The organism is Moorena sp. SIO4A1, assembly GCF_010672065.1.
Taxonomy (GTDB): Bacteria; Cyanobacteriota; Cyanobacteriia; order Cyanobacteriales; family Coleofasciculaceae; genus Moorena.
Genome location: NZ_JAAHHX010000012.1, coordinates 207,572 through 322,914, shown reverse-complemented (window position 1 = coordinate 322,914; position 115,343 = coordinate 207,572). Strand labels below are relative to the sequence as shown.

The following is a 115,343-nucleotide window of genomic DNA, read 5'->3' as shown; positions in this document are numbered from 1 at the left end:
AAGTAATATTACTATTTTTATAGCACCTATATTAGCACCGATGTTGTCAATATTTACTGTTTTAATTAATCCCTACAACCCTAGAAACCTAATAGGTAATATTGTGAATTATAATATTGTGAATCCTGATATTGTGTATAGTTTTCAGAACTTACGCAGCAACTCTATTTGTAACAAATTATATGGTTTGTCGCCCAGTTTTGCCTAAGTCCTGGTTTTGTAGAAATGCACCAAACTGGTAATGTTAGCAGACAAGTCAAGCCAGGGTTGTGGAGATGCACCATTATCGAGTTTCACTAACCATAAGCAAAACTCTGTTAGCCAAACTGAAGGTAAATTAGTAGCTGACCTTGATAAATTTTAGCTTCATTAAGGTTGTTTTTTAAATAAAATTAATTAAACTTAACTTTATTTATTCTGCCTTAATCATAACTAGGATATAAGTCTTAAGATACGCTAATTGTCGTAGTATACTTTGCTAACTAGAAAATCTAGCATCTCTCAGTAACATCAGCAACAAAATCTAGCTAACTTTATTAAGTCTTTAAAAAAAGGATTATTTATTTTCAAAAGAATTAACTGCGAAATAATCGTGTGTACTGAGTTTCGTGAGCCATACTTGCCAGGGCTAATCCCCAGCCACAACTACTTAATTTTTCATCCGCCAAAGTTAAAACATCTTCGGTTGTCAGAGTAAGTCTATGGTTGAGTGCTAGCAGTAGCTGTTGACCAACGGTTTGACCAAGGGGAATCAATTTGACCCCAGCACCGATGACATTAGATGCCCAGCTATGTAAGTAACCTAAGACTGTAGCTGTAATGTCAATCTGCCAGTGAGCAGCCCCAATCCCAAACGCGATCGCATAATTACAGGGTTGACCCACAGCTGATGCTACATCGTGTAGAGAGATTAGATTTTCTTGAGAGGTTACATCGGTCGTCTGGACAATAGTTTCAGTGGATGGGTGCAAATCGAGCAGTAACCGTATCAACGAGTTACCCATCTGCCAACTTTGCGATCGCAATTCAGAAGTTTCCTTAGCAGCACTTACCCAAGCATTCCAGTAGTTCAAACCCTCTAAATCCCCTTTGCCATAACTTTCGTAAGCTCGGACTATAACATAAGCTTCTAATCGAATGGCTCCATAGCGCAGTTGATGCTCTAGCCACTGGTCCAGAGTAGCCTGGTTGTGAATCACACCAATATCAACTAATGTTTCCAAACCCTCAGAATAGCCGTAAGCACCCACTGGTAGTACGGGACTAGCCAGTTGCAAAAGATTCAACAAAGAATTAGGGACTAGGGGATCTAAATGCATTCTTGCTTGTTATTCATTGCCATAGTGCACTGTCTGTACATCATACCTAATCGGCATCCCACGCTCTTTGAGGATTGAAGAAGAGACCGAAGAGGGGGAAGGGGGACTAGGAACAACTTATTAACAAGTTTCTCCTGATCGAGATCTGCTCGATCCTGTCATCCATTACATCCGTTAAACCATCCCTTGCCCCTCTGGCAATTAGGACTTACCCCCCCTAAATATACATATAGTGTTTAGTTTTATATAAAAACACTACATATATTGTTTTCTGGGGCTATCCACATAACTCCTAAAAATTTCCAAAAAAAGTTTGCCCAAACCCTTGACACCGCTTGTAGTATTGTTGTAGCATAAAAACATAGCGCAGAGGAAAGAGTCAAAAAGCTCGAATCCAAAAGCTTACACGGAACCTTGACAACTAAATATGTAACATACCTTTTGATTCATGTTTGGATATAACTGTGTTTGCTCATCACGTGGGGATGGACCCTTGGGTTGATTCCCCACAGAGTAAACCCAGAGATTTATCTAAAGTCGAACGGATAAACTGTTCAAGTCCTGGGGCTGTAGCTCAGATGGTCAGAGCGCCTGTCTGTCGAACAGGAAGTCGCGGGTTCGATTCCCGTCAGCCTCGCTCTTTGCAGTCGCTTTTATCGGTTGCAGGTGCAAATCCTGCTCCAATCAGTGACTCCAATTAGTGACCTAGCAGCGTAGCTCAAAGGTAGAGCACCTGGCTCATAACCAGGAGAGTGCGGGTTCGAGTCCCGCCGCTGCGACCTACGGAGATGGTGTAACTGGCAACATGACGGTCTCCAAAACCGTTGATCTGAGTTCAAATCTCAGTCTCCGCGCTATTTGCCGTGCCGTAGGCAAATTTGGTTAAGCCACCTGCCTTTCAAGCAGGTGATTGCGGGTTCGATCCCCGTCGGCACGATGAATGCCCTGTAGCTCAGTTGGAAGAGCAGCGAGCTGTTAACTCGATGGTCGCGGGTTCGATCCCTGCCAGGGCAGTCAGGAGGGGTTTCATTTTTATCCTTTGTATCCCCCGGTAGCTCAGTTGGGTAGAGCGCTCGCCTGAAAAGCGAGAGGTCGTCGGTTCGATGCCGACCTTGGGGGACTGTCACTTGCTATTGCAAGTGCTAAATGCCGGATGGACGATTGGCAAGTCGCCGTGACTCTGAATCACGGAGAAGTTGGTTCGAGTCCAACTCCGGCATTCTATTGTTGAAGGTTAACCGGTTGAAGGTTAACTGGTTGAAGGTTAACCTTCAACCTTTAACCTTTAACCTTTAACCCAAATCAATTTTGATAGCAACTTGGTATCAAATATGCTCCTGTAGCCCAATTGGCAGAGGCGACCGTTTTAAAAACGGTCAGTTGTGGGTTCGACTCCCACCAGGAGTACCAACGGGGTGTAGCGCAGTTTGGTAGCGCGCTTGCTTTGGGAGCAAGATGTCGCAGGTTCAAATCCTGTCACCCCGACTTTACCCCTGTGATGCAATTGGTAGACATCACTCCCCCAGAACGAGTGTTTTGCAGGTTCAAATCCTGCCAGGGGTATACGCTCCCGTGGCGGAATTGGTAGACGCACTAGACCGAGATTCTAGTTTTTTTACAGGTTCAAATCCTGTCGGGAGTACCAATTATCCAGATGTGGCGCAGTTTGGTTTAGTCCAGTTGACCAACAGTCAATTGGTCATAAGCGCAAATTCTGCCCCTCGGATCCAAACCCCTGTAGCCCAATTGGCAGAGGCTCTAGGCTTAGAACCTAGGTGTTGCTGGTTCAAATCCAGTCAGGGGTATCGCAGGGATGGAGCAAGAGTAGGCTCGCCAGGTTCATACCCTGGAAATCAGTGAGTGCAATTCTCACCCCTGCCACCAATTTGCAGGCATGATGTCATAAGCTGTTCAGCATTTAGATTGGGATACCTAAATTGTTCAAAGGGAACTTCGGATCAGGGAATAGGGAACGGGGAATAACCAATTTAAATGCACATCAGCTTATCATCTCTGCTTGAATACTTATCATTTAAAGGAGTTCGTAAATTTAAATTTTTCAAGTAACAAACAACCAATAAAAAGTAACGATTTACCTGATTTTAATAGTTATCAATAGAACCTGAACAATCTTGCTAATTGTTCATAATTTAAAAAAAAGAGCTCTTTACTACTGTTCCCTGTTCCCTGTTCCCTGTTCCCTGTTCCCTTTTTATATAAATACTATGTTTACCTAATAAGTTAAATAACAGCAGGGTTTACAAGTGATTAGCTAGGAGATACCAATGAAGAGATAAGGAGGGTAAAATGACAACTATGACTGTCACAGATGCTCTAGCAGAGTTGACCTTGCTGGAAAAGCGCATTGACTCAGCCAGAGCAGCTTTGGACAACAACACCTTAATTTCTGTGGTTGAAGTCGGTCAAGTGCCAACAGGCTTCAAATCACGAGAAGATTATGAGATAAAAGCTAAAGCGGCTTTGCAAAAAGTGGATGCTCTGATTGCCAGACGACGGACGATCAAGAGAGTAATTGTCTTATCCAATGCTTCTACAATGGTTACGGTTGCTGACCAAGAGATGACTGTGGCAGAAGCCATTGAGATGAAGATGTTTATCAGGTATTATGAAGCAGTTATCGGTACTATGCAGTCAGCATATACTAAAACCCTGAATCACTATAAGATGGCACAAGCACGAGTCAAAGAAAGACTTGATAAACTAGCTCTGGAAGTGCTAGGACAGAATGCATCCGTTGGTTCACAGAAGTATCAATCCTTGGCAGATAGCTTTCTAGCTAGAGAAGGGGTTGAACTACTCGATCCCACTAACCTGGCTGAAGAACTTGAGAGACGACAAACCTTTATTGAACAGTTCAAGTCAACAGTTGATCGAGTACTCTCGATCAGCAATGCCAGGACAATGATCGAAATTCCCGATTAAAATGGTGAGACGTGTTGGTCACTCGAAAATCTCTAAATTTATGGTTTTTTCTTTCTAAATTTAAAGGTCAAAGGTTAACGGTTAACCCTTAAACCTCAATCATCAAACCTTAGCTGATCAACCTTCAAACCATAAAGGTCAACCATCGATAAAATCCAGGGACTATGGTTGTAGGTTCCATAAAACCTTGAGGTTTCCACCTGGCTGAGTGGTCAGCATTCTCATTATTCAGCAACGATTATGGCGTTGCTGATTATGCGTATGGTTTTGCCCCCCTAGCCCCCCAATTCTGGGGGTAACAAAACTATCAAAGTCCCCCAGAATTGGGGGATTTAGGGGGCTTTAATAAAACCAAATGATCGCGCATTCATTCCTTAATTCAGCAACGCCACGATTATGACAATCTATTTTTACGGTACTCGCCAAAAACCCTATGGTTGTTTTTCCAACTTCTCCCGACATGGCTTTGAGCTAGATAAATTGTGGTGGGTGACTAGTGAGCATTTCTTCCAAGCCCAAAAATTTGTGACCACTGATTCCTCTTGGTATGACAAAATCCGTGAGGCAAAAACACCAAAGGAAGCAGCAAAAATGGGACGCGTTCGCGTAGCGTGGCCTACGGCCAATCGCTCTCATCCTCTTCGTGATGATTGGGAAAAAGTCAAAGATGAGATTATGCAGCGAGGAGTGTTACAAAAATTTGAAACCCATGGTGATCTTCGCCAGTTACTACTTGCTACAGGTGATCAGGTAATTGTTGAGAATTCACCCATAGATTATTACTGGGGTTGTGGTGCTGATGGTAGTGGGAAAAATAAACTGGGAGAGATTTTAATGACAGTCAGAGCAATATTGCGTGACAAGCAACTTGATGCTAACGATAGCATTTTTCTTTGAGTTGTGAACAGAGGATTGATAGAAAAAGGGAGCAGGGAGCAGGGAGCAGGGAACAGGGAACAGGGAACAGGGAACAGGGAACAGGGAAAAAAACCTGTATACCTCATCATTATGAAAAACGCTGTAATTAGGACTAAATAATTAGGAATTTGTATTGTTTTAAACAACGTGGTGTCTGAAGCCAAAGTGGTCGCGGCGCTGGTTTGTGGAACCAGTCATAACGGGTTCAAGTCCCGTCAGACACCCTTAGGTGCGACCCGTGATGGCGAGCAATCCCTTGACCGTAGGTCACGCGGGGCGCGTTCGCCATCACGGAAAGCGCACCTTAAGGAAGATGCCGCCGAGTGGACGGCAATCGGTCTTGAAAACCGTGGTATGGCAGCGATGTTGTAGGGGTTCGAGTCCTCCATCTTCCTCTAACCACCAGAAGCCGAAAAGCGAGGCACTGTGCTGATAACGCAGTGGTAGGAGGGGCAGTACCTCCCTGGTGGATTTCCCTTCTACACGCGATGAAGCAAAGCTTCCGCTAAAAGCGATTGGCCTATGGCCACGCTACGCGAACGCTAACCTGATCAACCCCTGTGAAGCATTTGATCAGCTAGACGAAGGTATGTTACTCCTACTACTACCCCAAGAATTTTATCATCCATCCCTGGATAGAGACTGAGATTTACCTCTCTGGGAAGATAGAGATGGGCAGCAGAGCGCGATCGCTAAAGGAAAAAACAGTTGAAACAGATTCAAAATGTCTTAAACTGATGGCAAATGTATAGTTATAATATCAAAGGAAATTTCTATGCAGCTTGGTCCTGGTTTATTAATAACATTTTTGTACTACTTCACCTGCACAACCCTAATTACCACTGTCTTTTCATCGCAAGTTTTGAGGCTAAGTCTGGTGACAGGGATGCCCTATAGTGTCGGTGTAATTTTTGGCTTAATCGGTGGTTTATTAGGTACCTACTTCAATCGAACCGTTACAGTATCCCTAGAATTCAAGAGTAAGAAAGTTTTTAGCGCTGCTCTCCAGGATGCTCTGACCGAGATGGGGTTTGAGGAAACATCAAAGCTAGATGAGTTTGTAGTTTACCAACGCCCAGCCCTCAGTAATCTTTTCTCTGGTAAAGTATTTGTACAAATCGGTAAAGGTACAGCAACCATTGCTAGCCGTTCCAGAAATATTAAGCGAATCAGCCGTAAACTATCGAAGAATTAGACACACTATCAATAATTTTTGGCTCTTCCGTACTTGTTATGCTAAATTAACACTTTGGCAAAGGGAGCAGGGAGCAGGGAGCAGGGAGCAGTGGAAAGAGACAGTATTTAGAAAATTTTGTTAATTAAATAGCATCAAAACCTTTGTATAGTAAGCTTTATGAGTTTTTTAACTTGAAATGAGCGCATAGCAGGTACTGAAGAACCTAATTTTTAAAACCTGGCGGTGATTATAAATCACGGCAATAGTATCAGTCTATCCAACACACTATAGCTGATAAAATAGAGCCTAACCCCTTAAATTATTAAGTATTCGCAAAGCTCCAATGATAACTAACTTACCGTATAATTTAGTTCGGGATCCATAAATTTCTACGTCAATCTTGCTGCCATCTTTACACTGACCAGGAAAGGTAAAGTAGAGATTTTTACCCTGACCCTGAAGACAATGAGTTATTCGCTCATCCACAAATTTACGCTTGTCTTCTGCCACCACTTGTAGTAAAGATTGCCGAGAAATCAGTTCACCAAAGGAATAGCCAAAAATTTCTGCCATTTTGGGATTAACATAGAGAAAATTCCCTTTACTATAAATTATGTAAATTCCCAGGGAAGAAAAATTATCTGAACTATCAGTGAGCTGATTGGGTGGGGATAAAACTTGATAGTTCTGAGGAGACTGTTGTCCTAGCTGTTGTTGTTGACTGTGGAGTTGAGCATTCTCTACGATCAAAGCCATGGACTCAGCAGTCATTTCCATTAAACGGGCAGATTTAGCACCAAAGTGTCCCGGCTGGGAATGCATTAGGGTGATAATGCCTAATAACCTCTTGCCCCTGAGAATAGGTACAGCTAATACTGAGCGTACTTGATAGGGCTGATCAGGTAAGGTAAGCCAGCGCTGATCATCCATAGTGTCCGTGATCACCCCAACTTGGCGATGGCGGCTAACCCAACCAGCTAAACCTTGGTCTAGAACCTGACCAATGATCTGCTTTTTATATCGTGGGAGGGTTGCACCGCGAGCTAGAATACTCTCAGTGACCACACCATCAGTATTGAGTAAAAACAGGCTACTCTCCTCTGCCTTAGTGAGGCGACCAGCAACGTGGAGTATATCTTGTAACAAAGCTCTAAGCATCAGGGAGCCAGAGGCTGTTTGCATTATGGTGCCATAGGTTTTAAATAGCTGATGTTGAGCACTGAAGACAATTCGTGTAGCTTTAAGTTGATCCACTTGTCGGCGCAGTGCTTTCAATTCCTGAATCAGCTGTTGTTTAGATTTATTCAGATCACTCATAGTTACCTCCATCAATCAGCCTGCGCCAATCCCACATTAGTCTACAGGCTTATAGCAAGTTGCGTTTCTGACGTTTAATTTACCTATGGGATCAGGAGGACTTGGGGGAATTTTCCGCTCTTCCCAATTCCTTTTTGTTTATTCTTTGACTGCAACTTGGTATCAGGTAATTGCGATCGGATAATGGGTATTTTCTCATCAACGGTTAGGTCAAAATAGTAACTGTAACTCGTCTTTCCCTATTTAACCTTGAGTTATCCTCGCTCTTCCCAATCTAAACCAGCTGCTGGTAATCAGACATCCTATGGCACCAATAACCAGCAGAAAAATCTTTTCAACCGCACTCGTGCCAGTTTACAGCAAGCCTTGTCCTGGTACAGCAATTTTCATAGCTCCCAGGGGAATCCTGCTGATGTGGAAATGCAAGCCTTGCTGCAAACTGAATTAGAGGTTTTGCAGTCTAGCCTAGACAAACTTGACCAAGGATTGATTCGCATTGCCGCTTTTGGTTTGGTTAGTCGTGGTAAGTCAGCGGTAATTAATGCTTTGGTGGGACAAAAAATTCTTAAAACTGGTCCGATTCACGGTGTCACTCAATGGCCGAAGTCAGTACAGTGGACACCTAGGTCCGACAGTGAAGTCCTCTTGGAGTTGATTGATACGCCAGGATTGGACGAAATCCATGGGGAAGTCAAGGCGCAGATGGCGCGGGAGGTGGTATCCCAAGCCGATTTAATTTTATTTGTGGTGGCTGGTGATATCACTCGCACTGAATATCAAGCTCTTTGTGAACTGCGGCAAAGCCAAAAGCCTCTAATCTTGGTATTTAACAAAATTGACCTCTATCCAGAACAAGACCGGGAGGCAATTTATCAACAGTTGCAACAACTGGGTACCGGTAGTCCCAAGGATCGGCGTTTACAAAAGATGTTGTCAGCGGATGAGATTGTCCTAGTGGCAGCAGAACCAGCTTCTATGGAAGTACGGGTAGAGTGGCCTGATGGTAGAGTGACTTATGAATGGGAAACTCCACCTCCGAATGTGGATCAGCTTAAACAGAAAATTTTCAGTCTACTTAACCGAGAAGGGCGATCACTTTTAGCCCTCAACGCTCTATTTCAAGCCCGCAATGCTCAGAATACTATTGGCAAAAAAGCCATTGAGTTACACAAAACGGAAGCAGAAGACTTAATCTGGCAGTTTGCCAAGTACAAAGCACTAGCAGTCGCCCTCAATCCGATTGGAATTTTAGATGTTTTAGGGGGTACTGTGACTGACTTGGTGATGATTCGTTCTCTAGCGCGGCTGTATGGTCTACCCATGACTAGCTATGAAGCAGGTAAGCTATGGCAAAAGATTTTGATCAGTTCTGGAGGCTTACTGCTAGGTGAACTGGGTACCAGTGTGCTTTTTGGTGTAGGTAAGAGTGCATCAGTAGTTATCGGTCCGAGTGGCTTGGGTGCCTTTGCTGGGGCAGCAATTACCCAAGCTGGAATTGCGGGTTATGGGGCTTATGCTGTTGGTCAAGCGGCACAGGTTTATCTCGAACAAGGTTGCTCTTTCGGACCACTAGGAGCAAGTACCGTCATTAAAGAAATTCTAGACCGGGTGGAGCCAGACACTATTGTTTTTCGTCTGCGGCAAGAATTGGAAAGACAGCTAGGAGAGTGATAAAACTTAATTCCTTAACCTTTTCCCTAATTTTACCTAAATTTTACACCTGGCAAGTTTTTTACCGGAGTCGTAGATTGGGCATGTGTAGATATTCAAGAGAGAAAAATTACTGCCAGCCAATCGGGATTCAGGAGAACACTCATGTTCAAAAGACTAATTCAAGCCGCCATGCTCACTTTATTGCTTCACCTAATTGCAAACCTAACACAACCAGACAGTCAGCAGCCTGCCAATGTGGCACCTTCAGACGTGAAACTTGTCTATGTGTTGAGCTAGACCATCGGTTGGTGTTCCAAACTGATTATGGGGGTTGTGGGCTGCTTCATTATCCATGATTCATTTTCCATGGTTCATTAGTACAGTTGCCATGAACCATGAACCATTAATCTTAGAGGAGACTAAAAATGGTTAACCAAATGCATTATCCCAAACATAATCGATCAAGGTTTTAGCCTCCTGTAGAGGTAACACTTGACAACGACCTTGGTGATCATAGGTCAGCAGAGGGATTGGACATCTAGTCCCTTGTTCTAGGTTATCCTTATCAATTTTGCCCTGTATCTCTTCCAGGTTACGCAGGCAATTATTGATATCAAAGTCAATTTTGGTGTCAAATTTATCATCCATCCATGCTTCAATTTGGTCATCCAACTCTTTAGTGTTAAGCAGCTTTTGACTAGTTAATAAGTGATAATAAACTAGAATAATCTCCTTACATTCTTCCTCTTCAGCGTCATCAATCAAAGACTTAAACACACCAGCATTAATGGCTAAATTTTTGAATAAAAGGGTCTCGGTAACACTTTTTTGAAATTTAATCTGCTTATTTTGATAACTTTTGTACTGCTTAAAGGCAAATCCCCCGAAGGCGATCACCACAGATAAAGTAGTGAGCAGTACAGCCATAATATCATGGGATTTTTCCTGGTCAATTCTGAAGCTTTCCACTCCCATAGCGAACAAAATTATCCCCAAGATAAAGATAAGTTGGGGAAGAACTTTGACCAAAAGAGGAATGGCAGCTCCAATGGCAGGTAAACCAAATAATAGGCGGTCTTTCCAGGTCATTCCTATTTTAACATTTGGAAATAAGAATTCTAGATCAAATTTGGGAATATTGCCATAGAGATAAACATACATTTTACCGGGTACAAAGTTTTGAGTTTTGAGTTTTTTTGATTTTTTTGATTCAAAATAATTTTTATCTTTAAATTTAATCAATAAAACTACTCGTTCATAGATTTCAATTTTTTGTTCACTTGGCTTTAAAAGTTTTTTCAAAAAATAAATTTTAGATTTATCTCCTCTACCATAGCAAACCATGTCCTCAAAGTCATCAAAATCTATATCAGTCTTTAGTTCAATCAAGGAGTGTTCTGACACAGCCTGTTGTAGGAGATTTTTCGGTAAGGGAAAGTAATTGGCACTTTTCAGGAGAGTTGTTAATGTCGATATCAATTTAGTTTCCATCTGACTCTTCTGATTTGGAGTCAATTCCTTGATCGACTTGGTATCAGCATCAGGATTAAAAGGAGCAAAGTTATCCTTTAAATTCTCCAGGGTTTGATGGAACTGAAAATGATAATAGGCTGACAGAATTTCACAAAAATCCCGAAACTTCTGGGAGTTGGTAGGGTCAAGTTTTCCATCTTGAAGACAAAGTTCGATCAGATCGGTTCGACGGTAAGGGATAAAGGCTTCCCGGTCTTGATATATAGCCATCATTGTGCCACTAAACTGCTGTATAGTTCACATTAATAAAATTATGTTGGTTAGAGCATGAGCACCGGTTAACTAACAAATCGACTGGAGCTATAGTTATAGAGTTACCAGCCAATCCTGGAAAGGTAACAACTCGCCAGGACTAAAATTGATATTTTTTTAAATCAGTGGTCTAGGCTAGAAGCTTCCGAAAAGTTGTTCAGCCTTAGGATTGGAATTGTCTAGGATTGCTTAAGCGATGAGTAACTACTATCATCAAAATAACCCACAACCGCCAGACCAGGTTAGTCTGGGTTAGCTTATGATCTAACCAGCTGAGCTGTTTCCAGCTTTTCGATTGGGAAGTTATGTCAGAATTGATATCGGTAATTCGTTGACTTTTGTTAAGTTGATCCAACATTAATTGCTGGCTCGGTTTTTTTATTGTGATCATGTTGCTACGAACTTATCCTTTTCCCCTAAGCATGATCAGGGATGGCTACACCAGCCAAGTCGGCTTGGTGGGGATTAGGGTGAAAAGGATATCTGGATTTAAGTGATTCATTTATAGTAGAACCAAGGGTAAGCAGCTTAAACAGCAACAACAAAAATCTTAAAAAAGCTTAATACCCGGTATTGATTGACAAATGACCAAGATTCTGCATAGAGGACTTTGAAGCGATCGCAATTTCTTAGACAGTGAGCGCTCACTCCCTTATTAGTCACAATAATTGAAGCAAATTAATAATAAATAATTCGATAAGATAAAGCTTTGACAGCAATTTCTAAATCATTACTAGCGTCAGCAATGCTATCCACATATCTGGGGGACTGGAGTAGTAATCGATTTCATCCACACAATAGCGAAAATCTTTAGCTAGCTGAAGCGGCTTAAACAACCTTAAACAAACTGAAAAAAATCTTAAAACCTCTCAATAATGTGCTGATCCCGAGCCCGGTTAAGTTCTTATAATTTTTGGCTTTTCGTGACTTTAAAGTTAACAATTTTCAATTTTTAATTGTCAATTTTCAATTTTAAAGTCACAGCCATGAGCTCTACCGTATTATAAGTAATTAACCGGACTTGGGATTAGGTCTTAGAATTTGAATGTAGTTCTCAAAGCACCAATCACGACATCCTCGTTATCACTGTCTCCAAATGGAGCAGCAATCCAGATTAATCCGGGAGTAATCGAGATATTATCATTTACCTGATACTTGTAGAAGCCTTCAACATGAATGGCGGTATCATCATCACCACCAACATAAGGCTCAGAACCAGCGATTATACCAAGTAAGTTACCTTCTTTGCCAAAGTCTGGTAATGCTAGTCCTAGACCGTAGTACCAAATCTCAGCATCACCATTGCCACCAGAAGCTTGTTCAGCATCGGTGTAGCCACCATAGGCATTAATTACTAAATTGGGAGAGAATCGAAAAGAGGCTTCTACGCCGTAGGAGTTAGTGTTGGCAGTGACATCTGCTCCATCACCAAAGGGTGCCCTGGCGTTTTCAGTTCCGACACCTGTATCAAAGATAGCGTTGCCATCATCAAAGTCATTGAAGTAGGCACGAACGTAGGTGAAGGCTAACTGGAAGCTGTCGCTAGGGGAAAATGTCAGCTGACCTAAGGCAGAAAACTCACCATTGAATAAACCCTGACCTTCAGAGGGGTCAAAGGAATTGCCACCAAAGTAACCTGCACTCAATACTACCGCATCGGCGAGGCTAAAGTTGATGCCTAGTCCACCACCTGCGCCTAAACCAATTTTATAGATGGGGCTAGATTCAGCATAGCTGGAAAGAACACCACTAGCACCAGTGAAGTCATCCAGGTAGGGGCTGATGGTGGGGACGAAATCTTGCCAAAGGGGAAACGCAGCTGGCAGATAAACATCAATATTATCCCCAATCGGGAAGTAGTAGGCTAGCCAACCAATACCCAGATCGTTGCCGCTGTCAAAGCTGTAAGTAAAGGCACCTTGGTCTGTGCCATCAAAGGTAGCTGCATTACCGGCATCCAGACGGGTGTAGAGCGCATCTTTACCGGTGAAACTGGAGACAAACGCTAAACGTACCCGGTCTTGGAACACGACTTGGTTGTCACTGTCTTCACCAAAGGCGTTGGCAATAGAGAAGACCACTTCCCCTTCTAGCTTGGTGGTGGTAGAAAACTGATGGTCTTCTAAAAATGCCACCCGTCCTTCTAAGTTATCGACTCGTGCACCGAGAGTAGCCAATTCTGATTCAAACTCCTGAATCAGCCGTTGCAGGGTTTCTAAGTCTTCACGAGTGATAAAATCAGCGGTAGACGCAGCAATTAAACGCTCAATTTGGTTCAAGCAAGCATTTAAACCAGCGGCAAATTCATACCGGGTTGTTGCCCGATTCCCACGAAACGTGCGATTGGGGTATCCTGCAATACAACCGTAGCGCTCTACCAAACTGCGTAGTGCTTCATAAGCCCAGTCTCCAGGAGATACATCACGCAGTTGGGAAACACTGGTGACTTGACCCATGGAAGCTGACTCTTGTTTACTCTGTTTGATGAGTTTATCAACCGACACCTGCTTTGATTGTGCAGGCATTTGCGACCGGTTTACTGAATCAATGATTTCTGAAACCTCTTGTGCGATCGCAACCTCAGATGCTGCCCATTGGGATACCAACATCAATGGACTCATCAGTAACATCGAGCGTAATTGTTTATTCATTGTTCTCACTCACACCTGTCATCAGTCTAATGGATGAAAGTAACAAAGCTCTGACCAGGTGTTTGTAGTCTTTGATACAAAATATTACTTATATAGTTGACTCGTGACAGTACTCTGTCAGCACCTAGGCACAACTATATTGGCAAACTAATGACAAACTCGGCTCCCTGAGCTGGTTCTGAAGCCACCTCAATTTTCCCCCGATGGTGGGTAATAATTTGGTAGCTAATGGCCAGTCCCAAGCCAGTTCCCTTACCTGGGTCTTTGGTAGTGAAAAATGGGTCAAAGATCCGGTCTTTAATTGCTGCGGCAATCCCAGGGCCATTGTCAGCGATTCGGATAACTACCCAGTTTTGGTCAACTAGCTCAGTTTGAATCCGAATGGTGAAGACTGGGGATGGGCAAGATTCGACACTCTTGTGTTCTATAGCATCAAGGGCATTTTCCAAGATACTCATAAATACCTGATTCAGTTGAGCTGGGTAGCAATCCACCAAAGGTAAATCCCCATACTGCTTGATCACCTCAATCCCTGGCTTGAGACGGTTGCTGAGCAGAACGAGGGTATTGTCAATTCCTTCATGGATGTTAACCGGTTTGATCTTGGCTTCATCCAATCGGGAAAAATTCCTCATCGAAAGCACAATTTCACGAATGCGCTCAGCTCCCCCTTTCATGGAAGCGATGATTTTAGGCAAGTCTTGGGCCAAAAATTCCAGATCAATCTCTTCTAGCTGATTTTGAATCTCTGGGTCAGGGTTGGGATAATACTGCTGATAGAGTTCCACCAGAGAGAGTAAATCCTCAATATAATCACTGGCAAAGAACAGATTGCCGTAGATAAAGTTGATCGGATTGTTCATTTCATGGGCAATACCAGCCACCATAGTACCCAAACTGGACATTTTTTCGTTTTGAATCAGCTGGATTTCCGTTTGCTGGAGTTCGTGGGTGTAGTCAGCCATACCGTGAATCAGCTGATTGAGAGAAGTCGCTAAGACACCCACTTCATCTCGGGTCGTGACTGGTGCTTGCAGGGTGAAGTTAGACTCCTGTTTGACCTGTTCGGTGATCTCAGTCAGGCTTTTGAGTCGCTGTGCGATCGCATTACTGGTATGAATAGCTAATAGGATTGCGATCGCAACTGAGGCGATCATACTGCTGTAGATGATCCCAAAGCAGCACTGCTCAGCACGCTTGAGGGCACTCAAGGCTTGCGTCTGTTTGACTTGAGCTGCTCTAATCAGCTGGTCTGACTTCTCAAAAAAGCTTTCTAGGGCAGTGGTTAATTCAGGATTGTTCTGTTCCAACAGTTGCCTTTGGGCAAGTTTAAGCGCACCTAAGGGTAAGTTTCCAGACTCTATTTCCGACAACAGGGATTGAATCAGAGTCTTGTAGGCATCAATAATGATCCTGTTGGTCTTCACTAAATCCAGTAACTGATTGGTATTCGTATGAGAACAGGTATCAAACTCTGTGACAAACTCTTCCGCTTCCAACAGCAGTTGCTGAGCTTGGTCAATTTTCTCTTGAACCAGCTGTAGGTCTTCCATGGGAACAGCAACAGGAGGTGCGACCCGAACGCGCACCTTTAGGGAATTTAATTCGCCAAGGTCAAGCGCACCTAAGTAGGCATAGGAACGTAAGTCTAAAATCGCGATTTGTAAATTTTTCAGGAGATGTTCTTGTTTTTGGGAACGAGTGAGTTCAGCCAGTGCTGCCTTTTGGTAATGCTGGCCAATCCCTAATCCAGTCGTTGTTCCCAAAATTGCCAAACCAATGGAGAGTGCATACCCAACAAAAACTTTCTGCCTAATGCTTGCACTGGCTAGGAATTGATTGATCCAGCTGATTCTGGATGCCCCTGAGTTAGGGTGACATCCAGTGTGAAATCCTTGGAAATTCTCCCCTGACAAAGCTTAAATCTCGCCAAATGTTAGCCGATGAGCCGAAGCGTGTTTATTAATACATCAACCTTATGGTCAATCTGTACACTGAGTTACAAGACAACAGTAAGTTTATAAGTTGAGCAATAAAACATGAATAGGTGATGCCTAATGACTTCAACATGCTATTTTTAGGCAAAACTATGCTTTTTTCGAAGTTATTGAACCATAGTAACAGGTACTGGCTTCGCTTGCTCTCTCTTGCTTTTGTAAAGGAGGTTTTGCTTATCCAGGCTGTAAAGAGTTGATTAACAGAATGTGAATACTTAGTGCTCAGCATGGGTAGATCTGATCCAAAAAAATGTTAAAAAATGTCAATCTTTCATGAACTGCTGGAAAATTTAGCTTGTTTGTATCCTACTTAACAGTTTACTTGTCATCGTAGGTCTAATATCACACCCTAGCTTCGCAATTTTTTCAATGAGGCTACACCTAAATTTGGTAGAGGATGGTACGAAAGTATGGTAAGTGGATTAGGACGACGTAAATTTCTGCTTTATAGCTCGGCGGCATTGGGAACCAGTCTTCTGTTGAAGGCTTGCGCTGAAGACAGCTCGGGTCCTTCAGAGGCTAGTGCTGGTGGGGAAGACACGATCAAAGTGGGTATTCTCCACTCCCTGACTGGCACCATGGCAATTAGTGAGACTACTGTGGTGGAAGCTGAAAAGCTTGCTATCAAGGAGATTAATGACGCCGGGGGAGTATTAGGCAAGAAAATTGTGCCTATTGTTGAGGATGGTGCGTCTGACTGGCCAACCTTTGCTGAGAAAGCTGCCAAACTGATTGATAAGGATCAAGTCGTTACTATTTTTGGTTGCTGGACATCCGCTAGCCGTAAGGCTGTGCTACCAGTGTTTGAATCCAAAGACCATATGCTGTGGTATCCTGTGCAGTACGAAGGGCAGGAATGTTCCAAGAATATTTTCTACACAGGTGCTGCACCAAATCAGCAGATTGAGCCAGCAGTAGAGTGGTTGCTGAAAAACAAGGGCAAAAAGTTTTTCTTAGTGGGCTCGGATTATGTTTTCCCTCGCACCGCTAACACAATTATTAAGGAGCAACTCAAAGCTCTGGGTGGAGAGACCGTGGGCGAGGATTACCTTCCCCTTGGTAATACAGAAGTTACCCCGATCATTTCTAAGATTAAAGCCGCACTACCAGATGGTGGCGTAATCTTTAACAGTCTCAACGGGGATAGTAACGTCGCTTTCTTCAAACAACTCAAGGGTGCTGGACTCACTCCAGATAAATATCCCACGATGTCGGTGAGTATTGCAGAAGAGGAAGTCCGGCAGATCGGTCCAGAATTTCTAATTGGTCAGTACGCCGCCTGGAACTACTTCCAATCTGTCGATAGCCTCGATAATAAGCAGTTTGTGGAAGCCTTCAAAGCCGAGTATGGCGAAGACCGGGTAACCAACGACCCCATGGAAGCCGCTTACATTATGGTTTACCTATGGAAGCAGGCGGTAGAGCAAGCTGGAACTACTGACCTAGAGCCTGTGCGCAAAGCTGCTATCGGTCAAAAATTTGGCGCACCAGAAGGACCAGTAGAGATGTATCCGAATCATCACATCTCTAAGACAGTGCGCATTGGTGAAATCCAAGCCGATGGTCAGTTCAAAATTGTCTCATCCACACCTAAACCAGTTTCTCCCATCCCCTGGAATCAATATGTAGCGGAAACGAAAGGGTATGGGTGTGACTGGACTGATCCCAATAAGGGAGGAAAGTACAAAAAGGAGAAAGCATAAGTGATCAAGGATGAATTATGACCTATGAAGTAAACTACTTAGCATTTAAAATCGAGTTTTGTTAGTTGAGTGTTGAGTGCTTAATGTAAACTTCAAAAACATAAAAATAAAGTAGTTTTCACCATTCATAATTCATCCTCAATAATTCATCATTTATCCTTCATAATTCATAGTTAATTATTAAATTGTGCTGCCACTTTTAGAAGGAATTTTTAACGGGATTAGTATTGGCTCAGTGCTACTGATTGCTGCCCTAGGACTAGCGGTTGTCTTTGGACTGATGGGCGTGATTAATCTTGCTCACGGCGAGTTAATGATGTTGGGCGCTTATACAACTTATGTTGTCCAAAATACCTTTAAAGCCTTTTTGGGCGATTCGTTGTTTAATGTCTATATATTTTTTGCCCTGCCCATAGCTTTTCTGGTGGCAGCGTTGGTAGGACTGGTATTAGAGAGGGGGGTGATTCGTTATCTATATGGGCGACCGTTGGAAACCCTTCTCGCTACTTGGGGGGTAAGTTTGATATTGCGGCAGTTTGTCCGCAGTGTAAATTGGGTATTGGTGATTGGGATTGGGGTATTTTGCCTGCTGTTTTTTGGGTCAAGGTGGGTTCTAAGCCGTCGTTTAGATTGGCAGAGAATTCGCAATTGGGCGATCGCTTTGATGGTATTCTTATCTCTAGGAATTGCCATCGTAACTGGGGTGTTGTTAGGACAAACCGGTCAACGGGCAATTACTCGACCTTGGTTTAGTGCCAGAAATGTAGACGTGACTCCACCAGCATGGCTTCAAGGGGGATTTCCCATTGGTAACTTCCAATTGCCCTATGCCCGGATCTTTATCATTATTTTGACGATTATTTGTCTATTGGGAACCTACTGGTTCTTAAATCGCTCCAGTTGGGGATTACGGATTCGAGCGGTTACCCAAAATCGCAATATGAGTGCTTGCTTAGGTATCCCAACACAAACGGTAGATGCGTTAACATTTGCCCTAGGTTCTGGTTTAGCTGGTGTAGCAGGTTGTGCGATTACATTACTAGGTTCTGTCGGTCCCAATACTGGTCAAAATTATATCGTCGATACTTTTATGGTGGTGGTGGTTGGCGGTGTCGGAAACTTACTGGGAAGCATAATAGCCGCCCTAGCAATTGGTACACTGACCTATCTGATTGGTTCGGGAAGCATAGCCTTTATGTTGATGCCAGTAGAGTTCCTTAAACCGGTAACGGACTTCTTTACCTTCTTTGCGACCACCAGTATGGCAAAAGTTATGGTTTTCGCTTTAATTATTACCTTTTTACAAGTGAGACCTTCAGGAATATTCCCACAAAAAGGACGCACGGCAGAATTATAGCGTTTCTCGTACTTATGAGGTACAGTCAATTGTATTGCCCCGATTCCCTACTCCCTACTCCCTACTCCCTACTCCCTACTCCCTACTCCCTACTCCCTACTCCCTACTCCCTTTGCTAAAGTACCTCACTAAATTGAGAACTGCTATAGTTGCTATTTTCATAAATTATGACGTATGTATCTAGAACACAAGCCATTAAAAAGCAGCGGCGACGAAAGTTAATCATAGAAATAGTAGCAATCGTAGCAATTGCTCTAGTTTTCGCGTTATTAATGCCAGCAATTTTGCCGGATTTTCGCCTCAAGCTGTTGGGGCGTTTTTTGTCATTATCTATTGTCGCGATTGGGATTGACCTGATTTGGGGGTATACCGGACTGCTGAGTCTAGGACATGGTATATTTTTTGCGTTGGGGGGCTATGCTTTTGCTATGCACCTCAAACTGCAATTACCAGAAGGAGAAATACCGGAATTCTTCACCCTCTATGGAGTGAAAGAACTCCCATTCTTCTGGCAGCCATTTTATTCGTTTCCTTTCACCCTAATTGCTATTGTTTTAATTCCCAGTATCGTGGCAGGATTGCTGGGTTATCTGGTATTTCGTAACCGGATTAAAGGGGTTTATTTCTCGATTTTGACCCAAGCCGCACTGCTGGTTTTATTCAATTTTTTCAATGGGCAGCAAAAGCTAATTAATGGTACTAATGGGTTGAAAACTGATACAGAAACCCTGTTTGGAATGTTAGTAAGTTCTAAACAAGCTCAGTTAGCTTTCTACGAAATTAGTATCCTGTGTGTGGTTCTGATCTACTTATTGTGCCGTTGGTTAACCAGTGGACGTTTTGGTCGGTTGTTAATTGCCATACGGGATGATGAGAATCGGGTGCGTTTCTCTGGCTACGATCCTACCGGATTCAAAGTCCTGGTATTTGCGGTTTCTGGGGGAATCGCTGGAGTGGCTGGGGCGCTTTATACCGTACAATCAGGGATTGTTACCCCCAGCTATATGGAAGTAGCGTTTTCCATTGAGATGGTGATTTGGGTGGCTGTGGGAGGACGAGCAACTCTAGTGGGAGCAATTCTGGGTACTTTATTAGTCAGACTAGCTCAAACCTTGTTGAGTGAGCAATTTCCTGAAGTTTGGCTATTTTTCCAGGGCGCGCTGTTCCTAATTGTAGTGACAGTACTGCCTAATGGTATTGTCGGCTGGTTGCGAGACGAGGGAATTGAACAAATGCGATCGCTTTTTGGTACCGAAAAACCAGTGATCACAACTTACCCCAGCCTAGAAAAAGATCCAGTAGTCCAACGGGAAAAAGAAGAGATTGGTCGTTAAACTGGTCTTGATTTACAGCGCTCTTCATTATCGGGAGTCGGGAGTCGGGAGTCGGGAGTCGGGAGTCGGGAGTCGGGAGTCGGGAGTCGGGAGTCGGGGGATAGGGTTTGTTTTATAGCAATTCTCTATGCCATGAGGTACAAAGGGATCCCCCTAAATCCCCCTTATCAAGGGGGACTTTGAGGTTGAGAAGCATACCTCATAAATCCTAGAAACGCTATATAACTGAACAATATCCCATTTAAATGCACAACAGCTTAGTTATTATTCATTAGTTATTTACCCCATTCGCGACTGCATCAAGACAATGATGTACACAGGATTTTTTCCCGATTCCCGATTCCCGATTCCCGATTCCCTACTCCCGATTCCCGATTCCCGATTCCCGATTCCCGATTCCCTACTCCCTACTCCCTACTCCCTATTCCCTAAAAACAATGAACTCAAAAATTCTTGAAATTGATAACTTAACTGTAAGTTTTGACGGCTTCAAAGCAATTAACCAGTTTAACTTTAGTATGGATACTGGGGAATTGCGAGTGATGATTGGTCCTAATGGTGCTGGGAAAACTACGTTTCTGGATGTAGTGACTGGGAAAGTACAGCCAACGGAGGGACGGGTGTTGTTTAAGGGGCAGGATTTGCGAGGCTTATCGGAACACCAAATCTCTCGCTTCGGGATTGGTCGAAAATTTCAGACACCACGAGTCTACCTAAATCTAACGGTTCGGGAAAATTTAGATTTAGCCTGCAATCGTGATAAAAATGTGTTTTCCACCCTGTTTGGGCGTACATTACCGGGGGAAAAACGGACAGTAGCGGGTTTGCTGCAAACCATTGGGTTAGTGGAAAAAGCGAATTTACTGGCCGAGTTACTCTCCCATGGCGAAAAACAGCGGTTAGAAATTGGGATGTTAGTGGCTCAGTCTCCGGATTTATTACTAGTAGATGAACCGGTGGCTGGTTTAACGGATGAAGAGACAGAAAATGTCGGAGATTTGCTGTTAGCTCTAGCTAAGAGTCATTCCATTATTGTGATTGAACACGATATGGAATTCGTACGCCAGATTGCTCGTAAAGTAACCGTGTTACATCAGGGTTCAGTGTTGTGTGAAGGCACAATGGATCAAGTCCAAAATGACCCCCGCGTTATTGAAGTGTATTTAGGACAAAAGCCATCGATTACAGCGGAACAAATGAAAATGCTACGGATTGTGTCTGCTATGGCTTGGTCTGATGGTAATCTGGCACGAGAAGAAGTTGATGTGATGATATCTCGCTTTAGCCAAGTGTTTGCGACAGATGCAGAACAACAGCAACAATTGCAACAAGAGTTACAGAATTATTTAGCACTTAATGTTCCTATCGAAGAGTTGACTAGTGAAATAGAAAGTATTGAAGAACGAAAACTAATCGTAAAGCTGGCTTATGAAGTGATTAAATCAAGTTCCCGTACACCTAGCGAACCAAAAATTAACGATGCTGAAGCAGCGGCTTACCAAAACTTAGTGAAGCTGTTGGATCTGCCAGCAGAAGTGGTAAAAAGCTTGGAAGCAGAAGTAGGAGAAGGGTAAAGGGTAAAGTGCTATATAGCAATTTTACGACTTGTGAGGTACAAATATCTAGGTTTTAGGGAGCAGGGAGCAGGGAGCAGGGAGCAGGGATTAGGCAAGAGTGAAACAATCCTGTATACCTCATGAGTCCTAGAAACGCTATAGCATTTAAGGCAATAGGCAATAGGCATGCTAGCAATAGTTAATCCACTATATAGGGATTTTTGCGATTCCCGATTCCCAATTCCCGATTCCCGATTCCCGATTCCCGATTCCCGATTCTAAATTCTAAATTCTAAATTCTAAATTCCCGATTATAACTTCTAACTTCTAACTTCTAACTTCTAACTTCCCGATTCCCAATTCCCGATTACCGATTCCCAATTCCCAATTCTAAATTCTAAATTCTTAATTCTAAATTATAAAAAACTCTTATGCTGAAAATTTCCAATTTAAATGTCTACTACGGTGAAAGCCACATTCTCAGAAATGTAGATTTGAATGTACCAGCAGGACAAATGGTTTGCCTGATTGGACGGAATGGTGTGGGCAAAACTACTCTACTCAAAACGATTATGGGATTACTGAAACCCCGCACTGGCACCATTACCTTTGCTGGTCAACCCCTGAACAAACTATCTACCGATAAACGAGCCAGATTAGGAATTGGCTATGTTCCCCAAGGGCGGGAGATTATCCCTCGGGTAACGGTGAAAGAGAATTTGTTGCTGGGTTTAGAAGCACGTCGAGGGGGTAGAAAGGCTGAAGACGACATCCTAGACACTATCTTTGAGCTGTTTCCAGTCTTAAAATCAATGTTGTCCCGGATGGGTGGTGACTTGAGTGGTGGACAACAGCAACAATTAGCGATCGCACGGGCATTAATGGGACGTCCTCAGTTATTAGTGTTAGACGAACCCACCGAAGGGATTCAACCGTCGATTATTTTGGAAATTGAAGCGGCTGTGCGCCGGATTATTGAAAGCACTGGGATTTCTGTGCTCTTAGTCGAGCAGCATCTACATTTTGTTCGACAAGCTGACCGCTACTATGCCATGCAGAAGGGTGGCATTGTGGCATCCGGGGCGACTAGTGAACTCAGTCAGGATGTGATTCAGCAATTCTTAGCGGTTTGAATCGTTACATAGCGGTTTTTAATTTGGTGAGGTACAGAGTTTCTGGTTTTAGGGAACAGGGAACAGGGAACAGGGAACAGGGAAGAGTAACCCAAACCTAACCCCTCCCAGGAGGGGAAGAGGTGACAGGGAAAAAAGTGTGTACCTCATTAAAGTAAAAATAGCTATAGATATACCAATCCTAAATGAATTGTGATAATTTTTGTTCCCTTTTCCCTACTCCCTACTCCCTACTCCCTGTTCCCTGTTCCCTGTTCCCTTTGGTATAGCATATAGAATATATTACAATACTAGTGTATTGACTTATAACTTATGTCTAACAATCCTTATTACAATCTTAGTGTTGATGACCAAACGATCATCATCAAGATTGATAAGACAGCAATTGATTATCAGCAACTGACCCAACTCCTCAACTATCTTGAATTCAAGTCAATCAGCCAGCGCAGTCAACTCACAGAAGAGGTAGCGGCTGAATTAGCTGATGAGATTGACTCTACCGTTTGGTCTAAGGTTAAGTCTAAACTTGATAAGTAGTAAATTGTGATCGGACAAAACCAAGCAGTTATAGTTGATACCAACATTTTGTTCTCAGCATTACTCTACAGATAAATCCCGTTTTAGTGAGTTACTACTCGACTCAAATTATAACTTTTTTATCTGTGAGCAGGTGTTGATAGCAGGAAGTTCAGCCACGGTTCATCTCGCGCTCTAGATCGTCAAAGTCAACAGCAAAGACATCAATTTGTTCGCGGGATAGGGCGGCCAGAAAGTCCCTACGGTTTAACCCTGCGACGGAGGCTGCTTTTTCCATGGAGATTTCCCGCTTTTGATACCAGTAGATAGCAGCAGCAAGCCGCATTTCCTGCACAAATTCTTCTGGGGGAAGGCGACGGGCACTAAAAACCTCTTCAGGTAAGTTAATTGTGACTTCTGACATTAGTTATATGCTAAAATGTGGTATTATTGAAAGGGTGCATCTCATTTTTGCCGTTTGACCAGATAGTGCGTTACGGGAGAGATTATCCTAACACTACAATCATGGCTCCCCCGTCCCTAACGCACCCTACGAACTTCATAAGTATAGCAGTTTTTAGTTTAATGAGGTACATAGGATTTTTTCCCTCTTGCCTCTTGCCTGCTCCCTGCTCCCTGCTCCCTGCTCCCTGCTCCCTACTCCCTAAAAAATGTACCTCGCCTAATTTCAAACCACTATAATTTATAATTAAGAATTAATAAAAATGGCTGTCCAAAAACATCTTGTTAAGAAAATAAGAGAAGCAAAAAAGAAGCAGCTTAAACAGTTAGATTTAAGCCGTGATTTTTTGTATTACGATGATGTTAAGGTAACTGAAATACTAACTGAAGTTTTTAATTTATCACAGTTGGAAGTATTGGATTTAAGCGGTACTCAATTAAAAACAGTCCCAGAATCCATCGGAAAGCTTACCAACTTAACCGAGCTTAATTTAAGCGGTAATCAATTAACAACAGTCCCAGAATCCATCGGAAAGCTTACCAACTTAACCAAGCTTAATTTAAGCGGTAATCAATTAACAATAGTCCCAGAATCCATCGGAAAGCTTACCAACTTAACCGAGCTTAATTTAAGTAAAAATCAATTAACAACAGTCCCAGAATCCATCGGAAAGCTTACCAACTTAACCAAGCTTAATTTAAGCTTTAATCACTTTAATCAATTAACAATAGTCCCAGAATCCATCGGAAAACTTACCAACTTAACCGAGCTTAATTTAAGGACAAATAACTTAAAAAAAATCCCAGAATCCATCAATCAGCTAATCCTTTTAACCCAGCTTGATTTAAGCTTTAATCAATTAATAACAGTCCCAGAATCCATCACCAAGCTATCTAACTTAACCAAGCTTGATTTAAGGGATAATCCCCTTGAAAATATACCAATAGAAATTGCAGAAAAGGATATTGAAGCAATCAGAGATTATTTCCGACAACTGAAAGAAGGAGAAGATTATATCTATGAAGCAAAACTCCTCATTGTCGGTGAAGGATGTGCTGGAAAAACAACACTAGCTAAAAAGATAGAAAACCCAGACTATCAACTACAGGAAAACGAAAAATCTACAGAAGGGATTGACATTATCCAATGGACATTTCCACTGGAGGACGGTCGAGACTTTCGGGTTAATATCTGGGACTTTGGGGGACAAGAAATTTATCACGCCACTCATCAATTCTTCCTGACCAAACGTTCTCTTTACACCCTAGTAGCAGATACCAGTAAAGAAGACACAGACTTCGACTACTGGCTTAATATAGTAGAACTCTTAAGCGACAACAGTCCTCTTTTAATTATCAAGAATGAGAGACAAAATCGTCATATAGAAATAAAGGAGTGCGCCTTACGGGGACGGTTTACCAACTTGAAAGGAACCCTAGCAACCAACCTAGCTACTAACCGAGGTTTAGAGGAGCTTCTTACCCAAATTAAATTTAATATTAGCAACCTCCCCCACATCAAACAAGTAGCTTTACCTAGAACATGGAAACAAGTCAGAGAAGCTTTAGAAGAAGATAGCCGTAATCACATCAGTCGGGAGGAATATCTACAGATCTGCTCAAACAATGGGTTTACTAATGACAACGATAAATTACAGTTAAGCGGGTACCTACACGATCTGGGAGTGTGTTTGCATTTTCAATATGACTCTCTATTAAAGAAAAAGGTGATTCTCAAACCGGAATGGGCTACTGATGCTGTCTATAAAGTCCTGGATAACAATGACGTTATTCGCAATCGAGGTTGCTTTAACCGCGCTGATTTAGAAAAAATTTGGTCGGAAGAAAAATATGCTGATATGCAGGATGAACTGGTACAATTGATGATTAATTTTAAACTTTGCTATCAAATCCCTGGGAGTAAAGATAGCTACATCGCGCCACAACTACTAACATTAAATCAACCTGAGTATGATTGGGATCAATCTGACAATCTAATTCTCCGCTATACCTATGACTTCATGCCCAAAGGTATTATAACTCGGTTTATTGTGGAAATGCATAAGTTGATTTACCAGCAGCAATATGTCTGGAGAAGTGGGGTTATCTTAAACAAAGATAACACCAAAGCAGAAGTAATTGAATATTACGAACAGCGAGAAATTAAAATTAGAGTTACTGGTAGACATAAACGAGACTTGTTGACTATTGTTACTAACGAACTAGATAAGATCCATGATTTTTATAAGCGATTGAAGTGTAGTAAGTTAATCCCCTGTAATTGTTCTACTTGTAAAAACAGTCAAAATCCTTATTTATATCAATTTGATAAATTAAGAGAGCGTATTGCTTATGGTCAGAATACGATTCAATGTGATAGTCCTCCCTATAATACAGTTGAGGTATCAAGTTTAATTATTGATTATAATATAGGTTGCAATAAGTTCAATAAAGATGAACAACGGGATATAGATCGACAGCTAAACAAAGCTGATATTATTATTATTAATAATAATAATATTGAAACGACAGGGAGTCAAACTATGTCTGAAAAAAACGAAATCAACGTTAGGGACGGAAGTACGGTAATAGGAGCAGGAGGTAAAGAGTCTAACCACAATACTATCCAAGCTACTGTCAATGGGTCACCCACAGAGGAGAAATGGAATCTCTCCAATAAACTTGCTCTGATCGGCATAATAGCGACCTTATTTGTAGGATTAGGGGCATGGCTGTTTAGCGGACTTCTTAATGACAAGGTAATAGAAAATCCTAGTCGATATCCAGCAACACAACAAGAGCAAGTAGATTAATCGTAGGGTGTGTCTTCTTGCCTCGGAGATCCCCCGTTTCCCTTAAAAAAGGGGGACTTTGACTATGGCTCCCCCCTTTTTTAAGGGGGGCTGGGGGGGATCTAAATCTTGCGGAAAACTTTGAAAACACGCCCTAGGGTGGGCAGTGTCTAGCAAGGGGCTTTTTTAGGTGATATCTATTTAGCACTGCCCACCCTACATAAGCTGATAGCTGACAATTTATCCTAAAATTACTTACCCAAAAAAAAGTTTTTCAAAACCCTTGACAAACTATATCATAATCATTACAATAATCATTGTCAACGAAATTGATTTTTTTAATCATGTCTACAGACTTTATTCCGAATCACGACAATAATTCTGAGGATTCTAACCCAAAGAAAAAACGTATTAAGTACATTAAGGGCTCTCCTGAAGCAGTAACTAATACTATTTACAGCCTTTATGCACTGGGGTATGCAGATGTTTCCGAGTGGAGCCCTTTGCAGCCGACGGGCATTCCAGGGGAAGTAATTAGTTTTGCAACCAAGTCTTCGACTTGGCGTTAATAGGTTAAATTTCTGGGGGGGTTTCCCCCCTGGTCAAAGGCTCCGGTTTGTTCGGGTAGAATCACATCCGGATTGATTCGGAAACTGATAGACAAGACAATTGCGTTTACAGCAGTGAAATAGCCGTGGATAGTATTTCTACGGCTATTTTTTTTGGTTTTAATTTAATGGAATTGGGAAGTGCGAACGCGCCCCGCGTGACCTACGGTCAATCGCGTAGCGTGGCCAACGGCCAATCGGATCAGATTCCGATTGGGGCTACACCGATGGTGGGCAGTGCCTAGCAACGGACTTTGTCAGCTGATCTGATCTGTATCAAGCACTGCCCACCCTACATTAACTTTTACTGAGATTGATTATTAACAGCTATTCAGCAATGCTAAATCTTTAGCTGCTACTATTTCTAGCGTTTCTCATAGCTATGAGGTACACTTTTGATTGGCACTTATTGCCTTAAGACCTTCTTGCCTTGCTGCCTTCTGCCATTCCCCTCCTGGGAGGGGTTAGGGGTGGGTGCCTTCTGCCTTAAAAGGATAAGCAATGTCGCTCATGACTATGAGAATTGCTATATATATTGTGCAACTTATTATTTTAGCACTATTGATAACTACTATCCTGCCCCGGGTCTTTAGACCGGAGAGTGTCAACATAGACTTGTCTTAAATTTGTCAGATGATAGTCGTGTTTTAAGATTGAGCTGTCACGAACGTTGTACTTAATCTCTTCTAGGAAGAGCAGTTCAACCACGGACGGAGCCAATTCGGGGTTGTCCATGGCAGTTTCAAACAGCCACTTGGTGTCGCCGATCAAAAAGAAGTCCAACATAGTAATTTAGTAATCAGTAAGATGCACCTGTGCGATCAGCTGTGCGGGTATACACAGCTGCTAATGGTTTATCTCATATTTGTAAAAAATCAGGAAAGAATGTCCTGATCCGTGGGCTTAGTTTTGCTTAGCGTACGCCCTTGAGTTGGGATGTTGGTTTTTGCTACTGGTGCGATGCGCGTTTAGCGGCTCTTTCGGAGCATCGCAACGGTAGAAATCGGTTTCAGCTACAACCACCTATCCCTGGATGTCTGTCTGAAACATTCTGTGGGTTTATAAACACAACGAGGCGGGGTTTATTAAAAAATATTTCCAGTTTATTGACAATAAGTATTTATTATGATAAAATGCTATAGCTAAACTTGCCTAGTATACGTGGGATCAGTTTTAGCGATCGCACTAAAATCAATTAAATTGATCGTAATGACCACGTAAGCATTCAGCCGTCAGCCGTGAGCTAAAAGCTCACGCTACTTGAGGTGCCGTCAGCCGTGAGCTTATTTTAGTCAAAAGTACCGATCTAGTAGCACTATCTTTAGGGCATCAAATGTTGGCCTAGCCTGGCCTACGGCTAATAGCTGATATAGCGCTACGCGCAAGGCAAGAGGAATTCCCCCTTATTAAGGTGCATTAGCGTTTGAGATTTTATCAATGTCCTAACTTTAATGGGTAGTGCTATACCAATGTTAAGCTCAGCATTTGTAAGCCATGCATGGGTAATTTGGAGCGATATCCAGGTTGACCGGCTTCGCTTCTACTGCATGTGATAGGAAGAATATTTCCAGGTAATTCCTGGCATTTATCAGCAAAATCCATAACTATAGCCATCCTTTCTGTGAACTCTAAGTAAATTCTTGAGGTGTAAGCTTATCGCTTTTTTTCCGGGAGCAGTGTAATTAAAGGAGTTACTTTTACTTCTAGGATTAACCCTCCCAAACTCCCCCGTTAAAAGGTTTTTAGCTATATCACCACTAGACCAACCCTTGATGGGTTTCAATGGGTTATGTCTAATGGGGTAGCCATATTTATTGAGTGCAGCTTTTTGTCTGCCTCCTTGTCCTTTGCAGGTGACTAGTAGTGGTTGAGAGGTTCTCAATACCAAGGTTTTAATATCTCCAACACAAGCTGCATCAATCCAATGCTGTTTAGACAGTCCTAGCTTAGTCCGGTTGTATTTGGTCTGAGCGCCAGTACCAGTAACCACTGGTTTTACTTCTTTGAGCACCTTTACTATTCTGTTCCGAGTTGTATTCACCGCTGCTGCATCTGATAATGGTTGTTTCGCCTTATTTTTGATTTTTTGCAGCAAGCCTGGTTTCTTTTTTAGGAATTCCTCTATAGGTCTATTGCCTTTTCGTTGATTACATTTTTCGCAAGCTAGACAAAGGTTGTTAACTCGATCGCTTCCACCTTTAGATTTTGGGTGAATGTGCTCAATCTGTAGAGGGATATTTTGTTTGCCACAATAGGCGCACTCCCTTCCCCACTTCTCAAGTAAATACTCCCTCACCTCATATCCGGCCAAATCACCTTGTTGGTACTCGATTCCATTGATTTCATGATTCTGCATTTTTTGAGTGTCAAACTTGACTCTTTCAACCCAGATCTCATTGATTGGACAAAACTTAATCAGTCGCTTCACCCAGGTTTCAATAGTCAAAACCCTGTGTTCTAGGCTGGGAGCAATCCAACCCTCTGGACGTTTACGATTAAGAAATCTTGGCTTCCTGTAACGAGTATTGCGATTACGCCTCCCACGTCTAACAGCGCTTCTAGATTCTAATTTTTTCTTGATCAATCCTCCCCTGTGTTCTAATTCCATTCCCCAAATAACTTGGTCGTCTTGAACTAGAGCAAACCCAGTCACCTTGCTACCTGGATCTATCTTGATCTGACAAGGGGAGATAGTCGGGTTTGCGATCGCAGTCTTGAGGATAATCGTAAATGGATACATTCTAAAAACCGCCGCTTTACCTTTGTCCAATAATCGACGCGCTTTCTTGGGGGATATGGGGTTTAACGGTTGTTTATTCGTGTCAATGACAAATACATAATTTTGCATTTTTAGTGCGTCTCGATTCGGTAATGTTTTCCTCGACCATGTTGTAATGGCTTGTCGTGTCAACCACACATTTTGCCTTTGACTTAATAGTTGACGATAGGGCTGGGAGCTGGAGGTCACTCCCAGGTATCATGACCAAAACAACGTAGGAAATCAATCCTTGGTCTGCAACCTAGCTAGGTAATTTCCGAATCTTGCCGGAAATTACCAAGGCTTTTACTAGGTGCTAAACAGTTAGCTTGATGGAGTGGAATTTATTATAAACCAACTCACCTCAAAAATAATATTAAAAATTGTTAAGAGTTTTCTGAAGTAGTGACATGCTCCCGCTGCACCCTGCACTATAGTTCATTAATCGCATCAGCATAAGCCATTGCTGCTGTTTCCCACTTCGGCAAATTACTACTAATCTCAACTAATTGTTTTTCTTTCAAACCACCCATTACCTTCTCGGCTGCCTCCCTAGGCTGATCAGGATCAACGGTAATGATGGCAGACCCCCCTGCTTCCAAACCGGCTTGATTCCCTTGAGATACCACCACGAAGCGACCAAATGATGCCGCTTCGGCAATCGGTAGTCCAAATCCCTCCCGGTCAGACAGAAACACTACCGCTGTTGCCTCTCGATACCATTGAGCCAAAATGCGATCGCTTATGTGGCCATGATACTGAACCCAAGGCAAGGTCTCAATTGACGTCTCGAACGCTTCACCGCTAGCTTGGGTCGAAGTATTCATCCCTCCTATGGACTTACGAAGTTTAGTTGGTGATCGGTAATTGGTAATTGGTGTACGCCAATTTTCCTGGAGTCCAGTTTTGGGTAAGTCCTGTTGCCTTGATGAGACCTAGGTGTATAAATTGGTTTCAGCTCAAGTGGGGCAATGCTTTCATAATTATGCTATTTTTTTAGCATAATAAAGTAACTAATTTAACGTTTTTTTTGAATTCTTAATTAATTAGTTAAATATTTTTTTATCCCTGCTATTTTTTGATAATCCCCTAATTCTTAATTAATTAGGGGATTATCAAAAAATAAAAAAAAAATATCAAATTAGTTTCCACAACACTATAATCATCTTCAATATTTTAAAGTTTATGTATTCATTGTTTAAGTTTATTTAATCCCAACGTTATATTCGTTATAGTCTATTGTGTGTACTCACAGTTTGGACAAGCTGGCTGATTATTATTGAACCCAGTCGAGCTATTTATAACCTGATTGAACATTGGGAATTTGCCTTCACAATGGTCTTTGGTTCCATGGTTGCAGGAGCGACAAGTATGGGAGGAGGCGCAGTTGCTTTTCCAGCTTTAACAAAGTGGCTTCACGTCTCTCCCCCCGATGCAAAACTCTTTTCTTTAGCTATTCAAAGTATTGGCATGAGTGCCGCCTCTTTTACGATTGTGGCTATGAAAACTCCAGTAGAATGGAAGTTAATTCGTTGGGTGAGTTTAGGGGGAATTCCAGGTATTTTTATGGGAACAGCTTTTTTGGCTCCTTTACTTCCTCCCGAAGTCATTAAAATTTCATTTACAATGATGGTGAGCAGTTTTGCCCTCATTTTAATTCACTTAAATTTAACTAAGACTGAACGGAAATTGACGATTGAACACTGGGGTAAACGAGAAAAAATTTTATCTCTAGTAGTCGGATTAATGGGCGGTATGATTAGTGGGTTAGTTGGGAGTGGAATGGATGTTTTTGCCTACTCTGTAATGGTGTTACTGTTTGGCTTGTGTGAGAAAGTTAGCACTCCAACGTCAGTGATTTTGATGGCAATTAATGCCGTCACAGGCTTTTTAATTCATAACTTTATCCTGGGGGATTTTGTCACTCCCGTCAGTAATTATTGGTTAGCGGCGGTTCCGGTTGTGGTAGTGGGTGCGCCAACCGGAGCAATTCTTTGTAGTCTGATGGAACGCCAAATGGTGGTTTGGATTTTGATTAGTTTAATTGTAATTGAATTGCTGACTTCTTTACTGTTGATTCCACTTACGACATCCGTAGTTTCGGCTGGATTGTTTGCCCTGATTTTATTTACTTCATTTTATTATCTGATGTATCGCACAAAACTGAGACGCGCTTAATTGAGTGATTCTTGGTTTTATCATTCTCTTAAAATCATTCTATTATTCAGCAACGCCAGACCGCTTCCTATGAGATGCACCCCATGTAACCTTACCCTAGGGTTAACCACCCAAAAACTTGCTCAACTGTTAGTTCTAACTCTACTCCATTGAGAATCGGTAACGTAGAGGTTGCTGAAAGGATTTCCAATCGTTGAGTCTGATCAATCACGATAATACTTTCTTCTTCCGGATCAATTAACCATCCTAGTTCGGTTCCATTACGCAAACAGTGGATGAGTTTGCTCAGGACTTTGGTTTGTCTTTGGTCTGGGGAAAGAATTTCGATTGCCCAATCTGGATGTATTTCAAAGCGGTTGGCAATTTTGCCAGTTGGTTCAATGGGGATGTTTGCCCAACGAAATACTGTGATGTCGGGAATAATTGATTCACCCCCAAAGGTACAGCGCAGTTCCGGGAAAGCCTTGGCAATTTTGTTGGGATTAGCGACTCGATTGATAGCTTGACACAATTCAATCTGAAGCAGACTATGTTGGCCTTGTGGCATGGGCTTAACAATGATTTCCCCATTGATAAATTCTGATCGGGGTTTGGTTTCTGGGAGTTTGAGGAACTCCTCTAAGGTTAGGGGTGGAGTGGCTGTGGTCATATATAGCGGTTTTTAATTAGGTGAGGTGCATTTTTTAGAGAGCAGGGAGCAGGCAAGAGGCAAGAGGAACCCACCCCTAACCCCTCCCAGGAGGGGAAGGCAAGAGGCAAGAGGCAAGAGAAAAAAAATTATGTGTACCTCGTAGCTATGAAAAACGCTGTAATAATGGTAAATAGCGAAAATAATGACACCCAACACTTTTAAAAATAATTGCTTGTTAATTATAGCAAGAGGTTTAATCTGTACTTTTGTTATTTGTTGGATTTCGTGGTATAAACCCAACCTACAAGATGGTGATGAACGCTCGTTCGCCGCTACAGGATTGACCGTAGGTCACGCTACGCGAAAGCACTAAAACTAAACTAATATTTTTTCAATCTCCTTAAGTACCTCAGCTAAAAAAGGAGCATTAGATTGAACAATATTATCCTCACTTCCATCATGTTTATGATGAGGAAAAGTAGCAAGATTTAATTTTCGATGGTGTTCGGTATTATCATAGCGGAAAATTAGATTATTATCGTAATTCATATATTGATAACTATACATTTTTCTATCGATTGAAATTTCTACATAGACAAATTCTCGGAAATGGAGCAAGGAATTATCTTGGAAATTTATCTTGCCTCTGATAAACCCTTCATACATTCCTCTTTTTTCCCGTTCAATAGTTAACCCTTTGACTATTAGCGATGATGACAATAAAATATCAATCTGATCAAAATAGTCTTCAATCAACAAAATAAATATCCTCTATAGATTCTTTTGTTTTTTGTAAATGTTCCAACATTTTAGATTCTCCGATCCATTCATCAAAATCAAAACTATGGACTAATTCATCGTTATTAAAGCGAGTAATAAATTCCGCTGTTGATAATTTGTATTTAGTTTCAAATTCCTGAAGGCGTTGTTCTGTCCTTTGAATTCCTGCTTTAACACTCTGTAATCTTTCTGACAAGGCACTTTGAATAATTCGTTTTAGTGAATCTGGATCTTTTGATCTAATTTTGAGTTCAGCCATCATTTTTTTAAGTTTTTTTTTATTGACGTTAATAAGGTTTATAAGGGAACAGGGAATAACGAATCGCACCCCTATTTCCTACTCCCTACTCCCTATTGAGTTCATTAATCGCATCAGCATAAGCCATTGCTGCTGTTTCCCACTTCGGCAAATTACTACTAATCTCAACTAGTTGTTTTTCTTTCAAACCACCGATTACCTTCTCGGCTGCCTCCCTAGGCTGATCAGGATCAACAGTAATAATGGCAGACCCCCCTGCTTCTAAACCGGCTTGATTCCCTTGAGATACCACCACGAAGCGACCAAATGATGCGGCTTCGGCAATCGGTAGTCCAAATCCCTCCCGGTCAGACAGAAACACTACCGCTGTTGCCTCTCGATACCATTGAGCCAAAATGCGATCGCTTATGTGACCATGATACTGAACCCAAGGCAAGCTCTCAATTGAGTTGAGGAACGCTTCACCGCTAGCTTGGGTGGAAGTATTCATCCCTCCCACTAAATGCAATTCCCAAGGTTCACCACTAAGCTCTCTAAGTTGAGAGGTTAATGCCACAGCTTCCGGTAAACGCTTGGCAGCTGGGTCGATCCGACCTACCGATAACAAGAATGGTCCAGTGGGAGCAGAAATCGAGACGGTCGGTAACTTAGCTAGGGGTGAGTCTACTCCATTCGGAATAGTTTTCAGCTTCTGTTGAAGCCTTGGGTTAGGGCGAAAGTGTAGCAGGTCATTCTCCGTAGCTTTGCTTACCACGATAATCTGCTGGGCAAAACGAATCGAGGCATCCAGGTAAATTAGCGATCGCAAAGCCGTTTTTATGCGATCGCCATACTTATTAGCCGCTTTCCATTCATTGACATCATGAAGCACTGCAATAGTAGGTGGATGCCACGGCAGTACGATCGGGTTAGATAGCCAGACTAGAGCCTCTACTCCTGCTTGAGCACAATACCCATTAAAGCGAGTAGCCACCCAACCATACCGCTTTGCTGGGGAGTAATCCAGCGGTGGTAGGATATTAACACTATCTGCCAACTCCTGTAGGGTAGGAGTATTCTCAAACGCATTTGGAGAAGCCAAGATTTTCACCTTAGTGCCTCGGCTGATCAGTTCCTCAACTAGAGGTGGTAGTAATCGATTGAGATACTGCCCAATCCCTAAGCGAGGACCAAGATAATGGGCAATTAAAGCAACAGACATAACTTATAGCACAGGAAACAGGGAACAGGGAGTCGGGAATCGGGAATCGGGAATCGGGAATCGGGAATCGGGAGTAGGGAGTAGGGAATAGGGAACAGGCAAAAAATCCGTGTGTGTACTCCACTAATATGAAAACCGCTGTAGCTTAGATGTAGGAATAATTTCTAACTTAGTTACAATACCACTAAATAAAATCATAAAGGAACAGGCATTTAGAAAATTTTCCACTTTCCACTCCCGACTCCCGACTCCCGACTCCCGACTCCCTAATCCCAACAATGAACAAAATAATTTCCTGGTATCGATGGGCGATGCAAACAGGGCAGCTACCATTTGCGATAATTTTAACCATAACCATCTACCAACCCTTTGAAGACTTTGTTCTCAACTGGCTACCCTTACCATCACCGTTAATTTCATTAATACGTTTTGTTCCCGAAATTATCCTTTACATCCTAATGGTAAGGGTAATTTACCTGCGGATCTCCTCTGGTAAAGGTATACGAAAAACCCCCCTTGATATCCTGATTATTGCCTTTTTCCTCGGTACCATGATTTCCATTGTTGTTAACCATGCTGGAATTGCAGGTAGCATTAAAAACTTACGCACTAATTTTCGGTATATCTCCGTTTACTATACTGTTGTTAATATTGACATTTCTATCGAACAGCTTTCTCTATTATTAAAAAGTATTAGACTAGCCAGTTTAATCCAGGCAGGTATAGCCTCCATCCAATACTTCTTACCCGCCAGCATCACTCAGAAACTATTCACCAGGCAAGTCATCCACTCCGGCACAATGGCTGCCAAAAATGCCAGCATTGGCACCTTTGGCGACAGTGCCATCCTTTCAGGATTCCTGATGTTAGCCATTTCAGTATTTATTAGCCATGTCTACACCCACTCTAGTCATCTTATTCCCACTTTCAAAGACTCCGCTAGTATTTTAGTGCTATATTTCGCCAACTTTGCTTCCAAAAAGCGAGCTGGACTGATGATATCTCTACTAATTCCTATTCTAGTATTAGTTCATCTCAAACGTAAAAGAGATACTGCTCTCATCCTCTGGTTTTCTACAGCAATTTTGATAACTGTAGTCTTAATTTCCCCATTATTGAATCTTCAAACATCAGCAGCTTCCGTCTCTGAAAATGGTGAAATTCCTGATTTAACTTCCTATTTCTTCTCGATTTTTTCTCCAGATTACTGGCAACACAACTTAGAAGCTCAGCGGGGTTGGGCAGCCAAGACTATTGTTAATGGTTTGATGAATTCAGGAGGCTGGTTTGGCTTTGGTCCAGAGCCTGGTGCCTTACAAAGAGGAATAGAAAATTCCGTGATTCTCTCCCCAGATGAACAACGGCATTTATCCTGGCATGTGGAACTCCTGGAAGATGCCTACTGGTTTGCCTTCCTGGGGTATTTTGGAATTGTTGGTTTGGGGATTTTTTGGCTAATATTGCTACGGCTTTACCAAACCTCTAACTCTCTGATTAAATCCTCTTCATACCTGGAATACAAATCCCTTGGGGTGATGCTTTGTACTATAATTATAGTTTCTTTCTTTTACACCTTTGTGGAAAGGACATTTAAACTTCGACCCTTTAGTTTTTATTTTTGGTTACTGGCTGGACTAGTAGTTAATTCCTGGTCTGTTCAACAAAGGAGTAGGGAATAGGGAGTAGGGAGTAGGGAGTAGGGAGTAGGGAATAGGGAATAGGGAACAGGGAACAGGGAACAGGGAATAGGGAATAGGGAATAGGGAATAGGGAATAGGGAACAGTATAAAAGAAAGACAAGCATTTTTTTGTTATGCTTAATCCTTAGTGCTGATATACTTATCATACTGTTACCAATTCCCCCATCACCCTATCACCCTATCACCCCATCAGCCCATCATGATTGATCATCAACCAAGAGTGGAACAGATATTTGTAGTAGGAAACTCCCGCAGTGGCACTACTCTGATCGGTCTAATCTTGGGATTAAATTCAGAGGTTTTCACCTTTGAGGAACTCCATTTTTTTGAGCAGTTATGGTCCGAGCAGCATCGGGACTCTTACCTGACTCAGGCAGAAGCAGAACAGCTAGCGGCTCGCCTCCTATCAATTCAGCATAGTGATGTTCTGCGTCCAGGGGATCCCAGTGACTTTAGTGAAGAAGCCAAAGCAATTATTGCCCAGTTTCCGGAGCAAAGGCTAACCTCTGGGGATGTCTTTAAGGTATTTCTGGGATACAAAGCTGCCAAAAACAGTAAGAGTATTCCTTGTGAGCAAACTCCGCGCAATGTCTTATACATAGCTGAAATCCTGGAACTTTATCCCGAAAGCAGGATTATTAATATGGTTCGTGACCCCCGAGACGTACTGCTGTCACAAAAATATAAGTGGCGAATCAAATTCTTGGGTGCCAAGAATATTCCCTATCGAGAAGCCTTCCGGTCTTGGTGCAATTATCATCCCTTTACCATCTCAAAACTTTGGAATGCGTCGATTAACGCTGCTGAAAAATTTGCCAATCATCCGCGATGTCGTACGGTGAGATTTGAATATTTGGTAACAAATCCAGAGCAGACCGTGGCAGAAATTTGCCAGTTTCTAGGTCTGGAGTTCCAATCACAAATGTTGGACGTTCCTCAAAATGAGGGCGGTGTCTCATCCCATAAGCAAATCACACCAAAACGTCGGGGAATTGACCCGAATACCACTGGAAAATGGCGGCGTGGGGGACTTTCTGTGACAGAGATTCATATTTGCCAGCAAGTAACCTATACTAACATGCTCAAGCATGGTTACTCCTATGCTTCGATGAAGCCCAACCCCTTGATGTTAGCATTAAGCTGGGCATTTTTACCTGTAAAATTGACCCTAGCTTTGTTAATGAATCTTGACCGAACCCGAAACATTGTAGAAGCGATTCGCAGACGCTTGTAGATGGTAACCCTGCTATTAAGGTCTTGGGTTTTAGGGAGCAGGGAGCAGGGACTTCGGAGCAGGGAGCAGGAGTGTCAAACAGCTTTTAGGAGATGCACCCAACCGGATTTGGTCATGGTGATACCTCTAAGATCTGTTTAATACCTTTAATAAAGACTTGAAAACTGTGGGATGTATTGTCAGTTAAAGATAAATAGGGTGCAATTTTTTTAGAATGGATTCCTGGATAGTATTCCTCAACTAAACCTTTAAGCTCTTGTTTGGCAGAGTTAAGCTGATCGGGGTTACGGTATTTCTTTTTACTTTGTTGTTTACTGAGGCTATTAGGTTTCATGTTATAGGCTTTTTCGACTGCGGCTAAGTTTCCTAAGAACCAGGATTCTAATTCATGGCAGATGATCCGAATCATCACATTATTGGATTTTCCGGCAGTTTGACAAATTTCTAATAGTTCGGATTTGAGTTTTTTGCAATCATGGGAGTCTTGGTCATGGACGATAATGAATCTAGTGTCGGGACTATATTGAAAGGCTTTAATTTTTTTAGTAATAGATTTAAATAAGTCCTGTTTGCCTTGGTGGGGGATACAAAGATAGGTGATTTGATCGGGGATAATTTTCGGTAGGAGTTGATCTAAAACGTTTTTCATGGAGCGTTCTTCTAGCATAAAAATCAGGTCATAACTCATTAGGGGGCAACTCCTTCAAACCAGCCTTGATTCCATAGATAGCCAGGTAAGTCTCCAGCTTCAACTAGATTGACAAGGGTTGGATTATCTTTAGCCCTTGAAAATTTGGTGATCCCATGTTCTTTGGTGAGCCAAAAGATGCTCTCCAGGGGAACGGCATTTAAAAAGTCAGGGGAGTGGGTAGAGACAAAGACCTGGCCACCACGATTGGCATAACTGGCAAATTCTTCGGCGAGTTCATGTAAAAGGCTGGGGTAAAGTTGGTTTTCGGGTTCTTCGACACAGAGCAGGGGGTGAGGCTTAGGATCGAAGAGCAATATTAAATAGGCAAACATTTTCATGGTGCCATCGGAAACATAGCGATCGATAAAGGGGTCTTTAAAGGCTTCATCTTGAAATTTTAGGATTAGTCTGCCGTCTTCAGTATTTTTGGCTTCTACTTTGGAAATGCCGGGGACTCGCTCTTGCATTCGCTGGAGAATTTTCTCGAATATTTCGGGATGTTCTTGATAGATGTATTGGGCTACTAATGCCATATTATCTCCTGTGGGGGAGAGGTGTTCGGCATAGAATGCGTCTTTGCTGCCTCTAGCTTCATTGATATGAAAGTCGGAAACATGCCAGTTTTCGATCAGGGAACGAAAGGCACTGGCGGCTTTGAAGCGTTGGAATTGTCCTAAGCCTTTTATGGCTAAAATGTCGCTGGATTCAAGTTGTTGTTCTTCCCGTTGCAGGTCTTTGTCAGCTTGTTCAAATTTTTCTTCGTTGATGATAGCGTATCCTTTTCCTTTTCGAAAGTCTAGAAAATGAAAAGGTTTCCCGTGTGCGCCACGTTTATAACGCAGAATTTCTCGTTTTATGAACGGTCGTCTCTTCTCCTGTCCAATGATCAAAATATAGGTAACCAGGCGCTCAGTTCCTAGAATTTTCATACGGAACTGAAGTTCTATTTCGATATCTTCTTGCTCTTTGCCTCGGGTGATAACTTCATTGAAACCGCCACGAACTTCGAGAGCATGACGAATATTATGTTTGAGGGCATGGTGGATAAAGCCAAATATGTCAAACAGGGTTGATTTTCCGGTACCGTTTGCACCAACTATCACAAAAAATGCGGGAATATTTTTGATTTCTATGTTTTCAAATACACGATAGTTTTTAATTTTTATGGTAAGGATTTTCATAGTCTATGATTTACCTAAACAAACATGTAAGGAGTATCCATCCCGGGAGCATGTCAAATTTGTAATTAGGTACATAGATCCCCCCTAACCCCCCTTAAAAAAGGGGGGAATTAGATTGAAAAGTCCCCCTTATTAAGGGGGATAATGGGGGATCTGAATCAGGGATTAACAAAACTGACATGCACCCATCCATCCCTAACTAATCACAAAATCCCCTCGATCGTGGCATCAATTTCTACCAAATTGCGATCCACTTGCTTCAACTCCGCCGCCACCACCCCTAGATTAATCTCCGCTGACTGTTCCCAAGTCTGGCATACAGCCATTACAGCCCAATCAGGTTATCAAGGCTAGCTCTGTTTTTCGTGAGTACTAACCTACCGTTGGATATGTCTATCACGACTTACGCAAAGCCCCCTAAATCCCCCAATTATGGGGGACTTTGACATCATTACCCCCCAAAATTGGGGGGCAGGGGGGCAAAACCAACTAACTTCGTAAGTCCTATCTATGGTGCTTTAGGATCGTCTATCCTGTGATCGAAGGGGAGCATGTTACCTAATTACAAGGGTAACATGCTCCCTACTAAGACGCCTAAGTCTGTTAAAATGTTACTAATTATCAGCTGAATTAATCAGGGAAAAATAATCATGAATATCCTGATTTCTGCTTATGGCTGTTCCCCAGTAAGAGGGTCTGAATATGGTATAGGTTGGAATGTCGTAAAACAAATAGCTAAAGACCATAGCCATAAGTGTTGGGTGCTCACTAACATAACTGATCAATCTCAGATTGAACAGGAATTGACTCATTCACCTTTAGACAATGTCACCTTTATTTTTGTAGCAATGTCTGAAGGGTCTCGTAATTCAGGATTGTCTCATTATTTGTACTATATCGCCTGGCAGATTAGAGCATTTTTTGTGGCCAAAAAACTCCAGGGGGAAATTGGCTTTGATTTGGTTCACCATGTCACCTATCAAAATTCCTGGTTGCCAACATGGATAGGCTGGCTAGGTGTGCCCTTGATTTGGAATGGTGGCGCTAAAGATAAAATTCCGTCGGTACTCTTGAAGACATTATCCCTAAAATCGGCCATGATGGAACGGATTCGGATGGTGTCGATGAATGCCCTAGGTCGCTTTACCCAGTGGTCTGTTGCTTCTCGCGCCCAATTAATTCTATCTCGGGAAGCGAGCCAATGGTCAGACAATTTACCAGTTAAGGCTTTTCCTCCCTTTGGTCTTAATCAAAAGGATATTGAGAGATTAGCTCAACTGCCCCAGCGCCAGGAAGAACCATTTCGAGTGGTCAGTATCGGGAGATTTTTGGGTTGGAAAGGGTTTGCATTGGGCATCCGTGCCTTTGCCCAGTTCCATCGTGAACACCCCACTAGTGAATACTGGCTGATTGGTGATGGTCCTGAAAAGGAGGGACTACAGAAATTAGCTAAAGACCTTGGATGCGGTGATGCTGTACGTTTTTGGGGGAAGCTTTCCCGTGATCAGGTCTTACAACGGATGGCAGAGGTGGACGTGTTAATGCATCCGAGCTTCCATGATCATTGGCCGACGGTGGTGTTGGAAGCAATGGCATCTGGTAGACCTGTGGTTTGTCTCGATATTGGTGGACCCTCGTTGATGGTTCAACAAGACTGGGGAATTAAAGTGCCTGTCGATAACCTATCCCAAGTGATCAATGATTTAGATCAAGCACTGTTGCAGTTAGCAACTAATGGGGAAAAACGCATATCTATGGGACTTAAAGGACGAGTGATAGTCTCAGAGAATTGGTCATGGGAAATAATTGGTGAACAAATGCTGAGTTTATATCAGCAAGTTATCAATTCTTAAGCTTAAGCGCTACGCGCACGCTACGCGAACAGCTCTCAGCTATCAGCTATCAGCTATCAGCTATCAGCTCTCAGCTATTGCCCAAAAGCTGACGGCTGATGGCTGTTCGCGTAGCGTGAGCCAAAAGCTCACGGCTGAATGCTTACGACCAGTGACAAGTTTAACTTAACAAATGATTGACAATTAACTAACAATTACCTGATCTATAGAAGCCCTAATTTTATGAGCTAGTAGCTCTACATGGGGGTCTTTGAGAAAACTCCCTGGTTGGTCATCTAAGTGCTTACCAGAGATTTCCTGGATTTCCAGCTCTCCAGTAACTAACTCTATCCAGCCTTTTTGGAGTTCTGGAGACTGGGAAATCCGCTCACTGGTCAAGAACATTGTTACTGGGTTTGGATAGTAGCGTTTGGCCACATAATTTTTTGAAGCGAAGGTGTTAGCTTCTTGGACTTTTATGATTTGGAGAGATTGCGGTAAGGAAATTCCAAAGGACTGATATAATTTAGAAACAACCTTTAGGAATTGCTGCTTGAGTACGTCTTGAAAACCTCTGTGAATCAATCGTTGAAACAGTCCCTTTAATCGATCACTATAGCTACGTTGATAGGGACGTTGGTTTTCACTTGTCGAGAATTCAAGAGGGCTAGGTTCAAGCAGAGCTAGCAGAGCCACTGTCTCACCGTCTAAGCGGAGCAGCTGAGCAATCTCCAGAGCAATCTTACCTCCAAAGCAGTATCCTGACAGAAAATAGGGACCCTTGGGCTGAATAGTACGTATTTCCTGGAGGTAGCAGCGAGCCATATCTTCAACTGTGGTCAGGGGAGTCTGTTTGCCATCGAGACCCAATGATTGGAGTCCATAAAACGGTTGCTCCGAACCTAAATAACGTGCCAAATCTCGAAAGCTGAGAATGTTACCACCGGCTCCATGAATACAGAATAGAGGCGGTTTGGAACCATTGGGCTGAATTGGTACTACTGAGGACCAAGGTGCTGCTCCTTGGTCTTGGCGCAGCTGGTTTACTAATTGGGCTACAGTTGGAGCCATCAGCAGAGAAGCTAAGGGCAGTTTTTTATGGAAAATCTTCTCAATCTCAGCAAACAGGCGCACCGCTAGCAGAGAGTCTCCTCCTAGGTCATAGAAGTTATCTGTAACACTGATAGATTTGATTCCTAAGACGTTTTCCCAAATCTTGGTCAATTGACGTTCTAAGTCATTTCGGGGAGCAACAAAGGTCTTGGATGACTCTGACTCCAGAGTACTGTTGTCTTTTTGGGTATCATCTTCTTGGCCCTTGTGCCTTAGGATGTCTTGCTGGTCAGGTGTCTGACCATGGCATCCATCCCAATCCACTGATACACCGGCTTCCCTGAGCTGTTCTACGGTAGTGAGCAAGAAGCTTAGATCCGATTGCTCCTGTCGTGGATGACGTACTGAGGTTAGCACCAGTTGCTCAACCGCTTTCTGAGAGTGTCGTTTCGTTAATGTGCTCAAGGTTCGCCCAGGCCCTACTTCTAGCAGGATGGTCTCTGGTTGTTTCAACAGCTGTTGCACACCTTGAGAAAATCGCACAGTTTGCCGCAGATGCTGTGCCCAATAGCGTGGATTGACTGCTTGCTCGGCTGTAATCCAAGTGCCAGTAACATTAGATAGGTAGGGAATTTGTGGAGGCTTGAGACTAACCTGTTTTACCTGGTCGGTGAAGGAGTCCAAGATCGGTTCCATCATCTTGGAATGAAAGGCATGGGAGGTATGTAGCCTGCGGTACTCTACCCCTTGTTGATCCAATTGGTTTTGTAATAATGCGATCGCATCAGTAGGACCAGAAATCACCGATTGGGATGGCCCGTTAATCACTGCTAAGGATAGTTCCTGACCCAGCAGGGATTGCACCTCCTCTTCCGGTAAAGGAACAGCAAGCATCGAGCCAGCAGGCAGTTGTTGCATCATCTGCCCTCGAAGGGCAACCAGAGATAATGCATCCTCTAAGGAAAAGACTCCAGCTACACAGGCTGCCACATATTCACCAATACTGTGACCGATCATCGCTTGGGGACGGACTCCCCACGACATCCATAACTGAGCTAGGGCGTACTCGATCACAAACAGGGCTGGCTGGGTAATACTAGTCTGTTTCAGTTGCTCTGTGGCCTGATTAGTCTGTTCCTGCTTTGGGTAGAGTACATGGCGCAGGTCAATACCCAGATGGGGTTTGAGGAGTTCTGAGCATCGATCAATCAGTACACGAAATGTTGATATTTCATGGGTTAGTTCCAGCCCCATATTGACATATTGGGCTCCCTGTCCTGGAAACATAAATGCCACCGGCTGAAGCTTGGGCTGTTGGCCGTTTATCAATAATTGTTTCGGTAGTTGTTGGGGTTGGCGAGTACTCGGTTCTAACACATCCCTGATTTCCCAGCGTTGCTGATTGGTTTACTTGCTTAGCCGTTACTTGCTTAGGGATTACTTGCGGGAGCCATGATTGCTCAGATGTAACAGCAAACCTTAACTAATATAGCAAACCTTACTTATTCAAGTAATACAGTATAGCTTTTTTTACCGGATTTATTCAATACTTAGCCTGAAAACAGGGTAAAACGATTCCCTGTGAGCCAACTCAGCGCGCTGTTTGAGATTTTTTTTGAGATTTTTTTTATCAATCAGGACTTACCCATTGCCCCCTAAATACACCAAACTTGGTGATTTTTTTGAGTATTACCCCCCCATATTTAGTGGGTTAGCGAGCCAAAACCAACTAAACTTCGTAACTCCTATAAATCCTGGAACTTTAATCATCAAATCTACGTCACTAGGTAGTTGATTACCTTAAACTAGCTAAGTGTTTCCCCTACCCGATAGATGAGTTCACAAGTTTTTCACAAAGTTTGATTAACTTGTTACCCAAGTCTGATCACTAAAGTCTGATCACTAATCAGATGTTGCTTCAGCTCAATTTAATTGTTGGAGGTTTTTCCATAAACTCGCTCAGTTCCACGTCGATCATCGTTGAGTTGATTGGATGGGATATACTACAATAATAATATGTAGCAGTTTATTGACAATTGATTGACCGCTGTTGACAACATTAACTTTTTTTAAAATCTCGACTTTTGACAGGGATTTTAAGATATAGCAGTCGAAGTAAAGCTTAAGACATCTTCTGCTCCCTGCTCCCTGCCCCCCTTACTAAGGGAGGGGGGATTCCTGCTCCCTTTCAACCAAAAGACTATGTCCTAAACTATACTTCCCTTGCTATACTGTGTGAAAGGCTGATTAAATAGCAAAGCCATTGTTAAACCGTTTGGAAAACTAATGGTGATTATTGGATCTATGTTCAAGTTATTCGTCATCAAAAATCCTGACATGCTAACAGATTATGGCACTTTTGACAAGTTGGCACAACCGCTTCAACGACCGCCTAAAGTTCAGAGACTATTTATCACACAAATCCTAAATGTGTAGGGGACACAGCGTGAAGCGTGTCACATCCCCTCTGCTCGGTGGTAGTGCGTTCCAGCAGTATTACAATAAAATCAAGTCTGACATTAACCTAGTCCCGGAACGTATTATACTTAATGGTTTTAAGGGTTTGTTGATAAATACCATCTCAGTGATGGCAGGTGATAGTCCATTGTCAAACTGCGCCAAACTAACAGAGTTTTGACAAATCATGGCCTAGGCTTATCCTGGGAATCTCCTTGATTGATAAAGCAGCTCAAGGTAGACCAAAAAATTATCGGGTTTATCTACCTCTCTTGATGCAGTCGCTCATGGGGGAAACCCCCAAGACCGCGCTGCATCGCTTTGATAGCCGTTTGTTATCGGCTGTTCGGTGCATTGTCGTTATTCAACTCAGTTAGTCTAAGTAACTTGTGAATTGGGAAGGCAAATTTTTGCCTTTGTATACTGTTAGACTGGGGCATCTAAAATGTTGAAATTATCAATTCTTGGTATCCGTGGCATTCCCGCTCAATATGGTGGATTTGAAACTTTCGCGGAACGGCTGTCAAAATATCTTGTATCTCAGGGATGGGAAGTCACAGTCTATTGTCAGGAAGAGCACAAAAATCAGATGTTTGAAGAATACTGGCATGGTATTCGTCTGGTTCATATACCGGTTCCCTATAGCAACGCACTGGGATCGATCATTTTTGACTGGAAATCTACATTACATGCGGTCAAACAAAAGGGTATCGTGCTTACCCTTGGCTATAACACAGCCATCTTCAGTATTTGGTATCGCCTCAAAGGGATTACCAATTTTATGAATATGGATGGTCTGGAATGGAAACGCAGTAAATGGAGGCTTCCTGAAAAAATTTGGTTATATCTCAATGAATGGGCTGGGTGTTGGTTAGCTAACAGTTTAATTGCTGATCATCCAGAAATCAAGAGTCATTTATTGACTCGAAAAGTAGCTTCTGATAAAATTACGGTAATTCCTTATGGAACCGAGAAAGTTGTTAATGCAGACTCACAACTATTAACCGCGTATAATCTGGCTCCGAAGGAGTATGCTTTGGTAATTGCTAGACCTGAACCAGAAAACTCGATTCTAGAGATTGTTTCTGGCTTTTCCAGGCGACCTCGGGGTCTTAAATTGGTGGTGCTTGGTCGCTATTTACCTGATCAAGTACCCTATCACAAACAAGTTCTAGAAGCAGCCAGTGATGAGGTAATCTTTCCTGGTGCTATCTATAATAAGTCAGTGGTTAATGCCTTGAGATTCCACGCACGACTCTATATTCATGGACATCAAGTTGGTGGCACTAATCCTTCTTTAGTAGAAGCCCTCAGCGCTGGTCAACCGGTTCTGGCAAACAATAATCGCTTCAATCGTTGGGTTGCAGGACCCGGTGCTCACTATTTCAAAAATGAAGCAGAATTGGACGAGAAACTGGAGATACTGCTAAATGATGGTGATGAACTGCAAAAAATGAAACTAGCGAGCAAAGAGCGCTACGATGATGAATTTGCTAAGGATAAGGATATTAAAGCCTACGAAAGGTTGTTCCTATCCCAAGCCAAGCAGCTGCGTAAACTAGCTTTGTTAACTTCTCCAATCCCTGAAATAGAGTGATAGCCTTCATAAGTTGAGCTACTTAGTTGGGCTAGCTGCTCGGGGAAAAATTTGGGTTAAAGGGTAACGAGTAAAGGGTAAAGGGTAATTTTAGAAACCTTTACCCATTACTTTATTTATTTTGAGCGGTGAGCTAAAAGCTCACGCTACGCGAACAGCGGTCAACAAGCCTTAATTACCTCTTCCAAGGTGGTAGTGAAGTTTGGATAGGAGATGGCAGCCGCTTCAGCACCGTGAATGGTAGTTGTACCTTGGGAATTTAGGGCTGCGATCGCTAAACTCATGGCAATGCGGTGGTCAGTATGACTATCCACTTCTGTACCAGTTAAGGGAGTACCACCGATAATCTCTAGACCATCGGGCAATTCAGTGACCTTAGCTCCCATCTGGTTCAACTGGGATGCCATCACCGCTAAGCGATCGCTTTCCTTGACTCGCAGTTCTGCTGCATCCCGAATGATAGTAGTTCCTTGGGCAAAGACTGCTGCTACTGCTAAAATTGGCACTTCATCAATCAGGCGGGGAATCAAGTCACCCGCAATGGTGCATCCTTTGAGGTTACCGTGACGTACCCGCAAATCTGCCACCGGCTCCCCAGCGACAACTCGCTGATTTAACAGCTCAATATCAGCCCCCATCATGGATAGGGCTTCTAAAATACCTGTACGGGTAGGGTTGACACCGACATTTTCCACAATCAGTTCTGAACCCGGTACAATAGCTCCGGCTACTAACCAAAAGGCAGCTGAGCTAATATCACCAGGAACAATTACGGTTTGCCCTTGCAACTGAGCCGGTCCTGTGACGGTAACACTATTGGTTTTTGGGTCAGTAATAATTTGAGCGCCAAAGGCTTTGAGCATCCGTTCGCTGTGGTCACGGGAGAGGGCTGGTTCAGTGACAGTTGTTTGTCCTTCGGTCATTAAACCAGCGAGGAGAATACAGGATTTTACTTGAGCTGAGGCGATGGGAGAGTGGTAGTGAATTGGTTTAAGAACCGAGCCTTTAATGGCCAGGGGAGCGAGCGTTGCACCTTCACGCCCCCAGATGCTTGCTCCCATTTGTTGTAGGGGTTTCACCACACGGGACATCGGACGCGATCGCAAAGACTTGTCACCAGTTACAGTAAAAAATCGGTCAGCAGCAGAGGCGAGTAGTCCCAGCATCAGTCGTAGGGTAGTACCCGAGTTGCCTGCATTTAAGACATCAACGGGTTCTTGCAGTTTCCCTAGTCCTATACCCTTAACAATCACTTGTTCAGTATTAAGTTCCGAGATATCTGCGCCCAAAGCACGAAAGCAGCTAGCAGTGCTTTGGGGGTCTTCTCCCAAAAGTAACCCTTTAATGGTAGTTTCTCCTTGCGCGATCGCTCCCAACATTAAGGCTCGATGGGAAATCGATTTATCCCCTGGTATCCTTATAACTCCCTGCAAAGATAGACCAGATGTTGGGGGATTTATGCTTAAATTCTGTTGATTTTCCGTCGTAGTTAGGGTGACTAGATTGGCTGGCAAGGGCATAGACTTCGGTTACATTACCATGCTGCATCATAACCGATTTTACCAAAATTCTAGGTATTACTAAGATCTGGCACCGTTGTGATTAATCCTAGGGTGGGCAGTGCCTAGCGACGTGCAAAGCCCACCCTAGGTGAAGTTGCTCAAGCCAAGGTTTCTGGACAATATCCCAACCCCATGGTAAATTGTTCGCAAAAAGCTTCTATGTCGCTCTGGTTTGGACTACCATGAGAAACCACAGCAACTTGGTAGCGACGCATGACCTCTACCGGTGACTGTCCGGTTTCCAGACTCCACAGAGCCATTTGCACACGAATGTCTGGGCTGTAGGGAATCCCCAACTCGTTCATATAAGCCCGAAAGTCTCCATGTTGTTGAGCCGTTAAGGGTGTGTCCATCTTGACCTTAACCACCCAGCCATCAATCCGATGAATCACCGTGGCAAATTTTATAGGTAGCTGGGGCGAGTCTTTTATATACTCAACGACTCGCAGAGTTAGACTGGCATTAGCTAAAAAGTAAAGGTAATCCATAGAGAGGAGTTAGTTAGTAACCAACTGAGGCTTGATATCCTATTGCTGTATCTTTATTTTGGCAAGGCAGGATTGCTAACGGACAGGGGATATTCCCCCGATCTTAGATAGGGGATATTCCCCAATTTAGGAATAACAGCATGACAGGGATTGACAAACAGACATCCACGCACCAAATCGACCGATTAGTCTCAAGCTATGACTATGAACTACCCCAAGAGCAAATTGCCCAAACACCCTTGAGCGAGAGGGATGGTTCACGACTGCTGGTGGTAGATTCACCAACTCACCATAGCCACCACATCTTTAGGGAATTACCTCAGCTATTGCAACCGGGTGACCTATTGATCCTCAATAACACCAGGGTTATCCCCGCTCGACTCTATGGGCGTAAATCCACTGGTGTGCCTGTGGAGATATTGTTGTTAGAAGAGCGACAACATCAGGGACAACACCAGGGACAACAGCAGGGACAACACCAGAGTTGGCTAGCTTTAGTCAAACCAGGTAGGCGTCTCAAGCCAGGAGCAGAGATTTGGTTTACTCCCTCATCCGACCTTGGGCTCAACGATAGTACCGTATCAAAACACCTAACTACCCCCCTACCTCCTCTGAAAGCAACTGTTCTGGCAACAGATGAAGCGACCAGTGGGCGGATATTGCAGTTTGATTTCCCAGAGGGAGTATCCTGGGAAACCCTGTTGGAGTTGTATGGTCAGGTTCCTCTACCCCCCTATATCCAAGACTCTCAAGCTACCCCAGACCAGTATCAAACCATTTATGCTCAAAAGAACGGTGCTGTTGCTGCTCCCACTGCTGGACTCCATTTCACCAATGAGCTGATGGAAAACTGCCGCCAACAGGGAATTCGGCTAGGGTATATCACCCTACATGTGGGGGTTGGTACATTTCGGCCTGTAGAAGTGGAGGATATTACCGAGCACGACATGCACGGAGAGTGGCTAGAAGTCCCCCAATCAACTGTCGAGCAAATTCAGGAAACTAGAGCAACCGGAGGCAGAGTGATTGCTGTAGGCACAACGGTAGTCCGTGCTCTAGAGGGAGCCGTTGTGGATGGGGAATTACAACCCTATTGTGGTAAGACTAACTTATTTATCTACCCAGGCTATCAGTGGCAGGTAGTGGAGGGATTGATTACCAATTTCCACTTACCTCGGTCGAGTTTATTAATGTTAGTTAGCGCCATGGTAGGGAGGGAGCGGTTACTGAGCTTGTATCAGGATGCGATCGCTCTTAGTTATCGCTTTTATTCCTTTGGTGATGCGATGTTAATTTTGCCAGAAGCTAGAGATGTCCCCAGGGAACAGGGAATAGGGAGTAGGGAGTAGGGAATAGGGAGTAGGGAGTAGGGAGTAGGGAGCGGTGCGACCCGTGGCGAATTTAATTCTTAATGGGTCAAGCGCACTCCCTGGGAAGAGGTAAAAAATCCTTGTACCTCGTTACTATCAGAAACCCTATCAACAATAATTAAATTTTGAACTTCTATACCAGATTTTTAGCAAAAAAGATAGATCCAAGCGCTGGGTTTTTTACCAAATTTCAACGATATCGTAGCTGTGGGCGTTAAATTTGAGTAGGTAATGCGATCGCTATGTCTAAAACCATGACCTCTGCTGTTGTGCCTAATACTCCTTATCTGCCAACTCAGTATGACCTTCCCTGTGATGACGGTATTCCGATGGAAACTGAACGACATAAACTCCAGATGCAATTGCTGATTGATCCGTTATTGCCTTGGTTAGCCCAGCGGGAGGATGGCTATGTGGGCGGTAATATGTTTCTTCATTTCAGTGAAGCACAACTTAAAAATCAAGACTTCCGGGGTCCAGATGTCTTTGTAGTGCTTGGGGTTCCCAAAGGCGAACGACTCAGTTGGGTAGTTTGGGAAGAAGGTAAAGCACCTGATGTGATCATTGAATTAATTTCACAGAGTACAGCCAAGACCGATAAAACTACCAAAAAACTAGTTTATCAAGACCAAATCAGAGTATCGGAATATTTTTGGTACGACCCGTTTAATCCAGAGGATTTTGCCGGATTTAGCTTAGACAATGGTGTGTATCAGCCGTTAAGTGAAGATGAACAGGAGCGACTAATTAGCGAAAGATTAGGGTTAGCCTTAGTGCGTTGGTCAGGCTTGTATAAGGATGTAGAGGCCACTTGGCTGCGTTGGGCTACCTTGGAAGGAATTGTGCTACCTACTCCTGAAGAAAATGCAGCGATCGCTCAAGAACAAGCGGGGATCGCTCAAGAACAAGCGGGGATCGCTCAAGAACAAGCGGGGATCGCTCAAGAACAAGCGGCGATCGCTCAAGAACGGGCTGACAAACTCGCTGCTCGCTTACGAGCAATGGGAGTAAATCCAGAGGAAGTTTGAAGAATAACAAGAGGCAAAGGGCAAGAGTCCTCACCTAGTCGAGCCTTTAGCTGATAACTGATAACTGATAGCTGATAGCTTACACTAAAACCAACTTTTGCCTCTTGCCTGTTGCCTCTTGCCTATCTCTGATTTGGCGTCAACTGTAAATACAAACAGGGAATCACCAGTAACGCACTCAAGGTTGAGGCACATAAACCAAAGATAATTGCCATACATAAAGGAAACCAAATGGGATCACTTAGTGCTAAAGGAATCAAACCAACCATGGTGGTAATACTGGTGGTCAGTACCGGGCGCAGTCGGTCAGAAGCACCATGAGCTGCAGCTTGTCGCACTTTCATTCCACTTGAGCGATGCTTGTTCATGGTTTCTACGATCACGATGGAATCATTAACTACAATTCCCACTAGAGAAATAATCCCAATCATGGTAGGAAACGAAAGGGGTATCCCGAGCAAAGAGAAACCACTAAAGGTGCCAATCAAAGCAAAGGGGATAGAGAGCATAATAATGAAAGGCTGGGTGAAAGAGCCAAATTGCAGCACCAGTACCGAAAAAACTAAGAAAAGTGATACATAGGACATCTGAATTGCAGAACCAAAGGTCTCACTTTGAGTTTCAGCCTCTCCGCCGAATTTGTAATCATAACCTGGAGACCAGGTTTTCTTCATTTGCTCTAATTTTGGCTGTAACTCTGCCAAAATCTCTCCAGGAGTGCGACCTTTAGCTTTAGAATAAACAGTAACTGTGCGTTCAGTATCTGTATGGGTAATCGATAGGGGAGCCATGCTCTGCTCAATATCCAATATCGCATTTCCCGATATTGCTCCGTGGTCTGATGAAAACACTTGAAACATTCTCAACTCATCACGACGAGTGGGACCACCGACAGCGCCATTGCGGGAGGGCCAGGCAGTACTCAGGCGAATTTCTAAGTCGTCTTTTCCTGCTCTAATCGCAGAGTCTGTAATCTCGTTATCGGTCATAATGTAGCGTCCCTGCAGGGCTAGGTCATTTTCACTGATGCCATAAAAATCCATAGCTTCCCGTTTGGGTCGAAGTTTGATATCGTTGCGCAAGTCTCCCAAGCCATCACGGACATCTTCAGTCCCATCAATCTGGCGCAGTGCTAATTGGACTTCACCGGAAATCTGCCGCAGTCTGTTCATGTCATTGCCTTTTAGCTCAATGGCAATGGGGTCTCCGCCTTCAGCAGTACCAGGAACATTGATGACTAGGGATGCTCCAGGATAATTACGCATGGCCTGATTCAGTTCTGTTCGCAAGTCATCTATATACTCATAGGACAACTGGTCGCGCTGGTTTTTTTTGGTAAATAGTGCTGAGAAACCTAGTAAATAGTTATCCTGTGTCGGCTTAAGACCACTCTCTTGGACTAAACCACTTTTTTGACCAACTAATTTGGTGACACTTTCAAAATAATCCTTGGAACGCAAAATTTCTCCTAAATCATCTGCCACTTGTTGAGACTTTGCCAAGGTTGCTGTGGGGGGTAATTCCACATTGATACTGATCGGGCGGTTGTCAGCATCAGGAAAAAGCGTTCCTGGTAATTGCGCAACCGCAACCAAAGAGGTCATAAAAAGAACTACAGTGCCGACAATCCAAGCACCAGCTATTGCTCGGTTACGTACTGTAAACTTGAGACTCCAGTTTTTAAACCATTCAGAGGCGGATTCGGTTAATTTATCAATGCGGGTTTTTTGGATCCCGCCTTTGACATTACCTAACAGAAAGCGAGACAAGGGTATATCGATTAATAAAGCGATCGCATAACTGAGCAACAGACAGATAATTGCTGTGATGGGCATCAAGCGTATAAACTTGCCCATCGTGCCACTAATTACCAGCAGGGGTGCCATAGCTAGAATAGTTGTGAGCTGACCGGAAAAGGCTGGTGCTGCATAGGTTCTCACAGTCTTAAGGGCTGCCTGATTAAAGGTTAACCCTTCCACAAACAGTCCATCATGCATCCCCTCCATCATTAAGATGAATACATCCACCAGCAATCCTAGTGCTATTACCATCCCATATAAGATCATATTGTTGAGGGTGTACCCACCAATCCAGAGCAGAAATATAGCTCCGAGAAAGGTTAAAGGAATCGATAACCCAGCAATCATTGCTTCTCGCCAGGTCAGGGCAATGAACAAGATGATAAAAACACCAATCACGGCCTGAAGCACATTACTGATCAGGCTATTCTGCTCATCGTGAATCTCTTCGTCCTGCCTGTAGGTAATCCGATAATCCATCCCAAAAGGCCAGACATTGAGGTCTTGCTTAAGAGATTCCAGTTCTTCTAAGGTTTTTTCGATTACCTTAATCGAGTCAGACCCTGGTACTTTCACTACATCCATGCTGACGGTGGGTTCAAACTCAGAACCCTGCCAACTAATGAAAGCACGAGTCTTTTCCCTTTCCAAATCCCGACGTACTAAGGCAACTTCATCGAGGCGCACTACCCTACCATTAGTACCACCCAAACGAGTGATAGGCAAGCTACGTAAATCTTCCAAGGTACGAAACCTACCGTACAATCGCACCTGAGCCCCAATCTGTTCGTTTTCAATCTGGTCCCAGGGCATATCCTGGTTAGCAACTCTGAGGCGGTCACTTACTGTGGTTGGGGAAATCCCCAAAGCAATCATGCGGCTGGGGATAAGTTGGACATTGATAACTTCTTTCCGTTGTCCTGCTAAATTAACCTCCCGTACATCCGAGACTTTTTCTAGTCTTTCTTGAATATCTTCCGCCGCCCGACTGAACACCGCCGGATCGAGATTACCATATAAAGCAATCGAGAAAATCGGAACATCTTGGGCAGAGATTTGCTCTATATTTGGTTGCTCAGCCTCTGAATTAATCTCCGGTTCAGCATCATCAACTTTTTGCCGCAGCAGTGCCATCGACTCCTGAACATTAGCATTAGCTTGAAATTCAACTAATATCTGGGAGAAACCGTTGAAAGAAGCACTCTCAACTTTCTTCAATCCCTTGAGGGATTTGAGTTCTTTTTCAATTTTATCTGTAACTTGAGTTTCCATGGTTTCTGGGTCAGCCCCTGGCCAAGTAGTAGTCACTATCGCCATGGGAATTTCCACATCTGGATCCGCTTCTTTGACCATCGACTGATAACCCATCAACCCACCCAAGGTTAGCAAAACGATCAGGAGAATACCAAATACTGTTTTCAGGAAAAAGAATTTAGCTAAACCTGAGGCTCGGTTAACATCATGCCCATCATGCCCATCATGCCCATTATGATGTAATTTATCCTGTAAAACCTCAGGTTTAGAGTTGGAGGAAACCAGCTTACTACTCATCAATTACCTACCAAAGGAAAACGTCATCTGACCAATTACGGCTCTACCGTAACTGTTATGCTAAATAAACAGTCTGTAATAGGGAACAGGGAACAGGGAACAGGGAAAAGTGGGAAGAGGCTGTATTCAGTAATTTTTGTTAGTTGAATAGCATAATTTTCCTTGTGTATAAAGCTTTCTGATTTTTTTAACTGGAACTTTAGCATAAAAGGTACTGAAAAACTCCAATTACCAACTTACAAAATTCCTATACGGAGTTTAAATGAATTGTGATAATTTTTGATGCCATATTCCCTACTCCCTACTCCCTACTCCCTACTCCCTGTTCCCTGTTCCCTTTACCAACTTACAAAATTCCTATACGGAGTTTAAATGAATTGTGATAATTTTTGATGCCATATTCCCTACTCCCTACTCCCTACTCCCTACTCCCTGTTCCCTGTTCCCTTTGCTATAGTTAATCACTTCAACTGGTGTGCCATCAACTAAGCGATTTAGTCCTTCTGTGACCACTAAGTCGCCAAGTTCAACACCACTTGTAATTTCTTGCAGAGAAATCCCCTGAATACCCTCTGTTACCGGACGCAGTTTGACGACGTTTTCTTGTTGATTTACAACAAAGACATAGGGTTTCTGGTCCCGGTAGACAATTGCATTAAGAGGAACACTTAGGGCTGTGGGGTTTTCTTCCACAGCAATCCAAACAGAAACTCGCTCTCGATCCAGTACATTCTTACTTCCTTGGTACAGGCGGATGGTCACGTGTACAGAACGCTCACCAGGGTTAACCGAAGGACTGACTGAAAAAATTGCGCCTCGGGCTTTAGCAAGGCGAAACAATTCCTGTTGGGTGATGCCTCTAGTAGAGGCAGTACTCATGTCTTGATCTAACACCACATAAGCTGATTGACCCGGTTGCACCAATGGGCCATAAAAGGTGGGTAGTTCCACATCGACTTCATAAGCGCTAGGGTCATTGACAATGATAGGCACTGAATCGACTACAGTCTGATAATTACTAGTGTTTACACTGTTTAAAATTTGGGTTGTCCAGAAGTCTCCCTCTCGGATATTAAGGTGGGCTACAATTCCATCAAAAGGTGCTACAATTTCCGTATCTTCTAAACTAATAGTAGAGCGAGTTTGCCCAGCCTTGGCTGAAGCAATCTGGGCAACAGTAGCAGTTAATTGTGACTGGGCAGATGCTAACTGACTTTCAGCCGCTTTGACATTGCTCTTGGCAGCATTAACTTGAGCTTGTGCTGCTCTGACTTGGGATTGAGCATCCTCGGCTCTATTTCTGTAGACATCAACATCACTTTCTGAGATTACACCGGAATCGAACAGTTCTTGACGGCGTTTGAATTCAGATATCGCTAAATCAAAATCATTTTTTGCTGCTTCAAACTGGGCTTGGGCGCTGATTACTTGTGCTTTGGTTTGTTCTACATTTGCTTGAGCTTGAGACAAGTTAGCCTGTGCTGTTACCCTTTGGGTCTGAGCTTCAGCAGTTTGGGCTTCAGCTTGTGCCAGCTCTGCTCGCAGTCTGCGGTCATCTAATTTTGCTAGTAATTCACCCTTTTTGACAAAATCTCCCTCTCGCAGATCCCGTCCATTAACTTTTTTGAGATAGGTGATAGTTCCTGAGGTTTGGAAGGTCAGGTGTTTGCCTCGCACTGCTGAAACGAAACCATTGCCAAAAACTAACTGTTGCAGTGGATAAATTTTGACTGGGGTGGCTCGTACAGGTAACCGGTTAGGTTCAGCTGGGGCTGCTGTGATGGTGTTTTGTGATACCTCGGGATTAGGTTGGGACTGTTTGAAAGCGATCGCACCCAATGCTATAATACCGATACCGAGCAGTAGAAAAGGCCACATCGGTCGCTTTTTGCGGGAGGGATGGGCGGGGGTATTGGTTGCTTCTCTGGCAGCTTCCGTTTCTAGTTCGGGTAATGGGTCTTGTGGTTGCTGTTCAACTCCTTGATCAATGTCTTCTTGAATTGGTTGAGGTGAGGACAAGTGCTTTTGAGGCAAAGGATTTGATTTCATTATTGATTTCCTGTAGCATCAAGTCTTAAGTATTTTTGGGTAGCTTAGTATAGGGATATCGCCTGTCACCAAGGAGTCTGTTTCTAGAGAAATGCCACAGGCGCGCATCAGAACAAGCAGATATCTACCATATATCTGTTGGAGCAACCGTGCCATAAACCCGTAGTATAGGATTACCGGAAGTTTTGTCAAGTATACAGCCTCAAAACTTCTATTGAAACAGGATAAGTACTAAAAGCCAGGGATAAGATTATTTTATTAAGGGAGTAGGGAGTAGGGAGTAGGGAGTAGGGAGTAGGGAGTAGGGAGTAGGGAGTAGGAGCGGTTATCCCTCTATAGGCTTTCATCTGTATGCCAGACGGGATAAATTAATGGCTGCATTTAAATTTAGGTTAATTTGTAAACAAATCACAAATCATAAATTAACCCCACCAGTGTTTTAAACCAGTGGGGTTTTTTGAGGATTAATTTAAACTAATTACAAGAATGTATTTTGTCTGCTGACCGCTGAGCGCTGAACGCTGTTCGCGTAGCGCATATGCTTAAGCAGTCTTTTTTTTGAAAGCTGCACCTGTTCCCAAAGCACCTAATGCTAGTAAGCCCAAAATTGAAGCAGGTTCCGGGACGGGTGTTAGCTGAACATTGTCAATCAGCAGTCCAGAGTCAACAATCTCATCATCCTCGTCCAAGACTCCAAATCCTAAACTAAAGGTTCCGGAGGTTTCAAAGGTATAAGAAAAACTCTGAAAGCCAGTCTCTTCAAAAAATAAATCTGTCAAAGATTCTATGAATAGTGGGGAGTTGGTGTCAGCTAGCCCATCTACCATTTGAGAGATGCTGACGAAGGAAAAATCGTTAAACTCTTCTGGAATAAACAAGACAACATCGTTAAAAATTTCTTCACTCAAAGATGTAAATTCATCCGTGAGAAAGTTCCAATCAAAAGTCAAAATATCTCCGGCATGGGCGGTGAAGGTTTGTTGAATTGCAGAACCCTCTGTGGGAGTGCCTACATTGGGAAGATTAGGGATAGTAGCTAAGCTTCCAGCTGTTAATCCTAGAAATGTTTCTATATCCGAGACAGGAACTGAGCCAAAATCAGTGGTTAGTAGAGCTTGGAAGTCTCCATCTGTCGGACCACTTCCAAACGCTTCTGTCTCAATACTAGTGTCGCCTATGGTTGCCCATTCGGTGAAATCACCAGTCTCAAAACTGCCATTGAAAATTGCCAGGGCTGGGTTAGCACTTAAAAGAGTTGCCGCACTAACTAAACTTACTGTACCTGAGCATAGGGTTAAGACATTGAACAATTGGCGAGTAGACATAAAATTGATTACTCCTTTGTTAGGGAAAATGCTATGGTTTTCGCGACGACACTATTTGAGCGAACTATTTGAATAGTTTAGAAAATTCCTTAACAACTCAGAACATCTAAACATTAAGGGGCTCAAATCAATTAATTCTAAAATCTAGAGCCTCTTAATAAGCAAGCACCATGATCTGACACATCCAAGCCAACTAGTCTAAGCATGGATGTAACTAATGATAAAAATCCCTAGGAACTTAAGCTGCGCGCTCTAAGGATAGTGTTCATTGTTGATTATTATCCCCATCTGGGAGTCTTTTCTTTTACTGCTTGAGGTTGGTAGCTATGAAAACAATGAACTAATTAACATTGATGACTGATTTATTTTCCAACAACACTATTACATATAAATCCGGAATAATTGACATAATTCACGTAAACTTTACTCAATATTTAAACTAATAAAGGGTTTATGAAAAATATTTTGATAAGAGATAATTCAGAAGAGACTTGGTCAGCTAATATGTATTTAAATTTCCACCTCAAGTAGCGTGGCCAACGGCCAATCAATCCACTGGTGCAAGAGCAGGTGTAACTTCTGACCATCTCCCCATTTCACCAAAGCGCCCCTATTCACAATTTCAATATGTGAATAGGGGCTGCTCCATTATCAAGGATTTAAGCAACTTTTAATAAAGAGTCTTTTAGGCAAAACTAGACTCGAAACCTTGAGGGGGTGACAAGAAGGCTAAAAGCGATGCAGCTACCTCGTTTTTCTACACCCATTCGCCCGGTCACCCCACATTCAGTAAGGCTAATAATGCTGCTTGTCACTCCCTTTGGGTGAGGACTCGGGATACTCCCGACCTAGAGGCTGTGCTTTAGAACTATGCAGTCTTTTTTTTGAAAGCTGCACCTGTTCCCAAAGCACCTAATGCTAGTAAGCCCAAAATTGAAGCAGGTTCCGGAACGGGTGTTAGCTCAACGTTGTCAATCAGCAGTCCAGAGCTAACAAAAGTATCATCCTCGTCCAAGACTCCAAATCCCAAACTAAAGCTTCCGGAGGTCTCAAAGGTATAAGAAAAACTCTGAAAGCCAGTCTCTTCAAAGAAAGGTGTCACAAAATCTGTCAAAGATTCTATGAATAGTGGGGAGTTGGTGTCAGCTAGCCCATCTACCATTTGAGAGATGCTGACGAAGGAAAAATCGTTATAAATTTCTGGATTAACAAAGGGAAAACCGGGAAAATCTTCTGGATTCAAAGATGATGTAAATTCATTGGTGAGAAAGTTCCAATCAAAAGTCAAAATATCTCCGGCATGGGCGGTGAAGGTTTGTTGAATTGCAGAACCCTCTGTGGGAGTGTCTACATTGGGAAGATTAGGGATAGTAGCTAAGCTTCCAGCTGTTAATCCTAGAAATGTTTCTATATCCGAGACAGGAACTGTGACAGGAACTGTGACAGGAAATGTGTTAAATACACCAGTACTTAGTAGAGCTTGGAAGTCTCCATCGGTTGGACCACTTCCAAACGCTTCTGTCTCAATACTAGTGTCGCCTATGGTTGCCCATTCGGTGAAATCACCAGTCTCAAAACTGCCATTGAAAATTGCCAGGGCTGGGTTAGCACTTAAAAGAGTTGCCGCACTAACTAAACTTACTGTACCTGAGCATAGGGTTAAAACATTGAACAATTGACGAGTAGACATAAAATTGATTGCTCCTTTGTTAGGGAAAATGCTATGGTTTTCGCGACGACACTATTTGCTGGAACTATGTCTTGATGCAGCGCGGCCAAAGGGGGTTTATCCCATGAGCGACTGCATCGGTTTGGAGAGTATTGGAAAATTCCTTAACAAGTCAGATCATCTAAACATCAAGGGGCTCAAATCAATTAATTCTAAAATCTAGAGCCTCTTAATAAGCAAGCACCATGATCTGACCCATCCAAGCCAACTAGTCTAAGCATGGATGTAACTAATGATAAAAATCCCTAGGAACTTAAGCTGCGCGCTCTAAGGATAGTGTTCATTGTTGATTATTATCCCCATCTGGGGGTCTTTTCTTTGACGGCTTTAGGTTGGCAGCTATGAAAACAATGAACTAGTTAACATTGATGACTGATTTATTTTCCAACAACACTATTACATATAAATCCGGAATAATTTAGCTACTTAAAGTAAAATTCACTAAATCTTTAACTTAATAAAGTTTTGATGAACAATCCTTTGATAAGAGATAATTCAGAAGATATAGCATTTACAAATAGGTCATAAACAATATTGCTGATTTTTCATAACATCAAAAACTATTCGGAGCTCTTTCCTACTGTTCCCAGATCCGCTGTTCCCTGTTCCCTGTCTTGATGCAGTCCTATACATCTCAAATAAAAACGCTATACTTGGTAACCTAAGATGCATTTAAATTTCCACCTCAAGTAGCGTGACCTACGGTCAATCGCGTAGTGTGGCCAACGGCCAATCGTTGCCGTAGCGTGACCAACGGTTAATCCACTTGTGCAAAAGCCGGTCTACCCTCTGACCATCTCCCCATCTCCCCAAAGGGCCCCTATTCACAATTTAAATGTGTGAATAAGGGCTGTTCGATTATTGATGTTGACAGAATAGGACTTAGAGACTGTTTATAAAGTAAATCTTAAGACAGCTGAAATCGCTGACTATTGGTGGGTTAGGGCGGACAGCTCTTTTAATCCGAAGTTCCCGACTCCCGACTCCCGACTCCCGACTCCCTGATAAACCAAAGACACTATTGGCGAAGTCTCTGGTTAACGGTCAACGGTCAACGGTCAACAACAAACTAGATCGGGTACTGACTTTTAACACAGGAGTACCCATTTACCACTAACCTGTACCCGTTAGCAAGAAACGGGTACAGGTTTCTCCTATAGTAGTACTCGTTTCTCGTTAACCAGCTTGTAGGGTGGGCAAAAACAGTTTGGTTGTTTTGAGTATTCTAGATCAAAGAAGTTTGCCCACCCTACTGACTCTACTGAGATCAGCTTGTAGGGTGGGCAAAAACAGTTTGGTTGTTTTGAGTATTCTAGATCAAAGAAGTTTGCCCACCCTACTGACTCTACTGAGATCAGCTTGTAGGGTGGGCAAAAACAGTTTGGTTGTTTTGAGTATTCTAGATCAAAGAAGTTTGCCCACCCTACTGACTCTACTGAGATCAGCTTGTAGGGTGGGCAAAAACAGTTTGGTTGTTTTGAGTATTCTAGATCAAAGAAGTTTGCCCACCCTACTGCTTAACCCTCAACCTTCAACCCTTAGACCAAACTTGGTACAAGACTGGTGAGATGGGGATACAGAGGAAAGCGATCGCATAACTGTGCCACACGCTGCCGACATTGATTTGCCACTTGCTCATCCTCTGGATTCAGTAAGCGATCGGCAATAATATTACCAATCTCAGTAAATTCTGCCACTCCCATGCCCCGGGTAGTCATGGCTGGGGAACCTAGGCGCAAGCCACTGGTCACAAAGGGCGACTCTGGGTCAAAGGGAACAGTATTTTTGTTAGCCGTAATCTTGACACCGCTCACCAGTTGGTCAGCTCGCTTACCTGTCATACCAATAGAGCGCAAATCTACCAGTAATACATGGTTATCTGTACCACCAGAAACAATCTTTAACTCCCGGTTTTGCAGTGCCCTTGCCAAAGCCTTAGCATTTTCAATCACGTGGGCAGAATAGGTTTTGAATGCTGGGGTCAAGGCTTCCCCAAACGCAACAGCTTTACCAGCAATCACATGTTCCAACGGACCTCCCTGAGTTCCCGGAAACACTGCCTTATCGAACTTTTTACCCAAATCCGATTGATTGGTCAGAATCAAGCCACCCCGTGGACCACGCAGGGTCTTGTGAGTGGTAGTAGTGACCACATGGCAGTGAGGAAGGGGGTTAGGGTGATGACCAGTGGCAACTAAACCAGCAATGTGAGCCATATCCGCCATCAGGTAGGCATCCACTTCATCAGCAATGGCGCGGAATTTTTCAAAGTCAATGATTCGGGGATAAGCGGAATAGCCACAAATAATCAGTTTGGGACGCTCTTTCAGAGCAAGTTCCCGAATCTGACCATAGTCCAATTGCTCAGTCTCCTGGCTGACACCGTAGTGACACACCTCAAACCATTTACCCGACACATTTACCGGTGAGCCATGGGTGAGGTGTCCGCCATGGGACAAATCCATCCCCATAATCTTGTCACCAGGTTTTAGTAAGGCTAGAAATACCGCAAAGTTCGCTTGAGCACCAGAATGGGGCTGCACATTGGCATGAGCAGCACCAAAAAGTTCTTTAGCACGGTCAATCGCTACTTGTTCGACTTTGTCAATGAATTTACAGCCGCCATAGTAGCGCTTTCCGGGCAATCCCTCAGCATATTTGTTAGTTAGCACTGAGCCTTGTGCTGCCATCACCGCTGGGGAGGTGAAGTTCTCACTAGCAATAAGTTCCAGATGCTCCCGTTGACGTTGGAGTTCTTCTCCCAGATAGGTGGCTATCGTGGGATCGGTTTCGGCGAGAAAATCTAAATTAGTTTGAGTCACTTTCTTTACTTCTAGGATCGATCACGTTTGCTAATTGACACAACAACCTTAAAGGTGTATATGCTTACAAAAAATCCTCTGAGGCAATCAAGCCCTGTCTAGGCAGGAGCGGGAATCAAAAACTGAGGTAGCGCTTTGATGCACGGGTTTATCCCATCAGCGACTACCGGTAGCTAAATAGCAGCTTTAGTCGCCCTGAAGATTTTTTGGCAGGTGGTTTGTTTGGACACGACCCTTAAACAGGACTTACCCAGTAACTCTACCTACAGGGTGGGTTATTAACGCACCCTATTACTTATCCCTACTACTTATGCCTACTACTTATTCCTACTACATATGGGCGTTTAATGCCCAGTTTTTCGCCAGCTTTCCAAAAGTCCTGTCAAACAATTCATTGGTAAGGATGAGCTGAAAGCTTGAGTTTGAAACGATTCAGAGTCAGATTAAGCCAAGTTTTAGCCAAACTTAAAGTTTTTATTATATTATTAAAAGTTATAGTATTATCTAAATAATGCAATACCTAGCATCTAGAGTATCGAATAAGATAGGAATAGCATTGAACAACAGTTCTAATCAACAGCACTAATAAACAAAACTTAAGCACTAAGCTGATTAGTTAATAGTTTCAGGATGAGTATGGGTGGTATAGTGAGCAAATAAACACCAGTAAACACTGTTTCCTATCCTTCAGTCTGCTGTTGAGAAGAAATAAAAGAATCATGCTTCGGCATCAGCCCTGATAGTGTAATGGGATTAGTGCTATGTTAGTCATTCTAACGGACAACCAAGTAATTTCCCCCGACCTTGTCTGTCAATGTTGTTTACTGGCTGACCCAAGTGGTCAACCTCGCTGGCATCAAGGCAAATTGGTCTGTGGTCATGTGCTCAAGAAGCTCAGTGAGAAGCAAGCTCAACAGTATGAGTGTGAAATGGGCTTCCGTCTGGTCAATATGGATTGACTTTTCTAGTAAGCGATCGCGTAGCGTGACATGCAGGTCAATCCCATTTCAGGTCGCTCAGGGGTAGAGTGTTGTGCTGCGCTATGCTGAATAGTAGTTAGTTTACCCTTTATCTGAACATCTTCAAGGAGAAAGCACCATGACTTGGCGCGGGTCAACAGATGTTAAAGACCGGATTTTTGCAGCCCTTCCTTATCTACTCCCTCTAATTGAGGTTTTGCCCTTTGGTGAATTTATGCTAGAACAGTTTCCCATTCTGAAAATTATTTACCTGCCACTACTACCGTTGATTTCACTCTACACTTTGCCTTTCGTGGGGTTAATTATTTTCTTTGTTTTATTCTTAGCCGTAGTCAGAAACCCACAAATCAGCCATTTTGTTCGCTTTAACACCATGCAAGCGATTCTTTTAGACATTCTTTTAGTTTTGTGTCGTCTATTGTTGCCAATTTTAGTCCAAGCACTAGGGGTTAACTTGCTAACAGAAACCTTATATAATATAGTATTTTTAGGAATCCTTGCCGCCTGCGGCTACTCCATGATTCAATCATTGATGGGCCGTTACGCAGAAATACCAAGCCTTAGTCAAGCCGTTTACAGCCAAGTCCCCTAGTCTTGCCTAGTCTTGACCTGTGAAGGGCGTGAGCTCACCGTATTTTCCAACTGACCAATTCCCTCAATTTCCACCCGGACGCGATCGCCAATTTCCATTGGTCCTACCCCTTTGGGTGTACCCGTAAGGATCACATCTCCTGGTACTAAGGTCATCACCTGGGAAATGTAAGATACCAAAACATCTGGCGGAAATACCATTTGACTAATTAAAGCTGATTGAACTGGCTCAGGGTTGTCATTCAGAAATGTCTGCAATTTTGCCCCAGCACTCAACTCCCGGACTATCCAGGGTCCAAGGGGACAAAAGCTATTAAATCCCTTAGCCCTGGTCCACTGGGCATCCCGCTTTTGTAAATCCCTAGCCGTTACGTCATTAGCGATCGTATAACCCCAAATTTTGGATTGAGCTTCGTCTGGTGTGCAGTCTAAGCAATAGTCACCGATTACCAGTGCTAACTCTCCCTCATAGTCTACTCGCTGAGACTGAGGCGGATACTGGATGGCTTGAGAGTCAGGAATTATAGTGGTAGGGGGTTTAAGAAACAGTAAAGGTTCCTCAGGAACTGATGTTCCCAATTCCGCTGCGTGTTCAGTATAGTTTTTCCCTACAGCCACGATTTTAGTTGGTGCACACGGAGCCAGCAATTGATAGCTTTCTGGTTCCAACTCTAAATCTATGGGTTGTCCTTGTAACCAAGGTGGTGCATCCAGCACCTGAATAGTGCGGGTCACCTGTAACAAGCCGTAGTAGGTCTGTCCTTTAGAAGATTTAACTCGGACGTAGCGCTGTGTCATAACAATAGATGTTCCTTGATAATATTACCAAAATTCTCTACTTTACCTAAATTAGTCCTGAGTTGGCAGTACGTCAGTACTGAGTACCGATAACAGATTGTCCTTAACAGTACAATAGATAACAAGCTGCATTCATACATAGCATCTTCTAGTAGTGTCTGGTGGTGCCTAGTGTTATTCCCCTTTGACGAATGTACTTTCTTTGAGCACCACTTAATTGAAATTTAATTGAAATTGGTTGCACAAGGGGTTAAAATGGTGAAGGGGTAATGCTTGTCAAGTATTCATATCAAAGTATTGAGATAAAAGTATTCAGATAAGTGTAACAACCCCACACACTTACCGATCCGGTAACTGTCCGCTTGAGTAGCGGTAGATCAATTCCTTGCTTCTTTAACTATCCAGTAGCAAGCAACTCAATTACCCAACCTTTAACCATACCTTCGGTGAGGGTCAAGGAAAGCTGATTGTTAGTGCTGATTGTTAGTGCTGATTGTTAGTGCTGTCCATCGGATAAAAAGAAGCCAACTTGTCCATAAGGAGATTAATACCAGTGCAAAACACTTACGAAATGATGTATATCCTGCGTCCTGATTTGGGCGAGGAACAAGTAGATCAAGCTATCGGCAAATACCGAGACCTGTTGCAGGAACTCGGTGGAGAGCAAATCGAGATTCAGCATCGTGGCAAGCGTCGTTTAGCCTATCCCATTGATAGGTACCGGGAAGGGATTTATATCCAAATGAACTATAATGGACCAGGTACCCATGTGGCCAAGATTGAGCGAGCAATGCGTCTAAGTCAAGATGTGATTCGCTACCTGACCATTAGACTCGAATCATCTCCAGCTCCTAAACCAGAACCAGCAGAAGTTGAAGCTTGAACTCTCGGTATTCTAGGGGGTAATAGGTAATGGGTAACAGGTAATAGGTAATGGGTAGTTGACGATTACCTATTTCCTGTAGACTCTTTGCTGGCTACAAAACACTAACGATTAAAGACTAAGGACTAAGGAGTATCGATAAATTCAGTTCTTGGAAAGGTTCGGAATCTGGCTTAATCTCAATTTGATTCGGTTGAGCCGATTCACCATTAATCAGTAAATTATACTTACCCTGCTGCAACCCTTCTAAATAAAAGACCCCAGCACCGTTGGTAATCGAAAAAATCGATTTTCCTGAATCAACTGGTACTGCTTCTACCTTCGCCCCCTCCACCGCTTCTCCCGCAGCATCAGTGACTACACCTGCAAACGTGTAGGATAGTACCATTGGCACAGTAACTGGAGTATAGCTACCGGGCACCACCTCCACTGCATAAGCTGATTCCTCAGGTTTCCAGTCGATGGGATATCCGGCAGGGTCAAGGTCGAGGCGATAGGTGTCAGGGTCGAGTTTGACAAAAATCCCATTGTTGCGAATGTCTGGTCGAAAAGAGGTAATCGATTTATTATTCAGCAGTAAAAGTAAATCCGGCTCTTCGAGGTAAATCTCTTCCCCTGTATCTCGTTTACCATTGCCATTGTTGTCAAAGAAAGGCTGAATTAACAATCCCCCTCGGCTGCGTAAGCGGTCAAAGCGGGTGTCGGCAGCGCTAATCCCTGATTGGACATTGATATTGGGAGAAAGTTCAATCCTGAAGGTGCTGCCATCAGAGGTAGTAGATATTTCTTGATAACGTAACCGCAATACTAATCCGGGAATCACCGCACTGGAAGCTGAGGCAATCAATCCATTACCGCGAGAACCAAAGCCATAGGCGAAATCCAAGTCCCAGAGATATCGACCATCACTAAACTGTTGTTGAGAACGATAGCGCCAAGCTAAGCGAGCCAGGTGATCATCACGGTTATTGGAATCCCGGGTTTCGTAACCCAGTAGCAGGGAATGTCCTTTAGAGGCACTGCTATCGGACAAATAATAGATCAGTTCTGAATTGGTAGTGATTTCATTGCCTCGATGGGAGAGTATCAGACTTCCCAGGTTAGACCTCAAACTCCAGCGCAAGTTATTATTGGTGTCGATGTCAGCACTGGCAGAGAGTGAGAAATCTTGGCTAGTGTGGGAAATGCTCATACCAGCAGCTAAGGCTTCTTCCCGAGTGTTTCCACTGGCTCTCAAGGTTAAACCACTAAAGACTTGCCAGTTGACCCGAAACCGCTGGGCTAGACTATCACTGTTGAAGTTAAAGCTCAGCTTAGGAGAGGGTTGGAAGTTAATACTGGCATCATAGTCTATCTCCTCATCCTCTGTACCCAAAAGAGCCGACACTTTTACCTTTAAGGGAAAGCCAGCAGGTTGATAGAATAGTTCCCCTAACCCCAACACTGACTCGTCGTAAACCACCCCCATCCCCAAGGTCAGGTCTTCTGTGACTCCTAAGCGATAGGCAATTCCCCCCCGCACGTCTATAAACTCACCGAAGAAATTCCCATTCTGGCTCGATTCTCGACTCAAGCCAGTGGAAACAACTAAAGCAGAGGCTCCCTTGGTCAATTGACCCGGTAGAGTAGAGAATTTGGCCTCTCGAATTTCCGGTTCCGCAGTAAGCTGTCCATCTGGGTATAGAAAGACGCGATAAGTATTGCTACCGCCTCGTCCAGTTATGACATTTTCAAAGCGGTAAACCCCAGAGGAGTCCACTAGGATTTCATCCACCACTACATCATTAAAACCTTGGGTCAGCTGGACTAATGTACCCGGTTCAGCTTCCCCAGTAACCCTGCGTCTAATGTCATTGGCTTGCAACCGTTGGCTAGGATTAAATCCACCTCTTGATGAGGGTGGGGTAAATCCCCAGCGCTGGATAGTGGTCGCACCCCAATATTGACCTGTTCCTTGACTTCGCCAAAAGGTGGGCTGGGAACCTAGGACAAAATCCGCTGCATCGGTTTGGCGAAAATACTGGGCTTCCTGTAACCGAAACGTCCCGGTATCGGTTAAATCCGGTTGGCGAGTCCTCAAAAACCAGCTACCTCCTAATAAGGTGCCGACGGTGGTAAATTCTCCACTATAGTTAGTGGAATTAGACACGGAACTGCTACCACCCCCTCTGCCACTAATATTTACCCGTTGTCTGATCGCGGATATGCTAAAGGCAGGGGCATCAATCTCAGATAATCCTTCCAGTACGACTGGGATTTCTGGAGTTCGCCGACCTTTGGGCCGCATATTCAACCAGGGGGGATTAAACCTAATCGCGTATTCAATCATGTCAAACTCCGTCGGAACTCCTAGAAGAGTTTGGATGGTTTTGACGGGAATGACTAATCCTAATTCTGGGTCCGTTGGTAATTCTTCTGGATTGATGCGGGTGACTAAACCAGGCGATCGCACTTCTAATTGACCATCTTCTAAGGGTTTGACATCTAATTTCAAGCCCTTAATCACATCATCTAAGGGAATCAGCCACTTTTCAAAATTAATTGCCTGGGAACCATCTTCAAATCCCCGCACTAAGGTACTAGGAATCACATTCTGTTTTCCCAGATTTACCCCCACAGGAAGAATAATCAATTGATCACTATCGTTTCGCCTTGGGCTAGAGGTAGTGGCGGCGACTTCCGGTTTTGGTATTTCAGGTGCTAGTGTTTGGGCAACAACGGAAGTTATGGTAATCAAAGAAGACAAGAGAGTTGTTACAGCTAGATAAGCTAGTGAAATAATTTTCATCCAACACCTATGAGCTGACTAAATGCTGACTAAATTTTTTAAGGGAAACTACATACAGACTTTCCAATTTGGTCAGATCTAACAGTAACTAAGGGGTTTGATACATCTGGTTTATTGCAGTAGCACTCCTATTCCATTATTACCCGTATTTTTCTCCACCTTAATTAACTTCACTGAATTTTTAAATTCGGTATCTTTCCGGATGTATCCAGTTATGAAATTAGGAAACAATATAATTACAAAAAAATTACAAACAAACAGTTTATTTCCACCAGATAAAGGACATGAGAAACCAATTCGGTAAATCCTTATTTATTTCCGCATTGACTGCTTTAGGTGTTGCTGCTGGTGCTACCAGTGCCTTTGCTCAGGTACCTCCTGGTCCTCCTGCTTCTGCTACTATAGAGCAGGAGTTTGAATTTGAGGGCACAGTAGAGGGAACCTGTTCTTTTATAGATGTTCAACCTGGTACTCTAATAAACCCTGCTCCCGAAGTATTAGCTGTTCTTAACCCAGGTGATGCTGCTACAGGTTTGATGGTTTGTAATACCCCATCAACTGTCTCTCTTGGAGACTTGATGGCGATGAATCCTCTATCTGAAGAACTTTTAGACACCGCCGAGACCTACAACTATGGAGTTTATTTTGTTGAGATTGATCGTCCAACAACTGGCGATATCGAGCGTAATATGGGAGAACCTGCAGCATAACCACTAAATTTACCTCCTAGCAAATTCGAGGTTGAAGCTGACATGTTGATCGAGGTAATTTTACCCCTTAAATGCGGTGATTACGCCTTTAAGTTTACGGTTACAGCTACAGCTAACTAAACTCAACTATTGGCTGGAAGCCATCCACCTATCCCCCTAGGTAATTGATGTTACTGCAATTAAACTCTATATTTTTAGTTGTCTCCGTGGGAATCGGCTTGAGCAGATTTTTACTACGGAGACTTTACCAACAAACCGTTGATTTATAATAATCTAACATCAGCTAATTATTCTGTCAATATCTATAGCAATTAATGGGTTGAGGGACATTTTTTGAGGGAGCAGGGAGCAGGGAGCAGGGAGCAGGGAGTAGGGAATAGGGAGTAGGGAGTAGGGAGTAGGGAGTAGGGAGTAGGTAAAAAATATTGTTTACCTCATTACTTATGAGAACTGCTATATAAGCATTCAGCTACATGGGAGCTATCAGCTACTAATAACTAGTAATTAATAAAAAGTAATAATTATATAAATTTTATAGATTTTTGGTAATAATCTGGATGGTAACAGGGGAATAACACGGATATAAAACCGTAACGTTATCCCAGACAATTACCATGTCCAAACAACTGATTAAATCCCTAGTCATTATTACGATAACTGCCTTGGGAATAGCCGCTAGAGGGTATCTATAAAAAAAAGATTAAAGAAAGAAGCTGGTGAGACTTGAAGATGAGAAGTGATTAGAAGAGCGAGTGAGTGAAGTGAATGAATCGCAAAGCTTATCCAACAGACCTTAGGGACAAGCAGTGGGTTCTAATTGAACCCCTGCTGCCTGCAGCTAAATCGGTAACAGGGCGAGGTCGCAAACGAACAGTAATCAGAGGAGAAATAGTCAACGCTATTCTGTATTGGAGCCGGAGTGGCTGTGCATGGGAACTACTTCCTCACGACTTCCCTCCACCCAAAACAGTTTATAGTTCAGGACTTACTTGCGTAAGTCCTGTCTCCATGACGTACATAGACAGTGACACCAACGCGAGGTACAATGCCCATACTTACACCACCACGGTTATTCTGGGAATGTTCCAGATTTTCTGTGAAAATCACTGCCCGATATTCCCCTTTCTCCATACTAGGAGGAAAGCGGTAAATCATTCGGATGCGGCGAGTTACTCCTGGTTCTACTACCAATTCACGAGGGGAGAATTGTAGATAAGGGGTTAAATCATTAGAGCTAGATTCCAATGCCTCAAACCCATTTTCATCGTAGGTGAAAGGTGTGGCATAGACACGGGCTCGAAATGCTTTATTACTGCGATTGGTGACGTTGATGATACCTCTGGCTTGACCTCGTTCTGCTTCTTCTTCAATAACTAAGGGAGAAACTTGAACCTGAGCTTTAGCTAATCCGGGAAATAGCACCAGTGCAGATAAGGCGCAGCTACCTAAATAGGTTATTAAATGTTGATTGAGTTTAATCATTTCTAGGGAATAGGGAATCGGGAATCGGAACCCACCCCTAACCCCTCCCAGGAGGGGAACGGGAATCGGGAAGTTAGAATTTAGAATTTAGAATTTAGAATTTAGAATTTAGAATTGGGAATCGGGAATCGGGAATCGGGAATTGGGAATCGGAAATCGGGAATCGGGAATCGGAAATAGTAAATAGCTAAAAATATGTGTAACTAATTAATATAAAACTAAGGATTTAGCTTATGGGCTATGTCCCAGCGTCGAAGCCTGTGCCACGACGATACTTGAGGTGCCGCCAACGGCTGACGGCTGACGGCTGACGGCTGATTGCTGTTCGCGTAGCGTGCGCGTAGCGCATATGCTTACGATAATTTAGTAAACAGCGATATACTTTAATCTATTGTTGACTAATTTTATGGTAATAGGTATGGTAAAAATTAATGATTTTTATATAGTATGTTTTTTAAACAATCGTTATAAATACGGATATAGCAATGCTAAGTCATTTGTAAGTAGTCACACAATAACAATTACCTGTTTTACAAAATAAAAACTATGATTTTGTAAGCATTACCGAGAATGGGAAGAGGTAATTTATTTTGTAATGATAATTAAACAATACTTCCCTTAAAATCGTCCTGAGTGCTAACTACTGATAAATTAAGCGATGATCACAGAATATTCAAGTTCAATCCTGACTTAGGCAACAAAAGCAGGAAAAGGTTGATATGTAATCCCTTTGCTCTGACACCTATGCCAGCATGATAGTAACGGACATTGCCTCAAATCAAGAAATTTCCAGTTGGAATCGGCAAACCTATCAACGTTTGAAACTCGCTTTGAGTATTGGTCTGCGCCGCCAGCTTTTTTTGGCAGTGTGTGATGACCTGAATCTGCGCAACCAGCTAGCAGATCAATTATACCGGGAGTTAGGCTTATGTGCAGCAAACGGGTCAAGGAACCACCAAGGTTACCCAAAGTTGGTCAGCTTGAATTTAAATCTGAGCGAGCCTAATCCCCTAGCTCAGATTAATCAATGGTTAACCGACCATCAGGAATCTTATACTTCTGAAAGTATACCGGGATTTCAGATTCTGGGTATAGAAAACTTAACACGGCAACCCGCAGCACTGCAACGATTGTTTCTTAGGCATTTACAGGCAATTGGGCATAATCTCAGCTACTGGGAACTGACTTTCTTGCTCTGGTTGCCACGACCTTGGTTTTATTCCATTCAGCAGTCCGTACCAGAATTTTGGCAACAGCACACTGGTTTCTTTGAGTTTGAAGGAGAACCAACACCCCTATCCCAAGGGGTGGCTGATACACCACAAGCTTCCTACACATTACCCCCTTCAACAACAGTAATCGATCCTGGTCAGGAAGATGTGGAGACACTACCAGGGCAAGAGGAGGTGTTGACAGTTGAAAGTTTTAATGTTGAAACACCACAAGATAACTTTCAACCAAACAACGTGCCACCTACAACTGAAACTGAAACACCACAAGATAACTTTCAACTAAACAACCTGCCACCGGCAACTGAAACTGAAACTGAAACTGAAACACCACAAGATAACTGCGAACTAAACCACCTGCCACCTGGAACTCAAAAACCATCTACAGGCCAAACCTATCTTGAATTGGGCAATCATTATCGCTACCTGATTGAACAGGGAGATGCCTCTGAGGAAAACTTAGTGATCGCAATCCAGGCTTATGAGCAGGCGCTGCAATGGTCAAAATTCAAACCTATAGAAGAATCCGCTATCCTCAATGATGTGGGAAATTTCTACTGGATGCTATCTCGTTGTCCGAACAATGACAACCTGATGGTCTCTTATTTAGAGCAAGGGATTAAATGCTATCAAATAGCACTAACTGACTTTTTAGCGGAACAATCTCCGGAAATTTTTAGCATGATACAGAATAATTTGGGAACAGCTTATGGAGAGTTAGGCCACTACCAAGACTTAGCTAAAAATCTGGAAAATTCTATTCGCGCCTATGAAGAAGCTTTGCGCTATAGCGGTGCTGATCATGACATGGTTAAATATGCTTCAACCCAGAACAACTTAGGAACGGCTTACTGGAATCTAGCGCAACATCAATCACCAGTGCCTAATTTAAAGAAAGCGATCGCAGCCTACCAAGAAGCCATCTGTGATCATGACACCACAGCCAATCCTCAAAATTGGGCAATGATTCAAAATAACTTGGGTACGGCTTACTGGAGTCTTGCCCAGCACGAACAACCAACAGTCTGGTTGAAGCTAGGGATATTTGCTTATAAAGATGCTCTCAAATACCGGAAACCAGAGGTTGACCCAGCTGGCTATGCTGCAACCCAGAATAACCTGGGTACCGCCTACTGGCACTTAGCCGACCAGTTAAAGGAGGAATATGGGGCACAAGCAGAATACTTTAAGCAATGTATAAGGGCTTATGAAAATGCTCTTGCGATCGCAGGACATCAACCACACCCGTCTGACCAAGTCCTTAACCAGAATAGATCGCCTATACCAGTTAACTTTGATATTATAGCTACCTACAACAACTTGGGGCTAGTGCATTTCCAGCTAGCCACACAGCCACAATTTTCCTTAACCAAAGGGTCTAAGTTAACTCATTTAGAAGCTGCCCTACACCAACATGTGCAAGCTTGTATGGGTACAGTTGATCAACCCGAAACCTACCAAATTTCTCTGAACTACCTGATCCACACTATTCGGGCATTCTCTCGGGAAAATGGTCCTGCGGGACAAAGCCTTGCCCTTTCCAAAGTTCCCGGTCAGCTATTACCAGAAATTTTGCCTCGCCTATGAGCTTAAGAATTTATAGCAATTCTCAGCAACCTTTGAGCGACATTGCTTATGCTTTTAATGCAAAAGTAACCCACCCCTAACCCCTCCCAGTAGGGGAAATATAAAAGGGAATAAGAAAGATGATTTTAAGGGAATCACCGTCAAAAAAGACTGTACCTCATAAGTGCGATTAACGCTATAAATTACCAATTAGTAATTACCAATTACCAAATTTATCATAACTCTAAAAAGGTAGTTCACCATTTTCATCATATTCTAACTCTTGCGGCCTATTCTGAATCTTGATATAAAACGGTCTTGGATCAGGTTGATTTTCGGCTACTGATGATTGGGGTTGCTCTTGGTCAAAGCTACCCTGAGTATCATTGACAAACGACTCTACTGATGGCTCTTTGGCCATGACTTCATTATTACTCATATCATCATTTAAATCAATAATTTCTCCGCCAAAACAATCTTTAATTTTCCCTAAAGCTTGCTCTATTTGATCAGCATCCCAGTCTAAGTCAGAGAAATCATACGGTGGCCTGGATAATGCTGGCCTGGATAATACTGGGCTGGATAATACAGTGTCCACTGCTTCAGATGTTTCAGAATTGCTAGGAGGGGCAAGGTTTTGTGGCTGGGATGGTTGGGGGGAGGGGTTTACTGCTGGCTTTGAAGAGTCACTGGTGCTAGGTGGCACAACTAGTTTGGCCTCCGTTGAATCCCCCTTTGAATCCCCCTTGCTGCTTGAAGATTCCTGTGGTGCTTCTGGGGTAGTGATTGGTGGAGGTAATTTCGGAGTTGGTACTGCTGGTAGGGTCACTCTTGATTGAGGAGCGGTCTGGGTGGGGAGTGCTCCTACTAGTTGAAAATTAACTTTCACATGACCTGGATGGACTTTGGCAAATGCCTTTTGAATTTGGGGCAACATTCCTTGTATGAGCTTTTGTACACCCTTCTTTTTGATGCCAATAGATGCCTCTCGGCCATTGAAAGCTAATAAACAGCCGTTGCTACGCAGTATTTCTCTAGAGCCATCCAGTTCAATATTATGAATGACCTGTTGCCAAACCTGCTCGATTTCGTATGGCTGGTTGCTAAGGTCGCTGTCTCGATTAACACTAGCGCTATGGTAAACTTCCTGATTCGGTGTTGAGGTTGTCACTAAATCAGGGGTTTTGGGTATGCCATTAGTAGAGGTGTCCGGGTGTGGTTGAGACCCTAACCTTTCTGAAGGCTTAGGCTCCTCAGTTTCCTGAGTCTTTGGCTTCTGAGCTGGTTTACTTGGATGCTCTGGTTTAGGAGTAGTCTGATCTGGGGAAGAGGTTGGTTGATTGTACCGCTCTTTTCTGAGCTGATGTCTCCCAACTGGTGCTAGGTTAGGCTGGTGCCTAGGTTTAACCGAAGGTGCTGAGGGTTTGACTGATGGATTTTTAGGGAATAACTGTGAGGTTTCTACGGATTGAGAGGCAAGAGCCGCTGGCAATAAACCCATTAGGGTTACTTCTAACCAGAGACGGGGCTGGGTAGTGTTTTTGATCTGAACTTCACTGTCTTTTAGATGCTGTTGACCACGTAAAATACTCTCCACATCAAGCTGTTTAGCTAACTCACACAGCTTCTGCCAGGTTGGAAGGGTGATGGCTGATAAATTATTACGAGCAGGAGCAGTTTTAGCAATCAACAAATCTCGGTAGAAGCTAGCGAGATTTTGTAGGATAACTAGGGGCTCTCGACCTCTATCGATCAGATAGCCACATTGTTCTAGTACTGCTACTGCTTCAGAAGATGCGATCGCGTTTAGCAATGCCAGCAAGTCTTGTTCAGGTACTGCCCCCACTAAATCCCAAACCTGCTCTACCGTGACCTGTTCATCTAACAAACTCAGTTGATCTAGCAAACTTTCTGCATCCCGGAGCCCCCCTTGAGCCACTTGTGCCACTAGGGTTAAGGCATCTGGTGTAATAGCGATATTTTCGTTAACTGCAATAGCCTTCAGATGAGACACCATTGCCTCTAGGGGAATGCGGCGAAAATCAAAACGTTGGCAGCGGGAAATAATGGTGGGTAATACCCGTTGAGGGTCTGTGGTAGCCAAGATGAAGACTACCCGCTCCGGCGGTTCTTCCAGGGTTTTGAGAAGGGAGTTGAAGGCTGCGGTACTAAGCATATGGCATTCATCGATCACATACACTTTGTAGCGGCACTGGACTGGGGCAAATTGAGCCCGTTCAATGATTTCCCTGATCTTATCTACGCCGGTATGACTAGCTGCGTCCATCTCAGTCACATCCAAGGATAAACCACCAGCGATCTCACGGCAGACGTGACATTCACCACAAGGAAATGGAGTTGGCAAAGGACTCTTGAGACAGTTGAGAGACTTAGCTAAAATCCGTGCCGAAGAGGTTTTTCCCGTACCTCTAGGGCCAGTAAACAAATAGGCAGGGGCAATGCGCTCACTCTCGATGGCATTGGTTAGGGTTTTTGCGATCGCATCTTGCCCCACTAAATCCGCAAATCTCTGGGGACGATATTTGTGATGTAGGGGTTCGTAGCTCACGACTTTCTGCTGTGGGGGGCTTACCGGATTGGTCTAGTAGTGTTTTAGTGACATACTCCCGACGCTGCCAAGCACTGGACAGTGCGGGCTTCTTACCAACACCAGCTACTGCTTAGGTTACACGGGTTACTTTATTAACGACACGGTCAGAAGTTACCGCAAGAAGAGGGTTTGAAGTTACCGTAAGACAGGGTCGCCTTTATGGTCGGCAGGCTATGGGTAAAAGGGTTAAGGCTATTGTTATAAGGCGACCCTGTCTAAGGCGCGCGTCTCTGGCCTTTATGGTTAGTCGGCTATGGGTAAAGGGTTAAAACTTTATGATTAAGGCTGCCCTCTTCTAAGGTTTCGCCTCCGGGATGCCCCGACCCGCCGGAACAATACAAAAAAAGTTCATTAACCAAAGTACTGCTGGAATTTTACCCATCCACAGATAACTCAAACTATCAAGTTTTTTCTGAAGGTCACCCCATATTCCAGGTTGTAAAGGTACAGGCACGTAGGTGGCGGTTAGCTCTTAATTTGTTTTTCCCTACTATCGGTAGTATATCGCATTGGCATTTCGACGTTCCGACCCTTGCCCCGCGCTTCCCATACGACACTTACCCTATCAGGTATTGTGCGGGGCTTCTCACGGTTTAGCTAATAGTGTTTTAATTTTAGGCAAGACAGATCGGGGTCTTATGAGGGATTGCTGGAGAGAGGGTTTTGTTAAACCTTTATCTTCGGTGGTAATCTTTCACCAAAGATAGTAACAGGGATATCAGATTCCCATACTACTGATCGGTTAGCTTACGTAAACTATATAATCGAGCATTTCCACCTCATCGATATATATCATCTTCTGTTTTAATTATGGAATCAGCTATTTCTTCTTCTGTTAGTACTACTGACGAATTACCCCGCGAGGTGAGAGTTGCTCAACTGCGTAATCTGGTAGAAACTCTACACATCGCAGATGAAATTGCCAGCCAAGGCTACCTGATTAGTAGTTCTGAACTGGCGGATTTAATGGATGTCAACGCCAGCGCTGTCACCAGTCGGGGGAACCACTGGTCTTGGCGCAACTGGGTTGTGTCCAGGGTCAGGCGTGAAGGTAATCAAATTCTGTGGCAGTTAGAACGGGTAGACAAAGGGAATATAATGGATGAAGACTAAGCCTTACAAGACTAAGCTAGATAGGGGCGTGCCTATATTACGTTGAGACTATGTTGGTAAGTATTCAGAAGTCAGTGGTCAGCAGTCAGCGGTCAGTTTATTTGATTCAATTGCGGTGTGCTCCTCAAGTAGTGTGGCCACAGGCTGTTGGCTGATACGCGACACGCTGATACGCGACACGCTGATACGCGACACGCTGATACGCGACACGCTGAATGCTTACATATGTTGAGTGTTGACCCAAGACCCCACCGTTAACGATTAACACTCAACACTCAACCGTACCACTGGTGGAGTTAACCCAAGAAACACAACTGGAGGTGCGCGCCCGTTCGCGCCCCGCGTCGGCGAAAGCCGATAGGTGCGACCCTAGGCCGCGAGGGATTGCTCGCGGCCTAGCAGGCGCGCACCTAATCCGGAAAGCGCACCTAATATTACCGAAATAAATGGGTTGAAAGCCTCCCCCTTTTAGGGGGACTTTTGGTACAATTATCCAAGAGGAACTGAGTTTGTAGGTGATAACTCAGCTTAAAAACCTTCTGAAAAACAAGAAACGGTGTAATTGCTCTTGCTAGGAGTTCAAACGAGCCAAAATTCGTACAAGGCTGATTTTCCTCAATCAGAATAGCAATTCAATGATTAACTCAATAGCAAAAGTACCGTAGGGCATACGGAAACTTCCCAAGAAGTTTGGGTAAAAGCTTGGAGAACTATCCACATGCAGGGGTTCTAGATATTAAGTGATATTCTAGTTTGCAACGGAATAGGACATAATCGTGTAAGACCTGAGTAAGGGGAACCTAAAAGGGCTGTGATTAGCTCAAGAATCCTCGTCCTTTTAGGGCGAGGAGTGTCAATTATATGTCTTGTCACAACTGGGATGATGGGAAAATAGCTAATATATTGGCAGTAACCCTAGTCTTGCCAATGTAGGTTACAGCGCAAGAACATGGGTCAAACAGAGCGAGCAGCTTCATGGCATCCGTACCCAAAATGACTTCACCTGTCTCGGAAAACCCGAAGAATTTGATCCGCCCATTTCAATACCATGATTTGGCAGCAATTGAGAAGCTACTGCAACAGGCAACTGATGAGCAGAGTAAGATCTGCCCATCAGTTGACCAACAGCCACTTAAGCAAGTTAGACGCTGGTATTGGTTGCTGAAGTTTTTGAGTTGGTTTCCCAACCCCTACCAGTACAGTTTTTGTATCTATGTGGCTGAGCAACTCCAACAGCTGCGCGGACTGATCAAAATTTCCCCATTTAATCACACCCGTAGTACTTGGCGGGTGGAGCAGGTGTTAGTTGATGCCAACACTCCTCTAGTAAGTAACACCCTGGCAACTCGAGACATTGGCTCGGCTCTGTTGCGCTATTGCTTTGAAAAAATTTGGCAAGCGCGAACTTGGTTATTGGAAGTCAATATCAATCATAAAAGTTCACTGGCTCTGTATCGGCAAAACGGATTCCAGCCCCTAGCTCAGATGACCTATTGGGCGATTGAGCCAAAACTGCTGGAAAAATTGGCGGTTCGTGAACCAGATTTGCCGAACCTGTTGCCTGTCAGTAACGCAGATGCTCAGTTGCTCTATCAGCTGGATACGGCATCAATGCCACCAATAGTGCGTAAGGTTTTTGACCGCCATATTCAGGATTTTCAAACCAGTATGTCACGGAAAATCATTGATTCACTGTGGCAGTGGCTAAATCATACTGAAGTAATCAGTGCCTATGTATTTGAACCACAGCGTAAAGTCGCCGTTGGCTATTTTCGGCTGCGACTGTGCCGTGATGGTAACCGTACCAACTCAGCTGAGTTAACAGTTCATCCAGCCTACAATTACCTATATCCAGAGTTACTGTCTCAGATAGCACGGATTGCTCAAAAACTGCCTTCCCAATCCCTAAATCTGGCAACGGCTGACTATCAAGCTGAGCAGGAAGAGTATCTAGCTGAGCTGGGAGCAGAACGGATTGAGCATACTCTGCTGATGTCCCGTTCCGTTTGGCATAAGTTGCGGGAAACCAAGTCTGTTACTTTTGAGTTATCTGATGTGCTTCAGGGGCTACAGCCAGCTCGAACTCCAATCCCCAGCCGCATATCCTGGTCACAATCCCCATCGAAGAAACACCGTGCTAAGGTAAAAAAGGTCTCCATTGGGGTTTCCCAGTCCTCCAGTGTAGTCTCTCAAGAGGAGAGGGTGTCAGTTAAATCTTCACCGCAGAAGTAGTTAGTTATCCCCACTTGGGTTATAAAAGCTAATTTACAGATGCCCCATACCTAATGTGCCATTCCCCAAATTCGCTCTTTGACTAAAAATGGATAGCATAGGAGCTTAAGTTATGGAAAGAATTTCAGCACTGGGATTGGATTTGGGAAGCAAACGTATTGGTGTGGCGGGTTGTGATGGGACGGGTTTGATTGCTACTGGTTTAACTACCATTGAGCGTACCTCCTTTCAGCGGGATGTTGACCAACTGCGAGAGTTAGTTGAAACCAGAGAAGTGCAGGTACTGGTGGTAGGTTTACCTTATTCGATGGATGGAACCCTGGGTTTCCAGGCACGAAAGGTGCAAAAATTGGCTAGGCGATTAGCAGCAGCACTCCAGCTGCCGGTAGAGTATATCGATGAACGGCTTACCTCTTGGGAGGCTGAATCGCGACTCAAGGCGAGTAAGCGATCGCTTACCCACAATAAAGGACTGATTGACCGTCACGCTGCTGCTATCATCCTACAACAGTGGTTAGATAGGCGGCGCTCGGGGAATTGAATCCCTTCTTGATGGTGATAGAATAGAAAACTGTTGACTTATACTAATTAAACTTTATCGATGAGTCTAACTCAAGAACGTAAAACTGAAATTATTAATGGCTACCAGGTTCATGAAACTGACACTGGTTCGGCAGAGGTGCAAGTGGCTATCCTGACTGAGCGTATCAATACATTAAGTCTCCATCTACAAAGCCACAAAAAAGATTACTCGTCTAGACGGGGATTATTGAAGATGATCGGTCGCCGCAAGCGCTTACTTAGCTATATTCGTCAAGACGATCAACAACGGTATCAAAAATTGATTGAGCGCTTAGGTATTCGGGGTTAGACCCTAGTTGAACGGACCCTAGTTGAAAAGAGCTTATGTCTACTGAACCGTCACGGGAGCGATTGCCTTTTGAACCACGTCAAAAGCGCAAAAAGAACCCTAAAGCCCAAAATTCATCAACAAATCCCCAAGCTACTCCAAAGGAAAAACCCAGTCAAACTACTGTCAAGCAAGATAAGAAACAAGATAAGAAGCAAGATTTGCCAAGGGCAGCCTCAAAGGACTCAATGGCAATCCCCGATGTGGTCAGTAAACGGATGGTGCGTCGGATGGCTCTAATGTGCGGTATTCCCAGTTTCTTAGGGATAGTTACATTTGTGGTTAGCTATTTATTGATCACACAGGTTGGGGTAGAGTTACCCCATGTGGCAGTGATTCTGGTGAGTATGGGATGCTTTGGTCTAGGTGTGTTGGGGTTGAGCTATGGTGTTCTTTCTGCTTCGTGGGAGGAAGATATACCAGGAACTTTTTTTGGTTGGCAAGAGTTCAGCACTAACCTAGGCAGATTGACATCAGCATGGCGTGCTGCTAAGACAAAAAGTTAACCTTTTGGGGGATCCTATGGTCTCAGTTTGGGTATAAGGTTACCAGGTAGGAAGCACTTTTTCGCTTCCTAACTAACCTGGGTAAGTAATTTGTTATTTTAATTAACATATTGTTATATTAATTAGTTATATTTTTTGCGTTCTTCCGCCTAAATCCAAGATTCTACAAGGGTAATTTGATCAAAATTTTGGTTCAAGCAGATATCGCGACTATTGAAATATAAATATAAGTCAAAAAGGCATATATAGAGCAAGAAAGTATTCTATAGAATAATAAAGCACTCTGTCAACAGCAAAGGGTAGGAACTCGACCATCTCCCACCCACATTCCCTGACTGGGACTAAAGTCCCTAAGCTGTTAAGAATCTAGTTGTATGAGACACTCTAACGGAAATCTTGGGTTTCAGCCTTAGAATTATCCTTGTTTAGATGTACAACAAATTAATCGGCTCTTAGTCGGCTCGTTTTTCATCCCCGGTCATTAGACGCGGGGTTTATAAACTCACGAGGATTTTTTTTATGATAGTAGTCATGAAGGTAGGCTCTCCAGAAGTCGAGGTGACTCGCCTTAGCCAAGAATTGAGCCAATGGGGGCTGACTCCAGAAAAAATTGTTGGTAAGCATAAAGTAGTGTTGGGTCTAGTTGGTGACACCGCTTCTTTAGACCCCCTACAAATTCAGGAAATTAGTCCGTGGATAGAACAGGTACTGCGGGTAGAGCAACCGTTTAAACGGGCTAGCCGTCAGTATCGTCATGGGGAAGCCAGTGAGGTGCTAGTGCCAACGCCCAATGGGCCAGTGGTATTCGGTGAACACCATCCCTTGGTGATTGTTGCGGGTCCGTGCTCCGTGGAAAACGAGGAGATGATCGTCGAAACAGCACGCAGGGTTAAGGCATCAGGAGCAAAGTTCCTGCGGGGAGGTGCCTACAAACCCCGGACATCCCCCTATTCCTTCCAGGGTCATGGGGAAAGTGCCTTGGATTTGCTAGCCAAGGCACGGGAAGAAACTGGGTTGGGCATCATTACTGAAGTGATGGACACGGCTGATGTGGATAAAATTGGTACGGTAGCAGATGTGCTGCAAGTTGGTGCCCGTAATATGCAGAACTTTGCCCTACTGAAAAAAGTGGGGGCTCAAGATAAGCCAGTACTCCTGAAGCGGGGCATGTCAGCAACTATTGATGAGTGGTTGATGGCTGCTGAATATATCCTAGCAGCGGGCAATTCTAATGTGATTCTTTGTGAACGGGGAATTCGGACATTTGACCGTAAATACAGCCGGAATACCCTAGATCTTTCAGTACTGCCAGTCTTACGACTCCTAACTCACTTGCCGATTATGATTGACCCCAGTCATGGCACAGGCAAGTCTGATTATGTTCCAGCTATGGCAAAAGCAGCGATCGCAGCTGGAACTGACTCGTTGATGATCGAAGTTCACCCCAACCCCGCTAAAGCCCTGTCTGATGGACCACAATCTTTGACACCGGAGCGGTTTGACGAGTTGGTGAAAGAAATGGCGGTAATCGGTCAAGCCGTAGGGCGTTGGCCTCAATCTGCTGTGGCTCTTGCTAGTCATTAGTAGTTAGTTTTTAGTGATGACCTGAGTTCGACATAACCAACTTGATCTAGAACTCAGGTTAATTAAGACTAAGAACTAATCAAACAAAGACTCTGTGTTCTAGACAAGGCATCTGTTGGCGGACTTGTTGGAGGCGGTTTGGGTCAATTTCTGCGATCGCAACTCCTGGTGTGTCTCCAGCATCTGCCAAGATTACCCCCCAAGGGTCTACTATCATCGCATGACCATGGGTGTAGCGCATGGCATAGTGACGACCAGTTTGAGCTGGCGCAATCACATAGCAGGTGTTTTCGATGGCTCTAGCTTGGAGCAGAACTTGCCAATGGTCTTTGCCAGTGTAGGCGGTGAAGGCAGCAGGCACAAACAATACATCCGCTCCATTCTGGGATAAGTGTCGGTAGAGTTCCGAGAATCGAACATCATAACAGACAGAGAGTCCCAAATTGCCGAATTCTGGGGACGGGTAGACCTTGGGTAGTTCAGTTCCAGCCTTAACTGTCTCTGATTCTCGATAGGTATTCCCATCAGGAAGGTTAACATCAAATAGATGAGCTTTATGGTAACGAGCTAGTTCATTGCCACTCGAACCGATGAGTAGGGCTGTATTGTAGACTTTACTAGTACCCACTGGTACCGGAAAGCCACCACCAAGGATAGTGACTTGGAACCGTTGCGCCATAGTTTTGAGGAATTGTTCACTTTGCTCTGCGATCGCATCAGCGTGGGTAATTTTGTCTTGCTCTGTACCAAGAAAAGAAAAGTTTTCCGGTAAGCTGATCAGTTGAGCACCACGACGCACGGCTAGGTCGATCAGTTCTTCTGCCTGGACTAGGTTTTGTTCTAGGTCAGGGGAGCTAGTCATTTGAATGGCAGCTGCAAGATAGCACTTCATTATGATTCAAAGGTAGAGTTTTCAAGATAGAAACATATTAAGACAGATATTATACCGAGTTGCATTCAGTTGCATTCAAAGATAGTAGATTGCTTGGATAGGGAGATTGGGAGATTGGGAGATTGGGAGATTGGGAGATTGGGAGAACAGAAAGTTTTAGGTTGGACCGCAACTTGGTATTAAATTCATTTACTATATTTTCCCCAGAATGACCCAAACCAAATTAAAAAAATTTAATCACTGTCAGACTTCCCGTCGCAGCACAAGCACTGGACAGTGGGCAAATCGAACGACTCGCTCAGCTACTGACCCCAAAACAAATCGTTTCAGACCGGTGTAGCCATGAGATGGGATCACAATCAGATCAATGGCTTGTTCCCTGGCGTAGTCGATGATGTTTGAGGCAGGATTGCCAATGCTGATGTTGACATGGATTCCTTCGTATTGAGGTTCCTTGAATCTGTCAGAAAGTACCTTTTCCACATGGGATTTACGAGTCTGGCTATCTACTGTACGCCACATCACTCCCGGTTCAGCAGGGTTGAGAGGGGGGAGAACATGGATAACGTATATATGAGATGCATCCTTGACAAAGTCTATTGTTTTTTCTAAAGCCTCAAAGGAGGTTTCAGAAAAATCAATGGGTACAAGTACACGGTCGGTGGCAAATAAGCTCATAGATTATTGACTCCTATGGCTTCTTTAAAAATATTATAAATACTAATCTTCTAAGAAGATTGAGTTACGGGAACTATTTTCCCAGAATTCAAGCGATCCATATAGTCTTTAAGTTCAGTGGCTACTTTGCTACAGAGGAAATAGGCACCGAAAAGATTAGGTAAACCCATAGCATGAAGCATACTATCACTGAAATTAATGACTGCTTCTGGGTTAGCCACAGCTCCAATAAAGATGGTGATCAAAAATAATATTTTGTAGACAATCAAAGTTCTCGAACCAAACAAATAATCCCAACAGATTTCACCATAGTAACTCCATGAAATCATGGTAGAGAAAGCAAAAAAGAACACAGATATGGCAAGGAGGATGGGAAACCAACTAATGACACTACCAAAAGCAGCGGCGGTCATTTCGGCACCACCGAACTCAGCAAACTCAGAATTTTTGTATACTCCAGTGATGACTATTACTAAAGAAGTCATATTGCAGATGACCACAGTAACAATAAAAGGTTCGAGTAGGGCTATAATGCCTTCCCGCACTGGTTCCTCAGTCCTGGCAGCGGCGTGAGCAATGGCAGATGTACCAATACCTGCCTCATTAGTAAAGGTTGAACGCCTTAATCCCTGTACTAACACCCCAATCAAACCTCCCTCAACGGCTTGGGGAGACAAGGCTTCTGTCACAATAGTTTCGATTGCAGATGGGATGCTGGAAAAATTGACAATCAGAATCCAGAGGGATGTCAAAATGTAGATCCCACACATGACGGGTACGATGGTACCAGCCACTAAGCCAATACGTTGAATGCCACCAATAATCACCAATGTCACTAGGCCAACCATAATTAAGCCATAAACCCAGCCTCGATTAATCAGCCAGGGGACTACGCTGGCCATTACTTCAAAGGATTGGTTAGCTTGAAACATGCTTGAACCACCAAATGACCCAGCAATGGCAAAGATGCAGAATACGAGGCTCACAATTTTGCCGAGTTTTTGATATCCCATTTCCGCTAAACCAGCCGAGAGGTAATACATTGGACCACCAGCTATGGTTCCGTCTGGTCTGACCACTCGATATTTTTGAGCCAGGGTACATTCTACAAATTTACTGCTCATGGCCAATAACCCGGCAAGGGTCATCCATAACGCAGCTCCTGGTCCTCCGATACTGATGGCAAAAGCAACACCGCCAATGCTACCGAGTCCAACACCAGCGGATAGGGCAGTTGATAGAGCTTGAAAGGAAGAGATTTCACCGTTTTGGTTGGGTTGCTCGTATTTGCCTAAGGCTATATCAATGGCGTGTCGAAATCCCCAGATGTTGATGAAGTTCATCCGGAAGGTGAAGAATAGGCTACCACAGACTAGCCACAAGACAATCAGTGGCATACCACTGATGCTAAAGAAGAGTACATTAGATATGCCATTTAAGATTTGGTTAACAATACCGGTGAGGTGAGTTAGAACCGAGTTGTTTGCTGCTACAGCTAAAGTGGGTAAATTGAAAAAAATAGGATTTAGTGTCAACGTCTTTTAGCAATACTTCTTTACAAATTTACCAGGACTTACCAAAAACTGGACACCAAATCTAATCAGTAGTAAGGTTACCCTAGTGCTAGATTTGCTGTCAAGATTCACGGTTATGGTCTTGACAAAGACTAACTAATCAAAGATAATAATAGATTACGTGTCGATTCCTGCTCGGATCAGGTGAAGGCATAACAAAAGCTGGCACAAGCAAGAAATCCTATCCATCGGAACAAACACTAACCAGCTACCTGTACGGCAACTCTAGAAAAACAAATCCATGACCTACGCAATTATCGAAACTGGTGGCAAGCAACTGCGAGTCGAACCGGGTCGCTTTTACGACATCGAATTACTGCACGTTGAACCAGAGCAAAATGTCACCATCGACAAAGTCCTGTTCGTTAATCATGATGGTGAAATCAGCATCGGTCAGCCCTTAGTTGAAGGAGCAACCGTACAAGGAACGGTGATGCGACACTTTCGCGATCGCAAAATCATCGTCTACAAAATGCAGCCCAAGAAGAAAACCCGTAAGAAGCGGGGACACAGACAGGAAAAAACCCGTCTGATGATTGATGCTATTAGTATGAATGGTTCTGTGCTCGCCTCGGTGTCCAAAGCAGAGGAAACACCAGTCTCAGCAGAAACTGCCCCTGAAGCAGCAGCAACTGAAGCACCGGCAACTCAGGAAACGGCTGAAACTGCTCCGGAATAGTTAATCCGGAATAGTTTAGATGATGGGTAAGGATGCTTGGATCAGCTCCCCAGTGGAAACCCCCTATGCCATAGCGGTAGGGATGGAAACTAATATGGAAACTAATTAGGGCGTGTTTTCAAAGTTTTCCGCAAGATTTAGATCCCCCCCAGCCCCCCTTAAAAAAGGGGGGAGCCATAGTCAAAGTCCCCCTTTTTTAAGGGGGACCAACGGGGGATCTCCGAGGCAAGAAGACACACCCTAGGAGCGTGATTCCCATCCTCTGCAGTTTGATAGGTATGTTATTTTTATCTTTCAGACCTGTGGATAGGGCAAAATTCCCTCAAAATTCCCGTACAAACACTGAAATATAAAGGAACATTATGGCTCATAAGAAAGGAACAGGAAGTACTCGTAACGGTCGTGACTCTAATTCCAAACGCCTAGGGGTCAAGCGCTACGGTGGTCAGTTTGTCAAGGCTGGCAACATTTTGGTACGTCAGCGAGGTACTAAGTTTCACCCTGGTACCAATGTTGGTCGCGGTGGTGATGACACCCTATTTGCAATAGCTGATGGCATAGTCACTTTTGAAAGAAGGGGTAAAAGCCAAAAAAAAGTCAGCGTTTACCCGGTTGAAACCGAAGCATCAGCTTAGATACAACGGTTTATAGTTGAGACTGAAATCCCTCCATCAGCAGTTGGCTGCTGTTGATGGTAACTGATGAGGCACCCCCTCGGGGGTGCTTTTCTGTCTGGCAAAGAGAAAAGGTAATGGGTAATCGTTAACTACCAATTACCCATTACCCGATAAGGGATATGATATAGCACTACGCATTAAAGTTAGGACATTGATAGAAGCTGAAACGCTTTTGTAGTAAACTTTTGCCTCTTGCCTCTTGCCCTTGCGCGTAGCGCTATAACTAGTCAAGTATGCCCCAACTTCTTTAGTACAGGTGCGGTCGAAACCACGTGCCGTTCTAAACCCAGTTGCTTTGGACTAACCCCTAGGGCTAGGGCAACTAACTGGGGTAAATGCAGTACTGGTAACCTTAACTGACGCCCAATCACCTTTTCTACCTCCGGTTGACGGGAGTCCAGATTAAGATGACACAACGGACAAGGGGTCACCATGCAGTCCGCACCAGCATCCAAGGCTTCTTGAATATGGCTCCCTGCCATCTTGAAGGATTGTTCTGTGGCATAACTAGAAATTGGCCAACCACAACATTGAGTACGACCTCGGTAATATACAGGTGTTGCTCCTACGGTGCGAAATACAGTTTCCATGGATTCTGGATGCACTGGGTCATCGTAGGGGATGGATGTCTGAGCTCGCAGCAAATAACAACCATAGAATGCAGCACATTTGAGTCCAGTGAGCTTGCGACTGACCTGTGCTGCTAGGGCTTCCATGCCGTAATCTGCCACCAATGCCCACAGTAAATGCTTGACTTCCGTAGTGCCTTTGTAAGGAGAACAGCCTTCTTTTTTCAGCAAGCCATTCACTTTTTGCACATAAGTGGTATCGGTCTGTTGGAATTCCTTTAAACGTTCATCTACATGACCAATTACTCCCTGACAGGTGCTGCAATGGGTTAACAGGGGTAGATTCAGCTCCTCAGCTAGGGCGATGTTGCGAGCGTTAACAGTGTCTTCTAGGAGTTGGGAATCTTCTTTGAAGGTTCCAGAACCACAACAAGCAGCTTTTTTCAACTCAATCAGTTCAATCCCTAGCGCTTGGGTTAAAGCTGACGTAGATTGGTATAGTTCTCCACAGGCTCCTTGAGCAACACAGCCGGGGAAATAGGCATATTTGAGCGTAGCAGATGGCATAGTAATTTATACTTAATCGCCTTAAAACGGTTAGAGATCAGCTCAAGGGTAACAGCTCATGGCCTAAGCGCTACTAGCTTGTTCAAAATTCGTAACCGTAGCGCTTTATTTCTTCGTCAAAAATGTACTGCACAATTTTTTGCGATCGCTCATTATAGTAATCTCGATAGTCTGTCTTTCTTTCTTCGGTTTTGTTGATCACTGGTATTTCGACTTTGAAGGGCACTCCAGCTTTATCCAGGACTCTGTCAAAATCATCCTGAAGGGTTTCAAAACGCATCACAGTATCCATACCTTTGGTATAGCTTCCATAGAGTGTATACGGTTCAGCTGGAAGACCTACAAACTGTTTAAGTCGGTTTCGATTAGTATTCCGAACCAGGGATTGAACGGTTCGTTTCAGTCCATTGCCGTAAATAGAGCCATAGTGTTTCTCAATCCAATCATTAAATGAATGGGTTTTGCAAAATTCCATGTCTTCTATATAACCCGGTAGACGGTGAACCCATGACGTGGAGTCAGCGATAAAGTGTTGGTATTTTGAGGCTCTTTTTACATAGTCGGAAGCTAGACTGTCAAAGGGGTTGCGAATACAACTAAATTTTAGATAAGATGCTGCTTCTTCCTCTGTCAAAAGATTCCGTCTGAACATCTCTCGTAGAGAATGATGTCTTCTGTGCATCAAAAATTTTCCGTTGGCGTCTAGGATGTCTTGGGGGGGGACTAGTTCGCCTTCTAGCTTTTTTTCCAGGACATCTTCTACTGCTGTGCAACCAGTTCGCGGTGCCATCAGGTAGAGTAAGCCGTATTTACGGCAAATCATTGCCATGAGCAAGCTCCTGTTATTCTAGGGTTATTATAAACAAGACTTACGCCGCAAACCCAGTTTTTTAACCTAACTACACCGATTTCAGCCTTTGATTTATCACCAAAAACTGGGTTTTAAAGGTCGTAGTGCGTAAGTGCTAATCGATACGAAGTTGGTTGGTAAAGCTGTTTATGGCTTTACTAGTTTATTCTTTTACTAGTTTCCACAGAAACGTTTTAATTTCGTAAGTTGGTTCAAGTTTATGGTTCCATTTGCCAATAATTTCTGATTTATAGTTGTATTGTTTCTCGATTTTTTGTCGCAACTCCCTAGATGGATTATATAAAAATACATCACTGAATTCATCGGTATTTTTGGGGATAATTAACTGTTTGCTTTTTTCGCCATTAGGCATCTTTACGGATTTCTGGCTTAACCAGGAAAACTTGACTTTGGGGTCAAGAAGATAAGATAGCGATATCACTTCCATACTTTTTGTCAGCAAGAGGGGTTGCTCAGCCTGGTTAATAATTGCTGCTACCTGGGTATGGTTAGCACTAGTATACTTGTTCCACCAAAATTCCGCTTGAGAACTGATCACACAGGATAGAATTCCACCAGACAGTAGCAAAATCATTCCGAGTCGCCATAGCTTCTGTTGCCATACTCCCTGAAAAATGCTAGTTACTTTGTTAGTTATTTTGTTAGTAAATAGGTAAGCAACTGCTAGCTGAATACCAAGATAACAGGGAATTAGATAGCGAGTTACACTAGAACGCTTGCCTCCGGAAATTAGATCCGGTAGCACTAGGGCTAAGGCGGTAACTCCAATTAATGTCAAGATGAATAGACTAACTCGTTTGGGACTATGACGACAGAGAAAGTAAATGGCATAGCCGACTAGGATTAAGATTATTACAGAGACCAGTACGCTGGGGAAATTTAAGCCTTGGTTGAGATCAAAGAAACTCCGATTAATATTAATCAGCCAGGTTTGGGCTAATGATGATAAAGGAACTTCTTTGAGTGCCCATTTGGTTTTGCTGGATACCTTAGAAAGGTTACTGTTAGAAACCAGTAACCAAGGTACAAATACCATCAAAGCCATTAACGATGATAGCCCATAGTAAACAAGACGTTTACTGAAGCGGAACCTTTCTGTTACCAGTACATAGATGCCATGGCTGATGGCTACTAAGATAGAAAATAAAAAGGTATAAAATCCTGTCACTAACGTGAGGGCGTAAATTCCCCAGGTAGAGATAAAGTGTAGGATGTCTTTAATCTTACTGGTGGTGTTTCTTGGTTTAGTTAACCGTATTGCCCGTAACAGTGCTGCACTTGATAGCAAAATCGTTACGCTCCATAAGCCATACTGTCTTGCTGCTTGGGCATACAAAACCTGAAAGGGAGAAACGGCAACTAAGGCCATAGCTACCCATCCCACCAAGGACGACTCGAATAATTCTTGACATAACCAATAGATAGCAGGAAACATCAGCAAGCTGATCAGAGCTGAAAAACTTCTCCTCACTGCTACTGAATTCCCAAATAACTGCGCCCAAAATCGCGCCATTACGTAATATAATGGGGGATGTTGAGGTTCTTCAAACGCTAATCCCTTAATCGTACCAATCAGATTTTTTTCCGGATTTGTCTGCTGATACTTATGTAAGTCTTTAATAGCGATCGCATCCCCCTTGGAAATTTCTGGGATCATCTCTGACAATCGATAACCAGAAATCCTTAGGGAGGTAAATGTTTCATCAATCCAGTATATTTTTTGGTCAAGATTGACGAATCTAAACACTATCCCTAGCATCAACAGGATAACAATTAAAACCCCTAACCAAGTTGATGTAAATCTACGACTTTTATGCAATTTGTTTACCATAGAGGTTTACCATAGATGATATTGATTGTTATGTAGTACATTCAATTTTATTACCCCTACTCCCTACTCCCTACTCCCTACTCCCTACTCCCTACTCCCTAAAACCCTTTGCTGTTGACGGTCAACAGTCAACGGTCAACAGTCAACAGTCAAGCGGTTATCGTTATTTTTGGGTCACTCGCCAGTTGAGCTTTAGATTAATCCAGAAATTCCAGAAAGTAACTGCTGCGATCGCAATAGCATTTGCAATCAGATAGTTAATTCCCAGGAGATTAAACAACAGATTCAACAACAGCACATTCAGGCACAAACCGATCAAACAGACAAGATTGAACTTCAAAAACCGTTTCAAGCGCTTACCCCATCCCCACTGCTGACTGGCTATATCCCTAAATGTCCAGGCATCATTCCAAATAAAGTTATTCATAATGGCCGCTTCAGCAGCAATAATTTTACTGCGGGTGAGTCCCCAACCCAAAGTAGCAGGGTCATGGAGTAAGTAAAGCACAGTCATATCCACAAATACGCCACTGAATCCCACTAAGCCAAAACGAATAAACCGCTTTAAAGGGAAGGGAATGTGTTTTCTAAGTTGACCAATGGTTCCGAGAGAAAACCTTAACCGGAGTAAGTGTCTAATATAGTCTACATACTGTTTCCAGGTAACTTTGCTCTCTCCTGAGAGTCTCTCTTGAAATACATAGCCAACTTCTGCAATCCGGCCAATTTTTCCCCTAGCTAGCACTTCAATTAGAATCTTGTACCCTAGAGGATTGAGGTCTTTTTCATGAATGGCACTACGGCGTACCATAAAATAACCGCTCATCGGGTCAGAGACACGACCGATAACCTCTGGTAAAATCGATAATCCTAAAAGTTGAGCACCTCTGGATAAGAAACGCCTGACTACACTCCAATCACTAACACCTCCATCGTCTACATGACGACTGGCAATGGCTATATCGGCTCCATCCTCCATTGCTAGCAAAAGTTTTAATAATATCTCTGGTGGATGCTGTAAATCCCCATCAATTACCCCCAAAATTTTTCCAGTACCTGCTTTCCAGCCGTGAATAACTGCTGTAGATAACCCCCTTTCATGCTGACGGCGAATTACCTGTAACTGTGGATAGTCCGACATCAGAGCCTGGGCGATTTCCCAGGTACGATCGGGACTATCGTCATCTACTACAATCAGTTCGTATTGGTTTGGTATTGCTTCATCGAGCAAATTGCTCAGGATTCTAATTAGCTCCCCGATGTTTCTACTCTCGTTATAGGTGGGAATCACCAAGGATAAGGAAGAATCACCAAGGTCAGATTCTTCTGGTTTTGTGTAGTCATTACTGGTATCCAAAGACATACTCTCTAGGATGATGGGATTTTGTTTGGTTAATGGTGTTAGATGTTAGCTGTTAGGTTTTGGGTTAATGGTGTTAGTACTTAATGTCTAGCGCGCCTAATACCTAGTGCTATCAAGCCTATGGCATTAGTCATTAGTTTACTGATTAGTCATTAGTTATCAGTCATTAGTCAAAATACGTAAGCATATGCGCTACGCGCTATCAGTGCTATCAGACCAATTAAAGTAGGGTGGGCAAAGTAGTATAATCTAGAATACTCACGCATAAGCAAACTGTTTTTGCCCACCCTACAAGCTATCAGCTATCAGCTATCAGACCAATTAAAGTAGGGTGGGCAAAGTAGTATAATCTAGAATACTCACGCATAAGCAAACTGTTTTTGCCCACCCTACAAGCTATCAGCCAAAGTATGACGGCTGACCGCTGACGGCACCTCAAGCAGCGTGCGCGTAGCGCATATGCTTACCAAAATACTAATGAGTAATGAGCAACGACTCCCCAATCAGGCTTGAGCGTAATGGTTTAGTAGTTGCTCTATTTAGTTGATCTATTTATAATCCTACAGTAGAATTATACTAATTTATTCAGGGTGTCAAGTAGTCAACCTCAAACCTGTCTATCAATCCTGGTCTTGCCCTGAATTTGAGGGTTCAATCCCATCTAATCACGGGGAAACTTCCCATAACTTTATGTAACTAACGTTATGTAAAGATTTCGTGATGTGTTTAGTGCCTCAAACTCTCTAGTTAACCAAAGGCTAGGGGAATTAGGCGGGGATTATGTAAAGATTATGTAAATTTTTAAGCTAATCAAATTATTTGCTTATTATTAAGGTTTAAGCTTATGAAGCTAAGTGTTGTAATACCCTGTTTTAACGAAGTCAACACAATTGCCAATGTTATTGACGCTGTCAAAGCATCTGCGGTTAAAGAGTGCGAAATTATTGTTGTCGATGACTACTCAACCGATGGCACTAGAGAGATTTTAGAGTCATCACTGGAATCCCAAATTGACCATGTTGTCTATCATCACAAGAATCGGGGTAAAGGAGCTGCGTTACGGACTGGGTTTGGCTTGGCTACTGGAGATATCGTAATCGTTCAAGATGCTGATTTAGAGTACGATCCCCAGGAATATCCCTTGTTAATGCAGCCGATTATTGATGGCAAAGCGGATGTGGTTTATGGCTCCCGTTTCGCTGGCGGTGGTCCCCATCGGGTAGTGTATTACTGGCATATGGTGGGCAATAAATTTTTAACCATGCTCTCCAATATGTTTACCAATATTAACCTTACCGATATGGAAACCTGCTATAAGGCATTCCGGCGTGAAATTATCCAATCTATCAAAATCGAAGAATCTCGGTTTGGCTTTGAACCGGAAATTACTGCTAAGGTTGCCAAAAAGAAATGCCGCATCTATGAAGTAGGAATATCTTACTATGGTCGCACTTACGAAGAAGGGAAAAAAATTGGCTGGAGGGATGGGTTTCGGGCAATATTCTGTATCTTAAAATACAATCTTTTTCATTAGGAAGTAGTTAAAAAATAACTTATCGGTTTTTAGCGTCTCGGGTGGCCAAAAACAGTTTGGTTGTAAGGTAAGCATTCAGCCGTCAGCTATCAGCTTAAGCGCTACTTGAGATGCTACTTGAGGTGCTATCAGCTAGCAGCTAATGGGCTACGCGCATTAGCTGAATGCTTACTAATCACTTACCAAATAGTCCCTGGATTTTTGGGTTACGGTAATGGATAATAGGAAATTGTCAAGTACCCATTACCCCAGAAGAGATAGGATAAGTAGTCCACCAGATTTGATATTACTCCCTTAATTAAATTACTATAAATTAACAATAAATTAATTAACTATAGCAATCCTAAATGAATTGTGATAATTTTTGATCCCATATTCCCTACTCCCTACTCCCTACTCCCTACTCCCTACTCCCTACTCCCTACTCCCTACTCCCTACTCCCTACTCCCTACTCCCTACTCCCTATTCCCTATTCCCTTTGAATAACTATGTTGGCTTTGCTCCCTCTGATTACCTTCACTGTTTTATTTCTCTTCATCTATCGTTACAATTATTGCTGGCGTAGTTCCCTATTGTGGGCAGCTATTACTTGGGGAGTCTTATTAACCTTTATTACTGAAGTTTTAAGTTTATTTAAGTTAATTACTTGGGGTTGGATCGCGGGAATCTGGGGTTTACTGAGTCTGACGTTGATTTTTGCCTACTTTCGGACTGTTAAACCAGGACGAGTCACCCTCACCCAAGATTCACAACATGGGATTGGGCAAAATGGGATTGGGCAAAGCTCACCCTCCACAAACGGGCAAAACCCAAGGGATAGGAATGACCAAATCTCTGGTTTTTTACTGGTCTTACTTGGAGGTATAGGATTTCTGGTCGCTATCGTAGGCTTAACTGCTATCGTTGCGCCTCCCAACACCTGGGATTCCATGACTTACCACATGAGTCGTGTGCTTCATTGGATGCAGCATCACAGTGTTGCCCATTATCCTACCCATATTCCCAGACAGCTTTACCAAAACCCTTGGGCTGAATTTACGATCATGCATTTTCAACTCCTGAGTGGGGGCGATCGCTTAGCTAATCTTGTCCAATGGTTCAGTATGATTGGTAGCGTGATTGGGGTATCTCTGATTGCTCAACAACTGGGAGCGACTATACGAGGACAGATTTTTGCTGCTGTCGTCGCTGCGACTATTCCGATGGGAATCCTACAAGGGTCAAGTACCCAGAATGATTATGTGGTTTCGTTCTGGGTGATTTGTTTGGCTTACTTTATTATTTTGACTCTCAAATCCAGAGTTAGCTGGATTAATATAGTAGGGGTTGGTGCTACCATGGGCATGGCTATTGTGACGAAAGCAACAGCCTATATTTATACATTCCCCTTATTTATCTGGTTTTCACTGATCATGATTAAGCGCCTAGGTTGGCGATGGTGGAAGCCAATTTTAGCGGTAGGGATTATTGTTATTTTAATTAATCTTGGTCACTATATCCGTAACTTGGACTTGTATGGCACTCCAATTGCTACGGCTTCAGAAGAACTACGATATACTAATGAAATTTTTACAACGTCAGTCTTAGTCTCCAATATTTTGAGAAATATTGGTCTTCACCTGGGAACACCGATTGGGATTATTAATGCTATATCTAATAAGATAATTAATTTATTCCATCTCGTTTTAAGTGTAGATATTAGTGACCCCCGCACCACCTATATCGGAAAGTTTGGGATTCCTGGTGGATTATCAACTCTGGGAATTAATGCTACAGAAAACAACACCAGCAACACCCTTCATCTAGTTTTAATTGTTTTCTCTATCATCGCTTGTTTCATCCAACGACAGGGTCGAAAGCAACGCTATATACTCAGTTATATTGCTGTTATTATTAGCATATTTATACTATTTTGTTTCCTGTTGAAATGGCAATGGTGGAACAGTCGGCTTCATTTGCCAATTTTCTTACTTTTGTCTGCAGTAGTCGGAATAGTATTGTCCCAAATTAAGCTACGTCAAGTTGCCAATGTTATAGCAGTGGTTCTGATCATCACATCATTACCATGGGCATTATCTGGTAGAGAACGACCTCTTGTCGGCGCTAACGGTATTTTCAACACTAGCCGTACTGAGCAATATTTTAACAGTAGGTCTCGAATCAGATTAGGTTACCTCGGTGCTATTGATGTTTTGAAAAGTAATAAATGTACAGATATTGGCATGTATTTAGGTGACAATGACTGGGAATACCCATTATGGATACTGTTACAACAACAGACTGATTCACCAGTGATAATTGAACATATAAATGTTAAGAATGCATCAGCCAGTAAGTCTGAACTTTCCACCAACAATAGCAAATTTATTCCTTGTGCAATTTTTTCAACTAAACCTGAACCTGATCAAACTAACCAAGGCGAGCAGATAACTTACCAAAATAGAAGTTATACCCAAGGCTGGTCAAAAGACAAGGTCAAAATTTTCCTTAGTCAAAAATAATCCTGATTTTCTCCGTAATTCTAAATTAGATTTTAAGCTATCAGCCGTCAGCCGTCAGCCGTCAGCCTTGGTCACGGCTGATAGCACCTCAAGTAGCATCTCAAGTAGCGCTTAAGCTGATAACTGATAGCTGATAGCTGATAGCTTAATTCATCTAGTTGATAGTAGTATGGCTGAGCTATGCTGGAAGCAAGTGTTTAATGACCCTCTTGATTAGCTGGATGAATTGGATATTTTCAGAACCCTTAAGGGTAGAAAAAATCACAGTTGCGATCGCGGATTTACCTACGTCATTGCGAGGCACAAAACTTGTACAACTATCCGATTTACATTATGATCGACAGCAGTTACCAGGAAATATCTTAGCTGACGCTATTGAAGCCGCTAATCAAGCTGAACCTGATCTAGTCGTCTTAACTGGCGACTACGTAACCAATAGCCCGACTCCTATTTATCTACTAGCGCGGCGATTGAAGTACCTGGAAAGTCGCCATGGAATCTATGCTATACTGGGTAACCATGATTTAGCCTGGCGTCATTCAAAAGCAACAATTACTCAGGCTCTAACTAAGATTGGTGTGAAGGTGTTGTGGAATGCGATCGCTTATCCGTTTGGAGCACAATTACCTCTAGTAGGACTTGCTGATTTTTGGTCTGGTGATTTCAATCCTGGTCCAGTGCTCAATCAACTTGACCCCAAAACACCCCGGATTGTCTTATCCCACAACCCTGATACTGCGGAGATATTACAGCGTTGGCGAGTGGATTTGCAGTTGTCTGGTCATACCCATGGTGGTCAGATTGTGATTCCAGGAATCGGACCTGCGCCAGCATTTTTGAAAACTATCCGGAAGTATATTCCTAGATCTGTGCAGCCCTGGATACCCTATTTGAAAGTATGTTCAAAAGTAACTAACCATTGGGAATGGTCCGAGGGTCTACATCGGATCGGTAGAAACCAGTTATATACTAATCGTGGTTTAGGAACTTATTGGCCAGGTCGTCTATTTTGTCCACCAGAAGTTACAGTAATTACGTTGAATTAAGAATGTAGAATTAAGAATTAAGAATGTAGAATTAAGAATGTAGAATTAAGAATTAAGAATGTAGAATGGGGAATTAGGTAAGCATTCAGCTGTGAGCCTAAAGCTCACGCTGCGCGAAGAGCTTATTTTATTCAAAAGCACCTCAAGTAGCGATGCAGAGGTGCGACCCGTGGCGAATTTAATTCGCCTACGGAAAACGCACCATTACGGTCTTGGGGGTTCCCCCCATGAGCGACTGCATCAAGACAGCGTGCCCGTAGTGCATAAGTTGATAACTGTCTGTTCGCGTAGGGCATTAGCTGATAGCTGAATACTTACGGAATTGCCAATTCTCAATTCTCAATTCTCAATTCTCAATTCTCAATTCTTAATTCTTAATTCCCAATTCTTAATTCTCAATTCTCAATTCTCAATTCTTAATTCTTAATTTTTAATTCTTAATTCTATAATTACGTTAGTAGGTAGCCAGTTTTTTGTTCAATGTAGTCTATTATCTTATGATAAATTTCTGGATATTTTTGTTCGCTAATAATGATGGGCATGGAACTGTCAGGTAACCAAAAGGTTAATCTCTGATTTGGGTAGTGACAAAAACTACTGATTTTGTTGAGGTCAAGGATATAATCATGACGCTCGTAATTGAATGTAATCCAAAAACCTGAAGGTGATCGTGCTGATAACTTTTGAATGTAGTTGACCACTCGTTGATAACCGTCTGGGTCATTTTGACGGTTGACAATAATGGGGATAGTACTATCGGGTAACCAGAAGGTTATTTTTCCGTTGGGACCATGGGTGAATGTACTAAGTCGGTCCAGATCAATGACATATTCTCGATGATCGTAATTAACTTTTATCCAGTAACTCACAAAACCTCCTTATTGAAATAATGGGTTGGTAATACTAGCAATTACCAATTCGATGGCCAAAGGCCAAGCTACGCGAACGATTCGAGTTAATCACTTTAGCAAAGGGAACAGGGAACAGGGAATAGGGAACAGGGAACAAAAATGATCACAATTCATTTAGGATTGCTCTTCTTATTGAGATTACTGGTTACTTGTTGTTAATTAACACTGGTTACTGGTTACTAGTTATTTATTAAAGGATAAATAGTTAACCAGGATAAGAAAAATTTAGAATTTAGAATTTAGAATTTAGAATTGGATTCTTAATTCTTAATTCTTAATTATTCATTCTTAATTCTTAATTATTCATTCTTAATTATTCATTCTTAATTCTTAATTATTAATTCTTCATTCTCTTAAGACTGTCCCTGAATTGAGCGAAAGTTGGAAGCCCCAACCGACACGAAGTAGATTGGGGTACTTCACTTTTGCCTAGGGGCTGATCAAGCTAAGTCATATTTCAGGGCTTTATTCCTCAGAGCCGGATAATTTCTGTGGAATCATGTTTTGATCGAGGGTAATTATCCGGCATGATGTCATTAATACCCTAATCTGCGACATTTGTGACATCACATACTCAAGAGCTTACTTCCGCAACGGATTGCTGGTTTTGGCTAGTACTGCCGTTAGTACTAGACTGTTTAACCTGTCCTTTGTCAATGGTAGCTTGCACAAATCCTACAAACAATGGATGGGGATGACTGGGACGGGAGCTAAATTCTGGGTGGAACTGAGTGGCAATAAAGAAGGGGTGTTGTTTCAATTCAATCATTTCCACGAGGCGACCATCGGGAGAAGTACCACTAATGACATAACCTGTTTCTAAAAATAGGTTGCGATAAGCATTATTAAATTCATACCGGTGGCGGTGGCGCTCATAAATGACTTCTTCTTGGTAGAGGGAAGATGCTAGAGTATTAGGTGCTATACGGCATGGGTATAGCCCTAAACGCATGGTACCGCCTAAATCCACTACATCTTGTTGCTCTGGCAATAGATGAATGACGGGATTCTTGATATCAGTGAAAAACTCGGCACTATGGGCATCTTCTAAGAGGGCTATGTGCTTTGCCCATTCAACTACAGAACACTGCATCCCTAAACATAAGCCCAGCAAGGGAATCTGATTTTCCCTAGCATACCGAATTGCCTCAATTTTGCCATCTACTCCCCGAATCCCAAAGCCTCCAGGAATAAGGATACCGTTAAAACCGTTTAGGAAGGGTTCAGGACCGTAAGCTTCTACATCCTCAGCACTAACCCAGTGTATTTTGATTTTGGTATCTTTTGCGATCGCAGCATGCTCCAAAGCTTCCACAACGGATAGATAGGCATCGGTTAGTTTGATATACTTACCAACAATGGCAATTTCAAGGTGGTGAGTGGGATGATGCAGACGCTCAACTAACCTCTGCCACTGGGTTAAATCTGGTTCCCGTTGCTCCATCTGGAATAACTCTAGGGTTTGCTGGGCCAGTCCTTCTTTTTCTAGCATTAGGGGGACTTCGTAGATACTGCTGGCGTCCTGTGCAGAAATAACTGACTCTACTGGTACATCACAGAATGCTGATATTTTATCTTTTAATCCGGGTGGCAAAGCGCGATCGCATCGGCAAATTAAAATATCTGGTTGAATCCCGATAGCACGCAATTCCTTTACGGAGTGCTGGGTTGGCTTGGTTTTTATTTCTCCAGCCGCAGGAATCCAAGGTAATAGGGTCAGGTGCATATAAAGGACTTGATTGCGCCCGACATCTTTACGGAATTGACGAATTGCTTCCAAAAACGGTAGGGATTCAATATCCCCTAATGTGCCACCAATTTCTGTAATCAATACATCAGGATTGGAATTTTGGGCAACTCGATGAATGCGCTGTTTTATTTCATTAGTAATGTGGGGAATCACCTGCACTGTCCCCCCCTGGTAGTCACCGCGACGTTCTTTATTGATTACGGCTTGATAAATCGAGCCAGTCGTGACACTGTTCAGGCGAGAGACGGAGGTATCTGTGAAGCGTTCATAGTGACCTAAATCTAAATCTGTCTCAGCACCGTCTGATGTTACGAACACTTCTCCATGTTGGTAGGGACTCATGGTGCCCGGATCTACGTTAATATAGGGGTCTAGTTTAAGAATGGAAACGGAATAGTTCCGGGATTTGAGTAAACGTCCCAAGCTAGCAGCAACAATCCCCTTGCCAATACTGGATACAACGCCTCCAGTAATAAAGACAAACTTAGTCATAATAGTATTAATATAGTAGCGCGATAGAGATTTATCTGGTTCATTGTGCCATACTACACCAGAGTTGTTTGCTGCTGCTAAGCTATCAGTAATCAGCTATTAGCAATCAGCAATCAGCAATCAGTAATCAGCTATTAGCAATCAGCAATCATTAATCAGTAATCAGCAATCAGGAATCAGCAATCAGCAATTAGCAATCAGTAATCAGTAATCAGTAATCAGCTTATGGGTTAACTCACAGCGTCGAAGCCTGTGCCACGCGCTACCCGAACAGCTTATGGCTTAACTCACAGCGTCGAAGCCTGTGCCACGCTGACCGCTGACCGCTGACCGCTGACCGCTGACCGCTGACCGCTGACTGCTGACCACTGACCGCTGACTGCTGACCACTGACGGCTGACGGCTGATCGATGCACAACCCCTAGGATTCCTCATCCATTGGATTACCGAGGTCTAGATTACCGACATCAAAAACAATTATAAATTCGGCATCAGGCATTAATCGTTTCAGGGCCCATAAATGTCCCTCTGCATCCGACCGGTTTCGGAAGCGAGCAACGACTATCCGCTGCATTTCGGGTAACAGCCTAATGACCACCCACGGGTGAAGGCGTTCAGAATAACTCATAATCAAACTATCTCCTTGTGTAAGGGAGCCAGAGCTAGCCCGTGGATATTGCACTCTCGTTGGGCTAGCTCTTGACTCCGGGCGTCTCAGCGCCCACTTTTATATTATAGCATAAAAAAAATTATATTATAACATATTTGGAAAAGTTTTGTAAAAAACTGGTAGGGAATAGGGAATAGGGAGTAGGGAGTAGGGAGTAGGGAGTAGGGAACAGGGAACAGGGAACAGGGAATAGGGAATAGGGAAAAAATCCTGTGTACCTTGATAGCTTATAGTTATGAAAAACGCTGTATAGCATTTATAAATAGGTCATAAACAATAGACTTCGCGGCAGTTGTTGGGAACAGGGAATAGGGAACAGGGAACAGTGGACAAGAATTGACGTAAACACTATCATAAAAATACTTTTGCAAGAGGTCTAATCTGGCTAATTTCTCATAACATCAAAAACCCTTCGGAGCTTATTGATACAGTCGCTAATGAGGGGACACCCAAGACCTCGCTGCATGGCTCTTTCCTACGATTCCCGATTCCCGATTCCCGATTCCCGATTCCCGATTCCCGATTCCCGATTCCCTGCCCCCTAAAACATTGAAAAACTACTTTACTTATTGCTATGGGTCTATTATTCTGTTTATTAGCTACTTTATCCACTTCAATCATCCTTGGATACGTTAATCCTGTCAGTGGGCAAAGTGCATTTACAGCAATTTTCGCCCCCCTAGCCCCCCAACTTTGGGGGGAAATTGAGTTAAAGTCCCCCATAATTGGGGGATTTAGGGGGCTTGCAGCTAAAGGTAGTGAAGTCGATTCATCTGAAAACAGCTGTAATACTCCTAAGGTAAACGAATCTAGATCTAGAACAATGTCTTATCCTACTCAAGAGTCAGAATTCAGTAGTCAAGAAAATTTTCAAGTCAGTCAATCGTCTCCACAACTAAAACTTTATAGTGGTCTTCGGAGCCGAGCTGCGATTGTGCAGTGGTATCTTGAGGAGTTGGGAGTGCCCTATGAGTATATCTTGCTGGATATGAAAGCTGGAGAGCATAAACAGCCGGAATACCTGTCGATTAATCCGATGGGTAAAGTGCCAGCAATTGTGGATGGGGACTTTAAACTTTGGGAGTCGGGAGCGATTTTGGTTTACTTAGCTAATAAGTATGGAGAAACCCCTAGTTCTCTGGAAGAACAATCAGAGATTGTGCAGTGGGTGTTGTTTGCTAATGCTACCTTAGGACCAGGATTGTTTTTGGAAGATAGACGGGAGAAAGAAGCGCCCAGTTTATTGAAGCCACTAAATGAGCTATTAACGGATAAAACATTTTTGTTAGGGGATAACTTTAGTGTGGCGGATATTGCAGTAGGGTCTTATTTGGCTTATGCCAAAATACTGGTAAATTTTGATTTTAAAGAGTATCCAGCTGTTGCTGATTATCTGATGCGTTTGTCTGAACGTCCAGCTTTTAAAGAAACTATTGGTAATCGGTAATTGGGAATCGGGAATCGGGAGTCGGGAGTCGGGAGTCGGGAGATAGGGAACAGGGAACAGGGAATAGGGAGTAGGGAGTAGTTGTATTTGGTGCGATCGCGTAGCGTGGCCGTAGGCCAAACGCGAACGCTCCAATTCAAAGTTTCTTCTTTTCTTTATTTTGAAGTTTTAATTTTTAATTTTTAATTACCCAAAGGGGTGAAAGAATACTGTACCTCATAAGTGCGAGGAACGCTATATCGATAGACAAAAGTAGTAATTGGTGGTAGTTATGCCACAAGATTAATCTTGATCTAGAATATCAGAGGTAAAAGGACAATCCTGGGGGAAGCAAGTAGATGGATAATCCTTGCTAACCACAAAGAGTGGATATCTGTAGCAATCGGAAAAGACCGATTCAAGATAAGGCTTGAGACTGGGAGATTCAGACAACAAAAGATTAATCTGTTCTCTCTGCTCATTGATCGTTTTTTCCCAACCTCGATAATCAGGCTCTGAATTCACGTACTGCCTTTTAAGCAAGTGTTCCATTAAAACCTTAAGTCGGCTCTGAATCTCTCGTTTATCTGTTCGCCCCAAGGTGGCTATTTCCTCAATTAAATTCTCTATGTCCAACTCATCAAAGTTTCTTGTTTTAAGTTGCTGACAAGTTAGATCAGTCCACAGAACAAAATCCTGATTATACAAGTCACTATTACTCATTATTTGTTCATTATTTTATAGTTTTTGTAAGAATCACGGAGGTTTTTAAGTATCCGTACATTAAACTAAATTACTATATAGCAATTCTCATAGCTATGAGTAAAGTCACAGCGCTTGTGGCCTGTGCCACAAAGCTGACAGCTGACAGCTGAATACTTACTATTATAGCGTTTCTCATAGCTATGAGGTACAGATAATTTGGGATTGCTATAACCCATTAGTGCGTCAGTGCAATAGTTTTTTTTAACCACTGAACTGATCTGATGTCTGGATGATAACCCTTAATAACAATCTTCCCATCTGCCACGCCACCGCCCCATATCTACCACACTTTCCACGCTTTAAGTGTTTTACACCCTTACCACACTCTAATAGATAGTGTGAATGCAATAGTTTTTCTAACCCCTTGCATCTTCTGAGAACTTGTGTTAAAATAACAGTATCGTTAAAGCAATGGTTTTACCGCCATGATGATTTCTACCGCCCAAGCTGCTGAATTACTAGGTGTTTCTGCCACTCGTGTCCGTTTCCTGCTGAGCAAGGGCAGAGTGAAGGGGGCTTATAAGGTGGGTAGAACTTGGGTGATTCCTCTGTTTGACGGTATGCCGGTGGTCACCCCTGGTACTCGCGGACCGAAGCGGAATTGGTCAAAGCGCACGGAGTACACTAAGGCTGTGATTCACGTTAATCAGAAGGTAATTCGCCAAAATCTCAAGAGCGGGGAGCGCAACCCTGTGATAACGGTCAAACGGGGTTCTAAAAATATTTATGGTCATACGGTAGAAGTTAATGGCCCCTGTCGGGTGATGTATCGTCCAGATGATCCTTTACATTGTGGGGCTAGGGTGTGGATTGAGACGATTTCTGATTTTAAGGTCAGCTGATTTGGCTACTTGAAGGACGACTTTCAGCATCGGATTTATGAACAAAACACCAGACTTTGATGATGAGATGCTACCTGAGTACCAGTTTGACTATCACAAGGCAAAGCCGAATCGTTTTGCTCAGCAGCAACCAACTAATGCGATCGCACAAGCGCGGAAGCGTGGCCTTTTGGCCAAGGTCAATCCCAACCAAGTTCCAAAGACAACTTAGTGCAATTCGCTCTCGACTTCAAAAATTAGGTTTGTTGTAAGTCAGTCGTTAAACCCTACCATAACAAATTACTCGCTATCAATTGTAGAAAAGTATGCTCCAATTTAAAGGAGTGTGAGAGAATTGAACAAGTTAAGCATTTCTCTATTTCCTATGACAGTAGTGGAGTTATTTCCTACTCTGAAAGGTTTAAACCGTGCAGACAAACTGAAAGTCATTCAGTTTTTGGTAGCAGAGCTAGCTAGGAAAGAGGAACCTACCTTAGAACCAGGAGCTACCTATCCAGTTTGGTCGCCCCTTAACTCTCATCAAGCCGCTAATCAACTCGCTCAACTGTTGGAATCGGAGCAACCTAACTCCAATGGGTAATGCTCGACGATTCAACTTTACCGAGGAACAAATTAATGCTGCTCTGGCCTACATTAAGACCAATCGTGCTGAACTCAGAGCTGAGTATCAAATTGTATTGAAAGAAGCTACCGCCAATGGCTGATAGCTGAATAACTAAGCTGAAAACCAATCGAAATTTCGGCTAATCAACAATTCTGTCTTCTTGGCATGGTGAGTGTTTTTCATCGCAATAGGTTGTATAGCAAATTCATAGCGACTTGCTAGATCCCTTGTTTCTTCTGTATTGTCATAGCTCATCAGAAAATCGCCTTCTAATTTGCTAGCAAGTTTAAATAGAGCTTCATGATCAACTGCTGAATATCGATAGAGCCTGCGCCCAGCTTTTAAATAAGGTGGATCAATAAAATAAATAGCATCGTTGCGGTGATAATTTTGCTCACAAACCTCAAACCCATCCCCAGCAATAAATTTAATTTTTGTCTTGATTTCAGCAATAGAAAGTATGCGCTTTTTCAGGGTTTGAGGATACCAGCGTGACGTGATTCCTTTGCCATTTTCCCCATTTTTCATAAAACTAGCACCATCAGCCAGAATTCCACCACGATTAACGCGATTTTTAACTACTGTTGCGAAAGCGAGAGATTCAAGAGATTCATTTGCAGAATCAATAGCTTGCTTAGCACTCTTTGCAGTTAGATGAAAATTGACAATAGTTTCGGCTAGCCATTCGGCACCACCACCTAAAATGAGCTGCCACACAGCAGCAACCCCTTCATCTTTTTCTACCATAGTCACTCTACCTACTAAATTATCGAAAGCAGCAGTAAGACTGACTATACCTCCACCAGCAAAAGGTTCAAAAAGTTCCTTATCTGTACCACCTTTATTATACAACCATTGGCGAATTTGGGGGATTAGCCAAGTTTTACCACCAGCATAGCGAAATGGGCTACGTTGCGGCACACTAGCTACATTTATGACTTTTTTATGACTGATGAGAGAGGCAGTATTAAATAGCTCAAGTTGAGTCATTGGCTTATCCTTTATTGTAAAGGAAGATCTACTATGGTTTGAGTATCTGGAGGATTATCTAGTTTATCATCAAGTTTCTGTTGAAGCACTTCAAGGAAATCTTCTACGTTACCAGCTTTCGGTGTTGAAATAGCGTTAATTGCTGCCCAGTATTCTGTATAAACTACATCGTGTAACGTCAAATTGAACTGATTTTTTTCCGGTTCTAGGGTGTAAAGATGCCAGGCAACTTCCGATTTATCCCATTCAACCTTTGGCAATTGTGGCAGAGTATCAAAGAAACTCTTTTGTAAAACGATTACCTGTTTCTTATTCCACTCACGAAAAATTGACCCCTTATACAAAAGCTGAGGGAGGAGGCGTTTGCGTGAGGATGATAGATAATCTGGACTAGGATAATAAGTTGTCAATTTTGCCCAATCTATAGTTTTCCAGTCTTCAGGATTACTAATATACCTTTCAAAGGGTTTTCTAACGTTACCAGAAATATAAACAGCTTGCACTTCTACAGAGCCAAAATCTAAAACTTTTCCTCGATCATCATAAGAAACTAAGACTAGATCAATATTTCCAGCGGACTGACCATTGGCATCTTTCAAGCGAACCTCTGTCAGGGAAGTCCAATTAGTTTCCTCTCCAAAGAAATAATTAGCGGCATTTTCAGCAATTAGCCAATCCTGTCGGAAGCGAACTGGACAAGTAATGACCGATTCATCCCTGTGATAGATACTACATACACCTAGAGGATTGTTTGCCTTATCTTTGGTGCAATTCGGCACCTTATTGTTATAAGGACACAGTTTGTAGCGACGATACCGCTTTGCCTGTTCTGTGAAGTTGTTAGTTGGGAATCCGAAGACCTCTGCAAGAGGATTGTTGGACATATCAATTTAGTATAGTACTTATGTAAATCTAAGACTACCGTAAGAAGGTCAAGATATTGATTAAAGTTGTACCGCGAAGGGTGAAGCTAGATGATTGCTTACGGATGAACAGCTAAGGTGGCAATTTATACTCAGCAGCAATCCATTGATGCGAACGCGCCCCGCGTGACCGTTCGCGTAGCGTGGCCTTTTGGCCAAGGTCAATCGCAACCAAGTTCCAGCAAACTTCCTAGTGCAATTCGCTACTTGCCCGATTGTCACGTTTCTTCGGACTGCCCTATAAAATAGATACAGCTCAACCTTACCGTTAGGCTCAAAATCAGGAGACTTACGTGGCATACAGTGACTTTACTCTCAAGAAAGTCAAGCTTGACTTCAATATCCAGACTGTGGAGGAGCAGTCACTATTTTCCAATAGTGAAGAAATTGAAATAAGTGATTATCTCGCACAGACCTTAAAAAGAAATGTTCCTTTAGCGTTAGCCATTAATACGGAAAAAGCTAGATCAGAACTCATCATTATTAATATTTTACTGGAAGTTAAAGAAAAATCCTATGATGAAAAAATTAGTCTATTCTCAGGGATTGATTTTAATGTAGATAAGGAAAAAGGCTTAACTGTATTTTGCGATTATATCATTAGCGGTTCAGAAGAACAGTTATATTTAGAGTTACCCGTAATTACAATAGTTGAAGCTAAGAATGAAAATATTATTTCTGGCTTAGGTCAATGTATTGCGGAAATGCATGCTGCTCAACTTTTTAATCAAGAAGCAAGTCATGAGTTATCCTGTGTATATGGTGCAGTAACAACAGGAGATGAATGGAGATTTGTTAAGCTTGAAAAAAATGTTGCTTATATAGATAATGATAGCTATTATATTAGTGATATTAATAAAATTATTGGGATTCTAGTGAACATGGTTAAAGGAGAAGCCTAATACTATTAGGAAAGGGAGCAGGGAGCAGGGAGCAGGGAGCAGGGAGCAGGTAACACGTAAAAGGTAACAGGGAAGAAGGTAAAAATTCTGTGTACCTCATTAGGGTAAAATATACTACTTTAGCAAAGGGAACAGGGAAAATAGAAAAAATTCGTCTACCTCATTCTCCCGATTCCCGATTCCCGATTCCCGATTCCCGATTCCCGATTCCCGATTCCCGATTCCCGATTCCCGATTCCCGACTCCCGATTCTTGATTCCCTAAAACCCAATCGACAACTGGGCTAATTGTGAAATAAATCCTATAATTCCGCCGATTAACACTAACCATAGGGAATTTACCTTAAAGCGAAATACCAGCACCGCACTAGTTATTGCCACCATAACGGTTAACCAATCTACTAAAGCAGTACGTGCTAAGATATACGTTACTCCTGTCATCAGTCCTAAGGAAGCGGCATTAACACCGTCGAGGAATCCACTTGCCCAGGGGGATTGGCGTAGCTTAGGCACCCAAGGATTGAGGATTCCGACTAACACAAAGGCAGGCAAAAAGATTCCAACGGTGGCAGCGATTGCGCCAACATTTCCATTCAGGAGATAGCCAATGAAGGTAGCAGTGGTAAACACAGGACCGGGAGTGACTTGACCGATTGCGATCGCATCAAGCAGTTGTTGGGAAGTAAGCCATTGGTGGCGCTCTACTAAATCTTGCTGTAGAAACGCCAGCAGCACATAACCACTACCATATAGAACGGAGCCAATTTTTAGGAAGAATAGGAAGACACTAGCAGAAGATAGGGAAGCGGCGGATGGTACACCGGTCTGGGCTAAAAGACTAGAGAAAGGCACAAGTAAAGCACCTGTGATGTTATTTCCTCTACGCCACAGGGTTTTGACTAGCATTACCGCAGCTCCCACCAACAGCAGTAAGAGAATTTCATGGGTACCTAAGAAGAAAGCGATAGTAGCTGCAACTCCTGCTACTGTAGTGGGAATATCTTTTGCTGCTTTTTTCCCCAACTTCCATAACGCTTGTAAAACAATAGCGATGATAACTGGTTTGATACCATAGAGGAGCCACTCTACCTGGGGCACACTCTGGTAACGGGCATAAATTGCTGCCATTATCCAGACAATCACCATTGCTGGCAAGATAAAACAAGAACCAGCAACAAACAGTCCTCGCCATCCTGCTCGCTCATAACCGATGTGAATCGCTAATTCTGTAGAGTTAGGGCCTGGAAGAAGATTGGTAACGCCCAGTAGATCCAGCAGATTCTCATGACTCATCCACTGTCGTCGCTTCACTACTTCATCATCCATCATGGCAATGTGAGCAGCTGGGCCACCAAAGGCAATTGTCCCCAATTTAAAAAAGACTAGCGCTAATTCTTTGAGTCGTTGCCCCTGTTCTTGTGGGGAGAGTTGAGCTTCAGAACTGTTGTGCTGGTCAGGCTGAATATCTTCTATTTCGTTAGACACTGGTTTGACTCCAACGGTGTCAAGGTTAATATACCAAAGGGAAGAGGGAACAGGGAATAGGGAATAGGGAGTCGGGAGTCGGGAATCGGGAATCGGGAATCGGGAGTCGGTAGTCGGGAGTCGGGAATCGGGAATCGGGAATCGGGGTAATAAAATTTAATTTATAGTTATTTGCAGATAACTTATTATAGATAGTTCAGCAGTTATCTTACAGCTATCAGCTATCAGATAACTGCGATGCTCTTTCAGAGCCGCTACGCGATTGGCCGTAGGCCACGCTACGCGAACGTGTTTTTTGAGGTTATTGTATTGGTTATTGAGCAATTCGTGTAGGAATTTTAATAATTTTTGATGCCCTATTCCCTACTCCCTACTCCCTACTCCCTACTCCCTACTCCCTACTCCCTATTCCCTACTCCCGACTCCCGACTCCCTACTCCCTACTCCCTACTCCCTACTTCCTTTGCTATTATTTTGGTTATTTTTATGGTACAATAGTCCTAGAGTAATCTGGTGTAATCTATGGCTAAGTTTTACTCAGAAATCAATCAAGATTTAAGAGAGTTTATTGAGGAGCAAAAAATATTTTTTACAGCCACAGCCCCCCATCAAGGTCGTATTAACCTATCCCCCAAAGGTATTAACACCTTTCGGTGTATTGATAGTAAAACAGTGGCTTATCTAGATTTAACCGGTAGCGGTAACGAGACATCTGCTCATTTGCTGGAAAATGGCAGAATGACAATTATGTTTTGTAGCTTCACTGAAAAGCCATTAATTCTCCGCCTTTATGGTCATGGTCAGGTAATTCGACCTAGGGATAAGGAATGGGAAACAGTCTACTCCCTATTCAATAGCCTACCAGGGGAAAGACAGATTATTGTATTAAATGTAGAATCTGCCCAAACCTCCTGTGGTTATGGTGTACCTTTGTATGACTTAAAAGGAGAGAGGGAAACTCTGCTCAAGTGGGCGAATAAGAAGGGAAAACAGGGAATTCACGACTATTGGCAAGCCAAAAATATTGAGAGTATAGATGGGTTACCGACTAATCTTTTAGAAGATTAACCAGAATGGTGAATTAAGAATTAAGAATTAAGAATTAAGAATTAAGAATTCTACATTCTACATTCTGCATTCTACATTATTAATTTTACATTCTACATTCTACATTCTACATTATTAATTCTGCCTTCACCATTCTGACAAACAACCAAACCAACTTATTTTTTAGTTTGGTCTAAATTAGCGGCAGCGCTATTGACCTCTATGGGATTTTCCTGGGCTAAAGCACTATTGATATGTGATTGCTCTCCCGTAATCAAGGCAGTTGCTTGCTCTAATGCCTCGATGCGATCGCTAACTCGGTTTCTTTCTGGTAATAGTTGCAGGATTTTCAACTTTTCCAGCCTTTGATTAACCCTACCAGTCGCACCTACGATAAACACATCACGACGTTTGTCACGAGCCTCCTTAACCATAGTCTCTATCGCTAAAGAAGCGGTCACTCCCAACAAGGGAACATCACTGAGATCTAAAATCAGGACATCATACTTTTCTACCATCCCCATCCGCTGAGAGATACCCTTGGCTGCACCAAAGCTCATTGGTCCGCCGAGACGGAATAGGAAAATTCGACCACGAGCCTGTTTCAGAAGTTGTTTTTCTTCATAGCTCAAACTCTTTTCACCATCATCAGGAGCAGTAATTTCCTTGATTTGATTAATTTGTAGCTCACTGAGGTTTTTGACAGTCAACAGGTTGGCAATGAACACCCCAACGGCAACGGCTGTAATTAGGTCAACAAATACAGTCATGAATAACACTAAATACATTAATGCTGCTGCCTTGAGGGAGACTTGATGGGCTCGTTTGAGGAAGCTCCAGTCAATAATATCGATTCCTACTTTAATCAAGATGCCCGCCAGGACAGCATGGGGAATACTTTCAGTGAGGCTTCCCGCCCCCACAACAATCACCAGCAGCACTAGGGCATGAATCATGCCTGAAAGGGGGGTTTGACCACCAGCCTTAACATTGATTACCGTCCGCATGGTAGCACCAGCACCAGGGAGCCCACCAAACAAGCCAGCAATCGTATTACCGATACCCTGACCAATTAATTCCCGGTCAGAGTCGTGCTGGGTACGGGTAATATTATCAGCAACCATGGACGTTAACAGAGAGTCGATAGCTCCCAAGGTGGCTAACATTAGACCATAGCCAAGCATGTCTTTGATTTGGCTGAACTTAAAGACTGGCAAATATAGCTTGGGTAAGCCTGTGGGGATGTCTCCAATCCGTCTGAGCTCGCTGTCTGGCAGGTCTGGGAAAAAGACAACCGATATCAACGTACAGACTATCAGTGCTAGCAAGGGGGATGGAATTAATCGACTCAGCTTCCTAGGTGATCCAAACATAATCACCAGAGTCAGGATTGCTAGACCGGTAGCGGCAAAATGGGGATTAGCGACAAAGGTAGGAAAATTGCTGACAGATTCCACCACATTCCCAGAACTAGGATGCCCGAAAAATGGACCAATCTGTAACAACAGAATGATCACACCAATCCCTGACATAAAGCCAGATATAACTGTGTAGGGCATCAGGGTAATATATTTACCCAGCCGCAACACCCCAAATAAGATTTGAAATATCCCCCCTAGCATGACAACAGTAAATGCCATCGCTAGACCATTCTCTGGGTTTTTAGCAACTAGCGCCGTAAACACCGTTGTCATCACTACGGTCATCGGGCCAGTGGGACCAGAAATCTGAGAGGGAGTACCGCCAAACAGAGCGGCAAACAGACCAACAAAAATAGCGCCGTAAAGACCATGAATTGCCCCAGCACCGGAGGATACTCCAAAGGCTAGGGCTAATGGTAGTGCAACAATTGCAGCAGTCAGACCACCAAAGACATCACCGCGCAAATTACGGAAATGTAAACCATTCACAAATTGCATGAGTGGGTAATTTAGTGAAAGAATAATACTTGCTCTAGGCCCACATCTAATTGATTCTTTCCATATAACTTGGAATTCCTACAATAATGCTATAGGAAAATGTTAGGGTTAGAGCCATCCAAATATAGAAACCGGAATTTACCTGGGCAACACTTAAGTGTATCGCAGTAAGAATTGCTATATAAGATGCCTTAGAATTTTACACTAGAATTTTACACTGTTGGAGGTGAAACTGTTGAAATTCTTGGTTAATGGGTAAAGTTTACCATTCAATCCAGGGATGCCTAGCACCATTGACTATCATCTCCCCAAAGAATAATTGAGCAAGGTTAGTGGGAGTACACAGAAGGATTGGTGGATTATTTCGCAAATTCTGGTTAAAAATTCCGGGAAAATCAATTACTCTCACTAGAGATTAGAGACTAGAGATTAGACAGTTCATGTAGGGTGGGCAGTGCATCAGACAGATAATGAAGCTTGCAAAGTGCTTTGGTACGCACTGCCCACCCTACGATTAGCTAGACACGACTCAATGGGACAATAGTTGCTGATATCGAGCTCAGGCTAAATCAGATTGCGATAGTGCTGGTAAGATTGGGCTATTGACTGGTAACCTATCCTGCTGTTGACGAGAAAGCATGCAAAAAATCCTGAGTTGGGCAATACTAGCTTCTGTGATTACATTACCTGTTTTACCTGTTTCGGCTGAGCAACCCCTTTTCCTGGCCTATCCCCCCCGTGAGCATAAAACTACTGCAGAGAAAATTTTCTTGATTGGTACTGCAGCCCCTACTTCAGAGGTGTTGGTCAATGGTAAACCTATCCCCCGTAGCCAAAGTGGGAATTTTGCTCCTAGTTTCCCTTTGCAGCTGGGAGAAAATCGGTTTACCTTGCGCTATCTAAACCAGGAAATTCAAGTTACCGTAACCCGGCTGTCTACTGAACCACAGTTACCACAAGGTTTGGGATTTGCCAAAGATTCCCTGACCCCAGCAGCAGATATTGCTAGATTACCTGGAGAACAGATTTGTTTTGGTGCGATCGCATCCCCTCGTGCTAAAGTTTCTGTCACCCTGGGCAATCAACAGATTTCCTTACTCCCTCAATCCCAAGATGCCCAACTTCCCTCCAATTTTGCCGTATTGACTGGTCAAAACCAACCTACACCTCGTGCAGTCATTAATAACTACCAGGGATGCGCTGAAGTATCACAAGCTGGTAATTTTGGCAACCCTGTGTTTCAACTAAATCTCAATGGCGAGAGAGTCAGTCAGCGGGGTACAGGTACAGTGGAAATTCTCTCTCGTAACCGCTTAGAGGTAATAGAGGTAATAGAAGAGGCTGGGGTTGCCCGCACTGGACCGAGTACTAACTATTCTCGCTTAACGCCTTTACCAAAGGGAACTAGAGCAGCCGTCACGGGCAAAGAGGGAGACTGGTTACGTCTTGATTATGGTGCTTGGATTCGCCAGAAGGAAACCAAGGTGATTCCTGGTGCAACTCCCCCGAAGTCGATTATTCGCAGTATCACCTCCCGACAGGTACCTGGAGCAACAGAAATTCTCTTTCCCCTAGAGATACCAGTACCAGTGAGTGTGCAGCAGTCCGATAAAACCTTTACCCTAACGCTACATAATCTAACCGCTCAAACGGATACAATTTTCCTAAATGATGACCCAGTGATTAAGCGCCTAGACTGGTACCAAGTGACTCCAGACCGGGTGGAGTATAATTTTAGACTCAAATCTGAGCAGCAGTGGGGGTATGACTTAAGGTATGAAGGCACTACTCTAATTCTGTCTCTGAGACATCCACCCAACTTGAGCAGTAGAGGAATACTGGGTCTATCGACTCAGCGGTTAGCAGGAATTAAGATACTGCTCGATCCCGGACATGGGGGAGCCGAAACAGGAGCTAGCGGACCGAATGGGTATCCAGAAAAGGATGTTAATTTAGTAGTCTCGAAACTGTTGCAAAAGGAATTGGTACAACGGGGAGCAACGGTATATATGACACGGGAAACTGACAAGGATGTGTCATTACGAGACCGGATGGATATGATTCACGAACTAGAACCAACGATTGCCCTTTCTATCCATTACAATGCGCTACCAGATTATGGTGATGCTATTAATACTGCTGGGATCGGAATGTTTTGGTATCATACCCAAGCCCACGATTTATCAGTGTTTTTGCATAATTATTTAGTCCAAAAGCTCCGGCGTCCATCCTACGGAGTATTTTGGAATAATCTCGCCCTAACCCGTCCTCACAAAGCTCCTTCGGTGCTATTGGAATTGGGATTTATGATTAATCCGGTGGAATTTGAATGGATTAGCAATCCCCGAGAACAAAGGCAATTGGCTAATGCGATCGCAGATGGGATTACTGAATGGATAGCTACTGTGGAGTAATGCAAGCTTTGTTGAATAGGTAACAGGGAATAGGGAAACAGAGGGGAGATGGGGAGATGGGGAGATGGGGAGTCAGATGAGCGACTGGCGTGGAAACCCCCAAGACCGCACTGGTAGTTGCTCATCAGGGAAACCTCCTTTGGCCGACTGCATCCGTTGACAACAACGATAGGATAACAATGTAAACTTTTATTACTGGACTCAAGACTTTTGGCTTTGATGGTAAAATAAACTTCGCCAATTTGCTTGATAGATATATGGGCTACCCTAACTTGTTTAATTTCTCAACTGAGTGCCTGTAAATTCAAAACCATTTTCAGAGCTATCTAGTATCACTTGTTTGATGTAAGATATGTCTCGGTTTCACCTCACGTATAACTTTGAAATAAATTCTATGACTCAGGCTGCATTTGATTACAATTCAGAATATTTTACTAGTGAAATATTCGATACCAATTATCAAGCTATAGCGTCAACAATCGTTAAAACTTATCAACCAAAACGTGTGGCAGAATTTGGGTGTGGTCCTGGGCATCTTACTAGAGAGCTGGCCAGATTGGGTGTAGAGGTAACAGCTGTAGATGGTTATTCGGAACCTGATTTCTCAGAATCATCTATTGAATTTCACAAACTTGATCTAAATGACGAAGTAGCCATTGCTAATCGTTTCTCCAACCAGAATTTCGATCTTGCTATTTCTCTGGAAGTTGCTGAACACCTAGAACCTGAAACATCTCCAATACTAATCAGCTGGATGACTAGTGTTGCGCCAATCGTGGTATTTTCAGCAGCAGTTCCTAGTCAGAGCGGCCATGGACATATCAATCTTCATTCCAGAGATTACTGGCACCGTTTATTCACTAAGCATAATTTTGTCGTCGCGGATCGTATTCGCGAGAAACTTAGACAAATACCTAATGTAGCTCCTTGGTATCGTTACAA

104 protein-coding genes, 14 tRNA genes and 2 pseudogenes (1 of these 120 cut by a window edge) are annotated in these 115,343 nt (G+C 43.2%); 67 read left to right on the top strand and 53 right to left on the bottom strand.

Annotated features, from left to right (window positions below):
- Window positions 1-575: 575 nt before the first annotated feature.
- Window positions 576-1,319, bottom strand: coding sequence for an urease accessory protein UreF (locus tag F6K53_RS13725; RefSeq protein ID WP_293023570.1), 744 nt, complete (start codon window positions 1,317-1,319; stop codon window positions 576-578).
- Window positions 1,320-1,882: 563 nt separating this feature from the next.
- Between F6K53_RS13725 and F6K53_RS13720 the strand changes: the two genes are divergently transcribed.
- From F6K53_RS13720 to F6K53_RS13635, 18 genes are all read left to right on the top strand, one after another.
- Window positions 1,883-1,956: transfer RNA gene (locus F6K53_RS13720), tRNA-Asp, on the top strand.
- 70 nt (window positions 1,957-2,026) lie between these two features.
- A tRNA-Ile gene (locus F6K53_RS13715) sits at window positions 2,027-2,098 on the top strand.
- A 4-nt stretch (window positions 2,099-2,102) separates the two neighbouring features.
- Window positions 2,103-2,173, top strand: a tRNA-Trp gene (locus F6K53_RS13710).
- A gap of 8 nt (window positions 2,174-2,181) precedes the next feature.
- Window positions 2,182-2,256, top strand: a tRNA-Glu gene (locus F6K53_RS13705).
- A 4-nt stretch (window positions 2,257-2,260) separates the two neighbouring features.
- A tRNA-Asn gene (locus F6K53_RS13700) sits at window positions 2,261-2,333 on the top strand.
- A gap of 31 nt (window positions 2,334-2,364) precedes the next feature.
- A tRNA-Phe gene (locus F6K53_RS13695) sits at window positions 2,365-2,439 on the top strand.
- 27 nt (window positions 2,440-2,466) lie between these two features.
- Window positions 2,467-2,539 (top strand) — tRNA-Gln (locus F6K53_RS13690).
- Window positions 2,540-2,652: 113 nt separating this feature from the next.
- Window positions 2,653-2,729, top strand: a tRNA-Leu gene (locus tag F6K53_RS13685).
- Between the two features lies 1 nt (window position 2,730).
- Window positions 2,731-2,804, top strand: a tRNA-Pro gene (locus F6K53_RS13680).
- Window positions 2,805-2,808: 4 nt separating this feature from the next.
- Window positions 2,809-2,882 (top strand) — tRNA-Leu (locus F6K53_RS13675).
- 3 nt (window positions 2,883-2,885) lie between these two features.
- Window positions 2,886-2,964: transfer RNA gene (locus F6K53_RS13670), tRNA-Leu, on the top strand.
- Between the two features lie 86 nt (window positions 2,965-3,050).
- Window positions 3,051-3,124, top strand: a tRNA-Leu gene (locus tag F6K53_RS13665).
- A 2-nt stretch (window positions 3,125-3,126) separates the two neighbouring features.
- A tRNA-Met gene (locus F6K53_RS13660) sits at window positions 3,127-3,203 on the top strand.
- Window positions 3,204-3,635: 432 nt separating this feature from the next.
- Window positions 3,636-4,262: a hypothetical protein gene (locus F6K53_RS13655; RefSeq protein ID WP_293023567.1), complete on the top strand. Its 627-nt coding sequence runs from the start codon at window positions 3,636-3,638 to the stop codon at window positions 4,260-4,262.
- A 396-nt stretch (window positions 4,263-4,658) separates the two neighbouring features.
- Window positions 4,659-5,159 (top strand): NADAR family protein, encoded by a 501-nt coding sequence (locus tag F6K53_RS13650; protein WP_293064095.1) that lies wholly within the window; start codon window positions 4,659-4,661, stop codon window positions 5,157-5,159.
- A 171-nt stretch (window positions 5,160-5,330) separates the two neighbouring features.
- Window positions 5,331-5,404 (top strand) — tRNA-His (locus F6K53_RS13645).
- A gap of 242 nt (window positions 5,405-5,646) precedes the next feature.
- Window positions 5,647-5,826 carry a hypothetical protein gene (locus F6K53_RS13640; RefSeq protein WP_293041825.1) on the top strand — a complete coding sequence of 60 codons (180 nt, stop codon included), beginning with the start codon at window positions 5,647-5,649 and terminating at the stop codon, window positions 5,824-5,826.
- 129 nt (window positions 5,827-5,955) lie between these two features.
- On the top strand, window positions 5,956-6,375 hold the full coding sequence (locus F6K53_RS13635) for a hypothetical protein (protein ID WP_293041827.1): 420 nt from the start codon (window positions 5,956-5,958) through the stop codon (window positions 6,373-6,375).
- 288 nt (window positions 6,376-6,663) lie between these two features.
- On the opposite strand, the gene F6K53_RS13630 is transcribed toward F6K53_RS13635, so the two are convergent.
- Window positions 6,664-7,674: a GAF domain-containing protein gene (locus F6K53_RS13630; RefSeq protein WP_293064093.1), complete on the bottom strand. Its 1,011-nt coding sequence runs from the start codon at window positions 7,672-7,674 to the stop codon at window positions 6,664-6,666.
- Window positions 7,675-7,923: 249 nt separating this feature from the next.
- Here F6K53_RS13630 and F6K53_RS13625 point away from each other — a divergent pair, with 249 nt between their 5' ends.
- On the top strand, window positions 7,924-9,345 hold the full coding sequence (locus F6K53_RS13625) for a GTP-binding protein (protein WP_293081083.1): 1,422 nt from the start codon (window positions 7,924-7,926) through the stop codon (window positions 9,343-9,345).
- A gap of 411 nt (window positions 9,346-9,756) precedes the next feature.
- On the opposite strand, the gene F6K53_RS13620 is transcribed toward F6K53_RS13625, so the two are convergent.
- From F6K53_RS13620 to F6K53_RS13605, 4 genes are all read right to left on the bottom strand, one after another.
- Window positions 9,757-11,073, bottom strand: coding sequence for a TMEM143 family protein (locus tag F6K53_RS13620; protein WP_364300690.1), 1,317 nt, complete (start codon window positions 11,071-11,073; stop codon window positions 9,757-9,759).
- A 202-nt stretch (window positions 11,074-11,275) separates the two neighbouring features.
- Window positions 11,276-11,503, bottom strand: a complete 228-nt coding sequence (locus tag F6K53_RS13615) for a hypothetical protein (RefSeq protein ID WP_293081080.1) — start codon at window positions 11,501-11,503, stop codon at window positions 11,276-11,278.
- Between the two features lie 643 nt (window positions 11,504-12,146).
- Complete coding sequence (locus tag F6K53_RS13610) at window positions 12,147-13,763, bottom strand: iron uptake porin (RefSeq protein WP_293023554.1); 1,617 nt, start codon at window positions 13,761-13,763, stop codon at window positions 12,147-12,149.
- 134 nt (window positions 13,764-13,897) lie between these two features.
- Window positions 13,898-15,529 (bottom strand): ATP-binding protein, encoded by a 1,632-nt coding sequence (locus tag F6K53_RS13605; protein ID WP_293081077.1) that lies wholly within the window; start codon window positions 15,527-15,529, stop codon window positions 13,898-13,900.
- 641 nt (window positions 15,530-16,170) lie between these two features.
- On the opposite strand from F6K53_RS13605, the gene urtA reads away from it, so the two are divergent.
- The 9 genes and pseudogenes from urtA (at window position 16,171) to F6K53_RS13560 (ending at window position 23,380) form a co-directional block, all read left to right on the top strand.
- On the top strand, window positions 16,171-17,463 hold the full coding sequence (gene urtA, locus F6K53_RS13600; RefSeq protein WP_293044598.1) for an urea ABC transporter substrate-binding protein: 1,293 nt from the start codon (window positions 16,171-16,173) through the stop codon (window positions 17,461-17,463).
- A gap of 187 nt (window positions 17,464-17,650) precedes the next feature.
- Window positions 17,651-18,820, top strand: a complete 1,170-nt coding sequence (locus F6K53_RS13595) for a branched-chain amino acid ABC transporter permease (RefSeq protein ID WP_293064085.1) — start codon at window positions 17,651-17,653, stop codon at window positions 18,818-18,820.
- Between the two features lie 34 nt (window positions 18,821-18,854).
- Window positions 18,855-19,004 (top strand): hypothetical protein, encoded by a 150-nt coding sequence (locus F6K53_RS13590; RefSeq protein ID WP_293023544.1) that lies wholly within the window; start codon window positions 18,855-18,857, stop codon window positions 19,002-19,004.
- Complete coding sequence (gene urtC, locus F6K53_RS13585) at window positions 18,988-20,154, top strand: urea ABC transporter permease subunit UrtC (protein ID WP_293023541.1); 1,167 nt, start codon at window positions 18,988-18,990, stop codon at window positions 20,152-20,154. The genes F6K53_RS13590 and urtC overlap by 17 nt, the downstream gene beginning before the upstream one ends.
- A complete protein-coding gene (locus F6K53_RS13580; RefSeq protein ID WP_293081074.1) occupies window positions 20,144-20,272 on the top strand; it encodes a hypothetical protein in 129 nt (42 codons plus the stop codon). Before urtC ends, F6K53_RS13580 begins: the two co-directional genes overlap by 11 nt.
- A 189-nt stretch (window positions 20,273-20,461) precedes the next feature.
- Complete coding sequence (locus F6K53_RS13575; RefSeq protein ID WP_293081071.1) at window positions 20,462-20,611, top strand: hypothetical protein; 150 nt, start codon at window positions 20,462-20,464, stop codon at window positions 20,609-20,611.
- Window positions 20,592-21,329 (top strand): annotated as a pseudogene (urtD, locus tag F6K53_RS45850) (urea ABC transporter ATP-binding protein UrtD); the annotation flags it as partial. The gene F6K53_RS13575 and the pseudogene urtD, both read left to right, overlap by 20 nt.
- Before the next feature lie 812 nt (window positions 21,330-22,141).
- A complete protein-coding gene (urtE, locus tag F6K53_RS13565) occupies window positions 22,142-22,843 on the top strand; it encodes an urea ABC transporter ATP-binding subunit UrtE (RefSeq protein ID WP_293081065.1) in 702 nt (233 codons plus the stop codon).
- Between the two features lie 312 nt (window positions 22,844-23,155).
- Window positions 23,156-23,380 carry a hypothetical protein gene (locus F6K53_RS13560; RefSeq protein ID WP_293044590.1) on the top strand — a complete coding sequence of 75 codons (225 nt, stop codon included), beginning with the start codon at window positions 23,156-23,158 and terminating at the stop codon, window positions 23,378-23,380.
- A 151-nt stretch (window positions 23,381-23,531) separates the two neighbouring features.
- On the opposite strand, the gene F6K53_RS13555 is transcribed toward F6K53_RS13560, so the two are convergent.
- A complete protein-coding gene (locus tag F6K53_RS13555) occupies window positions 23,532-23,783 on the bottom strand; it encodes a UPF0175 family protein (protein ID WP_293081063.1) in 252 nt (83 codons plus the stop codon).
- A gap of 301 nt (window positions 23,784-24,084) precedes the next feature.
- Here F6K53_RS13555 and F6K53_RS13550 point away from each other — a divergent pair, with 301 nt between their 5' ends.
- Both F6K53_RS13550 and F6K53_RS13545 read left to right on the top strand, forming a co-directional pair.
- A complete protein-coding gene (locus F6K53_RS13550; protein WP_293081060.1) occupies window positions 24,085-26,634 on the top strand; it encodes a COR domain-containing protein in 2,550 nt (849 codons plus the stop codon).
- 323 nt (window positions 26,635-26,957) lie between these two features.
- Window positions 26,958-27,182, top strand: a complete 225-nt coding sequence (locus F6K53_RS13545; RefSeq protein ID WP_293029159.1) for a hypothetical protein — start codon at window positions 26,958-26,960, stop codon at window positions 27,180-27,182.
- Window positions 27,183-27,779: 597 nt separating this feature from the next.
- Here the strand turns inward: F6K53_RS13545 and F6K53_RS13540 are convergent.
- From F6K53_RS13540 to F6K53_RS13530, 3 genes are all read right to left on the bottom strand, one after another.
- Window positions 27,780-27,992 carry a hypothetical protein gene (locus F6K53_RS13540; RefSeq protein WP_158069537.1) on the bottom strand — a complete coding sequence of 71 codons (213 nt, stop codon included), beginning with the start codon at window positions 27,990-27,992 and terminating at the stop codon, window positions 27,780-27,782.
- 817 nt (window positions 27,993-28,809) lie between these two features.
- Window positions 28,810-30,069 (bottom strand): RNA-guided endonuclease IscB, encoded by a 1,260-nt coding sequence (iscB, locus tag F6K53_RS13535; RefSeq protein ID WP_293064150.1) that lies wholly within the window; start codon window positions 30,067-30,069, stop codon window positions 28,810-28,812.
- Between the two features lie 341 nt (window positions 30,070-30,410).
- Entirely contained in the window at window positions 30,411-30,806 is a 396-nt protein-coding gene (locus F6K53_RS13530) for a glycosyltransferase (protein WP_293064065.1), read from the bottom strand.
- Between the two features lie 508 nt (window positions 30,807-31,314).
- Here F6K53_RS13530 and F6K53_RS13525 point away from each other — a divergent pair.
- On the top strand, window positions 31,315-32,157 hold the full coding sequence (locus tag F6K53_RS13525) for a sulfite exporter TauE/SafE family protein (protein ID WP_293064062.1): 843 nt from the start codon (window positions 31,315-31,317) through the stop codon (window positions 32,155-32,157).
- Window positions 32,158-32,248: 91 nt separating this feature from the next.
- Here the strand turns inward: F6K53_RS13525 and F6K53_RS13520 are convergent, their stop codons facing one another.
- The 4 genes from F6K53_RS13520 to F6K53_RS13505 form a co-directional block, all read right to left on the bottom strand.
- Entirely contained in the window at window positions 32,249-32,806 is a 558-nt protein-coding gene (locus F6K53_RS13520) for a Uma2 family endonuclease (protein WP_293029172.1), read from the bottom strand.
- 357 nt (window positions 32,807-33,163) lie between these two features.
- Window positions 33,164-33,547 (bottom strand): DUF6516 family protein, encoded by a 384-nt coding sequence (locus F6K53_RS13515; RefSeq protein ID WP_293064058.1) that lies wholly within the window; start codon window positions 33,545-33,547, stop codon window positions 33,164-33,166.
- On the bottom strand, window positions 33,537-33,830 hold the full coding sequence (locus tag F6K53_RS13510) for a hypothetical protein (RefSeq protein WP_293029176.1): 294 nt from the start codon (window positions 33,828-33,830) through the stop codon (window positions 33,537-33,539). The genes F6K53_RS13515 and F6K53_RS13510 overlap by 11 nt, the downstream gene beginning before the upstream one ends.
- 82 nt (window positions 33,831-33,912) lie before the next feature.
- Complete coding sequence (locus F6K53_RS13505; RefSeq protein ID WP_293029178.1) at window positions 33,913-35,028, bottom strand: glycosyltransferase; 1,116 nt, start codon at window positions 35,026-35,028, stop codon at window positions 33,913-33,915.
- Between the two features lie 278 nt (window positions 35,029-35,306).
- Between F6K53_RS13505 and F6K53_RS13500 the strand changes: the two genes are divergently transcribed.
- The gene (locus F6K53_RS13500; protein ID WP_293064055.1) at window positions 35,307-36,707 is read left to right on the top strand and encodes a hypothetical protein; all 1,401 of its coding nucleotides are present in this window, start codon (window positions 35,307-35,309) and stop codon (window positions 36,705-36,707) included.
- Here F6K53_RS13500 and F6K53_RS13495 read toward each other — a convergent pair.
- Window positions 36,686-36,832, bottom strand: a complete 147-nt coding sequence (locus tag F6K53_RS13495) for a hypothetical protein (RefSeq protein ID WP_293029183.1) — start codon at window positions 36,830-36,832, stop codon at window positions 36,686-36,688. The genes F6K53_RS13500 and F6K53_RS13495 overlap by 22 nt on opposite strands.
- A 95-nt stretch (window positions 36,833-36,927) precedes the next feature.
- Here F6K53_RS13495 and F6K53_RS13490 point away from each other — a divergent pair, with 95 nt between their 5' ends.
- The gene (locus tag F6K53_RS13490; protein WP_293081057.1) at window positions 36,928-37,962 is read left to right on the top strand and encodes a sulfotransferase; all 1,035 of its coding nucleotides are present in this window, start codon (window positions 36,928-36,930) and stop codon (window positions 37,960-37,962) included.
- A 112-nt stretch (window positions 37,963-38,074) separates the two neighbouring features.
- On the opposite strand, the gene F6K53_RS13485 is transcribed toward F6K53_RS13490, so the two are convergent.
- The 3 genes from F6K53_RS13485 to F6K53_RS13475 all read right to left on the bottom strand — a co-directional run bounded on the left by F6K53_RS13485 (window position 38,075) and on the right by F6K53_RS13475 (window position 40,160).
- Window positions 38,075-38,650, bottom strand: a complete 576-nt coding sequence (locus F6K53_RS13485; RefSeq protein WP_293030842.1) for a DUF4276 family protein — start codon at window positions 38,648-38,650, stop codon at window positions 38,075-38,077.
- Entirely contained in the window at window positions 38,650-39,834 is a 1,185-nt protein-coding gene (locus tag F6K53_RS13480) for an AAA family ATPase (protein WP_293064049.1), read from the bottom strand. Before F6K53_RS13480 ends, F6K53_RS13485 begins: the two co-directional genes overlap by 1 nt.
- Window positions 39,835-40,037: 203 nt before the next feature.
- A complete protein-coding gene (locus tag F6K53_RS13475; RefSeq protein ID WP_293053707.1) occupies window positions 40,038-40,160 on the bottom strand; it encodes a hypothetical protein in 123 nt (40 codons plus the stop codon).
- 324 nt (window positions 40,161-40,484) lie between these two features.
- Here F6K53_RS13475 and F6K53_RS13470 point away from each other — a divergent pair, with 324 nt between their 5' ends.
- A complete protein-coding gene (locus F6K53_RS13470) occupies window positions 40,485-41,687 on the top strand; it encodes a glycosyltransferase (RefSeq protein ID WP_293064047.1) in 1,203 nt (400 codons plus the stop codon).
- Window positions 41,688-41,870: 183 nt separating this feature from the next.
- On the opposite strand, the gene F6K53_RS13465 is transcribed toward F6K53_RS13470, so the two are convergent.
- The gene (locus F6K53_RS13465; protein WP_293081054.1) at window positions 41,871-44,096 is read right to left on the bottom strand and encodes an alpha/beta fold hydrolase; all 2,226 of its coding nucleotides are present in this window, start codon (window positions 44,094-44,096) and stop codon (window positions 41,871-41,873) included.
- Between the two features lie 1,525 nt (window positions 44,097-45,621).
- Here F6K53_RS13465 and F6K53_RS13460 point away from each other — a divergent pair.
- Complete coding sequence (locus tag F6K53_RS13460; RefSeq protein ID WP_293064041.1) at window positions 45,622-46,773, top strand: DUF1972 domain-containing protein; 1,152 nt, start codon at window positions 45,622-45,624, stop codon at window positions 46,771-46,773.
- A gap of 161 nt (window positions 46,774-46,934) precedes the next feature.
- Here the strand turns inward: F6K53_RS13460 and aroA are convergent, their stop codons facing one another.
- Both aroA and F6K53_RS13450 read right to left on the bottom strand, forming a co-directional pair.
- On the bottom strand, window positions 46,935-48,287 hold the full coding sequence (gene aroA, locus F6K53_RS13455; RefSeq protein WP_293021673.1) for a 3-phosphoshikimate 1-carboxyvinyltransferase: 1,353 nt from the start codon (window positions 48,285-48,287) through the stop codon (window positions 46,935-46,937).
- Between the two features lie 146 nt (window positions 48,288-48,433).
- A complete protein-coding gene (locus tag F6K53_RS13450) occupies window positions 48,434-48,823 on the bottom strand; it encodes a hypothetical protein (RefSeq protein ID WP_293021591.1) in 390 nt (129 codons plus the stop codon).
- Window positions 48,824-48,963: 140 nt separating this feature from the next.
- Here F6K53_RS13450 and queA point away from each other — a divergent pair, with 140 nt between their 5' ends.
- Window positions 48,964-50,172 (top strand): tRNA preQ1(34) S-adenosylmethionine ribosyltransferase-isomerase QueA, encoded by a 1,209-nt coding sequence (gene queA, locus F6K53_RS13445; protein ID WP_293064038.1) that lies wholly within the window; start codon window positions 48,964-48,966, stop codon window positions 50,170-50,172.
- Between the two features lie 263 nt (window positions 50,173-50,435).
- Entirely contained in the window at window positions 50,436-51,221 is a 786-nt protein-coding gene (locus F6K53_RS13440; protein ID WP_293064035.1) for a Uma2 family endonuclease, read from the top strand.
- 122 nt (window positions 51,222-51,343) lie between these two features.
- Here F6K53_RS13440 and F6K53_RS13435 read toward each other — a convergent pair whose 3' ends face one another.
- The 6 genes from F6K53_RS13435 to glyA all read right to left on the bottom strand — a co-directional run bounded on the left by F6K53_RS13435 (window position 51,344) and on the right by glyA (window position 62,496).
- Window positions 51,344-54,571, bottom strand: coding sequence for an efflux RND transporter permease subunit (locus F6K53_RS13435; protein WP_293081051.1), 3,228 nt, complete (start codon window positions 54,569-54,571; stop codon window positions 51,344-51,346).
- Between the two features lie 411 nt (window positions 54,572-54,982).
- On the bottom strand, window positions 54,983-56,620 hold the full coding sequence (locus F6K53_RS13430; RefSeq protein WP_293064029.1) for a biotin/lipoyl-binding protein: 1,638 nt from the start codon (window positions 56,618-56,620) through the stop codon (window positions 54,983-54,985).
- 188 nt (window positions 56,621-56,808) lie between these two features.
- Window positions 56,809-56,967, bottom strand: a complete 159-nt coding sequence (locus tag F6K53_RS13425; RefSeq protein WP_293064027.1) for a hypothetical protein — start codon at window positions 56,965-56,967, stop codon at window positions 56,809-56,811.
- 195 nt (window positions 56,968-57,162) lie between these two features.
- Window positions 57,163-57,945, bottom strand: coding sequence for a PEP-CTERM sorting domain-containing protein (locus F6K53_RS13420; RefSeq protein ID WP_293064025.1), 783 nt, complete (start codon window positions 57,943-57,945; stop codon window positions 57,163-57,165).
- Window positions 57,946-58,813: 868 nt separating this feature from the next.
- A complete protein-coding gene (locus tag F6K53_RS13415; RefSeq protein WP_293064024.1) occupies window positions 58,814-59,635 on the bottom strand; it encodes a PEP-CTERM sorting domain-containing protein in 822 nt (273 codons plus the stop codon).
- A 1,577-nt stretch (window positions 59,636-61,212) separates the two neighbouring features.
- Window positions 61,213-62,496, bottom strand: coding sequence for a serine hydroxymethyltransferase (glyA, locus tag F6K53_RS13410; RefSeq protein ID WP_293081048.1), 1,284 nt, complete (start codon window positions 62,494-62,496; stop codon window positions 61,213-61,215).
- 761 nt (window positions 62,497-63,257) lie between these two features.
- On the opposite strand from glyA, the gene F6K53_RS13405 reads away from it, so the two are divergent.
- Together F6K53_RS13405 and F6K53_RS13400 are read left to right on the top strand one after the other, a co-directional pair.
- A complete protein-coding gene (locus F6K53_RS13405) occupies window positions 63,258-63,455 on the top strand; it encodes a hypothetical protein (RefSeq protein WP_293021609.1) in 198 nt (65 codons plus the stop codon).
- Window positions 63,456-63,594: 139 nt separating this feature from the next.
- The gene (locus F6K53_RS13400) at window positions 63,595-64,068 is read left to right on the top strand and encodes a Tic20 family protein (RefSeq protein ID WP_293064022.1); all 474 of its coding nucleotides are present in this window, start codon (window positions 63,595-63,597) and stop codon (window positions 64,066-64,068) included.
- Here the strand turns inward: F6K53_RS13400 and F6K53_RS13395 are convergent.
- Window positions 64,065-64,865, bottom strand: coding sequence for a fumarylacetoacetate hydrolase family protein (locus tag F6K53_RS13395; RefSeq protein WP_293081045.1), 801 nt, complete (start codon window positions 64,863-64,865; stop codon window positions 64,065-64,067). The two genes, F6K53_RS13400 and F6K53_RS13395, sit on opposite strands and share 4 nt — an antisense overlap.
- Before the next feature lie 574 nt (window positions 64,866-65,439).
- Between F6K53_RS13395 and rpsF the strand changes: the two genes are divergently transcribed.
- Window positions 65,440-65,748 (top strand): 30S ribosomal protein S6, encoded by a 309-nt coding sequence (rpsF, locus tag F6K53_RS13390; RefSeq protein WP_293021674.1) that lies wholly within the window; start codon window positions 65,440-65,442, stop codon window positions 65,746-65,748.
- 118 nt (window positions 65,749-65,866) lie between these two features.
- Here rpsF and F6K53_RS13385 read toward each other — a convergent pair whose 3' ends face one another.
- Window positions 65,867-68,536 carry a carboxypeptidase-like regulatory domain-containing protein gene (locus F6K53_RS13385; RefSeq protein WP_293021624.1) on the bottom strand — a complete coding sequence of 890 codons (2,670 nt, stop codon included), beginning with the start codon at window positions 68,534-68,536 and terminating at the stop codon, window positions 65,867-65,869.
- 284 nt (window positions 68,537-68,820) lie between these two features.
- On the opposite strand from F6K53_RS13385, the gene F6K53_RS13380 reads away from it, so the two are divergent.
- A complete protein-coding gene (locus tag F6K53_RS13380) occupies window positions 68,821-69,246 on the top strand; it encodes a hypothetical protein (protein ID WP_293021627.1) in 426 nt (141 codons plus the stop codon).
- Window positions 69,247-70,011: 765 nt separating this feature from the next.
- Window positions 70,012-70,212, top strand: a pseudogene (locus tag F6K53_RS45845) (transposase); the annotation flags it as partial.
- Window positions 70,213-70,224: 12 nt separating this feature from the next.
- On the opposite strand, the gene F6K53_RS13375 reads toward F6K53_RS45845, so the two are convergent.
- A complete protein-coding gene (locus F6K53_RS13375) occupies window positions 70,225-70,728 on the bottom strand; it encodes a hypothetical protein (protein WP_293021629.1) in 504 nt (167 codons plus the stop codon).
- Window positions 70,729-71,480: 752 nt separating this feature from the next.
- On the opposite strand from F6K53_RS13375, the gene F6K53_RS13370 reads away from it, so the two are divergent.
- Window positions 71,481-73,544, top strand: a complete 2,064-nt coding sequence (locus F6K53_RS13370) for a tetratricopeptide repeat protein (protein WP_293021631.1) — start codon at window positions 71,481-71,483, stop codon at window positions 73,542-73,544.
- A gap of 223 nt (window positions 73,545-73,767) precedes the next feature.
- On the opposite strand, the gene F6K53_RS13365 is transcribed toward F6K53_RS13370, so the two are convergent.
- Window positions 73,768-76,092 (bottom strand): DNA polymerase III subunit gamma/tau, encoded by a 2,325-nt coding sequence (locus tag F6K53_RS13365; protein WP_293021633.1) that lies wholly within the window; start codon window positions 76,090-76,092, stop codon window positions 73,768-73,770.
- A gap of 852 nt (window positions 76,093-76,944) precedes the next feature.
- Between F6K53_RS13365 and F6K53_RS13360 the strand changes: the two genes are divergently transcribed.
- From F6K53_RS13360 to aroF, 6 genes are all read left to right on the top strand, one after another.
- Window positions 76,945-77,247, top strand: coding sequence for a hypothetical protein (locus tag F6K53_RS13360; protein ID WP_008188499.1), 303 nt, complete (start codon window positions 76,945-76,947; stop codon window positions 77,245-77,247).
- 993 nt (window positions 77,248-78,240) lie between these two features.
- The gene (locus F6K53_RS13355) at window positions 78,241-79,479 is read left to right on the top strand and encodes a GNAT family N-acetyltransferase (RefSeq protein ID WP_293021638.1); all 1,239 of its coding nucleotides are present in this window, start codon (window positions 78,241-78,243) and stop codon (window positions 79,477-79,479) included.
- Between the two features lie 112 nt (window positions 79,480-79,591).
- Window positions 79,592-80,020 carry a Holliday junction resolvase RuvX gene (gene ruvX, locus F6K53_RS13350; RefSeq protein ID WP_293021640.1) on the top strand — a complete coding sequence of 143 codons (429 nt, stop codon included), beginning with the start codon at window positions 79,592-79,594 and terminating at the stop codon, window positions 80,018-80,020.
- Between the two features lie 60 nt (window positions 80,021-80,080).
- Window positions 80,081-80,350 (top strand): 30S ribosomal protein S15, encoded by a 270-nt coding sequence (rpsO, locus tag F6K53_RS13345; RefSeq protein ID WP_008188496.1) that lies wholly within the window; start codon window positions 80,081-80,083, stop codon window positions 80,348-80,350.
- Between the two features lie 35 nt (window positions 80,351-80,385).
- Window positions 80,386-80,895, top strand: a complete 510-nt coding sequence (locus F6K53_RS13340) for a PAM68 family protein (RefSeq protein WP_293021643.1) — start codon at window positions 80,386-80,388, stop codon at window positions 80,893-80,895.
- Between the two features lie 519 nt (window positions 80,896-81,414).
- A complete protein-coding gene (gene aroF, locus F6K53_RS13335) occupies window positions 81,415-82,479 on the top strand; it encodes a 3-deoxy-7-phosphoheptulonate synthase (protein WP_293071327.1) in 1,065 nt (354 codons plus the stop codon).
- A gap of 79 nt (window positions 82,480-82,558) precedes the next feature.
- Here the strand turns inward: aroF and F6K53_RS13330 are convergent, their stop codons facing one another.
- The 3 genes from F6K53_RS13330 to F6K53_RS13320 all read right to left on the bottom strand — a co-directional run bounded on the left by F6K53_RS13330 (window position 82,559) and on the right by F6K53_RS13320 (window position 85,503).
- Window positions 82,559-83,371, bottom strand: coding sequence for a carbon-nitrogen hydrolase family protein (locus F6K53_RS13330; protein WP_293021647.1), 813 nt, complete (start codon window positions 83,369-83,371; stop codon window positions 82,559-82,561).
- A 243-nt stretch (window positions 83,372-83,614) separates the two neighbouring features.
- Window positions 83,615-84,049 carry a universal stress protein gene (locus F6K53_RS13325; protein ID WP_293021649.1) on the bottom strand — a complete coding sequence of 145 codons (435 nt, stop codon included), beginning with the start codon at window positions 84,047-84,049 and terminating at the stop codon, window positions 83,615-83,617.
- Between the two features lie 50 nt (window positions 84,050-84,099).
- Complete coding sequence (locus F6K53_RS13320; protein ID WP_364304065.1) at window positions 84,100-85,503, bottom strand: alanine/glycine:cation symporter family protein; 1,404 nt, start codon at window positions 85,501-85,503, stop codon at window positions 84,100-84,102.
- Window positions 85,504-85,864: 361 nt separating this feature from the next.
- Between F6K53_RS13320 and rplU the strand changes: the two genes are divergently transcribed.
- Together rplU and rpmA are read left to right on the top strand one after the other, a co-directional pair.
- Complete coding sequence (rplU, locus tag F6K53_RS13315; RefSeq protein WP_293021651.1) at window positions 85,865-86,302, top strand: 50S ribosomal protein L21; 438 nt, start codon at window positions 85,865-85,867, stop codon at window positions 86,300-86,302.
- 362 nt (window positions 86,303-86,664) lie between these two features.
- Window positions 86,665-86,937 carry a 50S ribosomal protein L27 gene (gene rpmA / locus F6K53_RS13310; RefSeq protein WP_070395797.1) on the top strand — a complete coding sequence of 91 codons (273 nt, stop codon included), beginning with the start codon at window positions 86,665-86,667 and terminating at the stop codon, window positions 86,935-86,937.
- Window positions 86,938-87,206: 269 nt separating this feature from the next.
- Here the strand turns inward: rpmA and F6K53_RS13305 are convergent, their stop codons facing one another.
- From F6K53_RS13305 to F6K53_RS13290, 4 genes are all read right to left on the bottom strand, one after another.
- Complete coding sequence (locus F6K53_RS13305) at window positions 87,207-88,115, bottom strand: CoB--CoM heterodisulfide reductase iron-sulfur subunit B family protein (protein WP_075904680.1); 909 nt, start codon at window positions 88,113-88,115, stop codon at window positions 87,207-87,209.
- 82 nt (window positions 88,116-88,197) lie between these two features.
- Window positions 88,198-88,944 carry a sulfotransferase family 2 domain-containing protein gene (locus F6K53_RS13300; protein ID WP_293021655.1) on the bottom strand — a complete coding sequence of 249 codons (747 nt, stop codon included), beginning with the start codon at window positions 88,942-88,944 and terminating at the stop codon, window positions 88,198-88,200.
- 184 nt (window positions 88,945-89,128) lie between these two features.
- Complete coding sequence (locus F6K53_RS13295) at window positions 89,129-90,817, bottom strand: glycosyltransferase family 39 protein (protein WP_293021657.1); 1,689 nt, start codon at window positions 90,815-90,817, stop codon at window positions 89,129-89,131.
- A 163-nt stretch (window positions 90,818-90,980) separates the two neighbouring features.
- Window positions 90,981-92,180 (bottom strand): glycosyltransferase, encoded by a 1,200-nt coding sequence (locus F6K53_RS13290; protein ID WP_293021659.1) that lies wholly within the window; start codon window positions 92,178-92,180, stop codon window positions 90,981-90,983.
- 844 nt (window positions 92,181-93,024) lie between these two features.
- Here F6K53_RS13290 and F6K53_RS13285 point away from each other — a divergent pair.
- From F6K53_RS13285 to F6K53_RS13270, 4 genes are all read left to right on the top strand, one after another.
- On the top strand, window positions 93,025-93,714 hold the full coding sequence (locus tag F6K53_RS13285) for a glycosyltransferase family 2 protein (protein WP_293021660.1): 690 nt from the start codon (window positions 93,025-93,027) through the stop codon (window positions 93,712-93,714).
- 354 nt (window positions 93,715-94,068) lie between these two features.
- Entirely contained in the window at window positions 94,069-94,197 is a 129-nt protein-coding gene (locus F6K53_RS13280; protein ID WP_293021661.1) for a hypothetical protein, read from the top strand.
- A 6-nt stretch (window positions 94,198-94,203) separates the two neighbouring features.
- Window positions 94,204-96,216 carry a hypothetical protein gene (locus tag F6K53_RS13275; RefSeq protein WP_293081041.1) on the top strand — a complete coding sequence of 671 codons (2,013 nt, stop codon included), beginning with the start codon at window positions 94,204-94,206 and terminating at the stop codon, window positions 96,214-96,216.
- 200 nt (window positions 96,217-96,416) lie between these two features.
- Window positions 96,417-97,262, top strand: a complete 846-nt coding sequence (locus F6K53_RS13270) for a metallophosphoesterase (protein ID WP_293021665.1) — start codon at window positions 96,417-96,419, stop codon at window positions 97,260-97,262.
- A gap of 131 nt (window positions 97,263-97,393) precedes the next feature.
- Here F6K53_RS13270 and F6K53_RS13265 read toward each other — a convergent pair whose 3' ends face one another.
- The 6 genes from F6K53_RS13265 to F6K53_RS13240 form a co-directional block, all read right to left on the bottom strand.
- Complete coding sequence (locus tag F6K53_RS13265; protein ID WP_293021667.1) at window positions 97,394-97,558, bottom strand: hypothetical protein; 165 nt, start codon at window positions 97,556-97,558, stop codon at window positions 97,394-97,396.
- 153 nt (window positions 97,559-97,711) lie between these two features.
- Window positions 97,712-98,131: a hypothetical protein gene (locus F6K53_RS13260; protein WP_293021668.1), complete on the bottom strand. Its 420-nt coding sequence runs from the start codon at window positions 98,129-98,131 to the stop codon at window positions 97,712-97,714.
- A gap of 616 nt (window positions 98,132-98,747) precedes the next feature.
- On the bottom strand, window positions 98,748-100,415 hold the full coding sequence (locus F6K53_RS13255; RefSeq protein ID WP_293071710.1) for a CTP synthase: 1,668 nt from the start codon (window positions 100,413-100,415) through the stop codon (window positions 98,748-98,750).
- 287 nt (window positions 100,416-100,702) lie between these two features.
- Window positions 100,703-100,831, bottom strand: coding sequence for a hypothetical protein (locus tag F6K53_RS13250; protein ID WP_293021670.1), 129 nt, complete (start codon window positions 100,829-100,831; stop codon window positions 100,703-100,705).
- A 5-nt stretch (window positions 100,832-100,836) separates the two neighbouring features.
- Complete coding sequence (locus F6K53_RS13245) at window positions 100,837-101,043, bottom strand: hypothetical protein (protein ID WP_075904719.1); 207 nt, start codon at window positions 101,041-101,043, stop codon at window positions 100,837-100,839.
- 121 nt (window positions 101,044-101,164) lie between these two features.
- On the bottom strand, window positions 101,165-101,341 hold the full coding sequence (locus F6K53_RS13240) for a hypothetical protein (RefSeq protein ID WP_293021672.1): 177 nt from the start codon (window positions 101,339-101,341) through the stop codon (window positions 101,165-101,167).
- 166 nt (window positions 101,342-101,507) lie between these two features.
- Between F6K53_RS13240 and F6K53_RS13235 the strand changes: the two genes are divergently transcribed.
- Together F6K53_RS13235 and F6K53_RS13230 are read left to right on the top strand one after the other, a co-directional pair.
- A complete protein-coding gene (locus tag F6K53_RS13235; RefSeq protein ID WP_293081037.1) occupies window positions 101,508-101,630 on the top strand; it encodes a hypothetical protein in 123 nt (40 codons plus the stop codon).
- A 278-nt stretch (window positions 101,631-101,908) separates the two neighbouring features.
- A complete protein-coding gene (locus F6K53_RS13230; protein ID WP_293019248.1) occupies window positions 101,909-102,532 on the top strand; it encodes a glutathione S-transferase family protein in 624 nt (207 codons plus the stop codon).
- Here F6K53_RS13230 and F6K53_RS13225 read toward each other — a convergent pair.
- Window positions 102,475-102,672 (bottom strand): hypothetical protein, encoded by a 198-nt coding sequence (locus F6K53_RS13225; protein ID WP_293019249.1) that lies wholly within the window; start codon window positions 102,670-102,672, stop codon window positions 102,475-102,477. The two genes, F6K53_RS13230 and F6K53_RS13225, sit on opposite strands and share 58 nt — an antisense overlap.
- Window positions 102,673-102,814: 142 nt before the next feature.
- Complete coding sequence (locus F6K53_RS13220; protein ID WP_293019251.1) at window positions 102,815-103,234, bottom strand: DUF29 domain-containing protein; 420 nt, start codon at window positions 103,232-103,234, stop codon at window positions 102,815-102,817.
- 467 nt (window positions 103,235-103,701) lie between these two features.
- Here F6K53_RS13220 and F6K53_RS13215 point away from each other — a divergent pair, with 467 nt between their 5' ends.
- The 4 genes from F6K53_RS13215 (at window position 103,702) to F6K53_RS13200 (ending at window position 104,822) form a co-directional block, all read left to right on the top strand.
- A complete protein-coding gene (locus F6K53_RS13215; protein ID WP_293019253.1) occupies window positions 103,702-104,118 on the top strand; it encodes a helix-turn-helix domain-containing protein in 417 nt (138 codons plus the stop codon).
- Window positions 104,119-104,155: 37 nt separating this feature from the next.
- On the top strand, window positions 104,156-104,329 hold the full coding sequence (locus F6K53_RS13210; protein ID WP_293019254.1) for a hypothetical protein: 174 nt from the start codon (window positions 104,156-104,158) through the stop codon (window positions 104,327-104,329).
- A 123-nt stretch (window positions 104,330-104,452) separates the two neighbouring features.
- Window positions 104,453-104,698, top strand: a complete 246-nt coding sequence (locus tag F6K53_RS13205; protein WP_293047344.1) for a hypothetical protein — start codon at window positions 104,453-104,455, stop codon at window positions 104,696-104,698.
- On the top strand, window positions 104,691-104,822 hold the full coding sequence (locus F6K53_RS13200) for a hypothetical protein (RefSeq protein ID WP_293019258.1): 132 nt from the start codon (window positions 104,691-104,693) through the stop codon (window positions 104,820-104,822). Before F6K53_RS13205 ends, F6K53_RS13200 begins: the two co-directional genes overlap by 8 nt.
- An 11-nt stretch (window positions 104,823-104,833) precedes the next feature.
- Here the strand turns inward: F6K53_RS13200 and F6K53_RS13195 are convergent, their stop codons facing one another.
- Genes F6K53_RS13195 through F6K53_RS13185 form a run of 3 tightly spaced genes read right to left on the bottom strand, consistent with a single transcriptional unit; the run spans window position 104,834 to window position 106,935 of the window.
- On the bottom strand, window positions 104,834-105,712 hold the full coding sequence (locus F6K53_RS13195) for a DNA adenine methylase (protein ID WP_293071711.1): 879 nt from the start codon (window positions 105,710-105,712) through the stop codon (window positions 104,834-104,836).
- Between the two features lie 11 nt (window positions 105,713-105,723).
- The gene (locus tag F6K53_RS13190; protein ID WP_293071712.1) at window positions 105,724-106,596 is read right to left on the bottom strand and encodes a NotI family restriction endonuclease; all 873 of its coding nucleotides are present in this window, start codon (window positions 106,594-106,596) and stop codon (window positions 105,724-105,726) included.
- Window positions 106,597-106,656: 60 nt separating this feature from the next.
- Window positions 106,657-106,935, bottom strand: a complete 279-nt coding sequence (locus tag F6K53_RS13185) for a hypothetical protein (protein WP_293071713.1) — start codon at window positions 106,933-106,935, stop codon at window positions 106,657-106,659.
- Between F6K53_RS13185 and F6K53_RS13180 the strand changes: the two genes are divergently transcribed.
- The gene (locus F6K53_RS13180; protein ID WP_293071714.1) at window positions 106,929-107,537 is read left to right on the top strand and encodes a hypothetical protein; all 609 of its coding nucleotides are present in this window, start codon (window positions 106,929-106,931) and stop codon (window positions 107,535-107,537) included. The two genes, F6K53_RS13185 and F6K53_RS13180, sit on opposite strands and share 7 nt — an antisense overlap.
- Window positions 107,538-107,626: 89 nt before the next feature.
- Window positions 107,627-107,824, top strand: coding sequence for a hypothetical protein (locus tag F6K53_RS13175; protein WP_293071715.1), 198 nt, complete (start codon window positions 107,627-107,629; stop codon window positions 107,822-107,824).
- Here F6K53_RS13175 and F6K53_RS13170 read toward each other — a convergent pair.
- Window positions 107,798-109,021 (bottom strand): chromate transporter, encoded by a 1,224-nt coding sequence (locus F6K53_RS13170; RefSeq protein WP_293071716.1) that lies wholly within the window; start codon window positions 109,019-109,021, stop codon window positions 107,798-107,800. The two genes, F6K53_RS13175 and F6K53_RS13170, sit on opposite strands and share 27 nt — an antisense overlap.
- A gap of 351 nt (window positions 109,022-109,372) precedes the next feature.
- Between F6K53_RS13170 and F6K53_RS13165 the strand changes: the two genes are divergently transcribed.
- A complete protein-coding gene (locus F6K53_RS13165; protein ID WP_293019267.1) occupies window positions 109,373-109,519 on the top strand; it encodes a hypothetical protein in 147 nt (48 codons plus the stop codon).
- A 24-nt stretch (window positions 109,520-109,543) separates the two neighbouring features.
- A complete protein-coding gene (locus F6K53_RS13160) occupies window positions 109,544-110,089 on the top strand; it encodes a pyridoxamine 5'-phosphate oxidase family protein (RefSeq protein ID WP_293019268.1) in 546 nt (181 codons plus the stop codon).
- Between the two features lie 155 nt (window positions 110,090-110,244).
- On the opposite strand, the gene F6K53_RS13155 is transcribed toward F6K53_RS13160, so the two are convergent.
- The 3 genes from F6K53_RS13155 to F6K53_RS13150 form a co-directional block, all read right to left on the bottom strand.
- Window positions 110,245-111,987 (bottom strand): SulP family inorganic anion transporter, encoded by a 1,743-nt coding sequence (locus tag F6K53_RS13155; RefSeq protein ID WP_293081034.1) that lies wholly within the window; start codon window positions 111,985-111,987, stop codon window positions 110,245-110,247.
- A 46-nt stretch (window positions 111,988-112,033) separates the two neighbouring features.
- Window positions 112,034-112,168 (bottom strand): sodium-dependent bicarbonate transport family permease, encoded by a 135-nt coding sequence (locus tag F6K53_RS45840; RefSeq protein ID WP_364305972.1) that lies wholly within the window; start codon window positions 112,166-112,168, stop codon window positions 112,034-112,036.
- An 81-nt stretch (window positions 112,169-112,249) separates the two neighbouring features.
- On the bottom strand, window positions 112,250-112,396 hold the full coding sequence (locus F6K53_RS13150; RefSeq protein ID WP_293019270.1) for a hypothetical protein: 147 nt from the start codon (window positions 112,394-112,396) through the stop codon (window positions 112,250-112,252).
- A 229-nt stretch (window positions 112,397-112,625) separates the two neighbouring features.
- On the opposite strand from F6K53_RS13150, the gene F6K53_RS13145 reads away from it, so the two are divergent.
- Together F6K53_RS13145 and F6K53_RS13140 are read left to right on the top strand one after the other, a co-directional pair.
- Window positions 112,626-114,401, top strand: a complete 1,776-nt coding sequence (locus F6K53_RS13145) for an N-acetylmuramoyl-L-alanine amidase (RefSeq protein ID WP_293074045.1) — start codon at window positions 112,626-112,628, stop codon at window positions 114,399-114,401.
- Between the two features lie 394 nt (window positions 114,402-114,795).
- Window positions 114,796-115,343 carry the 5' portion of a methyltransferase domain-containing protein gene (locus tag F6K53_RS13140; RefSeq protein ID WP_293019272.1) on the top strand. It continues 211 nt past the right edge of the window, so 548 of the gene's 759 nt are visible here — the first part of the coding sequence; its start codon is at window positions 114,796-114,798; its stop codon lies off the right edge, out of view.

Bases quoted from the DNA above. Each gene is read 5' to 3' on its own strand.
- F6K53_RS13725 (WP_293023570.1), bottom strand. From the start codon at position 1,319: ATGCATTTAGATCCCCTAGTCCCTAATTCTTTGTTGAATCTTTTGCAA.
- F6K53_RS13655 (WP_293023567.1), top strand. From the start codon at position 3,636: ATGACTGTCACAGATGCTCTAGCAGAGTTGACCTTGCTGGAAAAGCGC.
- F6K53_RS13650 (WP_293064095.1), top strand. From the start codon at position 4,659: ATGACAATCTATTTTTACGGTACTCGCCAAAAACCCTATGGTTGTTTT.
- F6K53_RS13635 (WP_293041827.1), top strand. From the start codon at position 5,956: ATGCAGCTTGGTCCTGGTTTATTAATAACATTTTTGTACTACTTCACC.
- F6K53_RS13630 (WP_293064093.1), bottom strand. From the start codon at position 7,674: ATGAGTGATCTGAATAAATCTAAACAACAGCTGATTCAGGAATTGAAA.
- F6K53_RS13620 (WP_364300690.1), bottom strand. From the start codon at position 11,073: ATGATGGCTATATATCAAGACCGGGAAGCCTTTATCCCTTACCGTCGA.
- F6K53_RS13615 (WP_293081080.1), bottom strand. From the start codon at position 11,503: ATGATCACAATAAAAAAACCGAGCCAGCAATTAATGTTGGATCAACTT.
- F6K53_RS13610 (WP_293023554.1), bottom strand. From the start codon at position 13,763: ATGAATAAACAATTACGCTCGATGTTACTGATGAGTCCATTGATGTTG.
- urtA (WP_293044598.1), top strand. From the start codon at position 16,171: ATGGTAAGTGGATTAGGACGACGTAAATTTCTGCTTTATAGCTCGGCG.
- urtC (WP_293023541.1), top strand. From the start codon at position 18,988: ATGACGTATGTATCTAGAACACAAGCCATTAAAAAGCAGCGGCGACGA.
- F6K53_RS13575 (WP_293081071.1), top strand. From the start codon at position 20,462: ATGATGTACACAGGATTTTTTCCCGATTCCCGATTCCCGATTCCCGAT.
- urtE (WP_293081065.1), top strand. From the start codon at position 22,142: ATGCTGAAAATTTCCAATTTAAATGTCTACTACGGTGAAAGCCACATT.
- F6K53_RS13560 (WP_293044590.1), top strand. From the start codon at position 23,156: ATGTCTAACAATCCTTATTACAATCTTAGTGTTGATGACCAAACGATC.
- F6K53_RS13555 (WP_293081063.1), bottom strand. From the start codon at position 23,783: ATGTCAGAAGTCACAATTAACTTACCTGAAGAGGTTTTTAGTGCCCGT.
- F6K53_RS13550 (WP_293081060.1), top strand. From the start codon at position 24,085: ATGGCTGTCCAAAAACATCTTGTTAAGAAAATAAGAGAAGCAAAAAAG.
- F6K53_RS13545 (WP_293029159.1), top strand. From the start codon at position 26,958: ATGTCTACAGACTTTATTCCGAATCACGACAATAATTCTGAGGATTCT.
- iscB (WP_293064150.1), bottom strand. From the start codon at position 30,069: ATGCAAAATTATGTATTTGTCATTGACACGAATAAACAACCGTTAAAC.
- F6K53_RS13530 (WP_293064065.1), bottom strand. From the start codon at position 30,806: ATGAATACTTCGACCCAAGCTAGCGGTGAAGCGTTCGAGACGTCAATT.
- F6K53_RS13525 (WP_293064062.1), top strand. From the start codon at position 31,315: ATGGTCTTTGGTTCCATGGTTGCAGGAGCGACAAGTATGGGAGGAGGC.
- F6K53_RS13520 (WP_293029172.1), bottom strand. From the start codon at position 32,806: ATGACCACAGCCACTCCACCCCTAACCTTAGAGGAGTTCCTCAAACTC.
- F6K53_RS13510 (WP_293029176.1), bottom strand. From the start codon at position 33,830: ATGATGGCTGAACTCAAAATTAGATCAAAAGATCCAGATTCACTAAAA.
- F6K53_RS13505 (WP_293029178.1), bottom strand. From the start codon at position 35,028: ATGTCTGTTGCTTTAATTGCCCATTATCTTGGTCCTCGCTTAGGGATT.
- F6K53_RS13500 (WP_293064055.1), top strand. From the start codon at position 35,307: ATGAACAAAATAATTTCCTGGTATCGATGGGCGATGCAAACAGGGCAG.
- F6K53_RS13495 (WP_293029183.1), bottom strand. From the start codon at position 36,832: ATGCTTGTCTTTCTTTTATACTGTTCCCTATTCCCTATTCCCTATTCC.
- F6K53_RS13490 (WP_293081057.1), top strand. From the start codon at position 36,928: ATGATTGATCATCAACCAAGAGTGGAACAGATATTTGTAGTAGGAAAC.
- F6K53_RS13485 (WP_293030842.1), bottom strand. From the start codon at position 38,650: ATGAGTTATGACCTGATTTTTATGCTAGAAGAACGCTCCATGAAAAAC.
- F6K53_RS13480 (WP_293064049.1), bottom strand. From the start codon at position 39,834: ATGAAAATCCTTACCATAAAAATTAAAAACTATCGTGTATTTGAAAAC.
- F6K53_RS13475 (WP_293053707.1), bottom strand. From the start codon at position 40,160: ATGGCTGTATGCCAGACTTGGGAACAGTCAGCGGAGATTAATCTAGGG.
- F6K53_RS13470 (WP_293064047.1), top strand. From the start codon at position 40,485: ATGAATATCCTGATTTCTGCTTATGGCTGTTCCCCAGTAAGAGGGTCT.
- F6K53_RS13460 (WP_293064041.1), top strand. From the start codon at position 45,622: ATGTTGAAATTATCAATTCTTGGTATCCGTGGCATTCCCGCTCAATAT.
- F6K53_RS13450 (WP_293021591.1), bottom strand. From the start codon at position 48,823: ATGGATTACCTTTACTTTTTAGCTAATGCCAGTCTAACTCTGCGAGTC.
- queA (WP_293064038.1), top strand. From the start codon at position 48,964: ATGACAGGGATTGACAAACAGACATCCACGCACCAAATCGACCGATTA.
- F6K53_RS13440 (WP_293064035.1), top strand. From the start codon at position 50,436: ATGTCTAAAACCATGACCTCTGCTGTTGTGCCTAATACTCCTTATCTG.
- F6K53_RS13435 (WP_293081051.1), bottom strand. From the start codon at position 54,571: ATGAGTAGTAAGCTGGTTTCCTCCAACTCTAAACCTGAGGTTTTACAG.
- F6K53_RS13430 (WP_293064029.1), bottom strand. From the start codon at position 56,620: ATGAAATCAAATCCTTTGCCTCAAAAGCACTTGTCCTCACCTCAACCA.
- F6K53_RS13425 (WP_293064027.1), bottom strand. From the start codon at position 56,967: ATGAAAGCCTATAGAGGGATAACCGCTCCTACTCCCTACTCCCTACTC.
- F6K53_RS13420 (WP_293064025.1), bottom strand. From the start codon at position 57,945: ATGTCTACTCGCCAATTGTTCAATGTCTTAACCCTATGCTCAGGTACA.
- F6K53_RS13415 (WP_293064024.1), bottom strand. From the start codon at position 59,635: ATGTCTACTCGTCAATTGTTCAATGTTTTAACCCTATGCTCAGGTACA.
- F6K53_RS13405 (WP_293021609.1), top strand. From the start codon at position 63,258: ATGTTAGTCATTCTAACGGACAACCAAGTAATTTCCCCCGACCTTGTC.
- F6K53_RS13400 (WP_293064022.1), top strand. From the start codon at position 63,595: ATGACTTGGCGCGGGTCAACAGATGTTAAAGACCGGATTTTTGCAGCC.
- F6K53_RS13395 (WP_293081045.1), bottom strand. From the start codon at position 64,865: ATGACACAGCGCTACGTCCGAGTTAAATCTTCTAAAGGACAGACCTAC.
- rpsF (WP_293021674.1), top strand. From the start codon at position 65,440: ATGTATATCCTGCGTCCTGATTTGGGCGAGGAACAAGTAGATCAAGCT.
- F6K53_RS13385 (WP_293021624.1), bottom strand. From the start codon at position 68,536: ATGAAAATTATTTCACTAGCTTATCTAGCTGTAACAACTCTCTTGTCT.
- F6K53_RS13380 (WP_293021627.1), top strand. From the start codon at position 68,821: ATGAGAAACCAATTCGGTAAATCCTTATTTATTTCCGCATTGACTGCT.
- F6K53_RS13375 (WP_293021629.1), bottom strand. From the start codon at position 70,728: ATGATTAAACTCAATCAACATTTAATAACCTATTTAGGTAGCTGCGCC.
- F6K53_RS13370 (WP_293021631.1), top strand. From the start codon at position 71,481: ATGATAGTAACGGACATTGCCTCAAATCAAGAAATTTCCAGTTGGAAT.
- F6K53_RS13360 (WP_008188499.1), top strand. From the start codon at position 76,945: ATGGAATCAGCTATTTCTTCTTCTGTTAGTACTACTGACGAATTACCC.
- F6K53_RS13355 (WP_293021638.1), top strand. From the start codon at position 78,241: ATGACTTCACCTGTCTCGGAAAACCCGAAGAATTTGATCCGCCCATTT.
- ruvX (WP_293021640.1), top strand. From the start codon at position 79,592: ATGGAAAGAATTTCAGCACTGGGATTGGATTTGGGAAGCAAACGTATT.
- rpsO (WP_008188496.1), top strand. From the start codon at position 80,081: ATGAGTCTAACTCAAGAACGTAAAACTGAAATTATTAATGGCTACCAG.
- F6K53_RS13340 (WP_293021643.1), top strand. From the start codon at position 80,386: ATGTCTACTGAACCGTCACGGGAGCGATTGCCTTTTGAACCACGTCAA.
- aroF (WP_293071327.1), top strand. From the start codon at position 81,415: ATGATAGTAGTCATGAAGGTAGGCTCTCCAGAAGTCGAGGTGACTCGC.
- F6K53_RS13330 (WP_293021647.1), bottom strand. From the start codon at position 83,371: ATGAAGTGCTATCTTGCAGCTGCCATTCAAATGACTAGCTCCCCTGAC.
- F6K53_RS13325 (WP_293021649.1), bottom strand. From the start codon at position 84,049: ATGAGCTTATTTGCCACCGACCGTGTACTTGTACCCATTGATTTTTCT.
- rplU (WP_293021651.1), top strand. From the start codon at position 85,865: ATGACCTACGCAATTATCGAAACTGGTGGCAAGCAACTGCGAGTCGAA.
- rpmA (WP_070395797.1), top strand. From the start codon at position 86,665: ATGGCTCATAAGAAAGGAACAGGAAGTACTCGTAACGGTCGTGACTCT.
- F6K53_RS13305 (WP_075904680.1), bottom strand. From the start codon at position 88,115: ATGCCATCTGCTACGCTCAAATATGCCTATTTCCCCGGCTGTGTTGCT.
- F6K53_RS13300 (WP_293021655.1), bottom strand. From the start codon at position 88,944: ATGGCAATGATTTGCCGTAAATACGGCTTACTCTACCTGATGGCACCG.
- F6K53_RS13295 (WP_293021657.1), bottom strand. From the start codon at position 90,817: ATGGTAAACAAATTGCATAAAAGTCGTAGATTTACATCAACTTGGTTA.
- F6K53_RS13290 (WP_293021659.1), bottom strand. From the start codon at position 92,180: ATGTCTTTGGATACCAGTAATGACTACACAAAACCAGAAGAATCTGAC.
- F6K53_RS13285 (WP_293021660.1), top strand. From the start codon at position 93,025: ATGAAGCTAAGTGTTGTAATACCCTGTTTTAACGAAGTCAACACAATT.
- F6K53_RS13275 (WP_293081041.1), top strand. From the start codon at position 94,204: ATGTTGGCTTTGCTCCCTCTGATTACCTTCACTGTTTTATTTCTCTTC.
- F6K53_RS13270 (WP_293021665.1), top strand. From the start codon at position 96,417: ATGACCCTCTTGATTAGCTGGATGAATTGGATATTTTCAGAACCCTTA.
- F6K53_RS13265 (WP_293021667.1), bottom strand. From the start codon at position 97,558: ATGCCCTACGCGAACAGACAGTTATCAACTTATGCACTACGGGCACGC.
- F6K53_RS13255 (WP_293071710.1), bottom strand. From the start codon at position 100,415: ATGACTAAGTTTGTCTTTATTACTGGAGGCGTTGTATCCAGTATTGGC.
- F6K53_RS13245 (WP_075904719.1), bottom strand. From the start codon at position 101,043: ATGAGTTATTCTGAACGCCTTCACCCGTGGGTGGTCATTAGGCTGTTA.
- F6K53_RS13240 (WP_293021672.1), bottom strand. From the start codon at position 101,341: ATGCTATACAGCGTTTTTCATAACTATAAGCTATCAAGGTACACAGGA.
- F6K53_RS13230 (WP_293019248.1), top strand. From the start codon at position 101,909: ATGTCTTATCCTACTCAAGAGTCAGAATTCAGTAGTCAAGAAAATTTT.
- F6K53_RS13220 (WP_293019251.1), bottom strand. From the start codon at position 103,234: ATGAGTAATAGTGACTTGTATAATCAGGATTTTGTTCTGTGGACTGAT.
- F6K53_RS13215 (WP_293019253.1), top strand. From the start codon at position 103,702: ATGATGATTTCTACCGCCCAAGCTGCTGAATTACTAGGTGTTTCTGCC.
- F6K53_RS13210 (WP_293019254.1), top strand. From the start codon at position 104,156: ATGAACAAAACACCAGACTTTGATGATGAGATGCTACCTGAGTACCAG.
- F6K53_RS13200 (WP_293019258.1), top strand. From the start codon at position 104,691: ATGGGTAATGCTCGACGATTCAACTTTACCGAGGAACAAATTAATGCT.
- F6K53_RS13195 (WP_293071711.1), bottom strand. From the start codon at position 105,712: ATGACTCAACTTGAGCTATTTAATACTGCCTCTCTCATCAGTCATAAA.
- F6K53_RS13190 (WP_293071712.1), bottom strand. From the start codon at position 106,596: ATGTCCAACAATCCTCTTGCAGAGGTCTTCGGATTCCCAACTAACAAC.
- F6K53_RS13185 (WP_293071713.1), bottom strand. From the start codon at position 106,935: ATGCCACGTAAGTCTCCTGATTTTGAGCCTAACGGTAAGGTTGAGCTG.
- F6K53_RS13165 (WP_293019267.1), top strand. From the start codon at position 109,373: ATGCCCTATTCCCTACTCCCTACTCCCTACTCCCTACTCCCTACTCCC.
- F6K53_RS13160 (WP_293019268.1), top strand. From the start codon at position 109,544: ATGGCTAAGTTTTACTCAGAAATCAATCAAGATTTAAGAGAGTTTATT.
- F6K53_RS13155 (WP_293081034.1), bottom strand. From the start codon at position 111,987: ATGCAATTTGTGAATGGTTTACATTTCCGTAATTTGCGCGGTGATGTC.
- F6K53_RS13145 (WP_293074045.1), top strand. From the start codon at position 112,626: ATGCAAAAAATCCTGAGTTGGGCAATACTAGCTTCTGTGATTACATTA.